The 87324-nt window shown below is 75.6% G+C and carries 65 protein-coding genes, 3 pseudogenes and 1 riboswitch (1 of these 69 running past the window's edge); of the genes and pseudogenes, 32 read left to right on the top strand and 36 right to left on the bottom strand.

Annotation, left to right across the window (positions count from 1 at the left end):
• Positions 1-1586, top strand: a pseudogene (locus ACFVVL_RS13545) (hypothetical protein); the annotation flags it as partial.
• A 244-nt stretch (positions 1587-1830) separates the two neighbouring features.
• Here ACFVVL_RS13545 and ACFVVL_RS13540 read toward each other — a convergent pair.
• Positions 1831-5652, bottom strand: coding sequence for a ricin-type beta-trefoil lectin domain protein (locus ACFVVL_RS13540; protein ID WP_387674394.1), 3822 nt, complete (start codon positions 5650-5652; stop codon positions 1831-1833).
• A 277-nt stretch (positions 5653-5929) separates the two neighbouring features.
• Between ACFVVL_RS13540 and ACFVVL_RS13535 the strand changes: the two genes are divergently transcribed.
• Positions 5930-13327 (top strand): RHS repeat-associated core domain-containing protein, encoded by a 7398-nt coding sequence (locus ACFVVL_RS13535; RefSeq protein ID WP_387674391.1) that lies wholly within the window; start codon positions 5930-5932, stop codon positions 13325-13327.
• A gap of 8 nt (positions 13328-13335) precedes the next feature.
• A complete protein-coding gene (locus ACFVVL_RS13530; protein ID WP_387674388.1) occupies positions 13336-13785 on the top strand; it encodes a hypothetical protein in 450 nt (149 codons plus the stop codon).
• 102 nt (positions 13786-13887) lie between these two features.
• Here the strand turns inward: ACFVVL_RS13530 and ACFVVL_RS13525 are convergent, their stop codons facing one another.
• Together ACFVVL_RS13525 and ACFVVL_RS13520 are read right to left on the bottom strand one after the other, a co-directional pair.
• The gene (locus ACFVVL_RS13525) at positions 13888-15153 is read right to left on the bottom strand and encodes a nucleotidyl transferase AbiEii/AbiGii toxin family protein (protein ID WP_380295935.1); all 1266 of its coding nucleotides are present in this window, start codon (positions 15151-15153) and stop codon (positions 13888-13890) included.
• The gene (locus ACFVVL_RS13520; protein ID WP_387674385.1) at positions 15150-15875 is read right to left on the bottom strand and encodes a hypothetical protein; all 726 of its coding nucleotides are present in this window, start codon (positions 15873-15875) and stop codon (positions 15150-15152) included. Before ACFVVL_RS13520 ends, ACFVVL_RS13525 begins: the two co-directional genes overlap by 4 nt.
• Before the next feature lie 43 nt (positions 15876-15918).
• Between ACFVVL_RS13520 and ACFVVL_RS13515 the strand changes: the two genes are divergently transcribed.
• Positions 15919-16239, top strand: coding sequence for a hypothetical protein (locus ACFVVL_RS13515; RefSeq protein ID WP_380295931.1), 321 nt, complete (start codon positions 15919-15921; stop codon positions 16237-16239).
• 55 nt (positions 16240-16294) lie between these two features.
• Here ACFVVL_RS13515 and ACFVVL_RS13510 read toward each other — a convergent pair whose 3' ends face one another.
• Complete coding sequence (locus tag ACFVVL_RS13510) at positions 16295-16906, bottom strand: TIGR03086 family metal-binding protein (RefSeq protein WP_380295930.1); 612 nt, start codon at positions 16904-16906, stop codon at positions 16295-16297.
• 183 nt (positions 16907-17089) lie between these two features.
• Between ACFVVL_RS13510 and ACFVVL_RS13505 the strand changes: the two genes are divergently transcribed.
• The 8 genes from ACFVVL_RS13505 to ACFVVL_RS13470 all read left to right on the top strand — a co-directional run bounded on the left by ACFVVL_RS13505 (position 17090) and on the right by ACFVVL_RS13470 (position 28867).
• Positions 17090-18370 (top strand): pyroglutamyl peptidase, encoded by a 1281-nt coding sequence (locus ACFVVL_RS13505; RefSeq protein WP_387674381.1) that lies wholly within the window; start codon positions 17090-17092, stop codon positions 18368-18370.
• 221 nt (positions 18371-18591) lie between these two features.
• The gene (locus ACFVVL_RS13500; protein WP_380295928.1) at positions 18592-18804 is read left to right on the top strand and encodes a DUF5988 family protein; all 213 of its coding nucleotides are present in this window, start codon (positions 18592-18594) and stop codon (positions 18802-18804) included.
• Between the two features lie 268 nt (positions 18805-19072).
• On the top strand, positions 19073-20512 hold the full coding sequence (locus ACFVVL_RS13495; RefSeq protein WP_387674378.1) for an amino acid permease: 1440 nt from the start codon (positions 19073-19075) through the stop codon (positions 20510-20512).
• 110 nt (positions 20513-20622) lie between these two features.
• Positions 20623-23379 (top strand): DUF6493 family protein, encoded by a 2757-nt coding sequence (locus ACFVVL_RS13490; protein ID WP_387674376.1) that lies wholly within the window; start codon positions 20623-20625, stop codon positions 23377-23379.
• 632 nt (positions 23380-24011) lie between these two features.
• Positions 24012-24779: an ABC transporter ATP-binding protein gene (locus ACFVVL_RS13485; RefSeq protein ID WP_387674374.1), complete on the top strand. Its 768-nt coding sequence runs from the start codon at positions 24012-24014 to the stop codon at positions 24777-24779.
• Positions 24764-26767 (top strand): hypothetical protein, encoded by a 2004-nt coding sequence (locus ACFVVL_RS13480; protein WP_387674372.1) that lies wholly within the window; start codon positions 24764-24766, stop codon positions 26765-26767. Before ACFVVL_RS13485 ends, ACFVVL_RS13480 begins: the two co-directional genes overlap by 16 nt.
• A gap of 85 nt (positions 26768-26852) precedes the next feature.
• Positions 26853-28247, top strand: a complete 1395-nt coding sequence (locus ACFVVL_RS13475; RefSeq protein ID WP_387674369.1) for a sensor histidine kinase — start codon at positions 26853-26855, stop codon at positions 28245-28247.
• A complete protein-coding gene (locus ACFVVL_RS13470) occupies positions 28211-28867 on the top strand; it encodes a LuxR C-terminal-related transcriptional regulator (RefSeq protein ID WP_380296622.1) in 657 nt (218 codons plus the stop codon). The genes ACFVVL_RS13475 and ACFVVL_RS13470 overlap by 37 nt, the downstream gene beginning before the upstream one ends.
• Here the strand turns inward: ACFVVL_RS13470 and ACFVVL_RS13465 are convergent.
• Positions 28840-29523: a rhomboid-like protein gene (locus ACFVVL_RS13465; protein WP_387674366.1), complete on the bottom strand. Its 684-nt coding sequence runs from the start codon at positions 29521-29523 to the stop codon at positions 28840-28842. The genes ACFVVL_RS13470 and ACFVVL_RS13465 overlap by 28 nt on opposite strands.
• Before the next feature lie 57 nt (positions 29524-29580).
• Between ACFVVL_RS13465 and ACFVVL_RS13460 the strand changes: the two genes are divergently transcribed.
• Positions 29581-29913: a hypothetical protein gene (locus ACFVVL_RS13460; protein WP_387674363.1), complete on the top strand. Its 333-nt coding sequence runs from the start codon at positions 29581-29583 to the stop codon at positions 29911-29913.
• Positions 29914-29937: 24 nt separating this feature from the next.
• On the opposite strand, the gene ACFVVL_RS13455 is transcribed toward ACFVVL_RS13460, so the two are convergent.
• A complete protein-coding gene (locus ACFVVL_RS13455) occupies positions 29938-30609 on the bottom strand; it encodes a DUF4291 domain-containing protein (protein ID WP_387674360.1) in 672 nt (223 codons plus the stop codon).
• Between the two features lie 179 nt (positions 30610-30788).
• On the opposite strand from ACFVVL_RS13455, the gene ACFVVL_RS13450 reads away from it, so the two are divergent.
• Positions 30789-31337 carry a universal stress protein gene (locus ACFVVL_RS13450; RefSeq protein WP_387674357.1) on the top strand — a complete coding sequence of 183 codons (549 nt, stop codon included), beginning with the start codon at positions 30789-30791 and terminating at the stop codon, positions 31335-31337.
• A gap of 36 nt (positions 31338-31373) precedes the next feature.
• Here ACFVVL_RS13450 and ACFVVL_RS13445 read toward each other — a convergent pair whose 3' ends face one another.
• The 5 genes from ACFVVL_RS13445 to wecB all read right to left on the bottom strand — a co-directional run bounded on the left by ACFVVL_RS13445 (position 31374) and on the right by wecB (position 36849).
• The gene (locus ACFVVL_RS13445) at positions 31374-31994 is read right to left on the bottom strand and encodes an L-threonylcarbamoyladenylate synthase (protein ID WP_380296615.1); all 621 of its coding nucleotides are present in this window, start codon (positions 31992-31994) and stop codon (positions 31374-31376) included.
• A 52-nt stretch (positions 31995-32046) separates the two neighbouring features.
• On the bottom strand, positions 32047-33084 hold the full coding sequence (locus ACFVVL_RS13440) for an AI-2E family transporter (protein WP_380296614.1): 1038 nt from the start codon (positions 33082-33084) through the stop codon (positions 32047-32049).
• 211 nt (positions 33085-33295) lie between these two features.
• On the bottom strand, positions 33296-34480 hold the full coding sequence (locus ACFVVL_RS13435) for an alcohol dehydrogenase catalytic domain-containing protein (RefSeq protein WP_387674352.1): 1185 nt from the start codon (positions 34478-34480) through the stop codon (positions 33296-33298).
• A 58-nt stretch (positions 34481-34538) separates the two neighbouring features.
• Positions 34539-35504 carry an SDR family NAD(P)-dependent oxidoreductase gene (locus tag ACFVVL_RS13430; protein WP_380296611.1) on the bottom strand — a complete coding sequence of 322 codons (966 nt, stop codon included), beginning with the start codon at positions 35502-35504 and terminating at the stop codon, positions 34539-34541.
• 220 nt (positions 35505-35724) lie between these two features.
• Complete coding sequence (gene wecB, locus ACFVVL_RS13425) at positions 35725-36849, bottom strand: non-hydrolyzing UDP-N-acetylglucosamine 2-epimerase (protein ID WP_387674349.1); 1125 nt, start codon at positions 36847-36849, stop codon at positions 35725-35727.
• A gap of 422 nt (positions 36850-37271) precedes the next feature.
• On the opposite strand from wecB, the gene ACFVVL_RS13420 reads away from it, so the two are divergent.
• The 4 genes from ACFVVL_RS13420 to ACFVVL_RS13405 all read left to right on the top strand — a co-directional run bounded on the left by ACFVVL_RS13420 (position 37272) and on the right by ACFVVL_RS13405 (position 40357).
• Positions 37272-37448, top strand: coding sequence for a hypothetical protein (locus ACFVVL_RS13420; RefSeq protein WP_380296313.1), 177 nt, complete (start codon positions 37272-37274; stop codon positions 37446-37448).
• 8 nt (positions 37449-37456) lie between these two features.
• Positions 37457-38065 (top strand): exosortase/archaeosortase family protein, encoded by a 609-nt coding sequence (locus tag ACFVVL_RS13415; protein ID WP_387674345.1) that lies wholly within the window; start codon positions 37457-37459, stop codon positions 38063-38065.
• On the top strand, positions 38062-39468 hold the full coding sequence (locus tag ACFVVL_RS13410; RefSeq protein ID WP_387674342.1) for a glycosyltransferase: 1407 nt from the start codon (positions 38062-38064) through the stop codon (positions 39466-39468). The genes ACFVVL_RS13415 and ACFVVL_RS13410 overlap by 4 nt, the downstream gene beginning before the upstream one ends.
• 139 nt (positions 39469-39607) lie before the next feature.
• Complete coding sequence (locus ACFVVL_RS13405; protein WP_387674339.1) at positions 39608-40357, top strand: choice-of-anchor P family protein; 750 nt, start codon at positions 39608-39610, stop codon at positions 40355-40357.
• A 68-nt stretch (positions 40358-40425) separates the two neighbouring features.
• Here the strand turns inward: ACFVVL_RS13405 and ACFVVL_RS13400 are convergent, their stop codons facing one another.
• Both ACFVVL_RS13400 and ACFVVL_RS13395 read right to left on the bottom strand, forming a co-directional pair.
• Positions 40426-40947, bottom strand: a complete 522-nt coding sequence (locus tag ACFVVL_RS13400) for a GNAT family N-acetyltransferase (protein WP_387674336.1) — start codon at positions 40945-40947, stop codon at positions 40426-40428.
• A gap of 73 nt (positions 40948-41020) precedes the next feature.
• Positions 41021-42262 carry a cytochrome P450 gene (locus tag ACFVVL_RS13395; RefSeq protein ID WP_387674333.1) on the bottom strand — a complete coding sequence of 414 codons (1242 nt, stop codon included), beginning with the start codon at positions 42260-42262 and terminating at the stop codon, positions 41021-41023.
• 227 nt (positions 42263-42489) lie between these two features.
• A riboswitch (cobalamin riboswitch) is annotated at positions 42490-42726 on the top strand.
• Between the two features lie 145 nt (positions 42727-42871).
• Between ACFVVL_RS13395 and metE the strand changes: the two genes are divergently transcribed.
• Both metE and ACFVVL_RS13385 read left to right on the top strand, forming a co-directional pair.
• Complete coding sequence (gene metE, locus ACFVVL_RS13390; protein WP_387674330.1) at positions 42872-45187, top strand: 5-methyltetrahydropteroyltriglutamate--homocysteine S-methyltransferase; 2316 nt, start codon at positions 42872-42874, stop codon at positions 45185-45187.
• Positions 45188-45343: 156 nt separating this feature from the next.
• Positions 45344-45916, top strand: coding sequence for a hypothetical protein (locus ACFVVL_RS13385; protein ID WP_387674327.1), 573 nt, complete (start codon positions 45344-45346; stop codon positions 45914-45916).
• Here the strand turns inward: ACFVVL_RS13385 and ACFVVL_RS13380 are convergent.
• From ACFVVL_RS13380 to ACFVVL_RS13295, 18 genes and pseudogenes are all read right to left on the bottom strand, one after another.
• Entirely contained in the window at positions 45879-47555 is a 1677-nt protein-coding gene (locus ACFVVL_RS13380) for an amidohydrolase (protein WP_387674324.1), read from the bottom strand. The genes ACFVVL_RS13385 and ACFVVL_RS13380 overlap by 38 nt on opposite strands.
• A complete protein-coding gene (locus tag ACFVVL_RS13375; RefSeq protein WP_387674321.1) occupies positions 47555-48403 on the bottom strand; it encodes a PaaX family transcriptional regulator C-terminal domain-containing protein in 849 nt (282 codons plus the stop codon). Before ACFVVL_RS13375 ends, ACFVVL_RS13380 begins: the two co-directional genes overlap by 1 nt.
• A gap of 78 nt (positions 48404-48481) precedes the next feature.
• A complete protein-coding gene (locus ACFVVL_RS13370; protein WP_380296301.1) occupies positions 48482-49243 on the bottom strand; it encodes an Asp/Glu racemase in 762 nt (253 codons plus the stop codon).
• A gap of 99 nt (positions 49244-49342) precedes the next feature.
• Positions 49343-50320, bottom strand: a complete 978-nt coding sequence (locus ACFVVL_RS13365; RefSeq protein WP_387674318.1) for a fumarylacetoacetate hydrolase family protein — start codon at positions 50318-50320, stop codon at positions 49343-49345.
• Positions 50321-50336: 16 nt separating this feature from the next.
• The gene (locus ACFVVL_RS13360) at positions 50337-51461 is read right to left on the bottom strand and encodes a cupin domain-containing protein (protein ID WP_387674314.1); all 1125 of its coding nucleotides are present in this window, start codon (positions 51459-51461) and stop codon (positions 50337-50339) included.
• The gene (locus ACFVVL_RS13355) at positions 51458-52462 is read right to left on the bottom strand and encodes a carbon-nitrogen hydrolase family protein (RefSeq protein ID WP_387674312.1); all 1005 of its coding nucleotides are present in this window, start codon (positions 52460-52462) and stop codon (positions 51458-51460) included. Before ACFVVL_RS13355 ends, ACFVVL_RS13360 begins: the two co-directional genes overlap by 4 nt.
• The gene (locus tag ACFVVL_RS13350) at positions 52459-54933 is read right to left on the bottom strand and encodes an FAD-dependent monooxygenase (protein ID WP_387674309.1); all 2475 of its coding nucleotides are present in this window, start codon (positions 54931-54933) and stop codon (positions 52459-52461) included. Before ACFVVL_RS13350 ends, ACFVVL_RS13355 begins: the two co-directional genes overlap by 4 nt.
• Positions 54930-55274 (bottom strand): annotated as a pseudogene (locus tag ACFVVL_RS13345) (acyl-CoA thioesterase); the annotation flags it as partial. The gene ACFVVL_RS13350 and the pseudogene ACFVVL_RS13345, both read right to left, overlap by 4 nt.
• A 69-nt stretch (positions 55275-55343) precedes the next feature.
• A pseudogene (locus ACFVVL_RS13340) lies at positions 55344-56954 on the bottom strand (AMP-binding protein); the annotation flags it as partial.
• Between the two features lie 168 nt (positions 56955-57122).
• The gene (locus tag ACFVVL_RS13335; RefSeq protein ID WP_387674306.1) at positions 57123-58541 is read right to left on the bottom strand and encodes a phytoene desaturase family protein; all 1419 of its coding nucleotides are present in this window, start codon (positions 58539-58541) and stop codon (positions 57123-57125) included.
• A 28-nt stretch (positions 58542-58569) separates the two neighbouring features.
• The gene (locus ACFVVL_RS13330) at positions 58570-59280 is read right to left on the bottom strand and encodes a DsbA family oxidoreductase (protein ID WP_387674304.1); all 711 of its coding nucleotides are present in this window, start codon (positions 59278-59280) and stop codon (positions 58570-58572) included.
• A 119-nt stretch (positions 59281-59399) separates the two neighbouring features.
• The gene (locus tag ACFVVL_RS13325) at positions 59400-59897 is read right to left on the bottom strand and encodes a hypothetical protein (protein ID WP_387674301.1); all 498 of its coding nucleotides are present in this window, start codon (positions 59895-59897) and stop codon (positions 59400-59402) included.
• A gap of 50 nt (positions 59898-59947) precedes the next feature.
• Positions 59948-64486 carry an SAV_2336 N-terminal domain-related protein gene (locus tag ACFVVL_RS13320; RefSeq protein ID WP_387674298.1) on the bottom strand — a complete coding sequence of 1513 codons (4539 nt, stop codon included), beginning with the start codon at positions 64484-64486 and terminating at the stop codon, positions 59948-59950.
• An 8-nt stretch (positions 64487-64494) separates the two neighbouring features.
• Positions 64495-65550 carry an AAA family ATPase gene (locus ACFVVL_RS13315; protein ID WP_387674295.1) on the bottom strand — a complete coding sequence of 352 codons (1056 nt, stop codon included), beginning with the start codon at positions 65548-65550 and terminating at the stop codon, positions 64495-64497.
• Positions 65551-65600: 50 nt separating this feature from the next.
• Positions 65601-67088: a hypothetical protein gene (locus tag ACFVVL_RS13310; RefSeq protein ID WP_387674292.1), complete on the bottom strand. Its 1488-nt coding sequence runs from the start codon at positions 67086-67088 to the stop codon at positions 65601-65603.
• On the bottom strand, positions 67085-67978 hold the full coding sequence (locus ACFVVL_RS13305; protein WP_387674289.1) for a trypsin-like peptidase domain-containing protein: 894 nt from the start codon (positions 67976-67978) through the stop codon (positions 67085-67087). The genes ACFVVL_RS13310 and ACFVVL_RS13305 overlap by 4 nt, the downstream gene beginning before the upstream one ends.
• Before the next feature lie 56 nt (positions 67979-68034).
• The gene (locus ACFVVL_RS13300; protein ID WP_387674287.1) at positions 68035-68481 is read right to left on the bottom strand and encodes a CU044_2847 family protein; all 447 of its coding nucleotides are present in this window, start codon (positions 68479-68481) and stop codon (positions 68035-68037) included.
• A 124-nt stretch (positions 68482-68605) separates the two neighbouring features.
• Positions 68606-69379 carry an alpha/beta hydrolase gene (locus ACFVVL_RS13295; protein ID WP_387674284.1) on the bottom strand — a complete coding sequence of 258 codons (774 nt, stop codon included), beginning with the start codon at positions 69377-69379 and terminating at the stop codon, positions 68606-68608.
• Positions 69380-69582: 203 nt separating this feature from the next.
• On the opposite strand from ACFVVL_RS13295, the gene ACFVVL_RS13290 reads away from it, so the two are divergent.
• Positions 69583-70395 (top strand): hypothetical protein, encoded by an 813-nt coding sequence (locus tag ACFVVL_RS13290; protein WP_380294456.1) that lies wholly within the window; start codon positions 69583-69585, stop codon positions 70393-70395.
• Positions 70396-70420: 25 nt separating this feature from the next.
• Here the strand turns inward: ACFVVL_RS13290 and ACFVVL_RS13285 are convergent, their stop codons facing one another.
• Positions 70421-70795 carry a DUF6401 family natural product biosynthesis protein gene (locus ACFVVL_RS13285; protein ID WP_380294457.1) on the bottom strand — a complete coding sequence of 125 codons (375 nt, stop codon included), beginning with the start codon at positions 70793-70795 and terminating at the stop codon, positions 70421-70423.
• A 178-nt stretch (positions 70796-70973) separates the two neighbouring features.
• Here ACFVVL_RS13285 and ACFVVL_RS13280 point away from each other — a divergent pair, with 178 nt between their 5' ends.
• The 5 genes from ACFVVL_RS13280 (at position 70974) to ACFVVL_RS13260 (ending at position 75652) form a co-directional block, all read left to right on the top strand.
• A complete protein-coding gene (locus ACFVVL_RS13280) occupies positions 70974-71900 on the top strand; it encodes an LLM class F420-dependent oxidoreductase (RefSeq protein ID WP_380294458.1) in 927 nt (308 codons plus the stop codon).
• Positions 71901-72118: 218 nt separating this feature from the next.
• The gene (locus ACFVVL_RS13275) at positions 72119-72811 is read left to right on the top strand and encodes an AAA family ATPase (protein WP_387674279.1); all 693 of its coding nucleotides are present in this window, start codon (positions 72119-72121) and stop codon (positions 72809-72811) included.
• Positions 72812-73117: 306 nt separating this feature from the next.
• Complete coding sequence (locus ACFVVL_RS13270) at positions 73118-74131, top strand: zinc metalloprotease (RefSeq protein WP_387674276.1); 1014 nt, start codon at positions 73118-73120, stop codon at positions 74129-74131.
• A 182-nt stretch (positions 74132-74313) separates the two neighbouring features.
• On the top strand, positions 74314-74778 hold the full coding sequence (locus tag ACFVVL_RS13265; protein WP_387674273.1) for a universal stress protein: 465 nt from the start codon (positions 74314-74316) through the stop codon (positions 74776-74778).
• A 43-nt stretch (positions 74779-74821) separates the two neighbouring features.
• Positions 74822-75652, top strand: coding sequence for a DNA-formamidopyrimidine glycosylase family protein (locus ACFVVL_RS13260; RefSeq protein WP_387674270.1), 831 nt, complete (start codon positions 74822-74824; stop codon positions 75650-75652).
• A 19-nt stretch (positions 75653-75671) separates the two neighbouring features.
• Here ACFVVL_RS13260 and ACFVVL_RS13255 read toward each other — a convergent pair whose 3' ends face one another.
• The 3 genes from ACFVVL_RS13255 to ACFVVL_RS13245 all read right to left on the bottom strand — a co-directional run bounded on the left by ACFVVL_RS13255 (position 75672) and on the right by ACFVVL_RS13245 (position 78182).
• On the bottom strand, positions 75672-76307 hold the full coding sequence (locus ACFVVL_RS13255) for a uridine kinase (protein ID WP_380294463.1): 636 nt from the start codon (positions 76305-76307) through the stop codon (positions 75672-75674).
• A 121-nt stretch (positions 76308-76428) separates the two neighbouring features.
• Complete coding sequence (locus tag ACFVVL_RS13250; RefSeq protein WP_387674267.1) at positions 76429-77730, bottom strand: PQQ-binding-like beta-propeller repeat protein; 1302 nt, start codon at positions 77728-77730, stop codon at positions 76429-76431.
• Positions 77731-77795: 65 nt separating this feature from the next.
• A complete protein-coding gene (locus tag ACFVVL_RS13245; protein WP_380294465.1) occupies positions 77796-78182 on the bottom strand; it encodes a DUF4326 domain-containing protein in 387 nt (128 codons plus the stop codon).
• Positions 78183-78276: 94 nt separating this feature from the next.
• Between ACFVVL_RS13245 and ACFVVL_RS13240 the strand changes: the two genes are divergently transcribed.
• The 6 genes from ACFVVL_RS13240 (at position 78277) to ACFVVL_RS13215 (ending at position 86554) form a co-directional block, all read left to right on the top strand.
• The gene (locus ACFVVL_RS13240) at positions 78277-80811 is read left to right on the top strand and encodes a SpoIIE family protein phosphatase (RefSeq protein ID WP_387674264.1); all 2535 of its coding nucleotides are present in this window, start codon (positions 78277-78279) and stop codon (positions 80809-80811) included.
• Between the two features lie 120 nt (positions 80812-80931).
• A complete protein-coding gene (locus tag ACFVVL_RS13235; RefSeq protein ID WP_387674261.1) occupies positions 80932-82671 on the top strand; it encodes a sensor histidine kinase in 1740 nt (579 codons plus the stop codon).
• A gap of 85 nt (positions 82672-82756) precedes the next feature.
• Complete coding sequence (locus ACFVVL_RS13230; RefSeq protein WP_380294468.1) at positions 82757-83425, top strand: response regulator; 669 nt, start codon at positions 82757-82759, stop codon at positions 83423-83425.
• A gap of 607 nt (positions 83426-84032) precedes the next feature.
• Positions 84033-84779: a transglycosylase family protein gene (locus ACFVVL_RS13225; RefSeq protein ID WP_387674258.1), complete on the top strand. Its 747-nt coding sequence runs from the start codon at positions 84033-84035 to the stop codon at positions 84777-84779.
• A gap of 246 nt (positions 84780-85025) precedes the next feature.
• Positions 85026-85787 (top strand): SDR family NAD(P)-dependent oxidoreductase, encoded by a 762-nt coding sequence (locus ACFVVL_RS13220; RefSeq protein ID WP_387674255.1) that lies wholly within the window; start codon positions 85026-85028, stop codon positions 85785-85787.
• Between the two features lie 167 nt (positions 85788-85954).
• Positions 85955-86554, top strand: coding sequence for a TIGR03086 family metal-binding protein (locus tag ACFVVL_RS13215; RefSeq protein WP_387674252.1), 600 nt, complete (start codon positions 85955-85957; stop codon positions 86552-86554).
• A 6-nt stretch (positions 86555-86560) separates the two neighbouring features.
• Here ACFVVL_RS13215 and ACFVVL_RS13210 read toward each other — a convergent pair whose 3' ends face one another.
• Positions 86561-87324 carry the 3' portion of an alpha/beta hydrolase gene (locus ACFVVL_RS13210; RefSeq protein ID WP_387674250.1) on the bottom strand. Its footprint extends 415 nt past the window's final position, so 764 of the gene's 1179 nt are visible here — the last part of the coding sequence; its start codon lies beyond the right edge, outside the window; its stop codon occupies positions 86561-86563.

Genomic DNA, 87324 nt, shown 5'->3' with positions numbered 1-87324 from the left:
CGAATGTGGCGACGGCCCAGGGTCTCGACCCGGCGGGTCTGCCGGTGGTGAGTCCGCCGGCTCAGGCGACGGTGCCGGTCACCTCTGTCGCCGGCTTGTCCCTGGCGAAGACGGCGGACACGGCCGGTCCGGTGAACGTGGGTGACACGATCACGTACACGTACACGGTGACCAACACCGGTACGGCTGCGGTGCACTCGCTGACCGTGACGGATGACCGGGTCTCGCCGATCACGTGTTCGGCGACTTCGCTGGCGGCCGGAGCGAGCACGACGTGCACCGGTAGCTATGTGGTGACGGCCGCGGATGCGGTGGCGGGTGAGGTGACGAATGTGGCGACGGCCCAGGGTCTCGACCCGGCGGGTCTGCCGGTGGTGAGTCCGCCGGCTCAGGCGACGGTGCCGGTCACCTCTGTCGCCGGCCTGTCGCTGACGAAGAAGGCGAACACCGCCGGTCCGGTGAACGTGGGTGACACCATCACCTACACCTACACCGTGACCAACACCGGTACGGCGACCGTGAACAGCCTGACGGTGACGGATGACCGCGTGTCGCCGGTGACGTGCGTGGCGACTTCGCTGGCCGCCGGAGCGAGCACCACCTGCACGGGTAGTTATGTGGTGACCGCCGCCGACGCGGTGGCTGGGAGCGTGACGAACCACGCGACGGTGAGTGGCCTCGACCCGCAGGGTGTGCCGGTGGTGAGTCCGCCGGCGCAGGAGACCGTCCAGGTCGCTTCGGTGGCGAGCCTGTCGCTCACCAAGCAGGCGAGCACGGCCGGTCCGGTGAACGTGGGTGACACCATCACCTACACCTACACCGTGACCAACACCGGTACGGCGACGGTGAACAACCTGACCGTCACCGACGACCGGGTCGCCCCCGTGACCTGCGTCGCGACCACCCTCACCGCCGGGCAGAGCACCACCTGCACCGGCAGCTACGTGGTCACGAGCGCGGACGCGGCGGCCGGCAGCGTGACGAACCACGCCACGGCCGGCGGTCTCGACCCGCAGGGCCGGCCCGTCCAGAGCCCGCCGGCGCAGGCCACCGTGCAGGTGGCGGGTGCGACGTCGAGCCTGTCGCTGACCAAGCAGGCCGATGTGTCCGGCCCCGTCCACCCCGGTGACACGATCACCTACCTCTACATGGTGACCAACACCGGCACGACCACACTGACCGACGTGACCATCAGCGACGACCGGGTCCCGGACATCACGTGCGAGGCGACGACCCTCGCTCCCGGGCAGAGCACCACCTGCACCGGCAGCTACCTGGTCACCGAGCAGGACGCCAAGGACGGCCACGTCACCAACCGCGCGACGGCCAACGCCCTGGACCCGGGTGGCCGACCCGTCCAGAGCCCGCCCGTCGAGCTCTGCATCACCGTCGAGGAGTGCCCGCCCCCGCCGCACGACGGCTACGAGTCCGAGCACCCCGAGTTCTCCGACCACCCCGAGTTCTCCGACCACCCCGGATTCTCCGACCACCCCGGGTTCTCCGGGCGTCCTGACTACCTCGACTACATCGACCACCTCGACCAGTTCCGCTACTTCGGCTACCTGGTCGGGCCGCGTGAGCGGTGAGCGATCCGGGTCGATAGCCGACCCGGGTCCGGCACCCGGTCCGTCGCCGTCGCCGAGGCGGCGCCGGACGGTGCCTCCCGGGTCCCCCTCCGGCCCGGTCGCACGGCCCCCTCCGTGGCTCCGTCCTGACGGAGCGCACGGAACGGGCGACCGATGACGGCCCGGCTCCTGCTCCGACGCGGCGGCCCCACCGGACGGATGTCCGGTGGGGCCGCCGTGCTGTGTGCGGAGGAGTGTCAGGCGGTCAGGGCCCGGTCTCCACGGTCAGGGTCCACTGCTGGTTGGCCTGGAGCGCGGGGCAGTCCCAGATGCCGAGCCGGATGCCCTGGTTGGCGTCCCAGCCCGGGCGTTCCAGGCAGCGGCCGGTGGGGGCGGAGGCCGTGGCCGTGGCCGGGAGGTAGATCCGGCCGTCGGGGGTCATCGCCCACTTCTGGCTCGGCTTGTTGCCGCAGGTGGAGAGGCCGACCTTGGTCCCGTTGGCGAGCGAGGGATCCTGGGCGGTCAGGCAGTAGCCGGAGGCGCGGATCGTGCCGTCGATGCCGAAGGTGAACCGCTGGGTGACAGAGCTCCAGCAGCCCCAGACGGACATCTCGGCTCCGTCGCGCGGGCCGCCCTCGGCGTCGAGGCACTGCCAGGGGACCTGGTTGGAGTGCAGGGCGACGCTGGTGTTGGCGTAGCCCATGAAGGAGATGCCGGAGAAGCCGTCGACCTTGCCCTTGGCGTTGCCGGTGCCGGTGAAGACGGCGATGGCGCCGGTGTTGTCCATGACCCAGAGGTCGGCGAAGCCGTCACCGTTGAAGTCGGCGGCGCCGATCTTGGGGTGGTTGGCGGCGGTCAGGCCGTCGCCGCGGTCGATCAGCTTGCCGCTGTTGGGCTTGGTCAGCGCGCTGAAGTCGGTCTCGCCCTCGGCGGTGCGGGTGATCGGGTAGGAGAAGACGTCGCCGGTGGCACGGTGCCGCGCCCACAGGGTGGCCTGCCAGGCGTCGGGGTGATCGGGCGTCGTGGTCACCCCGTTCGCGGGGCCGGGGTTGATGAGGTCGTACTCGTCCCAGCTGCCCGATCCGGGGGCGGTCGGGATGAGCAGGGCGGGGGAGTTGACCTCGTTCCACTTCAGCTCGTGGGCGTCGTGCAGCCAGAGCCGACCGCCTTCGACGGTGAGCACGGAGGTCTGGCTGATGATCTTCGTCTGGGCCGGGCCGGTCGGGGTGGCCGGGAACTTCTGGGTCAGTTCGCCGCTGGGGGTGCCGAGGGCGACCAGCTGGCTGACCTGGGACCAGTCGGAGGCGAACGGCCGGTCGGCCGGGCAGGCCAGGCCGGAGGACGGGACGGCCGCGCAGGCGGTGGCCGGCTGCCGGGTCAGCGGAATCCTCGTGTACTGGTCGTACCGCCCGGTGCCGTCGTTGTCGATCAGGTAGAGGTTCTTCTTGAGGTTGGCGTCACGGGTGTTGTGGACGATCAACTGGTCCAGCGCCCCGGCCTCGTTGAGCGTGCCGCGGTGGGTGACCTGGTAGTCGGCCCAGCTGGTGGTGGTGTCGTTGACGTCGTTGCGCGGTGCGCTCGCGGCGGAGGCGGTGATGGCGCGCGACGGGTCGTTGTTGCCGCTCAGGGTCCGCAGGTTGCCGGCCGCGTCCGGGGTGACGATGTCGGGGATCTGGTCGCCGTCGGTGTCGCCGAAGATCGGGGCGGTGCCGGGCTTCCAGGGGGCGTAGAAGTTGTAGTCGGCGCGCTGGCTGTAGTTGCCCGCGACGTCCATCGCCCACGCGTAGACGGAGTTGGTGCCCCAGCGGGTCGGGGCGAAGGAGACCGACGCGCCCGGGCCGTAGGTGCCGGACTGGCCGCACTGCCACCCGACGACCGGGGTCGGGTCGGTGCTGAAGCGCACGCAGGCGATGCCGGAGGCACGCAGGCCGGCGGCGGGCGCCGGGTCCTCGGCGTTGATGACGAACGTGCCCGGGTGCTCGGGGTCGTTGGCGAACCGGGCCGGGTGGTCATTGGGCGTGCCGGACGGCGGGAAGTCGGTGGAGCTGATGCTGAGGCGCGGGTTGGTGCGGTCGACGCGGAAGTAGCACCAGACGCTGGACGGCGAGGTGAGGGCCTCGTCGGTGACCCGGGCGAGCCAGCCGTACTGGTGGCCGTCGGCGAGCGAGCCGACCGGCAGGGTGTAGCCGGGGTCGTTGTAGCTGCCGCCCCAACCGCCGTCGACGATGCTGAAGTTGGGGTCGTTGTCGTCCCAGACGTGGAAGCCGGTGTAGAGGCTCTGCCCGGTGGGGGACCAGCTGTTGGCGGTCAGGTAGATGTTCTGGTTGCTGCCGACCCAGCCCGGGTTGTCCCACGGGTTCGCGCCGCCGCTGGTGCACTCGGCGGTGGTGTGGTTGTTGGCGAAGCCCGGTGCCGGGCTGGTGCGCGGGTACCAGACGGTCGGGGTGATGTCGTAGGTGCTGGCGATGCTGGGGTTGCTGGCGATCTTGTGGCGGTAGAGCTTCTCCCACTCGGTCGCCTGCGGGGCGATCCCGATGGTCCAGACCTGCCACTTCTCCGCGGCGGCCCGCTGCATCCAGCCGGTGACGTCGACGGCCAGCGGTCCGGACCCGGTGATGCGCTGGGTCCCGACGTAGTCGCAGCTGTCCATGATCAGGTTGCCGTTGGTGCCGCACGGCTGGTTGTTCCAGTCGCTGGCCTCGCCGATGGTCCGGCCCTGCGGCGCCGAGTAGACGCCCAGGTCGGTCGGGGTGCCGGGGCTGGAGGCGTCGGTGACCTGGCCGTTGAGGGTGGAGGTGTAGAGGGTGGGCGGGAACTGCGCCCCGTTGGGGATGGTGGAGAGGGCGGGGTTGATCCGGATCTGGAAGTAGGCCCGCTCGCGGCCCTCGACGGCGCAGTTCAGCTGCGGGTCGCTGCTGTGGTAACCGCAGTACCCGGTCGAGAGGTTGGTCTTCTTGTTGTAGTTCCTGGCGGTCTTGTAGTTCTCCTGGACCTGCACCGAGCCCTCGGAGGTGCTGGCGGCCGAGGTGAAGGTCGGGTCGAGGTACCAGGGACCGGTGCCCGAGCCCAGGGCGGCCCGGTCGGGCGTCAGCTCCAGGGCGCCGCCGGTGACGGCCGTGGTGATCGCGGCGACGTTGGCGCCGTCCCCGGGGCCGTCGGCGGTGGAGGCGGGCGGCGGCGGGGGCGCGTCGGGATCGTTGCGCGCGGCCGCCGAGCGGCCCGTCGCGGCCGACTTGGCCGGGGCCGCGGCCGGCGCGGGCCGGGAGGAGTCCCACTGCAGGGCGGGGGAGGAGTGGAAGCGGACGGTGCCCCGGTCGTCCTTGACCTCCACCTCACCGGAGTCGGTGGTGGAGACGTCCAGTCCCTCGGCCGTGATCGGGAAGCGCAGCGTCTTCAGGGCGGGGCCGGCGGCGGCCTCGGCGGTGCGGACGACGATGACGTCGCGCCAGCCGCCGTCCGCGAGGGCGGTGAGCTGGAGGTCGACGCTCGGCAGGACCTCCGGGTAGGTGGCGGTGGCGCCGTTGAGGGTCGGCTTCGGGAGGGCGAACGGGGCGTCGAAGGAGAGCTTCTTGCCGTCCTCGGTGGCGAGCGTCGCCATGGGACCGCTGCCGCCGCCGGAGAAGGTGACCGGGGTGGAGGAGACGGCCGGGGTGAGGGTGCCGTCGGGGTTGGCGCGCAGCGTCGCGTCGAGCTCGGCCCAGCTGCCGGACTTCCTGGTGCGGACGGGCGCGCTGTGGTCGGTGGTGGTGAGGGTGCCGTCCGGGTTGGCGACGGTCCGGGAGGACTCGGTCGTCATCGCCTCGACCACGACCGGCTTGCCGGTCGCCTTCGCCATGGAGATGGCGTCGAGCATGGCCTGCTGCTCGGGCGTGCGCTGCGGAGCGGTCCCGGTCGGGGTGACCGCCGTCCGGCTGTCCCCGGCGGGGCCGGGGGCCGCCGCCGCCGCGGTGGCGCCCGTCCCTCCGAGCAGGCCGAGGCCCAGCGCGAGGCTGGTGCCGAGCGCGGCGAGGGCGCGGTTCGGTGACCTGCGAGGGCTGCTGCGAGGTATCCGGTTCGGCGGTGATTGGGTGCTTCTGATGGACGACATCGGTCCCCTCCGGTGGAGCCCGCCCTCCAGGGCGGCGTGTGCGGGAACGAACGATGTCTGCTGGTCAGGGGGTTGGTCAATCCCATTCGGCGCTTTGTTCGCACATGTCCCATTGGCACCATGCGCCTCGATAACAAAGGTGTAAACCAATTCCGGTTTGTCCGATTCGCGGTGGCGGGGCGCAGTTGATGATCACTAACGTCCGTGCCCGATCTATGCGCGGACAGGCGCGTCGGAGCCTGATGACGCGTCATGCCGTCTTACGAAGGGGACTGACGTGGAGCTTCGGCATGCCCTGGGGCGGGCCGGGAGGACGGGCAGGCGCTGGTCGCCGGGCCTGGCCGCCCTGCTCGCCGTGACATTGACAGGTGCGGTGGTGCCGCCCGGTGTGGCCTGGGCCGCGGAACCCGGGTCGGAGGACCTGATCTGGTCCCCGGCGCAGACACCGCTCGGCGCTGACACGCCGTCGGTCGCGGGCCGCGACCACCGGCCGGACGGGACGGGCGCCGCGTCGGCGGCGCGTCCGGAGACCTGGACGCCGGCCGTGGCCGCGCCCGTGGTACCCGGCAGGGCCACCGTCCGGCTGGGCGCCGACGGGGCGGAGGCCAAGGCGGCCCGGGCCGCGACCGGCGGGGTCTCCCCGGCCTCGGGCGGTGCCGGGCCGAGCCGGGCCGGCACCCTGCCGGTGCTGCTCGCGCCCGTCGGTGACGGTGCGTCGCCGGCCGCGTCGCCGTCGGCCCGCGCGGCCGGCGCACCGCAGGCCACCGCGGTGTCCGTCGAGGTGACGGACACCGCCAGGGGCAAGGCCGCCGGCGCCGGCAGCGCGCTGGTCGCGCTGACCGACGCGGACGCCACGCCCTCCGCCGAGGGCCGGCGCACCCACGTCTCGCTGGACCTGAAGGGCCTTCAGGCCGCGGGCTGGGCGGACCGGGCGCGGCTGGTCGCGCTGCCCGCCTGTGCGCTGACCACCCCGGAGCGGGAGGAGTGCCGGACCAGGACGCCGGTGGAGTCCACCGTCGACGCCAGCGGCAGGCTCTCCGCCGACGTGGTGCTGCCGTCCGCCGGTGCCGCCGTGTCGGCGAAGACCGCCGCGCCGGCCGCGCCGAGCGCCCCGGCGGCGGCCCCGATGGTGCTGTCCGCCGAGCCGACCGGGTCGGGAGCCGGCGGCAGCTACGAGGCGACGGCGCTGGCCCCGTCGATGGAGTGGAGCGCCGGCTCGAACGTCGGCAGCTTCACCTACAACTACACGATCCAGGTCCCGCCGACCCTGGGCGGCCTGGCGCCGTCCGTGGTGCTCGGCTACAACTCCTCGTCCGTCGACGGACTGACCTCGGCGACCAACTCCCAGTCCTCCTGGATCGGTGACGGCTGGTCGTACGAGCCCGGCTTCGTCGAGCGCTCCTACCGCACCTGCGACAAGGGCGGCGACAACGGCATCAAGGGTTCGGGCGACCGCTGCTGGGGCGGGCAGAACGCCACGCTCTCGCTGGCGGGCCGCTCCGGCACCCTGGTCCGCGACGACACCACCGGCGTCTGGCACCTCCAGGGCGACGACGGTTCCAAGGTCGAGCAGCTGACCGGCGCCCCGCGCGCGGCCGGCGAGCGCGCGTACAAGGACACCGAGTACTGGCGGATCACCACCCCGGACGGCACCGAGTACTACTTCGGCAGCAACCACCTGCCCGGTGGCGACGCCACCGACCCGGCCGCCCAGTCCGTGCTGACCAGCCCGGTCTACTCGCCCAACCCGGGGGACCCGTGCTACAGCGCGTCCACCGGCAAGGGCTCCTGGTGCCAGATGGCCTACCGCTGGCAGCTCGACTACGTCGTCGACGCGCACAAGAACCTGATCGGCTACCGCTACGCGCCGGAGACCAACCACTACAGCCGTGGCGGCGGGCAGAACAACGGCAACGGCACCCTCACCCCCTACGAGCGCGCCACCACGCTGACGCAGATCGCCTACAACCAGCGTTACGACGAGCAGAAGGCCGCCAAGGGCACCCTCACCCCGGGCGCGCTGGTGACGTTCGACGCCACCGCCGAGCGCTGCAACCCCAGTGGTGCGATCACCTGTGCCGAGAGCCAGCGCACCACCGCCAACGCGGACTTCTGGCCGGACGTGCCGGTCGACCAGCTCTGCGCCTCCTCGGGCACCTGCACCAACTACGCGCCGACCTTCTTCTCCACCAAGCGGCTCACCTCGATCACCACGCAGGTGACGACCGGCTCCGGCCCCGTCACCGTGGACAGCTGGGCGCTCGGCCAGTCCCTGGTGGACCCGGGCGACGGCACCAAGCGCACGCTCTGGCTGGACTCCATCACCCGGACCGGCACCAACGGCCGGCCGGGCGCGGCGCTGAAGCCCGTCACCTTCGCCCACAAGATGATCCCGAACCGGGTGGACGGCCTGGTGCCGGCCTCGCCGATGTTCATGCGCCCGCGCATCAAGGAGATCACCACCGAGACCGGCGGCCGGGTCAACGTCGTCTACACCGACCCCGAGTGCTCGCGCGTCAACAACCACATGCCGGCCTCGGCCGACAGCAACACCATGGCCTGCATGCCGGTCAACTGGTACCCGCCGGGCCGCACCCCGCAGCCGGGCCAGACCGAGGTGTTCCCGGTCAACGACTGGTTCAACAAGCCGATGGTGCGCACGGTGACCGAGCAGGACCTGGTCACCAGCCCCTCGGTCACCCGGACCACCGAGTACACCTACCACGGCACCGCCGCCTGGCACCGGGACGACGCCGAGTTCACCGACCCCAAGGCCCGTACCTGGGACTACTTCCGCGGGTACGAGGCGGTCACCACCACGACCGGCAGCGCCTTCCCGGGCGAGGCCCCGAAGACCCAGCAGAAGAGCACCTACCTGCGGGGCATGGACGGCGACTACAAGGCCGACGGCACCACCCGCAGCGTCGAGGTCGCCAGCCCGCTCGGCGGCACCGTCAAGGACAGCGACTGGCTGGCCGGCACGGTGCTCGCGGCAGAGGTCTTCGACCAGGCGGGCGGCACGGTGAAGGCCGTCTCCGGCAGCGTGCGCTCCGGCCAGACCGCGACCGCGACCCAGAGCCAGAGCGCCGGCGCACCGAAGATCTACGCCCGGTACCCGGACTCCCAGGTCACCGACATCAGCAAGGACAAGCTGGCGGACGGCAGCTGGCGGACCACCACCAAGGTCACCACCACCGACCCCGCGCACGGCAACCGGGTGCTGCACACCGCCGACAAGGGCGACGGCACCGCCGCCACCCCGGAGCTGTGCACCACGCTGACGTACGCGGTCTCCGACAACCCGCTGCTGATGATCCTGCCCGCCCAGCGGACCACCGTGCAGGGCCCCTGCGGCACCACGGCGACCGCGGCGAACACCGTCGGCGGCAGCCGGACGCTGTACGACGGGCGGCCGTTCAAGCAGGCCGGGACCACCGGTGACGCCTCCGGCGTCCAGGTGCTCGACCACTACGACGCGGCCGGCAACCCGGTCTACACCCACGGCGGCAGCACCACCTACGACGCCTACGGCCGCACCGTCACCACCGCCACCCCGGACGGCTCGGTGTACGACGCCGCCGGCGCGCAGCTGAGCGGCGCCACGCTCACCCCGGCCGTCACCACCACCACCCGCAGCCCCGCCACCGGACTCTTCCCGACCACCGTGACCACCACCGGCCCGCTCGGCGCCGGCTGGACGGCGGTGGTCAACCAGGAGCCCGGCCGCGGCCAGGCGCTCAGCGAGACCGACACCAACCAGCGGACCACCACCCAGCAGTACGACGGCCTCGGCCGCCGCACCGCCGTGTGGGTCCCCGGGCGCGGCCTCGACCAGCTGCCCAACATGCGGTTCGGCTACGCCGTCAACGGCACCGCCGGCCCCTCGGTGATCACCAGCGAGTGGCTGCAGCGCGCCGGCAACACCTATTCGGGCCAGCGCGAGCTGTTCGACGGCCTCGGCCGCATCCGGCAGGTCCAGCGGACCAGCGACGCCCGGGCCACCGGCCGGCTGATCACCGACACCGTGTACGACTCGCACGGCTGGGTGATCAAGACCTCGGAGCCCTACTACGAGGCGACCACCGCGCCCAGCACCGCGCTCTACCTGCCGCAGGACTCGCAGGTGCCGTCGCAGACCTGGACGTCGTACGACGGCCTCGGCCGCCCGGTGCGCGCCGAGTTCCGCTCCAACGCCAACCTGCAGTGGGCGACCACCACCGCCTACCCCGGTGCCGACCGGGTGGACGTGACCCCGCCGGCCGGTGCCTCGCCGACCACGACGATCACCGACGCGAGGGGCCGCACCACGGCGTCCTGGCAGTACCGCACCGCGACGCCGACCGGCAACCCGGCCGACGCCGACATCAGCACCTACACCTACACCGCGCTCGACCAGCCGGCCACCCACACCGACCCCTCCGGGAACACCTGGGCCTACGGCTACGACCTGCTGGGCCGGCAGACCTCGCTCACCGACCCGGACGCCGGTACCTCCCGGACGTACTACGACGCCAACTCCCGGGTCGACCACACCGTCGACGCCAAGGGCAACACGCTCTCGTACACGTACGACCTGATCGGCCGCAAGACCGGCCAGTACAACGGCGGCGTCGCCGACGCGAACCTGCTCGCCTCCTGGACGTTCGACACGCTCGCCAAGGGCCGGCTGACCTCGTCCACCCGCTACGTCGGCGGGAAGGCCGGCGCGAAGTACGTCAACGCCGTCACCGGCTACGACACCGGCTACCGGCCGACCGGCACCGCCGTGACCATCCCCTCCGCCGAGGGGGCCCTGGCCGGCACCTACAGCACGTCGATCACCTACGAGCCCGTCCTCGGGCTGGTGGACACCATGACGCTGCCGGCCGCCGGCGGACTCCCGGCGGAGACCATCGGCTACACCTACAACGACACCGGGCTGCTGGTCTCCAGCAAGAGCCTCAAGAAGTCCGTGGTGGCCGAGGTCATCTACGACGCCGCCGCCCGCCCCGTGCGCACCACCGTCGGTCCGTACGGCACCCAGGTGGTCTCCACCCAGCAGTACGACTGGGCGAGCGGGCGGGTCGTCAACGCCTTCGTCGACCGGCAGAACGGCACGGTCTCGGCCGACCAGACCAGCTACACCTACACCCAGTCCGGCCGGATCACCTCGGTGACCAACCTCCAGGAGGCCCGCGACCGGGACCTCCAGTGCTTCACCTACGACGGCATCGGCCGGCTGACCAACGCCTGGACCGACACCGGCGGCACCCACACCACCGCCGACTGGACGGACTCCTCCGGCGTCAAGCACGGGACCGGCAGCTCCACCGCCGTCCCCGGCACGGGTGGCTGTGACAACGCCGGCGGCCCGGCGGCCGTCAGCCCCGGCGGGCGCACCGTCGGCGGCCCGGCACCGTACTGGAACACCTACAGCTACGACGCCGCGGGCAACCGCACCGGCCTGGTCCAGCACGACATCACCGGCAACAGCCTCAACGACACCACCACGACCTCGGTGTTCGGCGCCGCCGGAACCCGCAACACCCCGACCACCGCCCCCGGCACCGGAGGCGGCACCGGAGGCCCGCACGCACTGCTGAGCTCGGTCACCAACGGCCCGGCCGGGAGCAGGACCACCCGCTACCAGTACGACGCGGTCGGCAACACCACCGCGATCACCGACACCTCCGGCACCACCAGCCTGGCCTGGAACGCCGAGGGCAAGCCGACCACGGTCAGCAGGACCAGCACGGCCGGTGACACCACCTACGTCTACGACGCGGACGGCAACCAGCTGGTCCGGCACAGCCCGGGGAAGACCACGCTCGTGGTCGGCACCGACGAACTCACCCTGAACACGGCCACCCAGGGCACCACCAACACCCGCACCCTCGCGGCGGGCGGCGGGCTGACCCTCACCCGCGTCACGGCACCGGTCGGCGGCGGCACCGTCGTCGTCCAGGCCGCCGACCCGCACGGCACCAACGGCCTGCAGATCGGCACCGACGCGGCCATGACCGTCACCCGACGGCCCACCGACCCCTTCGGCAACCCGCGCGGCAGCCAGCCCGCGGCGTCCTCCTGGGCGGGCACCAAGGGCTTCGTCGGCGGTCTGAAGGACGAGAACACCGGTCTGACCAGCCTCGGGGCGCGGCAGTACGACCCGGCGACGGGCCGCTTCATCAGCACCGACCCGATCCTCGACCCGGCGAACCCGAGTCAGTGGAATGCCTACGCCTACTCCTACAACGACCCGGTCAACGCCAGCGACCCCAGCGGCCTCTACGGCAGCTGGTGCGCGACCCAGGCCTGTGCCGAGGCGACCCAGAAGGAGGAGGACGAGCGGGCCGCGGCCAAGGCCGCCGCCGAGGCCGCCGCCGCGGCGGGCAACGGCGGAAGCGGCGGGACCGCCGCGAGCGGTGGTGGCGGTGGTGGCGGCTCGTCGCAGACCGCGACGGCCACCTCCACCCGCAAGACCTACGTGGCGATCACGATGACCGTCGCCGTGCAGGACGACGGTTCCGGTCTCGCGCAGAAGCTCAAGAAGGCCTACGCGTCCGAGATCGGGAAGATCAACCACCCCGAGTACATGACGGTGAAGGACGAGAACCGTGCCATCGCCGCCGCGTGCAAGGCCATCGGCCCGGCCTGCACGGACGAGGTCGAGGACCTGATCGAGTACATCTCGGTCATCAACGGCTACTCCAGCACCGGGTGGGAGGCTCCTGCGGCCCGCTCCGGTCTGCTGGTCAACTCCTGCGCCTTCCACAGCTCCTGCGGGAGCGAGAACAACGGGATGTTCCTGGCCGGCGAGGAGGGCACGTTCGGCGACAAGAAGAACGGCAACCCCGACCCGGGCTCCTTCGACATCGACTACGGCAACGGCTGGTGGCTGGTCTGCCACAGCTTCGTCGCCGGGACCCCGGTCCTGATGGCGGACGGCACGCTGGTGCCGATCGAGCAGGTCCGGACGGGGGACCAGGTCCTCTCCTCCGACCCGCAGCAGGGGCTGACCAGGCCGGAGACGGTCACCGCCGTCATCGTCACGGACGACGACGAGGAGTTCACCGACCTCTCCGTCGCGGCGTCCGCCGAGGGCGGCCCGGCCACCGCCGAGAGCGCGGCCGTCCTCACGACGACCGCTCACCACCCGTTCTGGAACGCCGACACCCAGCGCTGGGAGGACGCCCGTGACCTGCGGGCCGGTGAACTCCTCCAGCAGGCCGACGGGACCTCCGCGAGGCTGAGCGCGGTCGACCACCGGGTCGGCGCGGAGCGGACCTACGACCTCACGGTGGCGAACCTCCACACGTACTATGTGCTGGCAGGCGCCACGCCGGTGCTGGTCCACAACAACGACGATCCGAAGCCCACCCCCTACAACCCCTGTGGCGGTGGCAGCTCCCCGCAGGGCGGACACACCTCGGGGACGGAGCGGCCGCCGTGGACCGGCGGTACGCCGGACTCGGTGTACACCCGGACGGGCAAGGACGGCACTCCCGTCCAGAACACGATCTACGACAAGAACGGAGCCGCAGTCGGCCACTTCGACTTCAAGGACCACGGGACCGGTGGGCCGCACGGCCATGTGATCGACCCGCCCGGCACGAAGGGCGGCGGCCACGGTGCGGGTGCCCCCCACATCCCGGAGGCCGAACTGCCGAAGGGCTGGAACCTGCGACCGCGGAAGTGAGTGAGAAGGTGACTGGAGTCGAACTCCTGGAGGAGTCCGTTCCCGAGTTCCTGGAGAGGTTCCTGGGCTTCGAGGACGGGGTCGTCTCCCGGATCTCCGTCGTCCTCCCGAGGGGGGACGACGCCGGCCGGACGGTCGAGGTGGAGGTCCAGGCCCTGGACCGGACGAGTCCGGGAGGGGAGGGGCGCAACGCCCGGCTGTTCGGGTGGAAGCTGGTGAGGATCGCCATGCACGGCATCGACGCGTACCGGTTCGCCGAGACCCGTCAGTACCCGTTGCAGGTCCTCTCCGACGGTCTGAAGATCGGCGTCGCCGACGGGTTCTTCGTGCTCGACCTGGACCCGGGGCCGGACGAGTGGTCGGCGTCGGCGATCCACGACGAGGCGAACAGCTACTCCAAGCAGTACGTCGTGTCGCAGCGCTGCTCGTTCGAGGTGCTGGACGGTCCGTTCATCTAGCCCGATCGCGCCCAGCGCATCGACGGAGCGGGAGCCCCGGCCGGAATTCCTTCCGGCCGGGGCTCCCGGCTTTCGTGCGGTGCCCACGGGCGTGGCGCCGGGTCAGCCGGTGGGGCCGGCGGCCAGTTCGGCGGCGTAGCGGTCGGCGACCTCCGCCAGGTTGTCCAGGTGCCGGTTCGGGTGGCCGTGGTCCCCCAGGAGCCTGCGGGCGGCGGCGAGGTCGCCGTCCAGCAGTTCGCCGACGACCACCAGGGCGTTGGACGGGGGCATGTGGTGCCGGGTGATCCAGCGCTGGACGGCGGCCATGCCCTCGCGGGCCAGGACCTCGCGCAGGTCCCCGATCAATGGGGCGAGCCACTGGGCCCGCAGGGCGTACTCGCCGCGGTCGCCGAAGGTGGTGGCGAGCCCGGCGAGCAGCTCGGCCGGGTAGTCGTCGACCGGTTCGGCGAAGCCGGGGTGGTCCTTGGCGAACTCGTCCCAGTCGACCTCGGCGTCGGCGATGTCCCGGGGGAGCACCGGCCACCGGGCGTAGTGCTCCTCGGAGCGGGTGAAGACCTCGCGCAGCAGCGCGTAGGAGACCCCGGTGGTGCGCGAGAGCAGGACCGCGTCGTAGAGGTCCTTGCCCTGCGGGTGGCTGTCCGAGACCAGCCAGAGGATCTTCCAGGCCAGCGAGAGCTCCGCCGTCGCGGCCAGCAACGGGCCGTCGACCCCCGGCAGTTCGCAGGGCTCCGGCGCGGCGGGCAGGTGCTCGGTGAAGACGAAGTCCAGCTGGACGGTGCCGCCCGGCAGGTCCGGAGCCGTCCAGGGCAGCACCAGCCGGCGTCCGGGGACCCGGCCGTACGTCCAGATGTCGTCGTCGACGGCCCGGTCGGCGTGCAGCCGGACCGCGCCGGAGAGCGCCTCGGCGCCCGCGGCGAGTTCGGTGAGCATCCGGCCGGTGCGCTCGTCCTCCAGCGGCCAGTCGGTCGGCTGCACCACGAAGTCCAGGTCACCGGGCTCCCGGGCCTGCTCGCCGTACCAGGCGCGCAGCAGGACGCTGCCGCGCAGGACGAGGTGCTGCGCCCACGGCGAGGCGGCGACGGCGGACAGGACGGTGTTCAGCGCCTCCCGCCGGGCGGCGAGCCAGCGCTCGGCGAGCGCGGGATCGGTGAAGGCGGGTTCGCTCGGCCGCAGGGCGCGGGTGTACCCGGCGAGGGCGGGGTCGAAGACCGGCTGCTGGTGCACCGCCCCGTCGTCGATCGGCAGGACGGAGCGGGGCAGGTCCCGCTCCTCCCGGACGTCCTCCGACGGGGGCTGCCCCGGCAGCGAGAGGCCCTGCCACGGCCCGTAGTCGAGGTCCTCCCACACGAGGGGCCGGTCCTTGCTCATCGGGTCTCTCCTTCTTCGGTGCGGTCGTGCCCGGTCAGCCGTTCCGGGCCGGTGAGCCACCCCGCGTCCAGCGTCTCGTCACTGTCGACGGCGACGAACTCGCGCTCCACGGAGGCGATCCGCCGGCCGTCGGCGGCGAGGGCGGCGAGCAGGGCCTCCAGGCGGTGGCCGGCGGTGGCCAGGCCGACCCGGCGGCACCGCTGGGTGACGAACCACTCGCGCAGGCCGTCCTCGCGCACCCGGCGCGGGTTGTGCGACAGGTGGGCGCCGTGCCGGACGGCGAGGTCGGCGAGCCCGGGCTCCGGCGCGGGCCCGGGAATCAGCAGCTTGACGTGGTGCTCGAAGTAGCGGGCCGGGCCGTGCGCGGCGGCGTCCGCGTCCGAGGCCGGGACGCCGAGCGCCCACGGCGAGGCCTCGATCTTGGTGCGCAGCACGGTGAACCCGGCCCCGGCCAGCCGCCGCGCCGTGCCGGCGGCGGTCCCGGCGACCTCGTCCAGCGGCCCGGTGGCGCGCAGGGTGAGCATCGGCTGCGAGGGCGCCGCGCCCCGGTCCAGCAGGATGTGGGTGAACTTCAGGGCGTGGTCGGCGGCCCAGCCGGCCAGCGCCTCGGCGGCGCCCGGCCGCACGGTGAGGTGCACCTCGAACTCTCCCCGGAGGTCGGGGAGGGCCGGGTCGCGGTCGGGCTGCCGGTCGGGTCGGCGGTCGGAACGGGGGGCGAGCATGACCGCATCGTGCCAGGCGCCTCCGACAACCGATACTGGCCGGATGCGAACGTACGTGCCGGCCGCCGTGGCCGTGAACCTGGCCCTGGGGGTGCCGGCCGTGGTGCCGGTCTGGCTGCTGTGGTACTTCGCCGCCAACTGGCCGCTGGCGGCGCTGGGGTGGACGGAGGGGGAGCCGACGGAGAACGACGGCCCGCTGCCGTGGCTGGTGCTCTGCGGCCCGGTGGTGCTGGCGTCCGCCGCGCTGTGGTGGCTGGCGAACACCGGGCTGCGGCGCCGGTGCGCGAGCGGCTGGGTGTACTGGCCGGTGAGCGCAGGGCTGACCCTGGTGCCCACCGGCGTGCTGATCACCCGGTCGCTGTAGGGGGGGGACGGCGCGGGCGGCGCGGCCCCGGTGCCGTCCCCGTCGGCGGGCAGGCTCAGATCCGGTCGGCGGACCAGGCCGGGTCGCGGCCGGTGAGGGCCAGCAGCAGGTCCTCGGCGTCGGCGCCCGGCGGCGCGTCGCGCGGCGGGTCGAAGCGTCCGGTACCGGCCAGGTCGCGGTAGCCGCGGAACTCGGCGAGCGCGTACCGGGCGGCGCCGGGCGGCATCCGGCCGCGCTCGCCCAGCGCCCGGGAGAGGTCCCAGCCGTGCACGACCGTCTCGGCCGTCAGCTCCCGGGCGTACCCGCCGACGTCCCGCAGGCCGTACGGCAGCCGGACCAGGAAGTCCGGTGCGCCGGGGCGGCCGAGTGCGCGCTGGGCGCTGCGCACGGCCATGTCCCACACGCCGAGCGGGTTGCGGCCGAGCACGTCGCCCTCGAAGCGGTGGCCGATCTGCTCCGGGGTGTAACCGGCGACCGCCTGGCACACCCACAGGTGCTGGGCCGCCAGATGGTTCACCAAGGCGCGCACGTCCCAGTCGCGGCACGGGGTGGGCGCTGTCCAGAGGTCCTCGGACACCGAGCGCAGCAGCCGGGCCGTTTCGGCTCCGGCGGCCGCGTAGTGTGCGCGGACCTCAGCGTGGAATCCGGGTGGGTGAGGACATTCCATCGCCGGGCCTCCGTCTCCTGCCCTGCTCACTCCCAGTAAACCGCTACGGGGCGTGACTCGCCAGGGGGGACGGACCCCCTTGTGCTGCGGATCTTCCAGGGTCGGCGCCGGCCCTGGTCACTGTCAGTGGTGAACGCTCGGCGCTCTGGTGAAGCACCCGGGCGCAACTGTAGTGTCCACGCCATGACGACCGCCCGGCGCCGGGTCGCCCTCACCGCGACCCTCATCGGCGCTCTCGCCGCCACCATCCTCCCCGCCACCGCCGCCGGCGCAGCCGACGCCGGGGCGGGCCGCCCGTCCTGCCGGACCGTCGGCTCCGCGCCGCTCGACCGGGAACAGGCGCGCACCGCCGACCCGCGCACCGCCGCGCTGACCGAACGCGGAGGACTCGGCGGCTTCGTCCGCGGCTTCCCCGCCGCGCTCTGCGCCGCACGGAGCGCCGCCGGGGCCGGCCGGATCGTCGACGCCTGGGGCGAGGCGCTCTGGCGGGCCGGCGTCGACCGCGCCCAGGGCCGCCGCCCCGGCGGCGACCTGCCGGCCGCCGACGACCGCCCGCTGTACTGGACCAGGGTCGCCATGACCGTCCAACTCGCCCGCTGGCAACCGGGCTTCACCGTCGACGCGGCGGCCCTGCGGCAGCGCTTCGAGGACGCCTCGCGCGGGCTGTCCGACAGCGCGTTCGGTGCCCGCCACGGGGTGCGCCGGATCTTCGTCAGCGGCTTCGACCCCTTCGGCCTGGACGCCGAGCTGCGCCGCGCCAACCCCTCGGGCTCGGCGGTCCTGCAGCTCGACGGACGGCGGATCACCCTCGCGGACGGCACCCCCGCCGAGGTCCAGGCGGTGGTGTTCCCGGTCCGCTACGGCGACTTCGACCGCGGCATGGTCGAGCGCGCCTTCGGCCCGCGGCTCGCCCCCGGCCACCGCTCCGCCGACCTCATCACCACCATCAGCCAGGGCTACCCCGGCCTGTTCACGCTGGAGGCCTGGGCCGGCCGCGCCCGCTCCGCCGACCCCTACCCCGACAACGTCGCCGCGCTCTCCGGCGGCACCCGCGAACACCCCGTCACCGCCCCCGGGCTCGGCCCCGGCGCGGAGTTCATCGCCACCAGCCTGCCCGCCGGGCCGATGACGGCCGTTCAGCAGCCGTTCCCGGTCAGGCTGAACACCACCGTCACCGAGATCCCCGCCGGGGCGAGCGCCCCGGTCGACCGGGCGGACGGCCCGACCCCCGGCTCGCGCGCGGTCGCCGGCGGCGGCGGGGGCTACCTCTCCAACGAGGTCGCCTACCGCACCAACCGGCTGCGCCTGGAACTCGCCCCGCACCTGCCCGGCGGCCATCTGCACACCCCCGTGCTCACCGGCCTGCCCGAGCAGACCGACCAGCTCACCGGGCCGGTCTTCGAGCAGAACGAGGCCGCGATCGCCGGTGAGGTCCTGGAGGTGCTGCGGCACACCACGGGCTGACGCCAGCCCCTCCGGTGGAACCCGCCGGCCCCCGTCGCGGTCGTGCGCGGCGGGGGCCGGCGTTCCGTCATGGCCCCCGGGACCGGGCGGTACGCCGACCGTCCGTGCCCTGCGGAGATCAGGAAAGGGGTCAGTAGGGGGTTCACCCGCGGCAGGTTGTCTGCATAGGTTCGGGCCCAGGTCAGGTACCGCTGGCGAAGCCACACCTCGGAGGTATCACGATGACGGAGCCGAACGCGAACATCCTGCTCGAAGGCGGCGCCGCCGGATCGGACTTCGCGCGCGTGCGCGAGGTCGGGCCCGGCGAGAGCGTGGTCAAGGTCCTCACCGGCAACCGGTACGAGCACTTCCGGCGCACCGGCAGGACCGCCGTTCACGAGGGCGTCCCGCTGGACGTCTTCGAGTGGAGCGGCAACACCTTCGTCGCCGAGTGACCGCCGCCGGGGGTGCCGGCGCCGGAGTGGCGGCCGCCGGCACCCCCGGCTCCTCCGGCCGTCCGGGCACTGCCCCCGGACAGCCCGCCGAGGGGTACGGGACGGGGGCGGGACGAGCGCCCGTCCGCCCGCCGCGGGACCGGAGGTTTTCCGGTGGGCGGGCCGGTCCGGAGGACAAATCCCGCCGATTTGGTACAAGGTGGCGCCTGCATGACCATGGGCCTCCGCTCCACCGAGCGCGCAGGACCAGGAAAGGCACCACACCCCCATGCAGACCAGCCCGGCCGCGACCCGGCAGGCATCCCCCGAGCCGTCGCCGCCGTCCCCGCCCCCGGTGCCGCCTTCCCCGGTGCCGCCGTCCCCGGTGCCGCCTTTCCCCTCCGCGGCACCACCGGCCCGCCCGGCCGTCCGCCGCTTCGGCCTGCCGACCGCGACCGCCCTGGTGATGGGCAACATCATCGGCGGCGGCATCTTCATGATCCCCGCCGCGGTCGCCCCGTACGGCACGGTCAGCCTGCTCGCCTTCGCCGTGCTCACCGTCGGCGCCATCGCCCTCGCCCTGGTCTTCGGCCGGCTCGCCCGCCGCGACCCGCGCACCGGCGGCCCCTACGTCTACGCCCGCGAGGCCTTCGGCGACTTCGCCGGCTTCCTGGCCGCTTGGTCCTACTGGATCACCACCTGGGTCAGCAACGCCGCCCTCGCCGTCGCCGCCGTCGGCTACCTCACCGTGCTGTGGCCGGCCGTCGGCCGCTCCACCGCGCTCGCCCTCGGCTGCGCGCTGGCCGTCCAGTGGCTGCCCGCGCTCGCCAACCTGGCCGGCACCCGGTACGTCGGGGCCGTCCAGCTCGTCGCCACCGTGCTCAAGTTCATCCCGCTGGCGGTCGTCGCGGTGGCCGGCCTCGGCTCCTTCGACCCGGCCAACCTCGGCCCCTTCGACGCGACCGGCGACGGCTGGCTCGGCGGGATGACGGCCGCCGCGGCGCTCCTGCTCTTCAGCTACCTCGGCGTGGAGTCCGCCGCGATGAGCGCCGGCCAGGTCCGCGACCCGGAGCGCAACGTCGGCCGGGCCAGCGTGCTCGGCACCGCGGGCGCCGCCGTCGTCTACCTGCTCGGCACGCTCGCCGTCTTCGGCACCGTCGCCCACGAGCGGCTGGTCCACTCGACCGCGCCGTTCTCCGACTCCGTGAACGCCGTCTTCGGCGGCTCCTGGGGCGGCACGGCCGTCGCCGTCGCCGCCCTGGTCTCGATGACCGGCGCGCTCAACGGCTGGACCCTGCTCTCCGCGCAGGCCCCCTACGCCGCCGCCAAGGACGGCCTCTTCCCGGCGGTCTTCGCCACCGAGCGGCGCGGCGTGCCCGTCGTCGGGGTGCTGGCCGGCGTCACGCTCGCCTCGCTGCTCACCGTCCTCGACTTCGCCTCCGGGGCGAAGGCCGCGTTCGACACCCTGGTCCTGGTCACCACCTTCACCGCGACCGTTCCCTACCTCCTCTCCAGCGCCGCCCAGCTCCGCTGGCTGCTGGGCGGCGACCGCGACCGGGTCGCCCCCGCCCGGCTCGCCCGTGACCTCACCCTGGCCCTCGGCGCCTTCGCCTTCTCCGTCTGGCTGGTCGCCGGCGCCGGCTACGCCGCCGTCTACCAGGGCGTGCTCTTCCTCGTCGCCGGTCTCCTCGTCCACACCGTCCTGGCCGCCCGCCGCCGCCGGGCCTGAGCAGGACGGCACGCCCCGGGGCGCTTTCCGGCGGGCGGCCGGCGGCCCGGTTGTCAGAGGGGTCGGCTAGGTTCGCGATCATCGACCGGAGCGGGCGGAGGAGGGGTGTCATGGGCGGTCCCACGGGTGGTCCCACGGGCGGAACGATCGGCTGGGACGAGGTGCGGGCGCTCATCGCCGCGCGGGTTCCGCAGGGGGTGGTCGACCGGCTCTCGCCGGTGCCCGCCGACGAGCTCGGCGCGCTGCGCGCCCCGCTGCGCAAGCTCCGCGCCGAGCTGCTGCGCGAGCTCTCCTCGGGCGACATGCGGCGCTACGCCGCCGCCTACGACCAGCTCGCCGCGCTGCAGTTCGCCGGGCTCTACGCCGCCGCCACCCCGGCGGAGGCCCTGGACTGGCTCACCGCGCGCCGCCTGCTCTCCCTCAGTTGGCCGCTGCCCGGTGGCGGTTCCACCGGCGCCGACGCCCGCGTCCTGCTGACGGCCCTGCTCGTGCCGCACCGCGACGCGGCGTTCCGGCGCGAACTGGCGATCAGGCTCGCCGAGTGGCTGCCGGCCCGCGGCGACCACTTCCGCTGGCAGATCACCCACGGCCTCGCCGTCTGGTCGGACACCGAGGTCCCGGCCACCGACGGCTATGTGATCGGCTGGCTGCGCGAGGGATCGTCGATGCGCCACCACCACCGCGAGATCGGCGAGTGGTTCGCCGACCGGGGCCTGCGGGCGCCGGTGCCGCACCACGACACGCTGCGCTCCTGGCTGCGCGCCCAGCCCCGGCTCGCCGCGTTCGTCCGCCGGCTGTTCGAGGTCCCGGACGCCGGCTCCGCGTTCGCCGACCCGTACGCCGCCCGCTCCGGGCCGGACAACGAGTGGGCCAAGGCGCTCGTCGCCCTGGCGGGGGAGGGCCTGCTCGACCGCGCCGAACTGCTCGACCTCTGCCTCGGCCGGCTGCTGCGCGGCGACCGGCCCGGCAACCTGCGGGGATTCCTCCGGCTGTACGCGGAGCTGGCCCCCGACCCGCAGGAGGTCGCCGCCCGGGCGGGCGACCACGTCCGGCTGGCCGCCGACGGCGCGCCGACCGTCGCGAAGGCCGCCCAGGCGGCGCTGCGGTCGACGGACGCCCTGCTCTCCGGCGCGCTGTTCACCGAGCTCACGTCCGCCGTCCTGGCCCGCCCCGAGAAGGCCCTCGCCGCCGTCCAGCTGGGCTGGGCCGACGCGGTGCTGCAGCGTGATCCGACCCTGGCCGACGACCTGCTGCCCGCGCTCGCGGTGGCGTTCGGGCACCCGGGCCCCGCGGTCCAGGAACGCGCCCTGCGGCTGGTCGCCCGCCATCTGCCCGGCGCCGCCGACCCGGTGACCTCCGAGACGGTGCGCGCCGCCGCCACCGCGCTCGGCCCCGCCCTGCGGGCGGATGCGTCCGAGCTGCTGGCCGCCCCGGGCGTGACCGCCGGGCCCGCGCCGTCCCCGCAGCCCGTGGGGCCGGCCGCCCTCCCGTCCGCGCCGGCCCTCCCGCCCGCGCCCGCCCTCCCGCCCGCGCCCACCGGGCCGTTCGAGCTCGCCGAGCGGCTGGCCGCCGTGCTGGCCGACCGGGTGCCCGAGCCCGGGGAGTTCGAGGTGGTGCTCGCCGCCCTGATCGCCGAGCACCACCGTGACGCGGCCGCCCTGCGTGCCGCACTCGCCCCGCTCGCCGCGCGCCGCGGTGACCGCCAGGTCCTGTTCGACGGCATCGGCACCGTCCCGGGCTCGCTGGGCTGCCTGCTCGACGCCCTGGCCGGCCGTGAGCACCGGTCCGCCGCGTTCACGGCCGAACTGCTCGCCCTGCGGTACCCGCTGCGCACGCCCGCCATGATCCCCGCGCTGCGGGTCTTCGAGGCGGCGTGCGAGGTCGCCGACGCGCCGGTGCCGGTGTTGCTCGCCACCCCCACCGCCGCCGACGGCAGCCTCGACCCGGCCGTGCTCACCGAACGGCTCGCGGCCCACCGGGCGGCCGGTGCCCGCCCCTGGCCCGCCGATCTGGCCCAGGCGCTGCTCCGCATACCGCCGCGGGCACGGCCGGCCGTCCGCGCGGCGGCGGCCGGGCTCGGCGGTGAACTGCCGCCCGACGTGCCGCTGCCCGAGCCCGTGGGGTTCCACGTCCACGTCCCGGACGGGTCGCCCGGCAGCTTCCCGCGCATCGCCCCGCCGGCCCCCGCCGCGGTCGTGTCCGAAGGCGTCACCGGGCTGCTCCACGCGCTGCCCGACCCCACCAGGACCGGCTGGTGTGCGGGCCTGTTCCGGTCGTCGGCCGGCCAGCTCGGCCAGCTGCCCTGGACGGCGCCCTGGAAGCCGGACACCGTCGCCGCGCACGGCCTCCCCGAACTGGCCGTCCAGGCGGGCTCGGCGGGCCACCGCGACCCCAACCCCCTGCTGCCCCGGCTCGCCGACCTCCCGGGCGAGCCCGGGCCGGTGAGCCACCTCCTGCTCGCCTACGGCATGACCGCCGCCCGCGCCGAGCACCGCACCGCCGCCCTGGACGCCCTGCTGACGCTGACCGCACGGGGCCGGCTCCGGCCGGAGACGCTCGGCGAGCGGCTCGCGGCGCTGTGGCTGCTGTCCGTCGCCAAGCCGAACCGGATCCTGCCCGTCCTCGCCGACGCCGCCCGCAGCGGCGCGGGCCGGGCGGTGTTCTCCGTGCTCACCGCGATGCTCCCCGAGCTCGCCCCCGACCCCGCCCGCCGCGGCCTGGCGGACGTGCTCACCCTCGCCGCCGACTGCGCGGCCGCCGAGCAGATCCGCACCCCGCTCCCCGCCCTCGCCCCCCTCACCGCCCCCACGGCCCCCCGCCGCGTCCGTACGGAGGCGACCCGCCTGGCGGCGATCCTCGCCTCCTGAGGCCGCCGCGGCCTTCCGCCCGGCACCTGAGGGGCCGGCGGTTGATCAGCGGCTGTCCTCGGGGGCGTCGGTGGTGAAGGGGCCGGTCCGGTTGTTCCCGGTCGGCCTTGTGGTGTCGGGTGGGCTGCCGGTGCAGCTCGCCCAGGAGGTGACGAGGCCGGATCCTCGTTCCCTGAACCCCGAGGCGTCGGGCTGATGGGGCCGGCGGTTGATCAGCGGCTGTCCTCGGGTGGAGGCGTTGGTGGTGAAGGGGCCGGTCCGGGCGTTTCCGGTCGGCTCTGTGGTGTCGGGTGTACGGCCGCCGGCCGCCCGTCCAGGCGGTGGCGAGGCCGGACCCACGCTCCCGGCGGGCCTGCCCGTGGGCCGCCTGGGGCGGAGGCGGGGTTTCCGGGCCGTGGCGCCGGTTCGGGGGGCGGTGTCCGGTGGGTTGGACCGGCGCCTGCTGGGTGCGCCGCCGTCCCCGCCCGGGCGGGGAGGAGCGCCGGTGGGTGGCGGGGTGCAGGTCGGGGGTGGGGCTGGACCCACCGTGAAGTGTGTAGCGGGCTGGATTCCGGCTCGATCGTGTCCGTCCTAGCGTTTGCTGTGGGCCGCCCGGTGGGGGCGGGCCGGTGAGCCGGGGAGGTGCGGTGCGGGTGGAGGACGAGCGGGTTCCGGCGCTGAGGTTGGCGGGGCTGAGCAAGCGGTTCGGGGGCCGCCGGGCCGTGGACGGGGTGGAGCTGACCGTGCCGAGCGGCTCGTTCTACGGGCTGGTGGGGCCGAACGGCGCGGGCAAGACGACGTCGCTGTCGATGGCGGTCGGGCTGCTGCGGCCGGACGCGGGGCGGGCGGAGGTGTTCGGCATCGACGTCTGGGCGGACCCGCTGCCCGCCAAGGCGCTGGTGGGCGTGCTGCCCGACGGCCTGGCGCTGCCGGAGCGGCTGACCGGTCTGGAGCTGCTGCGGTACCTGGGGCGGCTGCGCGGCCTGGACGGGCGGACGGTGGACTCCCGCGCGGAGGAACTGCTGCACGTGCTGGAGCTGGCGGAGGCGGCCGGGACGGCGGTGATCGACTACTCCACCGGGATGCGCAAGAAGATCGGCCTGGCCCTCGCGATGCTGCACGCCCCCTGGCTGCTGGTGCTGGACGAGCCGTTCGAGGCGGTCGACCCGGTCTCGGCGGCGACCGTGCGGACGATCCTGGGGCGGTTCGTCGCGGCCGGCGGCTCGGTGGTGCTCTCCAGCCATGTGATGCCCCTGGTCGAGAGCCTCTGCGACCACGTCGCGGTGATCGCCGGGGGCCGGGTGGCGGCCGCCGGGACGCTGGCCGAGGTGCGGGGCGGGCGGGCCCTGGAGGACGTGTTCGTCGAGCTGGTCGGCGCCCGGACCGGGGGAGCGGAGGGGCTGGAGTGGCTGGCGTCCTGACGGCCCCGCCGGCGGCGGGCGGCCGGGTCGCGGTCACCGTGCTCACCGGCATGAAGGTGACGGTGCTGCGGCGGTCGATGTCCGGCCCCCGGGCCGCCGGGCTGGTCCTCGGCGCGCTCTGCGGCGGGGCGGGCGCGGTCGGCACCGCGCTGCTCGGTGCGGCGGACTACGCCACCCCCGGGGCCGGGTTCGGTGTCCTGGCGCTGGGGCAGTTGCTGTGGAGCCTGGGGTGGGCGCTCGGCCCGCTGGTCACCGGTGGCGATGCCACCCTGCGGCCGGCCTGGTTCGCCATGGTGCCGGTGCGACCGCGTGCCCTGGCCCTCGGGCTGCTCGGCGCCGGCTTCGTCGGTGTCACCCCGGTGCTCGCGCTGGTCGCCTTCGCCGGGCTGTCCGTCTACGGCGCCCGCCAGGGGCCGGCGGCGGCGCTGGTCGCGGTGCCCGCCGTGCTGCTCCAACTGCTCTTCGTGGTGGTGCTGGCGAGGTTCACCCCGCAGGTGCTGGGCGGTGTGCTGCGCTTCCGCCTCGGCCGGGAGCTGTCCGCGCTGCTGGTCGGTCTCGTGATGGCCGCCCTCAACTCCGGCTGGTTCGCGATCGGCTTCCTGGTCCGGCTCGGCAGCGGCGACTGGGCGGGCGGGGCCGCCGCCGCGGTGCGGCTGCCGCCCTCGGGCTGGGGGGTGGTCGCGGTGGACGCGGCCCGCCGGGCGGACTGGCCGGTGGCCGTCGCCGCGCTGGCCGCGCTGGCGGCCGTCTGCGCGCTGTTGCTGGCGGCCTGGGCGGCGCTGCTCTCCCGGCAGCTCGTGCGCGGCGGCGGACGCCCGGCCCGGGCCGCCGCCCGCTCCCGGACCCGGCGCAGGCTGCTTCCCGACACCCCGGTGGGCGCGGTCCTCGGCAAGGAGCTGGTGCTCTGGCGGCGGGATCCCCGCCGGGCCCGGTTCCTGCGGGCGGCGCTCTGGACGGGGGTGTTCACCGCCCTGTTCCCGCTGCTCGACGGCTTCGACGTGCTGCTGCCGTGGGCGGGCGTGGTGGCCGCGCTGTTCGCCGGCGCGTTCTGCGTCAACCTGTACGGCCTGGACGCGGGCGCGCTCTGGCTGACCCTGGTGGTGCCGGGGGTGGAACGCGCCGATGTCCGGGCCCGGCAGGCCGCCTGGTTGCTGGTCACCGCCCCGGTGGCCCTGGTGCTGACGTGCGCCGCCCTCCCGGTCACCCCGGGCGCCGTCCGCCCGTGGGTGTTCGCCGTGCTGCCGGCCGTCCTCGGCGCGGCGGCCGGGCTGATCCCGCTGCTGTCGGTGACCGCCGCCGCCCCGTCGCCCGACCGCCCCGGTGGCGGCCCGCTGGACGACCTCGCCGACGAGAGCGCCGAACACGTCCACGCCCAGGGCCTGGCGGCGTTCTGGCTGCAACTGCTCGCCGCCCTGCCTGCGGCCGGTGTGGTGCTGGCCGGCACCCTGCTGTCCAGTGCACCGCTGCGCTGGGCCGGGGTGCCCGCGGGCCTGCTCACCGGCGCGCTGTACGCGTGGGCGCTGGGCCGGGCCGCCCGGCGGCGGCTGGAGGCGCGCGGCCCGGAGCTGCTGGACGTGCTGCGCAAGGGACTCGTCCGCACCGCGGGGCCCGCGGAACGCGACGGGGCCGGGGGCGAGGGCCCGTCGGGGCCTGGGACCGCGCCCGCGCGCGGCCGCGCGGCGGCGGTCGGCCTGCTGACCACCGGCGGCATCCTGCTGATCGCCCCCCAGGGCCTGGTGGCGCTCGGCCTGGCGCTGTTCGCTCCCGCCGCCCGCAGCTGGTTCCTGGCGCTCTACCTGCCCCGGGCGGCGGGGATACCGCTGGCGGTGGCGTTCGTCGTGCTCGGCGCGCTCTGCCTGCGGACGGCACGCCGGCTGGACCGCCTGGACAACCCGCCCCGTCCGCCCCTCCCGCCCCATCCGGACCGGCAGGAGGAGCCCCGCGGCGTCCCCGACCACCCGGCCCCGTCGGTGGAGCTGGGATCATGACCGGGCGACGGGCCGTCACCGGGCCCGCCCGTGCCCGCCCGTGCCCGCCCAGGACGACCCACCACCGAAACGGAGGCCCGGCCCGGTGAACAGCGTGCCGCCCGCCGTCCCCGCCGTCCCCGCCGCCCACGCCGCTCAGGCCGTCCCCGCCGTCCCGGCCGCTCAGGCCGACCCCGCGGCCCACGCCGTCCCGGCCGCGCTGCGCAGCCGAGGTGCCGCCCTCGGCCGGCTGCTGGTGCTGACGGCCGTCGTCCCCGCCGAACTGCTGTTGCAGGCGGTCGTCCTGGGCAGCTTCGTGCTCTGGTTCGGCCTCGGGATCTTCGTCCTCTTCCCCGCCACCACCCGGCTCGCCCGCGCCGCCGCGGGTCTCGCCCGGGCCTACGCCGGCCGCTGGTCGGGCGTGCCGGTGCCGCCGCCCTACCTGCCGCGCCCCGGGCTCGAACGCACCCTGCACGGCTGGTTCTGGACCGGCCACGACTACCAGAGGAACCGCTGGTTCGCGAGTGCCTCCCGCACCATCCGCTGGCTCTGGAAGGACCCGGCGACCTGGCGCGACGCCCTCTGGGTGCTGCTGAACCCGGTGGTCGGCGGCGCCCTGGCCGCCACCCCGCCGCTGCTGCTCGGCGCCGGCCTCTACGCCCTCGCGTGCACCGCCCTGCCGCTGCCGCTGCCCGGCGGCGACCGCGGTCTCCCGGTGGCCCCCGCCCTCGCGCTCGGCCTCGCTCTGGCCGCCGCGGGCCCGGCCCTGGCCCGTCCGGCGCTGCGCCTGCACGGCCGCTGGACGCACGCCCTGCTCGGCCCCACCGAGCGCTCCCGCCTCGCCCACCGGGTCGAGCAGCTCACCGAGACCCGCCTGGACGTCACCGAGGCGCAGGCCGCCGAGCTGCGCCGGATCGAACGCGACCTGCACGACGGCGCCCAGGCCCGGCTGGTCGCGGTGAGCCTGCGGCTGGGCGCGGTCGCCGCGCTGATCGACAGCGACCCGGCGCGGGCCAGGACGGTGGTGACGGAGGCACAGGAGAACGTCGGCCAGGCCCTCCAGGAGCTGCGCGACCTGGTCCGCGGCATCCACCCGCCGGTGCTCGCCGAGCGCGGCCTGGCCGAGGGGCTGCGCGCCCTGGCCCTGGACGTGCCGCTGCGCGTCGAGGTGCGGGCCGGGCTGCCCGGCCGGGCCGAGGCCCCGGTCGAGTCGGCGGTCTACTACGCGGTCAGCGAGGCCCTGACCAACGCGGTCAAGCACGCCGGAGCGCGGCACGTCGCCGTGGACCTGCTCCATGCGGACGGTCTGCTGCGCGTCGAGGTCACCGACGACGGCCGGGGCGGCGCGGACCCCGGCCGGGGCACCGGCCTGCGGGGCATCCAGCGCAGGCTGGCCGCGTTCGACGGTACGCTCACGCTGATCAGCCCCCCGGGGGGCCCGACCCGGCTGACCATGGAGCTTCCGTGCGCGTTGTCCTCGCCGAGGACCTCTACCTCCTGAGGGACGGTCTGTCCCTCCTCCTCTCCGCCCACGGGCACGAGATCGTCGCGGCGGTGGGCAGCGGCCCCGAACTCGCCGCCGCGCTCGCCGAGCACCGGCCGGACGTCGCGGTGGTGGACGTCCGGCTGCCGCCCACCTTCACCGACGAGGGCCTCCAGGTCGCCCTGGCGGCCCGCCGTTCCCGGCCCGGCCTGCCCGTCCTGGTGCTCTCCCAGCACGTCGAGCAGCTGTACGCGCGGGAGCTGATCGCCGACGGCGCCGGGGCGGTCGGCTACCTGCTCAAGGACCGGGTCTCCAACGCCGGGCAGTTCATGGACGCCCTGCGCACCGTCGCCTCCGGCGGCACCGTGATGGACCCGCAGGTGATCACCCGCCTGCTCGCCCGCAACGCCGACGACCGTCCGCTCGCGCTGCTCACCCCGCGCGAGCGCGAGGTGCTGGCGATGATGGCCGAGGGGCGCTCCAACGCGGCGATCGCCCAGCGGCTGCACTTCAGCGAGGGCGCGGTCAGCAAGCACACCTCCAGCATCTTCGCGAAGCTGGGCCTCGGCGCCTCCGACGACGACAACCGCCGGGTGCTGGCCGTCCTCGCCTACCTGGACGGGACCCGCTCCGCCTGACGCGAGGCCGCCGGTGCGGTGCGCCGGGCCACCGGCGGCAGCCCCAGCCGGTGCGCGGCCGCGACGGCGAGCCCCGCGAGCAGCGAGACCAGGTGCCCCACGGCGGCGACCTCGCCGTCCGCCACTCCGCCGAGCAGATTGGGCGCCGCCACCGCGAGCATCGCCAGCCACACCGCGCGCGACCACACCGGCCGGGCCCGGCAGGCCGCCACCGCCAGTGCCGCGACCACCACGTAGGACGGGCCGGTGTCCAGCGCGTGCGCGGCCTCGGGCGGCAGCGCGCCGTGCTCGATCCGCCACCACACCAGGCCCTCGGTCAACGCGGTCGCCGCCACGTGCACCAGCGCCAGCACCGCCACCGCCCGCCGGCCGCCGAGCGCCCCGACCACCGCGAAGACGGAGAGGGCGAACACCGGCCAGATCCACACGGTGTCCTGCGGGACGAACGCCGACACCGCCAGCGAGCCGACCGGGTGACCGTCCGGCCAGGGCCGCAGGTTGTCCAGGTCGGTCGACGCCCACGCGCGCAGCGCCCGCACCCGTTCGGGCGGCAGCAGCCGCAGCACCGGCCACATCGCGGCCAGCGCGCCCACGTACCAGAACGCCGGATCGCGCAGCAGCGGGAGCAACCGCCGCGGGTCCGGCCGTGGCAGCACCCCCGGCCCTACCGGCCGCGGCGCCGGCGCGCCCCGCCGGCGAGCACCGTTCCCGCGGTGAGCGCCACCGCACCGGCGGCCAGCAGCCCGCCCCGGGAGCAGCGGGACCGGGACAGCGCCGACCAGCGCGCGTTCGCGGAGAGCACCGAGCCGACGCTCAGCCACGACCCGGCGGACAGCACGGACAGCGCCGACCCGGCCGAGCCGATCGACAGGAAGCTGCCGGCCGACCCGATCGACAGCACCGAGGCCGCCGAGCCGATGGACAGCACCGACCCCACGGAGCCGATGGACAGGACGGAGTTCCGGGAGGAACACGCCGCCCGGGCGGACGAGCAGGCCGACGTGGCGGCCGCTGACGAGCGATCACGAAGCTTGGACACCCCATGATCGTAGGCCGCCGCCGCCCGCCGGTCACCCGCCGAGGCGCGCCGACAGGCCCTCCGGCAGCGGGTAGGGCCGCTCGTCCGGCAGCAGCAGCCGGGCGGCCTCCGGCTCGCCGTCGCGCAGATGGCCGTGGATCCGCCGCACCAGCGGAGTGACGTCGGTGACGGACACCGTCCACTCGTCCGCGTACCGCCGCGCCGCCTCGCCCGCCAGGCCGAGCTGCAGCGAGCGGTACGGCAGCGGACGCAGGTGCAGATCGCGCTCGGGGTCCCACTGCACCCGGGCGGGCGCCCGCTTCAGCTCGCGCTGCCAGCTCGCCCGGTCGGGGTGCAGGCCGCGCTCGTAGTGCGCCGGGCAGGCGTGCTCCAGGGCCCAGGTGAAGCCGGCCCGGTCGATCTCCACGGCGAGCACGGTCTCCTGCCCCTCCTTGGCGGCCCATCCGCAGCGGTACATCATCCACAGGAACGAGGGCTTGATCCACGTCATCCGGTCGCGCTTCCACTGCGCCGGGAAGCGCCCGTCGCGGGCCGCGGCCCGTCCGATCTCCGGCGGGTACGCCTGGTAGACGGTCACGGTGGTGCCGGTGTGGAGGGCGCGGACCCGGCGCCGCGGCTCGGGCGCGTCGTCCGGCGGGGCGCCGGCCGGGGCGGTGCGGTCGGGGGCGGGGCTGTTCGGGGCGGTGCTGTTCGGGACGGTCACGGCGCCCAGGGTGGACCGGGCCCGGCGGGCGTCGCCACCGGTTTCCCGCCCGAAGGCCGGCCGGGATCCTGCGATGCAAGGCCATATACAGTTAAAGCCTTTGATTTGCAGGCTCGAAGACCCTGTGGAACCATAATCCATAAGCATTCAGCAGATCGAACACCGGAAAGTGAAGGACCATGTCGGACGGCGCGCGCGTCATCGTCGGAGTCAGCGGATCGTTGCACAGCCTGACCGCCCTGCACCGGGCGGCGGACGAGGCGCGCGACCGGGGCGCCGTCCTGGTGCCGGTGCTCGCCTGGACGCCGGCCGGCGGGGAGTACAACTACCGGCTGCGCCCCTGCCCGCCGCTGCTGCGCGCCTGGCAGGCGCTGGCCGACGCGCGCCTGGACCAGGCCCTGGAGGAGGCGTTCGGCGGCCTGCCGGCCGGCGTCCGGGTCGAGCCCCTGGTGGTGCGCGGAGAGGTCGGCCCGGTGCTGACCGCGCTGGCCGACCGCCCGGACGACCTGCTGGTGGTCGGCGCGGGACGGCACGGCACCCTGCGCACCACCGTGCGCCGGCTGTTCCAGGGCGGCTCGGTGAGCCGCTACTGCCTGGCCCGCGCCCGCTGCACCGTCCTCGCCGTCCCGCCGTCCGACCTCCAGGCCGATCTGCGCGCCCTGCGCCGCGGCGTCGACCTGCGCGAACTCGACGGCCTCGTCGCCGCCCGGGCCGCCCGGGCCGCCTGAGCCGCCCGGGTCGCGCGCGGCCGGTCGCCCCGCCCCTCACTCGAAGCGGCTGACGTCCCCCGCTCCGCGCCGGACGATCTCCGGTCCGCCCCCGGAGAAGTCCACGACCGTCGTCGGCTCCGTGCCGCAGTCGCCCGAGTCCACCACCGCGTCCAGGACGTGGTCGAGGCGCTCCTTGATCTCCCACCCCTGGGTCATCGGCTCCTCCTCGCCCGGAAGGATCAGGGTGCTGGAGACCAGCGGCTCGCCGAGTTCGGCGAGCAGCGCCCGGGTGACGGCGTGGTCGGGGATCCGGACCCCCACCGTCTTCTTCTTCGGGTGCATCAGCCGGCGGGGGACCTCCTTGGTGGCCGGCAGGATGAACGTGTAGCTGCCCGGGGTGGCCGCCTTGACGGCGCGGAAGACGTTGTTGTCGAGCTGGACGAACTGCCCCAGCTGCGCGAAGTCCTCGCACATCAGGGTGAAGTGGTGCCGCTCGTCGAGCCGCCGGATCGACCGGATCCGCTCCAGGCCCTCGCGGTTGTCCAACTGACAGCCCAGGGCGAAGCAGGAGTCGGTCGGGTACGCGATGAGGGCACCGGCCCTGAGACTGGCGGCCACGGTGCCGATGGTGCGCGGCTGCGGGGATTCTGGATGCACATCGAAGTACTTCGCCATTGGCCGACCCTACGGGATCCCGGCGCCCGGCGCCCGGCGGCCGCACGCCCCCTCAGCCGCCGGGGGCGTCGTCGTGGCGCAGGGCGTTGAGCACGGCCCAGGCGACGGAGACCACGGGAACGGCGACCAGGGCGCCGAGGACGCCGCCGAGGACGGCGCCGCCGGTGACGGAGAGGGCGACGGCGACCGGGTGGATGCGGACGGACCAGCCGAGGACGAGCGGATGCAGGAGGTGGCCCTCGATCTGGCCGATCACCACGATCAGGCCGAGGACCAGCAGGGCCACCACCGGACCGCGGGCGGCCAGCGCGACCAGGGCGGCGACGGCCAGGGCGATCGGGGAGCCGATCAGCGGGATGAGGGCGGCGACGAACTCCAGGACGATCAGGGGCAGGACCAGGGGCACCCGCAGGATCGCGAGGGCGATGCCGACCAGGACGGCGTTGGTCGCCGCGACGATCAGCACCCCGCGGGTGTAGCCGGCGAAGGTGTGCCACGCGGCGAGGCCGGCCCGTTCCCACAGCGGGCGGGCGCGGGCCGGGAACTGGTGCTGCGCCCAGCTCCACATCCGGTCGCCGGAGTGCAGGAAGAAGACCGAGCAGAACACCGCGAGCGCCAGCCCGGTGAGCAGCTCGACGACCCGCCCGGCACCGCTGAGGGCGGTGCTGAGCAGCGCGGAGCGGTGGCCGGCGAGGTAGTCGCCGATCCGGGCCCTGAGATCGGTGGCCGCGCCGGGGTGGAGGTGGAAGGGGGCGCCGGTGAGCCAGCGGTCGATCCGGCCGAGGCCGCCGTGCAACTCGTCGCCCAGGCTGCCCCACTCGGCGGCGACGGTCGTGCCGACCAGGGCGAGGACCCCGCCGACGAGGGCGACGGAGCCGAGGAGGGCGAGCAGCACGGCGAGCGAACGGGGCAGCACCCGGGCCATCAGGTCGACCGGCGGGCGCAGCACGGAGGTGATGACCAGGGCCAGGAACAGCGCGATCACCGGCAGCTGGAGCCGGGTGAGGACGGTGACGGCCAGATAGGCGGCCACGCCCAGCGCGACCAGCCGCCAGGCGTACCCGGCGGCGGTCCGCAGCCCGGGCGGCACCCGCTCGCCGCCGCGCCCGGCCGGGCCGCCGCCTCTGCCGGCCGCCCGCCCGGAGACACGCCCGGAGACACGCCCGGAGCTCCGGGCGGAGCCCCGCCTGGTGCCCCGCCCGGAGGCACGCCCGGAGGCCCGGTCCGGCCCGGCGCGAGGGGCCGGACCGGGCCCGGCGGAGCGCCGGGGGCGCCCGTGTCCCGCGGTCATGGCGCGCCGCTCAAGGCCGGAACAGCACCTTGACCACACCGTCCTGCTTGCGTTGGAACAGGTCGTACGCGGCCGGTGCCTCCGCCAGCGGCAGGTGGTGGGTCGCGAAGCCGTCCACGCCGAGCGGGTCGCCGTCGCCCAGCAGCGGCAGCAGCTCGTCCGTCCAGCGCAGCACGTTGGCCTGGCCCATCCGCAGCCGCAGCTGCTTGTCGAACATGGTCAGCATCGGCAGCGGGTCCGTCATGCCGCCGTACACGCCGGACAGCGAGACGGTGCCGCCGCGGCGCACCATGTCCACCGCCAGGTGCAGGGCGTGCAGCCGGTCCAGGCCCACCCGGGTCATCAGCCGGGCGGCCAGCGCGTCCGGCAGCAGCGAGGTCATCCGCTGCGCCGCGGTGGCGGCGGGGGAGCCGTGCGCCTCCATGCCGACGGCGTCGATCACGGCGTGGGGGCCGCGTCCGTCGGTGAGGTCCCGGGCGGCGTCGGCCACCCGGGAGCCGAGCCGGGCCAGGTCGAGCACCTCGACGCCGCGCTCGCGGGCGCGTTCCAGCCGCTCGGGCACCAGGTCCACCCCGATCACGGTGGACGCGCCGCGGTGCCGGGCGATCCGGGCGCACATGTCGCCGATCGGCCCGAGGCCGAGCACGGCGACGCTGCCGCCGGGCGGCACCTCGGCGTACTCCACCGCCTGCCAGGCGGTCGGCAGCACGTCGGACAGCAGCACGTAGCGGTCGTCGGGAGGCCCGTGCGGGACGACCACGGGCAGGGTGTTGCCGAACGGCACCCGCAGCAGTTCGGCCTGGCCGCCGGGCACCTGCCCGTACAGCTTGGTGTAGCCGAACAGTGCCGCGCCGGTCCCGTAGGCGCGCACCTGGGTGGTCTCGCACTGGGAGTGCAGGCCCTTCACGCACATGAAGCAGGTGCCGCAGGAGATGTTGAACGGCACCACCACGCGGTCGCCGGCCTCGACGGCGTGCACGGCGCTGCCGGTCTCGCGCACCACGCCCATCGCCTCGTGGCCGAGGATGTCGCCCTCGTCGAGGAAGGCGCCGAGGACCTCGTACAGGTGCAGGTCCGATCCGCAGAGCCCGGTGGTGGTGACCTCGACCAGGACGTCGGTGGGCTCCTGCAGGACCGGGTCGGCGACGGAGTCGACGCGGATGTCGCGGCGCCCGTGCCAGGTCACGGCTCTCATGGTGTGCTCCTCCGGTGTGCTCCTCGCTGGGACGGGTCCGACACCGCCGGGGCGGGGCTCAGGACGCCGTCGGTTCGTTGTGGGACCGGGCGGCCCGCCGGCCGAGGGCGGTGAGCCGGTCGACCGGTCCGCCGCGCCGGTGCCGGGCCGCCGCCCGGACGCCGGGCACGCCGTGCTCCGGGGCGGACCCGGTGGACGGCAGCAGCCGCGCGGTGAGGGTGAGCAGCCGGCCGGTGGTGGCCGGCGCGAGGCCGTGGGCGCGTGCCGCGGCCTTGGCGAGCGGGGTGAGCACCAGCTCCCGGCGGCCGGTCGCGACCGCCCGGACGATCCGGCGGGCCGCCCGTCGCGCGTCCATCGACAGCAGCGGCAGCGAGGCCGCGGAAGCGAACCAGGCGAACTCGCGTCCGGCCTGGCCGGTGAACTCGGCGGCGGTCTGCGAACCGGTGCGCATCAGGCCCGGGACGACGGTGGTGACCCTGATCCCGTACGGCGCCAGCTCCGCCGCCAGCCCCTCGGAGAGGCCGGTGAGCGCGAACTTGGCGGTGACGTACGGCAGCAGGTGCGGGGCCGGGACCTTGCCGCCGATCGAGCCGATCATGACGATCGAGCCCGCGCCGCGCGCCCGCATCGTCGGCAGCACCGCCTGGACCAGCCGCAGCGGCGCCATCACCATCAGCTCGTGGGCCCGCCGGAAGTCCTGCTCCTGCATGGCGGCGAGCGGGCCGACCTGGATCAGGCCGGCGTTGTTGACCAGCAGGTCCACCTCGGCGCCGAAGCGCTCGCGCACCGCGCCGAGCAGCCGGGCCGGGGTGTCGGCGGCGGTCAGGTCGCACGCGGTGGCGGCCACCTCGCCGGGGCGGCCGCGCAGCGTCCGCAGGGCGCGTTCGAGCGCGAGTTCGTCGCGGCCGCAGAGCATCACCCGGCAGCCCCGGTCGGCGAGCTCGCCCGCGATCAGCAGGCCGAGTCCGCGCGAGGAGCCGGTCACCAGCGCCGTCCGTCCGGCCAGGTCGTTTCCGCCGTGCATCGGCCGTTCCCTCCTCCGCTCGGGGACACCCTCGTCGCCCGGCGTCTGTCCGGCGACGCCGTCGCCAAACACCGCCGCCGGACACCGCCGCCGAACAGCGCGGGCAGCGAGCCGGCGAGCGGGTGGGCGGTCGGTCGGGCGGACGGGTCCGGCCACGACCGGCGCCCCGGCCCCGCCGGAGCGCATCCGGCGGGGCCGGGGCGCCGGCCCCCGGGCGGGTTCAGCCGGCGCAGAGCAGGCGGGCGCGGTCCTCGGCGAGGTAGCGGGAGCGGACGGCGGCGACGATCTCGGCGCTCGCGGTACCGCTGCCGTACGGCGAGGGGCGCCCGGCCAGGGAGCCGACGGCGTCCGGGTCGGCGAGCAGTTCCCGCAGGGCGACGTCCAGTTGGGCGCCGGGCCGGACCAGCCGGGCGAAGCCGGCCCGGACCGCCTCGGGCCGTTCGGTGGAGTTGCGGACCACGATGAGCGGCCGCTTGAGCACCGTGCACTCCTCCTGGACCCCGCCGGAGTCCGAGACCAGCAGCCGGCAGCCGGCCGCCAGGGCGAGGAAGGTGCGGTGGTCGACCGGGGGCACCGGGCGCAGCCCGGCGAGCGCGCCGGAGAGCCCGAACCGCTCGATCGCCGCCCGGGTGCGCGGGTGCAGTGGCAGCACCACCGGCAGGTCCAGTGCCGCGAGTTGGCCGAGGATCCGGCCGAGCCGGGCGGGGTCGTCGGTGTTCTCGGGGCGGTGCAGGGTGGCCAGCAGGTAGCGGTCGGGGCGCAGCCCGTAGCCGGCCAGCACCGCGCGGGCCTCGACCGCTCCGGGCAGCGACTCCAGGGTGGCCTCGACGACGGTGTTGCCGGTGACCACCACCTGGTCCGCCCCGATCCCCTCGCGCAGCAGGTGGGCGGCGGCGGTGGCGGTCGGCGCGCAGTGCAGGTCGGCGAGCGGGGCGATGAGGCGGCGGTTGGCCTCCTCGGGCATGTCCGGGTCGAAGGAGCGCAGTCCGGCCTCGACATGGACGACGGGCGCGCCCGCGCAGTGGGCGGCCAGTGCTCCGGCGGCGGCGGAGTTGGTGTCGCCCTGGACGACGACGGCGGCGGGCGGGTGGGCGGCGAAGTGGTCGCTGAGCGCGCTGACCATCCGGCCGATCTGCCGGCCGCGGGCCTCGCCGGCGACCCCGCTGAGCGTGATGTGCGGGTCGGGGAGCGCGTACTGCCGGAAGAAGGCGGTGGTGAGGCCGGGATCCCAGTGCTGGCCGGTCCAGACGATCCGGGCGGAGTTCTCCAGGAGTCGCACCACTCCCGCGAGTTTGACGATTTCCGGTCGGGTTCCGAGGACCACGGCGATGTCGGCGGAGGGCATTCGGGCTCCCTTTGACGGTGCATCCGATCGATCGATCGGGGTGTTCGAACTACGCGTCACAACATGGCCGCCGGGGGTGAGCTGCGGCAACCGGTGGTGATCAATGTCCCCCGAATGGCGGTACGGCCGGGCGCTGCGCCACGCCGTCGACGCGCCGACGCCACGCCGATAGGGCCAGGTGGGGACGGCATCGTATGAACACGGACAATCAAACATCCGATTTTCAGTCCATGATGTGCCAGCAGCACGGGAGTTCGATCCGTGGCGGGGTCGCGTAACGTTCGTCCCCGCCCCGGGCCGTTCCGATGTGCCCGGCACCGCCCCCCCTTTCCCCGGGGCCTCGCCGAAGCCGCCCTCACTTTCGTGCTGCGCGGCAACCCCCCCTCGTGATCCCCCCGTTCTCCGACGAGAGGAATTCCCCCATGTACGGACCTGTGGCCGGCGGACTGCCGCCGGCAGCCGGTGGCGGCGCCCTGGCCGCCACCGGATCGGTGGGCATAGGCGTCACGGCGACGGCCGCGGTGGCCCTGGTCCTGCTCGGCCTCGGCCTGCTGCGGCGCAGCAGGCTGCGCCGTGGCGACGGACCGGGCGAGGACTGAGCCACGCCATGACGGAATCCCTGTCGCACCCGTTCGCGCCCCGCCCGCGCGCCGCGGGCCGGGCCGGGCGCTCCCCGCTCGGGATGCTGTGCGGCGCCGTGCTGCTCGGTGTGTGCGGCTCGCTGGTGGCCGGCGAACGCGCCTACCGTTCCCAGGAGAGCCGCGGCACGGCGTGGCTGGTCGAGCACCTCCTGGGGATGCGCACCCTGCTGCTCGAAGGGCCGACCGCCCCCGTCCTGTACGCCGGTGACCACACCGGCCTGGACCGGGGCGTCGCCCTGACCACGGGGTGCAGCAGCGCGCTGCTGATCGCCCCGCTCGCCCTGGTGACGGCCCTGCTGCTGCTCTTCGGCAACCGCCGGGCCGGCCGGGTCCTGCTGGCCTTCGTCGTCGCCGCCGGGCTGGTGCTGGCCACCAACCTCGGCCGGCTCACCCTGGTCCTGGTGATGCAACACCGGTACGGATCCGAGGGGTTCGGCTGGGCGCACGTCCTGCTGGGCTCCGTGCTGATGATGGCCGCCGCGCTCGTCGCGGCCCTCCTCTTCCTGTGGCTGCTGCCCCGCGGCGCCTCCGCCGCGACCGCGTCCGGTCGCCCGGCCGGGGAGGGGACGCCGTGACGCTGCTGGACACCTCCGTCTCGCTCTCCTTCGTCCTGGGCGTCGGCTTCCTCGCCTACGTCGTGGTGATCGTGCGCGGCTACCTGCGGGACCGGCCCGGGCCGGCCGGCGACCCGGACGCCTACCGCTGGCACTTCCTGATTCCCTGCCGGGACGAGGAGGCGGTGATCGCCACCACCCTGGACTACCTCGCCGAGCACTTCACCGGCGCCACCGTCTGGGTCGTCGACGACGACTCCGCGGACCGCACGGCCGAGCTCGTCCGCGCCTGGCCCGCCACCTCCGACCGGCTCACCGTCCACCTGGTCTCCCGCCGGCTGCCCACGGCGCGGACCGGCAAGGGCGACGCGCTGAACGCGGGTTACCGGGCGCTGGAGGCCGCGCTGCCCGAGGGCACCGACCCCGCGCGGGTCGTGGTCTGCGTGCTCGACGCCGACGGCCGCCCCTCGCCCGGCGCGCTCGCGGTCTGCGCCGGACCGGCGCTCTTCGGCGACCCCGGGATCGGGGCCGTCCAGGTCGAGGTGCGGATGTCCAACCGCGACGTGCCCCGGCCGCTGCCCGGCCGGGGCGCGTTCGCCAACCGGCGGGCCCGGCTGCTCGCCCGCCTCCAGGACATCGAGTTCCGCGGACCGATATCCGCCATGCAGATCACCCGGCGCCGCACCGGCACCGTCAACGTCGGCGGCAACGGCCAGTTCACCCGGCTCTCCGCCCTGCGCGCGGTGGACGGCGGCGGCGGGCGGCCGTGGGGCAGGGCGCTGCTGGAGGACTACGAGCTGGGCCTGCGGCTGATGCTGGCCGGCTGGCGCAACGGCTACACCACCGACGCCTGGGTCGACCAGGAGGCACTGTGGAGCGTGCGGCACCTGCTCACCCAGCGGGTGCGCTGGGCACAGGGCTCGATGCAGTGCACCCGCTACCTCCGGGAGATCTGGGGCTCGCGGGCGTTCGGCACGGCCGGCTTCCTGGAGGTGCTGTACTTCATGAGCCAGCCGTGGCTGCAACTCGTCGGCCTGGTGGTCTACACCGTGCCGATCGCGGCCTTCGGCTACAACCTGGTGCTCTACCCGGAGTTCGTGCTCACCTTCCTGCAGCAGGGCGGCGCGCTGCTGCTGGCCCTCTACCTGCTGCTGGGCATCGGCGAGTTCGCCGTCTGGGGGCCGCTGTACCGGCGGCGCTGCGAGCCGGGCGTCGGACGGCGCGCCGCGCTCGGGTACGGGCTCGCGCTGGCCCTGTACGCCGCCACCACCTATCTGGTCGCCGTCCGCGCGGCCTGGCGGGTGCTGTGCCGGCGCAACTCCTGGCACAAGACCGCCCGGGTCGCCACCGCGCCCACCCCGGCCGTCACCCCGGCCCCGGCCGCTGCCCCCGCCCCGGCCGTCGTCGGCGAGCCGGCGGCATGAGCGTCCGGCGCCCGGCCCGCGCTCCGCCCCCGGCCCCCGCCCCGCCCCACCCGACGACCGCACCCGGTCCTGCCTGCCGGACCGTTCCCGAGCGTCCTCGGCCGTCCCCCTCTCCCGTCCCCCGAAAGGCACCACCACCATGACCTCTCGTCGCACCCGGACCCGCACCCGCCTGCTCGCGGGCGCCGCCGCCACCGCCGCGCTGGTCTGCACCGCCGGCCCGGCCTGGGCCGCCCTCCCCGCCCCCGAGGCCAAGGCCTTCGTCGTCTCCGCCGACGCCGTCGCCGGGATGGTGGCCGTCGCCCCGACGCCCGCCTCCGCCTACCCCTCGGGCGGCACCAGCACCCTGGCCGGCATCAGCGTCGGCCCCTTCGCCAGCAACGCGCTGCTCACCTCCACCACCTCGGGCGACCCGCAGGCCGGCACCTCGGGCGCCTCCGCCACGATCGACTCGCTCGGCGTCGACCTGGGCGTCGCCACCGTCTCGCTCACCGGCGTCAACGCGACCTGCACCGCGACCCCGGCCGGCGCCACCGGCTCCGGCGTCATCGCGGGGGGCAGCGTCAAGCTCCCGCTCCTGCCCGCGATCAACCTGCAGGCCGGCGCCGGGCCCAACACCGGGATCGACATCCCCGGGGTCGGCACCATCCTCCTCAACGAGCAGCGCACCGACGCCAACGGCATACTCAGCGCCAACGCCGTGCGGATCAGCCTGCTGCCGATCCTCAACGCCGCCGACCTGGTCATCGGCCACGCCGAGTGCGGCGGCGCCGCGCCCGCCGAGGCCGTGCCGATGATCAACCCCCAGGTCGCCGCCGTCGGCGGAGCCGCGGCCCTGGCCACCGCCGCCGGGGTCTTCCTGCTGCGCCGCCGCACCACCACCGGCTGATCCCCGCCGGGGTGCCCCGGACCGGGGCACCCCGGCCTCCTTCCCCGCCTGCCTCCCGGCCTCCTCCGTCAGGCCGGACGGAGGTCGAAGCGCCAGTCGTTGCCGCGCATCGGCCGGCCCGGCGGGTACTCGAACTCCCGCACGCCCAGCAGCTCGAAGCCCGTGCCCCGGCAGACCGCGTTGGACGCGGCGTTGTCCACCGAGGGGAAGGCGTGCAGGTACCGGTGGAGCCCGGCGGCCCGGGCCTCGGCCACCACCGCACGGGTGGCGGCCTTCGCCACGCCCCGGCCCTGGAAGGCCGGCAGCACCGTCCAACCGGTCTCGTACACCGGCCCGCCCTCCCCCGTGCGCTCCCAGAACCCGATGCTGCCCGCCGCCGCGCCGTCCGGCAGCACGATCCGGAACATCCGCCCCGCGGCGGCGGGCCGGGCACTGAGGTCGACGTAGCGACGGTGACGGCGGGCCACCTGCTCCCCGCTCTCCGGGCCGCCGAGGTGGGCCATCAACTCCGGCGCGTTGAGGGCGGACAGCAGCGCCGCGTCCGCCTCGGACCAGGGCTCCAGGCGTACGGCGGTGACGTGATCGTCCATGGGCGTACGGTAGACGGCCCCACCGACAACCGCCCCACCGACAACCGCCTGCGGGGACGGGACGGGGCGGGGCCTAGCCGGCGGCCGGGCCGAGCCGGACCGGCAGGGACCGCAGGGCGTTCACGATGAACGACTCCTGCGGGAGCAGCCCCTCCGGCGGCAGCGCGAGTTCGACGTCGGGGAAGGCGCCGAACAGGGCGCTCAGCGCCTCCTCGGCCTCCATCGTGCCGAGCACCGCGCCCAGGCAGTAGTGCCGGCCGTGGCCGAAGGCCAGATGGGTCTTGTCGGACCGGGTGAGGTCGAACTCCTCCGGCCGGTCGGGGTGCAGGGCCGGATCCCGCCCGGCCGCGCCGAAGGCGAACAGGACCGGCTCGCCGGCCCGGATCAGCACGCCCTCGCCGAGGTCGATGTCCGCGGCGGCGAAGTACATCGGCAGGTGCATCACCGGCGCCTCCAGGCGCAGCGACTCCTCGATGGCGTCGCGCCAGGTCGCCGCGCCGGAGCGGATCAGCGCCAGCTGCCCGGGGTGCGAGAGCAGCAGCGCCACCGTGTGGTCGATGAGGTTGACGGTGGTCTCCGACCCGGCGCCGATCATCAGGATCAGGGTGGAGACCAGCTCCGACTCGCTGAGCCGGGACCCCTGGGCGTCACGGGTGGCGATCAGCTCGCTGGTCATGTCGTCGCCCGGCGCCGCCCGCTTGGTGGCGGCGAGGCGGGCCATGGCGGCGAACAGGTCGTCGAGGACGCCCTTGGCGTGCTCGGGGGTGGCGTCGGTCGCCAGGACGCCGTCCACCACCCGGCGCACCTCCGCCCGCTGCTCCTCGGGGACGCCGAACAGGTCGCAGATCAGCGTGGTCGGCAACGGGTAGGAGAGGCCGGTGTGCAGGTCGACGGTCGCGCCGGGCGCGGCGCCGCGCAGCGCGTCGACCAGGGCGGCGGCGATCGCCCGCACCCGGGGCCGCAGCGCCTCCACCCGGCGCGGGCCGAACGAGGGCGCGGTGAGGGTGCGCAGCCGGAGGTGGTCCGCGCCGTCGCTGGTGAACATCGACTCCACCGCGACCCAGCTGGCCAGCGGCCAGTCGGGGCCGACCCGGCCGTCGATCCAGTCGGGCCAGTGGTGGCGGGCGTTCTTGGCGAGCCGGGGGTCGGTGAGCAGCTTCCGGGCGACGTCGGCCCGGGTCACCGACCAGGCCAGGACGCGGCCGGGGAGCTCGACCCGGACGGCCGGGCCGTGGGAGCGCAGATGGGCGGCCTCGGTGTGCAGGGCGGTGCCGCGGGTGTCGAGGACGTGGGTGTAGGGGCAGCGGGGTTCCATGGGCCCTCCTGGAAGGGGAGCGGCGGTCGGAAACGGTCGGCCGATGGTGACCGTACGACCGACCGGGCGGCGGCGGAAGGGCGCTTGTCACCGTGCCGCGCGCCCGGGGGCGCCGCCCCCGAGGGCCGGGCACCACGCGTTCGCCCGTCCCGGCCGGCTCCGGACGCCCCGGACGCGGTACCGGGGGGGCGTCACGGAATTCCGTGACGGGGCCGCCGTCCTGCGTCTACGCTGACCGTGCAGCTGGTTCGCCCTGCCCGCCAGGCAGGCGCGTCGTAAGAGGGAACCCGGTGACGCCTTTCGACTGGCCAGTCCGGGACTGCCCCGCAGCGGTGAGCGGGAACGACCGCCGTCATACGCACTGGGCCCGAGCGGCCCGGGAAGCGACGGCCAGTAGGTGTCCGCCCTTTCGGGGGCGGGCGTGCCCGCGAGTCCGAAGACCTGCCCGCTGTCCGCGCGCGACCGATCGCGCGCGGCCATCCCGGTGACCTCGTGGGCGGGTCGGCGTGCACACGGAGCCGCGAACGCGCCTCCGTCCGGTACGTCATCCCTTCGCGCCCTCGTCCCGTCACCGGGCACCGAGGATCAAGACTCGCGAAGGAGAGTCCCTTGACAGCGAAGTCCGCAGCCGCGGCCACCCTGGCCACCGTCCACGGCTACCCCCGGCAGGGCCGGAACCGGGAGCTCAAGAAGGCGGTCGAGGGCTACTGGAAGGGCACCGTCACCGCCGACGCCCTGCACGCCACCGCCGCCCGACTGCGCCGGGAGAACTGGACGCAGCTCGCCGGGGCGGGCGTGCGCGAACTCCCCACCGGCGACTTCTCGCTCTACGACCACGTGCTCGACACCACCGTCGCCGTCGGCGCCGTCCCCGCCCGCCACCGGGCCGCCGTCGACGCCGACCCGCTCGACGGCTACTTCGCCATGGCGCGCGGCACCCAGGACGCCGCGCCGCTGGAGATGACCAAGTGGTTCGACACCAACTACCACTACCTCGTCCCCGAACTGGGGCCGGACACCGCCTTCACCGCCAACTCCGGCAAGGCGGTCGGCGAACTCGCCGAGGCGCTCGCCGCCGGCCACGAGGCCCGCCCGGTGCTGGTGGGCCCGGTCACCTACCTGCTGCTGGCCGAGCCCGCCCCCGGCGTCGCGGAGGACTTCCGGCCGCTCACCCTGCTGGACCGGCTGCTGCCCGTCTACGCCGAACTCCTCGCCGACCTGCACGCGGCCGGCGCGGACTGGGTGCAGCTGGACGAGCCCGCGCTCGTCCAGGACCGCACCCCGGCCGAACTGAACGCCGTCGCCCGCGCCTACCGCGAGCTCGGCGCCCGCACCGACCGGCCGAAGCTGCTGGTCGCGAGCTACTTCGACCGCCTCGGCGAGGCGCTTCCGGTGCTGGCCGCGGCGCCCGTGGAGGGGCTGGCACTGGACTTCACCGGGCCGGCCGCCGCCAATCTGGACGACCTCGCCGCCGTCGGCGGACTGCCCGGCAAGCGCCTGGTGGCGGGCGTCGTCGACGGCCGCAACATCTGGATCAACGACCTGGAGGCCTCGCTCGCCACCCTGGCCACCCTGCTCGGCCTGGCCGGCCACGTGGACGTGGCGCCGTCCTGCTCCCTGCTGCACGTGCCGGTCGACGCCACCGCCGAGCGGGACCTCGACCCGCAGCTCGCCCGCTGGCTCGCCTTCGCCCGGCAGAAGGCCGAGGAGACCGCGCTGCTCGCGCGCGGTCTGCGCGAGGGCACCGGCGCGATCGCCGCCGAACTCGCCGCCAACCGCGCCCACCTGGCCTCCCGGGCCGCCTCCCCGATCACCCGCGACCCCGCCGTGCGCGCCCGCACCGCCGCCGTCACCGCCGAGGACGCCCGCCGGACCCCGGCCCACCCCGGGCGCGCCGGGGCCCAGCGCGCCCGGCTCGGGCTGCCGCTGCTGCCCACCACCACGATCGGCTCCTTCCCACAGACCGCCGAACTGCGGGCCGCCCGCGCCGACCTCACCGCCGGGCGGACCGACGCCGCCGCCTACCGCGAGCGGATCCGGGCCGAGGTCCGCGAGGTGATCGCCTTCCAGGAGAAGGCCGGGCTGGACGTCCTGGTGCACGGCGAGCCCGAACGCAACGACATGGTCCAGTACTTCGCCGAACAGCTCACCGGCTTCCTCGCCACCCGGCACGGCTGGGTGCAGTCCTACGGCACCCGCTACGTCCGCCCGCCGGTCCTCGCCGGCGACGTCTCCCGCCCGGGCCCGATGACGGTCGACTGGTTCCGCTACGCCCAGGGCCTCACCGACCGCCCGGTCAAGGGCATGCTCACCGGCCCGGTCACCAGGCTCGCGTGGTCCTTCGTCCGCGACGACCAGCCGCTCGCCGACACCGCCCGCCAGGTCGCCCTGGCCCTGCGCGACGAGGTCGCCGACCTGGAGGCCGCCGGCGCCGCCGTCGTCCAGGTCGACGAACCCGCCCTGCGCGAGACCCTGCCGCTGCGCGCCGACGGCCGCCCCGGCTACCTGGCCTGGGCGACGGAGGCGTTCCGCCTCGCCACCTCCGGGGTCCGCGCCGACACCCAGATCCACACCCACATGTGCTACGCCGAGTTCGGCGCGATCATGACGGCCATCGACGACCTCGACGCGGACGTCATCTCCCTGGAGGCCACCCGCTCCCACATGCGGGTCGCCGGCGAACTCGCCGCCGCCGGGTACCCGCGCGAGGTCGGCCCCGGCGTGTGGGACATCCACTCCCCGCGCGTGCCGAGCGCCGACGAGGCCGAGCGGCTGCTGCGCACCGGCCTGGCCGCGATCCCCGCCGAGCGGCTCTGGGTCAACCCCGACTGCGGCCTGAAGACCCGCGGCTGGCCGGAGACCCGCGCCTCCCTGGAGAACCTGGTCACCGCCGCCCGCCGCCTGCGCGGGGAACTCACGGGCTGACGCGGCCGCGGGCGCGCACACCCCGCGGTGCGCGCCCGCCCTTCCGGGGGTCGGCACGGGCCCGGGGCTCTCGTGGCGGCGCCACGACAGGCGCTTCCGGCCGCGCCGCCGGTGGCGTGCGGGCCGCGCGGCGCCGCGGGCGGGTAGCCTGCCGGGGTGGCGGTCCACGGGTTCGGGGTGACGGAGTTCCAGCTGGTGCTGCTGCGCCGGATGGCGGACTTCCGGCCGGAGCCGGTCGAGGAGGCGCTGCGCCGGCTGGGGGCGACGCGCGCGGGCATGCGCGAGGCGAACAAGCGGTGGCAGGCGATGGTGCGCGCGCCGGGGTTCCCGTCCGGCGGGCGGCGTTGGACGGCCGTGCTCGGCGCGCCGGAGGCGGTGCTGCCGCGGCGCGTCGGGGACCTCGTCTGCACCGCACGGCAGTGGGCGCTGCCGCTCTGGCCCGACCTGCGCTTCGAGGTGCTCCTCGCGCCGGGCGGGGCGGAACTGAACGCCTGGCTGGTGCGGGCGCCGGGCAGCCGGCCGACGGTGCTGCGCACGCTCGCCGATCTGACGCCGTGGAGCTGTGTGGTGGCCGACCTGGGCGCCGCGTTCCCGCCCGCCGTTCCGCGCGAGGGCAGCGCGCCCACCAGGTTCCGGCTGGACTTCACCGCGCCGGACACCGACGGCCGGCCGTGTGCCTGCACCGCGGACTTCACCTGGGGACTGCTCCAGGAGGTGCGTCCGGCCTGAGCCGCCGGGCCGGCCCGGCGGCTCGGCGCCGGTGCACCGTCCGCCCGCCGATCACGGTGCGCTCGGGCAGCAGGTCGCGCAGCTCCTCGACCGGGCAGCTCAGCGGATCGGCGGGCCACAGCGTCAGATCGGCGAGCGCGCCCGGGCGCAGGGTGCCGCGGGTGTCGCTCTCGCCGGTCAGCCGGGCGGCGTTGACGGTGTGCAGGGCGATCGCCTCGGCGCGCCCGATGGCGTGCTCGGCGCCGATCACCCCGGCCACGGTGGCCCGGGTGGTCATGCCCCACACCGAGAGCATCGCGCCGTACGGGCCGACCGGGAAGTCCGAACCGGCGGAGAGCTGCGCGCCCTCGTCGAGCCACTCGCGCAGCGGGAACAGCGCACCGGTGCGTTCGGCGCCCCAGGCCCGCTGCTGGGTGCGCGCGCCGTCGTGCAGCAGGGGGTGCTGGACGGTCACCGGGACGCCGAGGGCAACGGCCCGGGCGCGCTGGTCGGGCCGGGCGAGGCCGGCGTGCTCGACGACCAGAGTGCCGGCGGGCAGGCCGGGGCGGCGCGCGAGCACCTCCTCGTAGACGTCGAGCAGGACGCGCAGCCCGCGGTCGCCCCAGGCGTGCACCCCGACCCGCAGGCCGCGCCCGGCCACCCGGTCGACGGCCTCCGTCAGCTCCCCGGGCTCCCAGAGCAGCCGCCCGTGGTAGCACGGCCGCCCCTGGTACGGCTCCTCCAGCGCGCCCGCCTCGAAGCCGCCGTCGATGCCGAACTTCACCCCCCAGACGGAGAGCCGGTCGTCCTCGTGGCCGGCGGCGCGCCAGGCCACGACCCGGTCCAGCAGCCCGTCCACCTCCGCCGGGGTGCGGACGGCGAAGCCGGAGACCAGGGCCCGGACCCGGACGGCGAGCGCGCCGCGGTCGCGGGCGGCACGCAGCACGTCGAGGTCCTCGACCGGGACCAGGCAGTCGCGGACGGTGCCGATCCCGGTGGCGGCGTAGTCGGCGGACGCGGCGCGCAGGCCGTCGATCCGCTCGTCGAGCCCGGGCCGGGGCAGGACGCGTTCGGCGAGCTGGGTCGCCTTGTCGATCAGCCGCCCGGTGAGCCGGCCGGCCGCGTCGCGCTCGATCACGCCGCCGGGCGGGTCGGGGGTGGCGGCGGTGATGCCGGCCAGCCGCAGCGCCGCCGAGTTGAGCACCATGTTGTAGGCGCCGCGGCGCACCAGCACCGGGTGGTCGGCGGTGGCGCCGTCCAGTTCCCCGGTGGTGGGCAGCCGCTGCTCGGCGAGGTTCACCTCCTGCCAGTTCACGGTGGTGAGGATCCATCCGCCGGCCGGGGTGCGGGCGGCGCGCTCGCGGATCAGGGCGAGGAATCCGGCGAGGTCGGCGGCCCGGTGGACGGGGACGCCGGACACGCTGTGGCCGGCCAGGACCAGATGGGTGTGGGTGTCGTCGAAGGCGGGCAGCACGGTGCCGTGCGGCGCGTCGACGAACTCGGTGGCCGGACCGGCGAGCGCGTCCAGACCGTGCGGGTCGGGGGAGAGCGCGGTGATCCGGCCGCCGGTGACGGCGACCGCGCGCCGCGGGGCCTCGCCGGGGACGAGGGTATGCACGGCGCCGGCGCGCACCAACAGGTCGGCGGGCGGACGGATCATCACGGCTCCCCGGGGTGGGCGGCGGTCCTGCCGGTGACCTTCTCCACGTACTCCAGAGCGGGCCCGGAGAGCAGGCCGTGCAGTTCGGTGAAGACGGCCCGGGCCGCGACGGCGTTCCAGTCGGCGGGCAGCAGCGGCTCGGGCAGGCCCGGGTCGAGGTAGGGCAGCCGGCGCCACTGGTCGAGCATCGGGACGTACGCGCGGAACGCCCCGGCCGGGTCGGGGCCGGCCCGGCGCGTGCGCAGGGCGGAGGCGGCCGGCTGCCAGGCGTCGGTGAAGGCCGCGTACTGGGCCTCGATGGCGGGGAAGTCCCACCAGGCGGCGACGGCCGTGCGCAGGTCGGTGAAGCCTGCGTACTCGGCGGACAGGAACAGGTGCACGTAGCCGTCCAGGCCGAGCCTGGCCAGCAGCCGCCGGGCGTCCGGCAGCAGCCGGGCGGGGGCCAGCCAGACGCCGGGGGCGGCGTTGCCGAAGCCGAGCCAGCTGAGCCGGGAGCGCAGGGTGTGGCGGTGGGCGCGCTCGGACTCCGGGACCGAGAAGACCGCCACCACCCAGCCGTCGGCGAGCGCGGCGGGCTCCAGGCTGTGGAAGATCCGCCGGTCGCCCTCCTCGAACACCGGGTCCATCGCGGGGGAGAGCCGGTAGCCGGTGCCGTCGCGACGCTCCTGGAGGAGGGTGCCGGCCTTCTTCAGACGGGAGATGGCGGAGCGGACGGCGGGGGCCTCGACGTCCAGCTCGGCCATCAGGGCGATCAGGTCGGCGATCGATATCCAGCCGCCGAGGCGGCGGACGAACTCGCCGTAGACGGTGTGGATCAGCGAGCTCGGCCGGGGCGTGCTCTCCGTCATGACGGGCCTCCTCCCCGGCAGCTGGTGGTGATCATAGCGGCGCCGCGCGCTCCCCGGGCCCCGGCCGGGCCGGTCCGGTCAGGCCTGTGCGAAGGCCCCGGAGAGCAGGTGGCCCGCGCCGGGGGCGTGGGCCGGCAGGCCGAGGGCGCGCAGCAGTTGGTGGGTGGTGCAGACCGCCGCGGAGACGACCGGCTTGCCGAGCCGCTGCTCGGCCTCCTCGATCACCGACAGGGAGGGCAGCTGCACGCACGCCGACAGCACCACCGCGTCGGCCCGGGCGTGGTCGAGCCCGGCGGCGATCGCCGGGAGCTTCGCCGGGTCGTGGGCGGCGACGTCCAGGTTGTCGGCGATCTCCAGGGCCGTGTGGTCGACCACCTCGATGCCCTCGTGGCCCAGGTAGTCGACGACGGTGCGGGCCAGCGGCCGCAGGTAGGGGGTGACCAGGGCGACCCGGCGCGCGCCGAGCGCGTGCAGCCCGGCGACCAGGGCCCCGGCGCTGGTGACGACCGGCGCGGGCGCGCCGTTCTCCACGGTGCGCCGGTGCAGCCGCCGTTCGGCCTCCCGGTGGTAGCCGGTGCCGGCGCTCATCACGGCGACCAGGCAGGCGTAGCCGAGCACGTCGACCCGGGCGTCGGCGAGTTCGGCGGCGCACCGGTCGGACTCGGCGTCCATGCCGCGCAGTTGCTCGGGCGTCACCCTGGTCATCCGCATCCGGCTGGAGTGGAAGGTGAACCGTTCGGGCGCGACCCGTTCGCGGGCCCGCAGCAGGGCGGGCACTTCGGTTTCCATGGTGACGTTGGAGCTGGGGACGATCTGGCCGATCCGGTAGGTGGTGGCCATGGCGGGGACGGTCCTTCCGTGGTGGGGTGGCTCCCGACGGGGCCTGCGCGGGGCCTGCGCGGGGCTTTCGCGGGGCCCGGGTTCGCGCTCGGCGGGCGCTCAGCGGGCGTCGATCACCGGGTTGGCGAGGGTGCCGATGCCCTCGATGGTCGCCTCGACGACGTCACCGGGCCGCAGGAAGCGCGGCGGCACCATCGCGGCCCCGACGCCGGACGGCGAGCCGGTGGCGATGACGTCCCCGGGCTCCAGGGTGACGCCGGAGGAGATGTCGGCGATCAGGCGGGCGACGCCGAAGAGCATGTGGCGGGTGTTGGAGGACTGCCGCAGTTCGCCGTTGACGCGCAGCGACAGGTCGAGGCGCTGCGGGTCGGGGATCTCGTCGGCGGTCACCACGACCGGGCCGAACGGCGCGTAGCTGTCCTGGCCCTTGGAGAAGAACCACTGACCGGACCGGCGCTGGTCGCGGGCGCTGATGTCGTTGACGATGCTGTAGCCGAAGACGTGCCGCCAGGCGTCGGCCTCGGCCACCCGGAAGGCGGGGGCGCCGATGACGACGGCGAGTTCGCACTCCCAGTCGAGCTGCTCGGTGAGGTCGGCGTTGTGCCGGATCGGTCCGCCGGGGCCGGTGACGGCGGTCGAGGGTTTGCTGAACAGCACCGGACGGTCGGGCAGTTCGCGGCCGGTGTCCAGGGTGCGGTGCGACTCGGCGACGTGCTCGACGTAGTTGAGGCCGACGCCGACGATCTTGCCGGGGCGCAGCGGCGCGTCCAGGGCGACGTCGGCGAGCACGGGCAGGGACGCCGGGTCCGCGGCCGCGCGGTCGGCCAGGGCCCGGGCGGTGGCCAGGGCCGGTTCCCCGGCGCGGATCAGGGCCGGGAGGTCGGGGGGCAGGTCCGCGCCGGCGGCCGCGGCGAGCGCCGTCAGGTCGGCGACCCGGTCGCCGGCGAGCAGGGCGCCGAGGCGCGGGCCGCCGGCGCCGTCGGTGCCGCGGGTGCCGTGGATGCCGTGGGTGCCGTGGCTGCCGTCGGGGTCGGACGTGCCGGGGGTTGCGCGGGGGCGGAAGGTCAACAGGCGCATGGGTACGGGCTCCTGGTCACGGGGTGGCGGTGGGCTGGTGCCCGTCGTGCTCCGGGTGGGCCTCCTCGCGGTACAGGCCGAGCGAGTGCATCACCGGGAAGTCGTTGAAGGAGAACAGGCAGGCGTCCTCGCCGGGGTCGGTGTTCGCGTGCTCGTGCCAGGCCCAGGACGGCACGACGAAGATGTCGCCCTGCTGCCAGGCGAAGCGCTGCCCGGCGATCACCGAGACGCCGCGGCCCTTGGCGGCCGTGTACACCACGGAGCCGGTGTGCCGGTGGGCGCGGGTGGCCTGGCCGGGGCGCAGCAGCTGGAGGTGGGCGCCCATGGTGGGCATCACCGGGCCACCGGTGACCGGGTTGGTGTACTCCATGATCACCCCGTCGTAGGGCGATCCCGCGGTGGCGCGGGCGAGCCGGGTGAGCGCGTGGTAGCTGGGCTCCCAGGGCCAGCCGAGCAGCGGCGAGTGCGGGCGGGTCCACTTCTCGACGCCGTACGGCAGCAGGTTGCCGCCGTACGTCAGCAGCGAGGAGTTCACCACCTCGCCGGGCCGCTGGTACAGCTCCGGGTGGACCTCGTAGAAGTTGGCGTCGAGCATGTTGACCAGCGGGATGTCCAGGCCGTCCTGCCAGATCACCGGGGCCTCGTCGGACTCGTTGCCGTGCTCGTGCCAGGTGCCGTTGGGCGTGATGGCGAAGTCGCGCGGGCCGACCCTGAGCTTCTGGCCGTCGACGATCGTCCAGGCACCGGTGCCCTCGTGGACGAAGCGCAGCGCGGAGGCCTGGTGGCGGTGCGCGGTCATCGCCTCGCCGGGGCCCATGATCTGCAGGCCGGTGTACAGCAGACCGACGGCGGCGCTGAGTTCGCGGCGGCCGGGGTTGACCAGCATGACCACCCGGCGGCCGGCGTCGTCCGCCCTGACCAGCGGCAGCGCCTTGTGCACCAGCGGGCGCAGATCGGCGTAGCGCCAGAGCACCGGCACCGACTTCGGCTGCGGGTACCAGGGCTCGATCTCGTTGGCCACGGTCCACAGCGCGCCCGCGTCGGCCTTCGCCAGTTCCTCGTAGTAGGCCGTGAGTTCCGGGTTCCCGGTGACCCGGGCCCGGCCGATCCGGTCGTCGTCGTGGTCCGGCGTGCCGTTCATGCCTGCTCCTTCGGGGATGCCTGGTCGAGCGTGAGCGGCCGCAGCGGGCGGTGGTCCACGTGCAGCCGGAAGACGTCGAAGCGGTTGTAGTGGCCGACGATGTCGTGCATCTGCTTGGGCTGCACGCAGCGGCCGAGGTCGATCTCGGCGTAGACGATGCCCTCCTCGTCCACCAGCGGTTCGGTCACCGCGCGTCCGTCGGGGCCGAAGATGCCCGACAACGCGCTGCGCGGGCGGGCGAGTTGCTCGCGCAGCCGGTGGTCCTCGCCGGCGATCGCCTCGACGATCCCCGGCGAGAGGGTGGAGCAGGAGACCACGGTGAAGACCTTGCCCTCGAAGCAGTGCGCGGCGGCGCGCAGCGCGATCGCCTCCGCCATGTCGTAGTCCTCGGGGGCGACCGGCAGGGCGATGTAGGCGGCGGCGTGGACGAGTTCGCCCTGGGCGAGGAGGGTGAAGCGGGCGAGCGGGTTGGTGTTCTCGCCGCAGGCGAGCGCGCCGAGCGGGCCGACGGCCGTGCGGTGGACGCGCAGGGTGCTGCCGTCGCCGGGCGTCCAGGTCAGCTTCTCGGCCCAGGTCGGCACCAACTTGCGGTGCACGCTGAGCAGTTCGCCGTCGGCGTCGATGACCAGCAGGGTGTTGTGGAGCACCCCGAGGCTGTGCGGGCCGCGTTCGTTGACACCGATCACCAGCACCACGCCGGCCCGCCGGGCGGCGGCGCGCAGGGTGTCGACGTGCGGGCCGGGCACGTCCACCGACGCGCGGTAGAGGCGCTCGTACCAGGGCGAGCCCTGCACCGGGTTCATCGTCCAGTTCCAGTACGGGTAGCCGGGGACGAACACCTCGGGGAAGACCACCAGGGAGGCGCCGTGGCCGGCCGCCTCGTGGATCAGCGCGACCGCCTTGTCGACGGTGGCGGCGGTGTCCAGGTAGACGGGCGAGGCCTGGACGGCGGCGGCGGTGAAACGGGGCAGTCGCAGCGCGGCGGCCACGGGCTCGGTCATCGCTCCTCCTCGGGGCGCTCGGTCGGGTCGGGGTGCGCGGGGTGCGCGGGGGGCGAGGGGTGCGAGGGCGGCTCGGGGTGCCAGCGGAGGTGCACCGGCGCGGCCGGCTCGCGCACGAGCCGCAGCCGGGGCGCCACCCGGTCCGCCCCCGGCCCCGGCGGCCGGCGGCTGCCCGCCGCCCACGGGCCGGGCCAGCACGCCCCGGGGCCCGCGTAGCCCTGCTCGGCGGCGGCGTGCAGCGTCCACAGCGGGTCGTGGAGCTGGGCCCGGCCGACCGCGACCAGGTCCGCCCGCCCGGCCAGCAGCACCGAGTCGGCGTCGTCGTGGTGGGAGATCGCGCCGACCGCGACGGTCGGCACGCCGGTGGCGGAGCGCACCAGTTCGGCGAACGGCGTCTGGTAGCCGCGCCCGTACGGCGGCCGCTGGTGCGCCACCACCTCGCCGGTGGAGACGTCCAGCGCGTCCGCCCCGCCGTCCGCGAGCGCGCGGCCGATCGCGACGGCCTCCGCCGCACTGGTGCCGCCCGGCGCCCAGTCGCTCGCCGAGATCCGCACCAGCAGCGGCCGCCCGGCCGGCCACACCGCGCGGACCGCCGCCAGCACCTCCAGCGGCAGCCGCAGCCGCTGCGCGAGCGGGCCGCCGTAGCCGTCGGTGCGCCGGTTGGTGAGCGGGGACAGGAAGCCGGAGAGCAGGTGGCCGTGGCCGAACTGGAGCTCCAGCGCGTCGAACCCGGCCCGCGCCGCGCGCTCCGCCGCGGCGGCGAAGTCCGCCGTCACCGCGGCGAGTTGGACGGCGTTGGCCTCGTGCGGAAGCGGCGAGTCGGCGTCCCACGGCAGCGGTGAGGCGGCCAGCACCGGCCAGCCGCCCCCGGTGAGCGGCGGCCCGGTGCCGTCCGGGCCCGGCACCGCCCGGGAGGCCCGGCGCCCGGCGTGGGTCAGCTGGATCCCCACGGGCGTGCCGCTCACCTCCCGGATACCGGTGAGCAGTTCGCGCCAGGCCTGCTCCTGCCGGTCGTTCCACAGGCCCGGGCAGCGGTCGGTGGCCCGGCCCTCCGGGGTGACGGCGGTCATCCCGGCGATCACCAGCCCGGCGCCGCCGAGCGCGTGCGCGGTCAGCTGTGCCCGGTCGAAGGCGCTCGGCAGGGCGTCGACGGCGGTGAAGGTGGCCAGCGGCGGCACCACCACCCGGTTGCGCAGTTCCAGGGCGCCCAGCTTCAGCGGGCGGAACATCGGCGGGGCGTCGCGGGCGTCGCGGGCGTCGCGGGTGTCCCGGGTGTCGCGGGTGTCGCCGACGTCCGGCGCTCCCCGGACGGCCCGGTCCACCGCCGCGACGAACCCGGGATCCCGTGCCCGCAGGCTCCCGTAGGTGACCCGGCGGCTGCGGGTGAGCAGGTTGAACGCGAACTGGTCCGCCCCCTGCCCGGTGCGCCGCCCGATCGTCTCGAACCACTCCAGGCTCGCCTGCGCGGCCCGCTGGGCGGACTCCACCACCGGCCGCCGCTCCGCCTCGTACGCGGCCAGCGCGTCCGCCGGCGTGGGCTGTTCGCGCAGGCTCGCGGCGAGTGCCAGGGCGTCCTCCAGGGCGAGTTTGGTGCCCGAGCCGATCGAGAAGTGGGCCGTGTGCGCCGCGTCGCCGAGCAGCACCACGTTCCGGTGCCGCCAGGCGGCGTTGCGCACGGTGGTGAACCGGATCCAGCGGGAGGCGTTGGGGATCAGCCGGTGTCCGTCCAGGTGCCCGGCGAGCAGCTCCGTGCACCGCCGGACGCTCGCGGTGTCGCTCTCCCCGCGTGCGAACTCCCGGGCCGCCAGGGCCTCGAAGCCCGCCCGCCGCCAGGGCTCCTCGGCCAGCTCGACGATGAACGTGGACCGCTCGGCGCTGTACGGGTAGGCGTGGACCTGCAGCACGCCGAAGTCGAAGCGCTCGACGATGAAGGTGAAGGCCTCGAAGACCTTGTCGGTGGCGAGCCACATGTAGCGGCTGCGCCGTTCGTCCAGCTCCGGGCGGAAGGCCTGCGGATACGCCGCCCTGGTCGAGGAGTTGATCCCGTCCGCCGCGACCACCAGGTCGTACTCCGCGGCGAGCCGCCCGATCGGCGGGGCGGGCGTGCGGTAGCGCACGTCCACCGCCAGTTCCGCGCAGCGGCGTTGCAGGATCGCGCGCAGCCGGTTGCGGTCCAGCGCCGCGAAGCCGTGCCCGCCGCAGGTGCGCACCTGGCCGGCGCGGCGGACGTCGATGTCGCTCCAGCGGGCGAACTCCGCGCTCATCGCGGCGAACACCTCCGGGTCGGCCCGGGCGATGCCGTCCAGCGTCTCGTCGGAGAAGACCACGCCGAAGCCGAACGCGTCGTCACGGCCGTCCCGTTCGAAGACGGTGATCTCCCGCCCGGGCGCCGTCCTCCGGGCCAGGGCGGCGAAGTAGAGCCCGCCCGGGCCGGCGCCGATCACCGCGATGCGGCCGGCGCCGGCGGTCACCGGATCACCTCCGGCTCCTGGCGCCCGGCTGCGGCCAGCGCGTGGCGCACCTGGTCCGGCCACGGCTCGCTGCCCTCGGCGTGCGGCGCGGCGTGCACCACCGACATCCGCCCGCTGGCGGCCAGCCCGTGCGGCCCGTGCACCTCGAACGCGTAGTGCAGCGAGGAGCCGCCGACGCGTTCGACCCGCAGCTCGGTGCGGACCACGTCACCGAACCAGAGCCGCTCGCGGTAGTCCGCCTCGAAGTGCACCCGGGGGATCCGCCCGAACAACCCGTCCAGCCCCAGCCGGCGCAGCAGGGTCGCCTCGGCGGCCTCGGCCCAGCGCTGGACGGCCGAGAAGTGGTAGTGCCCGGCCGCGTCGGTGTCCGACCACTCGACCCGGCGCTCGGTGGTCACGCTCGCCGGTGCCCCGGCGGCCCCGGCGGCCGCCCGCCGGCGCAGTTCGGCGCGGGCCAGCTTCCCGGTCGCGGTGCGCGGCAGCGCGTCGGTGAACTCCACCACGCGCGGGTACTTGTACGGCGCGACGGTCCGCTTCACGTGCTCCTGGAGCGCCCGGACCGTCGCCGGTCCTCCCGTCACCCCGGCGCGCAGCACCACGTACGCCTTGACGACGGTGCCGCGCCGCTCGTCCGGTGCCCCGACCACCGCGCAGTCGGCGACGTCCGGGTGCTCGGCGAGCACCTGCTCGACCTCGGGACCGGCGATGTTGTAGCCGGCCGAGACGATCATGTCGTCAGTGCGCGCCTGGTACCAGAAGTAGCCGTCGGCGTCGCGCACGCAGGTGTCCCCGGTGAGGTTCCAGCCGTCCCGGACGTAGTCGCGCTGGCGCGGGTCGTCGAGGTAGCGGCAGCCGGTCGGGCCCTTGACGGCGAGCCGCCCGGGCTGCCCGTCGGGCACCGGCCGGCCCCGGTCGTCCAGGATCGCCGCCCGGTAGCCGGGCACCGGCAGGCCGGTCGCGCCGGGGCGGATGTCGGCGTCGGCGGCGGATATGAACACGTGCAGCAGTTCGGTCGCCCCGATGCCGTCGATCAGCCGCACCCCGGTGGCCGCCCGGAACGCCTCCCAGACGCTCGCCGGCAGGTGCTCGCCCGCCGAGACGCAGCGCCGCACCCCCGCCAGCCGGTCGGCCAGCCCGGCGGCGAGGATCGCCCGGTAGGCCGTCGGCGCGGTGAACAGCACGCTCACCCCGTGCCGGCGGACCTGCTCGGCCAGCTGCTCGGGCGCGGCCTGTTCCAGCAGCAGCGCGGCGGCGCCGGCCCGCAGCGGGAAGACCACCAGCCCGCCGAGCCCGAAGGTGAAGGCGAGCGGCGGGGTGCCGCCGAAGAGGTCCCCGGGGGTGGGCCGCAGCAGGTGGCGGGAGAAGGTGTCGGCGTTGGCGAGCACGTCCCGGTGGAAGTGCATGGTGGCCTTGGGGCGGCCGGTGGTGCCGGAGGTGAAGGCGATCAGCGCCACGTCATCGGCGGCCGTCGGCACGGCGGTGAACCCCGCGCCGCCGGTCAGGCCCTGCGGCCCGGCCCGATCGTAGGGCACCACCGTCAGCCCGGGCGTCTCGGCCCGCTCCAGCTCCGCCAGGAACCGTCCGTCGCACAGCGCCAGCACCGGCCGGGCGATCGCGCAGAGCGTGGTCAGCTCGCCCGCCCGCAGCAGCGGCATGGTGGTCACGGCCACCCCGCCCGCCTTCAGCACCCCGAGCCAACAGGCCACCAGCCACGGTGCGTTGGGGCCCCGCAGGAGCACCCGGTTCCCGGGCACCAGGCCGAGGCGCCCGGCCAGCAGCCGGGCCACCGCGTCCGCCCGCTCACGCAGCTCGCCGTACGTCCACTGGGCGTCCGGCGTGACCAGGCACCGCCGGTCGGGCCCGTACCGGGCGATCGTCGCGTCGAGCAGCTCGTGTGCGCAGTTCAGCCGGTCCGGATACGCCAACTCCGGTAATTCGAAGAGGAGTTCGGGCCACTCGTCGAGCGGCGGGAGGTTGTCGCGACAGAACGTGTCCACGTGCGCAGAGGGAGAGAGCTCCATGGGCGGGCCACCTCGTAGGGCGAGCGGGAGTGAGCCAAGTATCGCGCTTCGGTGACGCCAGTCAAGAGACCGATACACGCATTCGGCCCAGCCCGCCGTCGGCCCAGCCCGCCGTCGACTCAGCCCACCGTCGGCCCGGCCCGCGTCGGCCCGGCCCGGCCCCGGCGGTCAGCGCCGCAGCCACCGCAGGGCCGCCTCGGCGGCGTGGGCGCCGCACATGCCGTGGACGCCCGGGCCGGGCGGGGTGGCGGCGGAGCAGAGGTAGTGGCCGGGCAGGCCGGTCGCGTAGGGGTGCAGGGTGGGGCGCGGGCCGAGGAGGAGCTGGGCGGCGTCCTTGGCTCCGGTCATGATGTCGCCGCCGACGAAGTTGGGGTTGCCGGCGGCGAAGTCGGCGGGACGGCGCACGGCCAGGCCGATGATCCGCTCGCGGAAGCCGGGGGCGAAGCGTTCGATCTGCGCGATGACCGCCCCGGTGGCGTCCCCGGCGTAGCCGTGCGGCACATGGGCGTAGCTCCACACCGGGTGGACGTCGCCGACGGAGCGCTGCGGGTCCGCCAGGTACTGCTGGCCGACCAGGACGAACGGCCGCCGCGGCATCCGCCCGGCGGCGACGGCGCGCTCGGCGGCCGCGAGCTCGGCGAAGCCCCCGCCGAGGTGGACGGTGCCGGCGCGGCGGGCGGCTTCGGCCGTCCAGGGCACGCCGCCCTCGACGGCGAAGTCGACCTTGAACGCCCCGGGTCCGTGGCGGAAGCGGCGGTAGGCGCGGGCGGTCCGGGCCGGCAGCCGGTCGCCGAGGAGATCGGCGACCGCGCCGGGGGCGAGGTCGTACAGGACGAGGTCGGCGGGCGGGATCCGGTCGGCCGAGCGGACCCGCACCCCGGTCTCGACCGTGCCGCCCAGCTCGGTGAGCAGCGCGACCAGCGCCCGGGTGATCGCCCCCGAGCCCCCGGCGGCCACCGCCCAGCCGTACCGGTGCCCGGAGGTCAGCAGCCCGAGCCCGATCGCGGCGCTCAGCGGCCGGTGCAGCGGCTGGAACGCGTGCGCCGCCGCCCCGCCGAACAGCGCCCGCGCCCGCTCGCCGGAGAACACCCGGGCCAGGGCCGAGGCCGGGAGCAGCGCGGGCAGCCCGAACCGGGAGAGCAGCACCGGGTGACGGGGGAGGCGCAGCAGCGGGCCCATGAGGGCGGGGGCGAGCCGGTCGTACTCCGCGACCGGCCGCCCGAACAGCTGCCGCCACCGCCGGCCGTCGACGCCGCCCAGCGCGTCGGCGGTGTCGGCGACCGACCGGTACAGGGCCCCGGCCGTGCCGTCGTCCAGCGGGTGCGCGCAGTCGACCTCCGGCAGCCGGAACTCCAGTCCGAACCGCTCCAGCCCCAGACCGCGCAGGAACGGCGAGCCGACGGTCATCGGGTGGACGGCCGAGCAGTGGTCGTGCAGCAGCCCGGGCACGATCGCCTCGCCGCTGCGCGCCCCGCCGCCCGCCTCCCCGGCGGCCTCCAGCACGGTCACCCGCAGCCCGGCCCGGGCCAGCCGGACGGCGGCGGCGAGCCCGTTGGGCCCACCGCCCACGACCACGGCGGTACTCATGGGCCCAGCATCCCGCACCCGCCCGTGCTCAGCGCTGCGGCAGCTCGCACCCGTCCGGCCCGCAGGCCCCGGCGGCGTTCTCCGCGTCGACCGGCGTCAGCACCGTGCGGCTCTCCCAGGCCTGCTCCAGCGCCGCCGTGAAGGTGTCGGCCGGCTGCGCGCCCGAGACCCCGAGCCGGCGGTCGAACACGAAGAACGGCACGCCGGTGGCGCCCATCGCGCTCGCCGTCGCCTCGTCCTCGCGCACCGCGTCCGCGTACGCCTGCCGGTCGGCCAGCACCCGCGCCGCCTGCGCGCCGTCCAGCCCCGCCTCGACGGCCAGCTCCACCAGCCGCCCCGGCGCGAACGCGGACGCCTCCTCGGCGAAGTTGGCCCGGTAGAGCAGGTCCAGCAGCGCCGCCTGCCGCCCGTGCTCGGCGGCGAAGTGCAGCATCCGGTGCATGTCGAAGGAGTTCGCGGCGTCCCGCCCCGCACGGACGTACGCCAGCCCCTCGGCCTGCGCGTTGTCGGCGATCCCCTGCTCGGCCGCCTCCGCCTGCTCCAGGCCCATCCCGTACTTGGCGGCGAGCAGCGGCACCACCGGCCGCGCCTGGTGCGGCGCCCGGGGGTCGAGCTCGAACGACCGGTGCACGACCTCGACGTCCCCGCGGTGCGGGAAGCGCTCCAGAGCCCGTTCGAAGCGCGCCTTGCCGATGTAGCACCACGGGCAGTTGATGTCGCTCCAGATCTCGACGCGCACGGCGCTGCTCCCGTCCTTCCGGCCCGTGCGGGTCCTTCCCGCACACCTCCAGGGCGCAACACCGTCGGCCGGGTAAATATTTCTGCCGGTGAACCATTCACCCTCCGCCGGGCTGCGGGCTACGGGCAGAGCCAGCAGTAGAGGTCCTCGCCCGCCGCCCGGGCACGGCGCGCCAGCCCGGACAGCTCCTGGACCAGCGGGCGCAGGCCCTCGCCGTCCGCGCCGGGCAGTTCCTCGGCGGCCGCCGCCCACCGGGCGGCGACCTCGGCGAGACCGGCCTCCGGGAGCTCCGCCAGGGTGTCCCGCACCGGCCGGCCGAGCCGCATCACCCACGGCCCGGTCGCCCAGGGGTCGTCCTCGTCCGCGGGCCCCTCCCGGCCGGGCGGCGGCGTGGTCGGCCACACCGGCGTTCCGCCGACCAGGTCGACCGCCCACTCCACCCGCCGCACGACGGCGATCAGCTGCCCCAGGACGACATCCGGGTCCACCCCCTTGGCCTCGACCCCGTCGAACACCGCCCCCGGGCCCCCGACCGGCGGCCCGCCCTCGGCATCGTGGAGCGCGGCGAGGACGGCGGCGTCGTCGGCCGCGCGGAAGTAGTCGGTCAGTACGCCCATGCCCGTGGTTCCTGTCTGATCGTCGGCGGTTCCGGTGCACCGGTAGTGGATCAGCCGCCACTGACATCGGCGAGCTGTCCGCCGAGTGCGTAGGCGTCGCCGTTGTACAGATGGGCGCCCTCGACCTGCGTGAAGCGCAGGGCCTCACCGGTGCCCAGCCGGTCGCTCACCAGATCCAGGACGGCCCCGGAGACGGTGAGCGCCGCAATGGGGCTGTACGGGGTCCTCGGTGCCGTCGCGAGCCTCCGCATCAAGGCCTGGCGACCCGGTGCCCGGGAATCGTGCGGGCCGGTGAAGACCGCCAGGCCGAGCGGAGGCCCGGCCCCGGCGGGGAGCGCGGACACGGCCTGCCACACCCGCACGATCGCGCGCCCGACGGCCGCCAACGGATCCCGCTCGCCGGTGAGGGTCACCTGGAGTGCGGTGTCGAGGTCGAGCACCGTGCCGTCGACCTCGGGGTCGGCCACGAGGTCGACCAGGATCTCCGTCACGACGGACTTCGCGGTGCGGACGTCCGCGCCGCTCAGCTGGAAGAGCAGGTGGACCGCCTTTCGGTCCGACGAGTCGCCGGTGAGCCGGGACAGTTGCTCGAAAGCCGTGCGTTGATCCTCCGGAACCTCCTCACCGGGCGGCCGGCCGTCGAGTTCCAGCCGGAGGCGCTCAAGGAATCCCGCCTCGTCCTCGCGGTTGTCGTCCCGGCGGAGGGCGGCGAGCACGGTGTCCACCACCGTGGCCAGGTCGTCGAAGCCGCGTACGCGGACCAGCAGCGCCGTGAGCGGTGTCGCGAGGGTGAAGGCGGCGTAGCGGACCAGCGGGAGCAGGACGGGCCGCTCGAAGTCCACCCAGGTGCGGACCTCCGCGGGTGAGCGGAAGCGGTCGGTGAACCCGTGGTCGAGGTGCTGGACGGCGCTCTCCACCGCGGAGCGGTAGTGCGTCAGGAGCCGTTCGAGGGCCTGGTCGCGGTTGTCGGCGTGATCCTCGCGGAGGCCCACGGCGTACAGGGTGAGCAGTGAGTGGACCGACCAGCGGCCCCAGGCCGAGCCGTAGCCGACGAGGTGGGTGTCGGCCAGGGCCGACAGGAGGATCCCGGTCTCCCTGGCGTCGAGGTCGGCGAGGCGGGCCGCGGCCTCCGTGGTCAGATCAGGGTGGGGGAAGACCGAGAGCAGCCGGAAGAGTCGCGCCTGGTCGCCCGGGAGCTGTCGGTACGAGATGTCGAACGCCGTTCGCACGCTCTGTTCGTCGCGGCGGATCAGGTCGAGCCGCCGCCGGGGATCGGTCAGCTGCTCGACCAGCGATGCCACCGGGCGGGAGGGGGTCTGGGCCAGCTGTCCGGCGCAGAGGGTCAGCGCCAGCGGCAGCCTGCCGCACAGCTCCGCCAGCGCCCGGGCCTGGTCGGGGGCGTCGGCGATCCGGGTGTCGTGGCCCAGACGCTTCCGGAGGCGGTTCTCCAGGAGCCGGACCGAGGCCTCGGCGGTCAGCACCCCCACCTCGAACAGCCGGGCATCGAGCGACAGGACGCTCCGCGAGCTGACGAGGACGCTGACGGCGCCGTCGGTCGGGAGCAGCGGTGCCACCTGGGCGGCGCTCGCCGCGTTGTCGAGGACCATGAGGACGGGCCCGAACTCCCGGGTGTACCGGGCAAGGGCGGCCCGGTGGACGAGGAGCCGGTACTGGTGGTCGGCCGGGATGGCGTCCTGGTTGGTGTCGAGGGAGCGGAGGAGGATCTCCACGGCCTTCTCGGTGGTGAGCGCCTCACCGCTCCGGTTGCCCGCCAGGTCGAGGTACAGGACTCCGCCGGGATACCACCCGAACGCCAGGACCCGTTCGGCGGCCTGGAGGACGAGCTCCGTCTTTCCGACGCCCGGAAGGCCGGAGACCACGGCCGCACGGGTGGCGTCGGTGCCGGGCTCGGCGGGCGTCAGGAAGCTGATCAGTTCGCCGATTTCCTCCGCACGACCGGTGAACGCGCGGGACGCGGCCGGGAGGGTCTGCAGGGGGATGCGTCGCGACGGCGGGATCCTGATGATTCCGGTCTGGACGAGGGCTTCCTCCTCGGCGATGCCGTTCCGCAGCCAGGGCGCGGCGAGGGCCTCCGCCACGTCCGCGGCGAGGTTGCGGGCGGCCAGCTGGACCGGCACACGCGGCAGCCGCCGGGCCAGTCGCCGCAGGGCCCGTTCCACCGCGGGGTCCGCCGCGTCGTGCTCCGGGCCCAGCCACCTCCGCAGCTCGTCCACCACCTCGTCGGTGTCGAGCGCTCCGAGCCGGACGACCCGGGCCCCCGTCGGGGGCCGCCAGGAGCCGATGGATTCGGTCGTGACGACGACGCATCCCCGGCCGTGCCGGGGGAGGAAGAACGGTAGCTCGCTGTCGCTGGCCCAGGCGCCCCGGGGGACGTCGTCGAGGACGACGAGCCAGTCCTGATGCCGTGCCAGCTGCCGCCACAGCGGAGCGAGGGAGGATTCGTCGAACAGGGCGCCGGCCGGGCCGACGGCCTGCCAGAGCCGCGACAGTCCCGTCCGCAGCGTGCCGGGCCGGCGGGCGTCGATCCAGTGGACGAACGGATGCGATCCGCCGAAGGCGCCGACGTACTCCTGGACGAGCCGCCGGCGTCCCGTCCCGAGGGCGCCGGTGAGGATCACCAGGTCGGGGAGGCCCGGCCGGGTTACCGTCCGGGTGGGGGAGAAGGCCTCCGCCAGCTCCGCCAGTGCGCCGCGCCGGCCGATCATGACCGGGGGATCGGGCGGGCTCTGGACGGGCGGCACCGGGACCAGCCGGTCGGGTCTGAGGGCGGGGCTGGTCGGAGCGGCCGGTGCGGCCGGTGCGGCCGCCGGGACCGTGGGCGCCGTACGGGCCGCCGCGCCGTCCCGCGCCGACCGCTCCAGCGCCGAGGTCAGTCGCGCGGCGTCCTCCGCGTGCCGGCCACCGGCGCCCGCCAGGACCTCCACCGCGACCTCCGCGAAGACCCGGCTCCGCTCCGACAGCGCCGACGGCGGCGCACCGTCCCCGCCGACCGTGGCCAGGGCGCGGAAGTCGAGCGTCCCGCCGAAGGTCGCGGCGACCCGGCCGGACACCTTGGCGAGGAGCGCCAGCACGTCCACCGACTCGGTACGGCTCAGCTCGGTGAGCAGCTCCGCCCGCACGCCGCTCCGGAAGGCGTAGATCTGCTCGTCCGGGTCCCCGGCGGCCGCGCCGGGCGGTTCGAGCAGGCCGGAGACGAACAGTTCCGCGAGGTCCGTCTGCCCGGACTCGGGGACGGCGGCCTGCTGGACCAGCCGCATCACCGGCAGGCTCAGCGGCGCCGCCGCCAGGTGGCAGGCGAGCCGGTAGGCCGTCGGGGAGCTGCCGGCCCGGAAGCGGGCGACGCGCTCGGCGGGCGTGGCCGGGCCCTCGGCGGGGCCGGCCGGCCGCTGCGGGCGCGGCACGCCGCCGAGCGGGGCGGCCAGCATCGGCGTCCAGCCGCAGGCACGGCCGGCGGTGAGCCGGGCCCACGGGGCGAGCCAGTCGGCGTCGACCTCCAGGACCGGCAGCCAGCGCACCCGGGCCCGTTCGGCGGCGCCCCGGGCGCCGCGCGGGATGCCGGGCAGCGCGGCCTCCGAGCGGAACACCGGGACCGGCCGGCCCGTGTCGGAGGCGCGCGCCTCCACCGGGGCGGTGCGCAGCGCGGTGCGGTGCCACAGCCGCCGGGGCAGCACCTGCAGCGCCGCGGCCGGACGGGTGGCCGCGGTGGCGGCCAGGAAGCCGGGCAGCTCCTCCCCGTACCAGGCCGGGCCGACGCCGTCGGTGAGGACGAGCAGGATCCGGCGGCCGGTCGGGTCCAGGAGCGGGCGGAACCAGCCGGAGCGGGGGACGGGGGGAACGGCCGGGCGGTGGCGGCGGAGCGGGGCGAGCGCGGGGGCGTCCAGGTCCGTCCGCAGCGACCAGCGGCGGACGTCGGCGAAGGCGCCGTGCCGCTCCAGCAGGGTGCCCAGCTCATCGGCGAGCCGGTGCCAGACGGCCATCGTGGCGCCGGTGTCGACCAGCAGGTCGACCGAGAAGTACGGCTCCCGGGCGGGCCGCCAGGCCGGGAGCAGGATGCCGGTCTCGGCGGTGGCCTCGGCGGTCGCCTCCTCGTCGAGGGCGGCCCGCCCGGGGGCGTCGGCCGGCCGCCTCAGCGGGCGCAGCGCCCGGGCGAGGTCCAGCGAGCCGTCGAGCGCGCGGGGGCGGGTGACCCGGACGGTCCGCCCGCCGGGCGCGGCGGCGCCGCCCGGGCCGGGGGAGCCGGCGCGGGAGTGCAGCACGGCCCGGGGGCCGGCGGCCTCCCGCCGGCGGGCCGGCCACGGCGGGAGGCCGGCCGGGGGCGGGTCCGTCGGCGCCTCGCCGGTGGCCGCGGGCCCGGGCCGGCCGTCGCCGTCGGACCCCGGTGCCGCGGGCGGGGCCGGCGGCGGGCCCAGTCCGGAGAGCCGGGCGATCCACAGGACGTCCGCGAGGTCGCCGGCCGTCACCGGCCCGCCGTCGCCCGGGGTGAGCAGGGCGCCGAGCGCCTCCCTCAGCGGATCCGCCGACGCGTCCTGCTCCGCCTGGCCCGGCGGCACCTCCGAGGACCGGTCCACTCGCCCGCTCAGCTCTCGTTGAGCGGGCGCAGCAGGACGTCGTGCAGGACGTCGTGGCCGCGCTCGCCGTCCCCGAGGCCGCGTCCGGCCATCAGCAGGGCGTTGAGCAGCTGGTCGTTGGCCAGCTCCGCCCCCTCCTCCCGCTGGCGGCGGAGGAACTCGGCGATCAGCGCCCTGGTCGACCCGGCGGCCGCCGTCTCTTCGCCCAGGTGGGCGGCGACCATCGCGGCGAGCCGCTCCGCGCCCGGCGGCTGGATCTCCAGCCGCACGCAGCGCCGCAGCAGGGCGCTCGGGAACTCGCGTTCGCCGTTGCTGGTGAGCACGACCAGCGGGAACTGCGCGCAGCGCACGATCCCGCCGCGGACGACCGTCGTCCCGCCGTGGTCGGCGGTGCCGACGGTGTGCTCGCCGGGGCCGAGCCGCACCAGCTCCGGGATCTCGAACTCGCCCTCCTCGAAGACGTTCAGCAGGTCGTTGGGCAGGTCGAGGTCGCTCTTGTCGATCTCGTCGATCAGCAGCACCCGGGGCCTGCGCCAGGGCAGCAGCGCCGTGCCGAGCGGGCCGAGCCGCAGGAAGCCGCCGATGCCGGGCTCCCCGGATTCCCGGTCCACCCGGAGGTGCTGGGCGGGTCGCCGGTCCGCCGCCTCCCGCCGCAGCCCGGCCTCGTGCAGCCGGCCGATCGCGTCGTAGCTGTACAGCCCGTCGCGCAGGGCGGAGCGGCTGGTGACCGGCCAGCGCAGCACCGGGCCGAGGCCCAGCTCATGGGCGACGGCGTACGCGAGTGTCGACTTGCCGACACCGGGTTTGCCGGTGATCAGCAGCGGACGGCGCAGGTGCAGGGCGAGGTTGACCAGCTGCACCTCCCGTTCGTCGGCCCGGTGGGCGGCGGCCTGCCGGGCCCGGCCGAGCCGGCGGGCCGTCACGGCCCCGGACTCCTCCGGGGGCAGCTCCTGCACCGCCTCGCCCGGCTCGCCGAAGGCGCGCCAGGCCGGGGCCTCGGGGAGCCGGGCGATCTCGTCGTGGGGGACGCCGGTGCCCCGGTAGATCCACCAGTCCTCGGCCATGTCCGCTCCTGTCTCGCTGCGTGTGGTCCCCGGCCCGCGGGGTGTGCCGCTCATCCGGCCATCCCCGGGAACGGGCTGTCCTGGTCCGGGTCCACGCAGTCCGGGTCCTCCCAGAGCAGCGTGACGTCGTGCCGGGGGTCCCGGGTGCGGGCGCGGAGCTTCCGGCGGTACCGGTGGACGGTGTCGGGCAGGTCGGCCAGACGGGCCGGCCGGTGCTCGCGCAGCGCCTCGACGAGGACGTCCGCGTCACCGGCCACCCGCCGCCAGAGCAGCCCGGGCAGGCCGTCGAGGTACATGGCGTCGTCCACGGCGTACCGCACGTCGGCGTGGAGCTGGTCGTACGGCACGTCGAGGCCCAGGCAGGCGAGCGCGGGGCGCGCGGCGAGCCAGTCCGGCAGGTCGGCGACGCGCGCCGGGTCGAGCGGGGGCCAGCCGATCCGGTCGAGCGGGTCGGCCCGGCCGTCCCCGGCCACCAGTCCGCCGAGCTGATCCCACCGGGCGTGCCAGGCCTCGAAGTTGACGAACTTGTCGGTGTAGCGCTCCAGCGAGCGGACCACCACCGGATGGTGCTGGCCGATCGGGCGCCCGGTGGAGCCGGAGGACCACAGCTCGGCCGCGTGGCTCAGCATCGACCGGGGGAGCAGGAACTCGATCCGCACGGCCTTGCCGCGGATCTCCCGCTCCAGCGCCGGCCAGTGGACCAGCGCGGCGGCGCCGGCGGCGGCCAGTTCGCTCCGGGTGAGCGAGGCGATGACCGGGAGGCGGTCGGCGCGCTCGAACGGGCCTCCGGCGAGCGGCTGGCGGTAGTAGGACAGCCGCAGACGGTACCGGGTGTCGCCCGTGTGCTCCGGGGTCTCCTCGTCCAGCCGGATCTGGATGATCAGCCGCACCTGGGGCGCGGCCGCGGGTGCCGGGCCGCCGAAGGCGTCCACGAAGCGCCGCAGCGCGGGCAGTTCGGCGTGCCGGGTGACACGCGGGTCGGCGCCGAGTGCGCGCAGGAAGCCGGTGAGCGGGCCGAGGACGTCGGGGTCGCGCCGGTCGACGAGACGGCCCAGGAGTTCGGGCAGGCTCTCCTCGCCGGTGAGGTTCCGCAGTCCGGAGGTGTTCCCGGGGACATGGCGGTGGAGCCCGGGGAGCGCCGGGAGGCGGAACAACTCGGCCACCACTGACGGCAGTTCGCCGGTGTGCGGTTCGGGGTCGCGGGTCAGCAGCAGCGCGGTGAGGTCCAGCCAGGGCAGGGCGGCGTCGTCCGGGGCCAGGGCGCGCAGCGCGTCGCACAGGGACTCCAGCGCGGTCCGGGGATCGGCGCGGGCCGCGACGGCCTCGACCAGGTTGCGGACGTGGGTGCTCGGCCGGCCGTGCTCGGTGATGTCGGCGTCGATGCCGGGGGTCGCGGCGGATCGCCCCATGGCGGCGACGAGTTGTTGCCGGAAGTCGTGCCGGAGCATCCTGGGGCAGCCGAGGAGGACGTCGGTCAGCAGGAGGTCCGCCGCCCCGCTCCACGGTCTCGGGGGCGGCGTCGGCGCCGCTCCGCTCATCCGGTCTCCCGCTCGCCGACCGCCCGTCCGACCAGCCGGCGCAGGTCGTCGAGCGCCCCGTCCTCCGGGGCCAGCCCGGCCAGCGCGGTGACCAGGGCCCGCAGGGCGACCCGGCCGTCGCGGAAGCTCCGGCAGCCCGCCACGACGGCGTGCAGGTGCAGGCGGCGGTCGGGCAGTTCGTCCGCCTCGAAGCCGTAGGGCAGGCCGAGTTCCCGGCCCATCGCGTCCAGCAGCAGGAACCGGCCGTCGGAGCGCCGCAGCAGCCGGAAGGCCATCAGGGCGGCGACCAGTTCGTCGTCGCCCGGCGGCGGCGCGGGCGGGCCGGGCGCCGCGGGCCGCGCCGTCCCGAGCAGGGCGTCCAGGGCGGCGGCCGGGGTGAACCAGCCGCCGTGGTCCAGTTCGTAGGAGCGGCTGCCCTTGAGCACCCCGTGGACCAGCCCGTCCGCGCCGACGAGCATGCTGCCGCTGTGGCCGTCCCGCACGCCGTCGCCGCTCACCCGGACGAAGTCGCCCGCGGGGCCGACGACCCGCAGGGCGAGGGTGTCCGGCCGGGCGGTGCCCAGGTCCGGGGTGTGGGTGGAGAAGCCGAGCGCCGTCAGCCGGGTGCCCGTCGCGAGCTCCCCGGCCCCCAGCGGGGCCACCGGGTGGCCGCTCCAGCCGGGAACGGCCAGCAGCGCGAGGTCGGGGAACGGGTGGAACGGGCCGCCGGTGCCGGTCTCCGGGAACAGCCGGAGGGCCTGGGCGGCGACGGGGTGCACGTCCGGACCGTGCCGCAGGGTCACCGGGGCGGCCTCCCGCCGGGCTCCCACGAGGACGTGCGCGGCGGTGACGGCCAGGCCGGGCGCCACCAGGAACCCGCAGCCGGCGAAGTCACCGGCGACCTCGACCATGACCGCACAGGACCGCAGGGGATCGGGGCCCGCACGGCCGGGCGCCGCCGTGGTGGTCACTCGGCGTCGGCCGCGCCCGGGAGCGGGGACGGCTGCTGCGCGGTCCGCCGGCGGCGTTCGGCGAGGTCCCAGGAGAGCCGGACGGTGAGCCCGGCCTCGCCGCCGGCCTCGGCGATGACCCCGAGCAACTGGCCGGACTTGACCGCCAGTTTGAGGCCGAACTCGACCTCGAAGGCGTCCGGTGAGCCCGCCGCGTCCTGGGCGATGCTCTCGGCCGCCCAGCGGCCCACCCCCTGGACGGTCGACCGCACCTGGTCCAGCGTCAGGGCGACGGCCTCGCCCAGCTGTTCGGTCGCCCGGCGGGCCCCGCCGCCGAGCCGGGCGTCGCCGAAGGGCTCCCGCTTGGGTGAACTTCCGTCCTGCTGCTGGAAGTTCACCTCACCGATCACCTCGGCGCGGACGGTCGTGCCGTCCCCGAGGTCGATCGTCACGGTTTCGGTCACGGGCCCCGCCCCTTTGGAAGATCTGGTTCCGACGGTCCCTCAGAATACCCGCCCCGGCAGGCCGGGGAGCCCGCTTCGGCCCCGGCGGGAAACTCCCCCGGCCCGGCCCCGGCCGCAGGCGGCCTCAGGCGTCGGTGGGCAGCGGGCGGGACGGGGAGCGGGGCGGGGCGCTGCGGGGGTGGGCGGGCAGCGGCAGGCCGAGGGAGGCGTCGGAGCCGGGCGGGAGGGCGAGTGCGGCGGCGGCCTCCGGCGGCAGGTCGCGCAGCCCGAGCAGGCCGGAGGAGAGCCGGGCGGTGGCCCGGTGCCAGTCGCCGATCCGCCGCATCAGGGTGTGGCCGGTCCCGGCGACGGTGTAGCCGCAGACCCGCGCGCCGGCCGCGCGGCCCCGGGCGGCGAAGGCGCGGGTGTCGGCGGGGGAGGTGATCCGGTCGAGGTCGCCGTGCAGCATCAGGACGTCGCGCCCGGCCAGCTGCTCGCACGGGTCCTCGGCCGGGCACCACGGGGCGAGCGCGACGACGCCGGTGACCGTGGGGTGGCCGGCCGCCCGCAGCGCCGCCCGGCCGCCCATCGAGTGGCCGACCAGGACGGTCGGCACCGGGCCCAGCTCCTCGGCGAGGTCGTCGAGCGCGGCGACGGCGTCCCGGGCGGCGTCGGCCCGCTCGCCGTTCCAGCCCCGGTGCCGGTAGCGGACGCTGCCGACCGCGATGTCCGCGCCCGCGGTCTCCCGGCGCAGCGCGCGCACGAAGCCGGTCATCCGCAGACCGGCCAGGTTGAGCGGCCCGGGCCGGGAGAGGTTGTGCTCCTGTCCGCCGTGCAGGACCAGGACCGCGGCGCCCGGCCGCTGCGGCCGCCCGTGCCAGACCAGCGCCCGGTGACCGCCCCCGCCGTTGTCGCCCAAGGTCCGCCCCGTTCCCGCCCGTCGTCCGTGTTCCCGGACCGCCACTGTACGCGGCGGGGGCGCCCCGGCGGCAGCGGCGGGTTCACCCGCGGAGGCCAGTGCGGGCCGCCGGGGCGTGCGGGCGTCCGGGGACCCTGCTATCCACGAAGGGTGGGGGGTCCCCGCGCCGCTCCCGGCGCGGTGTCGCCGAGTGGAGGACTCCCGTGGCTCAGCAGCTCGCACTGTCCGTCGACTTCGGCTCCGGCTTCACCGAGGCCTGGTCGAAGGTCGCCAAGTTCATTCCGCAGTTCATCGCCTTCCTGGCGATCCTGGTCATCGGCTGGTTCGTGGCCAAGGCCATCGCCCGGATCCTCGACCGCGTGCTGCGCCGGGTCGGCTCCGAGAGGGTGGCCGAGCGGTCCGGGATCGCCCGGCACCTGGAGGGCTCGAAGTACGACCTGACCGGGATCGTCGCCAAGATCGTCTACTACGCGATCCTGCTGATGGCCCTCCAGCTGGCGTTCGGCGTCTTCGGCCCGAACCCGATCAGCGTGATGATCAACGGCATCGTCGCCTGGCTGCCGAAGGGCATCGTGGCGGTCGTCATCGTGGTCGTGGCGATGGCCATCGCGAACGCCGTGCGCGACATCGTGCGCAGCGCGCTGTCCGGCGCGGCGTACGGGCGGACGGTGGCCACCATCGCCTGGGCGTTCATCGTCCTGCTGGGCGTGGTGGCGGCGCTGGGGCAGGCCGGGATCGCCACCGCGATCACCGGACCGGTGCTGGTCGCGGTGCTGGCCTCGATCGCGGGCGTCCTGATCGTCGGCGTCGGCGGCGGTCTGATCATCCCGATGCGTCAGCGCTGGGAGCGCTGGCTGGCCAGTGCCGAGCAGGAGACCGCCAAGCTGCGCGGCAGTGCCTACCAGGCGGGACGCTCGGACGCGCTGACCAACCAGCCGGCCCGGCCGACCACCCCGGCCACCCCGCCGCCGGCCCCGGGCATCGACCCCGGCCGGCCCGGCGAGCAGCCGGGCTGAGCGGGCGGCCGGCCGCCCGCCGGGCTCAGGCCGCGAGCAGGCCGTCCTGCCGGACCAGCCAGCAGATCGCGGTCAGCCGGTGCACCGCGTAGTCGTACCCGACCGGTTCGCGCCAGCCGATCTCGGTGAGCGCGTCGAGGAAGCCCAGGGCGTAGTCCGACAGCTCCTCGCGGTCCAGGGGCCGGGGCAGCAGCTCCGGCCCCTGCGCGTACAGCAGCTCGCGCAGTTCGGCGGCGTGCTGGTCGACCGCCGCGGTGAAGCCGGGCTCGAAGGCGAACTCGGCGAGCCGGGGCGTGAAGGCGGCGACGATCCCGGGCAGCGGACAGCCGGCCGGGCGGTTGCGCGGGTCTGGGGAGTCGTCGGGGGAGCCCCGGTGCGACTCGTCGGGCGTGACGGGCATCCGTCCACGGTAGGCGAGCGCGGGAGCGGCTCCGGCCGCCCGGGGCGGTTCCGGGCTGAGACCTTGGCCACGCCGCCGTCACCTCCGCCCGGCCGGCCGGCGGACCGGAGCGGAACCTTCGGTGCGGGTTCGGGGGATCCGCGGTGGGAGCGGGGCGGTCCGTACCAGAATGGCCGGTATGGATCTGCGTATCTTCACCGAACCCCAGCAGGGTGCGAGCTACGACACCCTCCTGCGGGTGGCCCGGACCACCGAGGAGCTCGGGGTCTTCAGCGCCTTCTTCCGCTCCGACCACTACCTCAGGATGGGCGACGTCAGCGGCCTGCCCGGCCCGACCGACGCCTGGATCACCCTGGCCGGCCTGGCCCGCGAGACCAGCACCATCCGCCTCGGCACCCTGATGAGCGCCGCCACCTTCCGGCTGCCCGGCGTGCTCGCCATCCAGGTCGCCCAGGTCGACGCGATGAGCGGCGGCCGGGTCGAGTTCGGCCTCGGCGCGGGCTGGTACGAGCAGGAGCACGCCGCCTACGGCATCCCCTTCCCGAAGGAGAAGTTCGGGCGGCTGGAGGAGCAGCTGGAGATCATCACCGGTCTCTGGAGCACCGCCGTGGGCGAGACCTTCGACTTCGAGGGCGAGTACTACCGGCTGAGCGAGTCGCCGGCGCTGCCCAAGCCGGCGCAGGCGAAGATCCCGGTGCTGGTCGGCGGCAAGGGCCCGACCCGCACCCCGGCGCTGGCCGCCCGCTTCGCCGACGAGTTCAACCTGCCGTTCGTCTCCGTCGACGAGACCGCCGCCCAGTTCGGCCGGGTCCGCGAGGCCGCCGAGAAGGCCGGCCGCCGGGCCGACGACCTGGTCTACTCCAACGCCCTGGTGGTCTGCGTCGGCCGGGACGACGCCGAGGTGGCCCGCCGGGCCGCGGTGATCGGCCGCGAGGTCGACGAGCTGAAGGCCAACGGCCTGGCCGGCACCCCGGACGAGGTGGTGGAGCGGATCGGCCGGTTCGCCGCCGTCGGCTCCCAGCGGATCTACCTCCAGGTCCTGGACCTGGAGGACCTCGACCACCTGGAGCTGATCGCCTCCCGGGTCGCCCCGCAGCTCGGCTGAGCGGTCCGGCCCCCGCTCCGCCGCGACGGCCGGCCCCGACGGCCGGCCGTCGCGGTCCGCTGTAACGCTCCCGGGGCGGTTCTGTGACGCACCCGGGGCGTGGAGGGCTCGGCCCGGACCCGGTCTGACCACTAGTCTTTACTCTCTCTTGAAGGGGGAAGGCTCTTCGGGAGGCGGGTCCGGGAGAGCCCGGGGCTGCGGGGAGGCAGGGGGTTTCGATGGCGGACGTGCAGGTCTCCAGGACGGTCCTCGACCGGACGGTGCCGGCGCCCCGGGCCGGCTGCCCGGACGTCGCGGCGGCGCCGGCCGGCGCCGCGCTGCGCCCGCGCGGGCTGCAGGACCTTCGCCGGGCCGGGCGGGGCCGGGCCCGGCCGGCCGCGCTGCACTACCCGGCGGACGACCTGCTGGTGGTCTCCGGACTGCCGGGCAGCGGGAAGAGCACCCTGATGCGCCGCTGCGTGAGCGCCCGGCTGGTCGACTCGCAGCTGGTCCGCGAGGAGTACGCGGCCCGGCTGCCGGCCTGGCTGCCCTACGCGGTGTACCGCCCACTGGTGCGGATCGCGCACTACCGGCGGCTGCGGCGCGCCGTGCTGGCCGGCGGCCCGCTCGCCGTGCACGACTGCGGGGCGGTGCCGTACGTGCGCCAGTGGCTGGTGCGGATGGCCGAGCGGCAGGGGCGCCGGGTGCACCTGGTCCTGCTGGACGCCAGCGCCGAGGAGGCCCGCGACGGCCAGCGCGCCCGCGGCCAGGCCGTCTCCGCGTACGCCTTCGCCCGGCACCGTGAGGCGGCCCGGCGGCTGCGCCGGCGGCTGGCGGGGACGGGGAGCCCGCCCGCCGGATGTGCGTCGGCCGTGGTACTCGACCGGGCCGGTGCGCGTGCCCTGCGGGAGATCGTCTTCCTGGCGTCGTAGTCTCGGCGAGGCGGTTCGGGCGCCCGGTTCATCCCGTTCGTCCTGTTCCGCCGGCCGCCGCACCGCTGCGCGGGGCAGACGGGGTGTCACGTTTCGGACAGGCCGGGGCCGGTCCTGTGCGCAGGTGCGCGACGGGACATGCTCCATGTGCGGCGAGGTCGGACCACTCGGACTTCCGGGTTATGTCCGATTTGTCGTCAGGAGTTCCAGGCCGGAACACGTCTGACGCGTACACGCGACCCTGCGTAGCCTGTGGCACGGCGGCCCCCCTCAACCGCCGTCCCCCACCACACTCCAGGAGCGCAGATGCGTCGTTCCGCCCGTGTCCCCTCGCGTGCCGCCCACAAGTTCCTCGGCGCCGCGGCCGTCGTCGCCGCCCTCGGCCTCACCCAGTTCGCGGCTCCCGCCGCGACGACCGCCGCCGGTGCGCCCGCCCAGGCCCCGTCCGCCGCCGCCTGCACCGGCGACACCTCCCAGGACGCCACGGCCCGCAAGCCCGCCGGCAGCCCCGGCGCCCAGGAGCCCAACGCCGTCACCCAGACCCAGGCCCAGGCCATGGACGCGGACCTGCAGTCCCGGCTCAGCCAGCTGGCGCACTCCCCGCAGGGCGGCAACACCCTGGTGGCCCCCGGCACGCTGGCCGCCACGACGACCATCCCGGTGTACGTGCACGTCGTGCACTCCGGCACCACCGGCAAGCTGTCGGCCACGACCATCGCCCGTCAGATCGACGTCCTCAACGCCGCCTACGGCGGCCAGGGCACGGGCAACACCGCGAGCCAGTTCCGCTTCCAGCTGGTCGCCACCGACTACACCGACAACGCCACCTGGTACAACGGCGTGACCCCGGGCTCCAGCGCCGAGAAGGCGATGAAGACCGCGCTGCGCAAGGGCGGCGCCAGTGCCCTCAACCTCTACAGCGCCAAGCTCGGGCAGTCGCTGCTCGGCTGGGCGACCTTCCCGAGCTCCTACCGGTCCAACCCGACCGACGACGGCGTGGTGATCCTCGACTCCTCGTTCCCCGGCGGCTCGGCCACCAACTACAACGAGGGCGACACCGCCACCCACGAGGTCGGCCACTGGCTCGGGCTCTACCACACCTTCCAGGGCGGCTGCAGCGGCCAGGGCGACTACGTCGCCGACACCCCGGCCGAGGCGAGCGCCGCCTACCAGTGCCCGGCGGGCCGGGACACCTGCACGTCCCCCGGTGTCGACCCGATCCACAACTTCATGGACTACACCTACGACTCCTGCATGACCCAGTTCACCCCCGGCCAGGTCGCCCGGATGTCCAACTCCTGGGCCGCCTACCGCGCCTGACGGACCACCGGGCGGCGATCCGGAATCCGGCGGAACCCGGCGGGTGCGCGGCGAGGACGCCGTGCACCCGCCGCACCCGTTTCGGAGGTGTGCGAACCGATCGGCGCGGCAATTGGCGGACAAATGTCCCTGTTGATCTATGTTTGGAGGGCAAGGGAGCACGTCGAGCAAGGAGCAGCGGCATGGCCAACAGCGCGAACCCCAGGATCGTCGTCGGTGTGGACGGCTCGCCCGCCTCGGAACGGGCGCTGCGCTGGGCGGTCGACTACGCCCGGGTGACCGGCGGCACCGTCCACACCGTCGCGGCCTGGGAGTACCCGGCGTTCTACGGATGGGCCGGGGCGAGCGTGCCCGCCCCCGAGTTCAACCCCGAGGAACTGGCCGGCAAGACCCTCTCCGACACCGTCGCCAAGACCGTCGGCGCCCGGTCCGACGTGCGGATCACCGAGTCGGTGGTCCCCGGCAACGCCGCCCAGGCGCTGCTGGAGGCGGCCCGGGGCGCCGCACTGGTCGTGGTCGGCAGCCGCGGCCTCGGCGGATTCACCGGCGCCCTGCTCGGCTCGGTCAGCCGCCACCTCACCGAGCACGCCCCCTGCCCGGTGGTCGTGGTCCGCCACGGCGCGGGCGGCGAGGAGGCCGCCGAGTAACGCGCACCTGCGACGGGCCGCCGCGCGGGGGGAGGATGGAGGCATGCCAGAAGGTGACTCCGTCTACCGCGCGGCGGCCCGCCTGCACGCCGCGCTCGCCGGGCAGGTGCTGACCACCGGCGAGCTGCGGGTGCCCGCCCACGCCACCGCCGACCTCGCCGGGCGGCGGGTGCTGGAGGTCGTCCCGCGCGGCAAGCACCTGCTCGCCCGCCTGGAGGGCGGCCTCACCCTGCACACCCATCTGCGGATGGACGGCCGCTGGGTCGTCTTCCGCCCCGGCGAGCGGTGGACCGGCGCGCCGCTGCACCAGATCCGCGCCGTCCTCGGCACCGAGCGGGGCACCGCCGTCGGCTACCGGCTGCCCGTGGTCGAACTGCTGCGCACCACCGACGAGCAGCGCGCCGTCGGCCACCTCGGGCCGGACCTGCTCGGGCCCGACTGGGACCCGGCCGAGGCGGTCCGCCGGCTGCTCGCCCACCCCGGGAGGCCGGTCGTCGAGGCCCTCCTCGACCAGCGCAACCTGGCCGGCATCGGCAACGTGTACGCCAACGAGCTCTGCTACCTGGCCGGTGTCACCCCGTGGACGCCGGTCGGCGAACTGACGAGCGCCGACCGGCTGGTGGCCCGCGCCCACCAGGTGCTGGACGCCAACCGGCTGCGTTCCGGCCACGTCACCACCGGTGACACCCGGCGCGGCCACCAGCAGTGGGTCTACGGCCGGGCCGGCCGGCCCTGTGCGCGCTGCGGCGCCACGGTGCTGACCGCGGACCACGGCACGGCGCCGCGGGAGCGGCCCGCCTACTGGTGCCCGTCCTGCCAGCGCGGCCCCGCCCCGGCGGTCCGGCCCGGTCCGCCCGGACGGCGCGGGCGCTGAGGGCCGGCCGGTGCCCCGGTCAGGAGGGTTCGACCAGGGCCGGACGGCGCGGGTCGTCCAGCCGGACGGTGAGGTCGGCCACCTCGGCCGGCCCGGTCTCGGCGTCGTAGCGGGCGAAGGCGGGCAGCGTCCACTGCTCCTGCGGCGCGGTCCGCCGGGCCAGCGCCGCGGGGGAGAGCGCCAGGTGGACCGTCAGCTCCAGCGGCAGCCACCGGCCCAGCAGCAGCGCGCCGTCCAGCAGCAGCACCCCGCCGGGCGCCAGCTCGGTGTACGCCGCGCGGGTGGCGCGGTCGGCCACCGGGTCCCACAGCGACGGCAGCACCCGGCCGGAGCCGCCCGGCTCCAGCGGGTCCAGCACCTCGCGCAGCAGCGCGCCGTCGTCCAGCCAGAGGTCGTGGAAGGCGTCCGCGTCGTGCCGGCCGTACTCCAGCCGGACCGAGGCCGGGCGCAGGAAACCCGCCGCCGAGACCCGCAGTGCCGGCAGTCCGCGCAGCCGCAACGGCTCGACCAGGGCGTCCGCGAGCACCTCCGGCCGGGCGGCCGCGGCGCCGTCCACGGCCACCCGCAGCCACCGGTCCCCGGCTCCGGGCAGCGCGGTGATCCGCTCGGCGAGCAGTTCGACGAGGCGGTCGGGCGAGATCGGGCGGATCGACACGGCATCATCCTGCGGTCGGGGGCGGCGGCGGGGGCGGCGGAGGGGTCCGGGGCGGCGCGGGGTCCGGGGGCGGAGGCGCGGACCGGGGCGGCCGGCGCTCGTCGTCGAACGCCCCCGGGATTCACGGCACGGGCAGCGCGCCCAGACAGTAGAGCGTGCTGTCGTGGCCCGCGAACAGCCGGGTGCCGTCGCTGGCGACCGACCAGACGTCGACCCCGGGACCGGAGTCGGTGAAGGTGGTGAACGCCCGCCCGGACTCCGTCGCGACGAAGTGCACGCCCGCGTCGGCCGGGCCCGGCACCACCAGGGTCGTGCTGGTCAGCAGCGGGCGGCAGCGACGGTCCAGCCGGAACGGCAGCCGCAGCCGCCAGACCTCCTCGCCGCTGTCCGCCGCGTGGGCGGTGACCAGCCCGTTGTCGCGCAGCACGTACAGCCGGAAGTCGTCGCTCACCGGCGGCAGGGCCCGCCACTCCTCGCCGGCCGGGGGGAGCACCGACCAGCGCGGCGTGCCGTCCTCCAGCCGCAGCGCCCGCACGCCCCCCGAGCCGGCCGGGAGGTAGACGTGCCGCTGGTCGACACCGGACCAGGCGGTCCCGGTGTTCTCCGCGGACCAGAGCGGGCGGCCGGTGGCGCCGTCCAGCAGCGACACACCGGCCGAGGGGTCGGCGCCCACGGCGAGCAGCCGGCCGGCGCCGGTGTCGAGCATGGCGACCGAGGTCTCGCCGCGGTCGGCGGCCGGGCGGGACCAGGCCAGGGTGCTGCCGGCGGCGTCCACCGCGAACAGGCTGCGGCGCAGGGTGCCCCTGGGGGCGACCGAGCCGTACACCAGCCGGCCGTCGCAGCCGAACAGGGTGATCAGGTCGCCCAGCTCCGGGGGCAGCGGCAGGCTCCAGCCGGCGGTGGGGCCCACCAGCGTCCGGGCGTCGACGTGGCCCGGCGAGGCGGTGAACAGCCGGCCCGCGCCGACGATCAGCGGGGAGTCGTCCGGGAACCCCTTCGGCGGGCCCTCCTCGACGGTCGCGGTGACGGCCCCGGTCGCCGGGTCGAGCAGCCGCACCCCGCTGCGGGAGACGTAGACGGGGGCGAACAGCCGGCCGTTCAGCCGGCCCGGCGTCATCGGCTCGGGACCGCGGTAGACCCACGCCGGCTCCGGCCCGCTGACCCGGGTGGGCAGCGGCTGCGGCTTCGGCGGCGCGGGCTGCGACCCGCCGAGGGAGCGCGACACCCCCCAGACGGCGGCAGCCGCCGCCAGCACCCCGGCCCCGGTCAGCAGCCGCCGCCGGGTGGGCCACGGCCCGCCGCCGTCGCCGTCCGCACCCCCGGTCAGCACGTCACCGGGCGCGCCGGCGGCCCGGTCCCCGTCGTCCCCGTCCCACTGCCAGGACGCCTCACCCGCCGGACCCTCGGACGGTGTGGTCCCCATACGTCGTCACTCGTCTCCCCCGGGGCAGCCGTTCTGCGCTGCGCTGTCCAGGGAGAATACCCAAGTCAGCGCCCCGTTCCCGCGCCGTCGCCCGGTGCCCCCGGCCGGCCGGGGGCACCGGGGAGGCCGTGGTCGGCGAGGTCGGCGAGGACGTCGGCGTGGCAGGGCAGGGGCGCGCACCAGCACCCCAGCCGGTGGCCGCGCAGGGCGGGGACGAGGGCGAGCAGCTCGGGGTGGCCGAGCAGGTGGTCGCGGTACCTGACCAGCATCTCCTCGCGCGGGAGGTCCGGGCCGGGGCGGTAGGGGCAGTGCAGCGGGGAGGCGTCGAGGTGCCAGCCGCCGCGGTGCATCGTCCGGCCGACGTAGACCACGTCGGCGAACGCGGGGTCGTCGCGGTGGCCCTTGAGGTTGACCACGGTGGTCGGGCCGGGGCCGGAGGAGCGGGGCGTCATGGGGTCGATGGTCGCGCGGCGGGAGCCGACGGGCACCCCGGGGCGGGCCGGGGCTCGTCTTGACAGCCCCCGGGGCCCGGCGTAGCAAGGGAGGATGCGCGAGGGTGTGCCCGCGGACCCGCCCGGTCCGCGACCGAGCGGCGGCGGTGCCCGGGCGGTGCGACCCGGCCCGCACCGCCCGCACGAGCACGCCGCGCCGTCCCCGGAGGAGCAGCTGGTCCGTGACCGGGACACCCTGGTGACCTCCGCCGTGCGCACGGTGCTCGGCGGCACGGACGCCCACGGCGCCACCCTCCACCTGCGCTCCCGCGACCGCCGCTCACTGGTGCTGTGCGCCGTCGCGGGCGTGCCGCTGTCGGTCCTCGGCCCGTTCCGGCGGATCGCCGCCGCCGGGCCGCTGCCGGTCGCGGTCGGCTACCGCACCGGCCGCACGGTGCTGCTCGCCGACACCGAGGACACCATGCGGCGCTTCCCGCAGTTCGCCCTCGGCCTGCCGTACGACTTCGCCTCCGCCTGGGTCCCGGTCCGGGCGGGCGAGGAGACCTACGGGGTGCTGGGCGTGCTGTGGCCGGCCTCCGGCGACGGCGTGCCCGAGGGCGCGCGCCGCCACCTGCGCGCGGTGGCCGACCGGCTGGCCGCCGGCCTGGCCGGGCTGGCGGCGGACGGCCACCCGGTGGAGCCCAACGGCGACACCACGGTCGTGGAGCTCACCCCGCCGTCCGCGCCGACCACCCGGGTGGGCCTGTTCGACTGGGACGTGCTGGCCGGCGTGGTCACCGCCGACGACCAGTTCTGCGAGATCTTCGGTCTCGCCCCCGGCGACTTCGACGGCCGCGCCGACACCCTCTCCGCCCGGATCGCCCCCGGCGACCTGCCCGAGTTCCGGGCCGCGGTGCGCACCGCCCTCGACGGCGACCGGGTGCTCGCCGCCCGGCTGCGGGTACTGGACCGCGACGGCCACCCCTATCCCGTGGAACTCTGGGCCCGGGTGCCGCACGACCGCCCGGACACCTGGGGCCGGCTGGTCGGCGCCGTCCTCGACACCCGGACCGGCACCGCCGCGGCCGCCGCCGTGGAACGGCTGCGCGACGGCGTCTTCTCGCTCGACCCGGACGGCCGGATCACCTACGCCAACCACAGCGTCGAGCTGCTGCTCCGGGCCCGCCGCGAGGACCTGCTCGGCCACCACCCCTGGCAGGTGCTGCCCTGGCTCTCCGACCCGGTGTACGAGAACCGCTACCGGGCCGCGCTGCTCTCCCAGCAGCCCACCGCCTTCCTCGCCCTGCGCCCGCCGGACAGCTGGCTGGCGTTCTCCCTCTACCCCGACGCGCACGGCGTCACCGGCCGGGTGGTCGCCGCCGAAGCGCCGCCGGACGCCGCCGCCCCGCCCGCCGAACCCGCCCCGCCCGGCGCCTGGACCGGCCTCGGCGCGATGTACCACCTGCTCCAGCTGGCCAGCGCGCTGAGCGAGGCGGTCACCGCCCGCGAGGTGTTCCGGGCGGTGGCCGACGAGATCCTCCCGGCGCTCGGCGGGCAGGAGCTCGCCATCTACGCGGTGCGGGACCAGCGGCTGCACCTGGTCTCGGAGAGCGGCTACCCCGACGGCTTCCTGGACCGCTTCGAGGGCATCCCGGCCGGTGCCCGGGTGCCCGGGGCGGAGACGATCAGCAGCGGCACCCCGATCTTCTTCGAATCCGTCGACGAACTGGCCGCCGCCTATCCCGGACTCACCCTGGACGACATGGGGGCGTGGGCGTTCCTGCCGCTGATCGCCTCCGGCCACCCGGTCGGCAGCTGCATCCTGGGCTTCGACCGGCCCCGGGTCTTCACCCTGGAGGAACGCGCCCTGCTCACCGCGCTGGCCGGCTTCATCGCCCAGGCGCTGGAGCGGGCCCGGCTGTACGACGCCGAGTTCACCCTGGCCCGCGGCCTCCAGCAGGCGCTGCTCCCGCACCGCCTGCCGCGGGTGGAGCAGGTCCGGATCGCGGCCCGCTACCTGCCGGGCACCCAGGGCATGGAGATCGGCGGCGACTGGTACGACGCCATCGTCACCGGCAGCGACCTCTGCCTGGTCATCGGCGACGTCGAGGGCCACAGCGTCGGCGCGGCCGCCACCATGGGCCAGCTGCGCAGCGCGGTGCGCGCCTTCGCCACCGGCGGCCACCCGCCGGACGAGGTGCTGGCCCGCACCAACCAGCTGCTGCTCGACCTCGACCCCGGGCTGCTGGCCAGCTGCTGCCTGGTGCGGCTCACCCCCGGGGCGGGCACCGCCCTGGTCGTCCGGGCCGGCCACGTGCCGCCGGTGCTGCGCCACCCGGACGGGCGGGCGGAGGCGCTGGAGGTGCCCGGCGGGCCGCTGCTCGGCGTGGACGCGGCGGCCTCGTACCCGGTCAGCCCGCTGACGCTGGAGCCCGGCTCGGTGCTCGCGCTGTACACGGACGGGCTGGTCGAGGACCCGTCGGCGGCGATCGACGAGGGGGTGGAGCGGCTGTGCGCCGCGCTGGCGGGCCCGGCCGCCGGCTGGCCGGCGGCGGACGGGCCGGACGGGCTGGCCGAGCGGGTGCTGCACGAGCTGGGCTCGACGCACCGGGTGGACGACATCGCGTTGATGCTCACCGCCTACCGGTGAGCGCCCGCCGGTGACTGCGGCCGCGGGACCCTCGCGGGCCGCCGCGCAGCGACTTTCGTCGGACCCGGTCGCGACGAACGGCGGCGGTGGCCGGCGCGGCCGCTTCGTTAGCCTCGACGCGTGGACGTCATAGCAAGAGCCTGGTCGAAGGCGGTACGGACGGCGCTGCCCGGGCCCTGGCGGTCCGGGACCGTGGTCCGCGAGGCGGCGGGCGCGCTGCTGCTCGGCGGGCTCGCCGCGCTGATCGAGGTGGCCAGCCGCTCCGGCCTGGCGCCGGAGATGGGCGCGGCGGTCGCCGTCCTCTTCCTGCTGCGCCGCGGGCTGCCCGCGTCGGTGCTGGTGCTGACCGCGGCGGCCAGCGGGTTCGGCGGCGGGCCGCTGCCGCTGATGGTCTGTGCCGGCTGGTCGGCCGGGGCCCGGGTGCGCCGGGTGGGGGTGCTGGTCGGTTCCTTCGCCGTCGGCTGGCTGCTGATGACGGTGCTGGGCGTGACCAAGGACGCCGGTGAGCTGCCGGTCAAGGCCATCGTCGGGTTCTCGCTGGGCGGCTACCTGCTGTTCGCGGTGCTGCCCGCGCTCTGGGGCCGCTACCGCGCGCAGCGCCGGGAGCTGCTGGACGCGCTGCGCGAGCGCAACGCGCAGCTGCTGCGCGAGCGCACGATGGTCGCGCACCAGGCGCGGCTGCGCGAGCGGCACCGGATCGCCCAGGACATGCACGACAGCCTGGGCCACCAGCTGGCCCTGATCTCGGTGCACACCGGGGCGCTGGAGGTGGACCGGACCCTCACCGACCGGCAGCGGGAGGCGGTCGGGGTGCTGCGGCTGGCGGCGGTCGCGGCGATGCGCGAGCTGCGCGAGGTGGTGGGGGTGCTGCACGACGAGTCGACGGCGGCGCCGTCCGCGCCGGGCGCCGTGCCGGCGGGGGCCGGTTCGCCGGCGGCCGCGGCCGGCGCCGGGGGTGCCGGGACGGGCGGGGTGGACGGGATCGAGGGGCTGGTCGCCTCCTCCCGGGCGGCGGGCACGGTGGTCGAGCTGGTCCGGGACGGCGAGCGCCGTGCGCTGACCGCGTCCGCCGGTCACGCGGCGTACCGGGTCGTCCAGGAGGCGCTCACCAACGCGCACAAGCACGCCCCCGGCGCGCCGATCACGGTCGCCCTGCGCTACGAGCCGGACGCGCTGGTGGTGGAGGTGGTGAACCCGGCGGCGCCCGAGCCGGTGGGGGTGCGCCCCGGCGGCGCGGGGCCGGCGGTCAGCGGCGGCCAGGGGCTGACCGGTCTGCGCGAGCGGGCCCGGCTGGTCGGCGGCATGGTGCACGCCGGTGCGACGGCGGGGGCCGGGTTCCGGCTGGCGGCCGTGCTGCCCTACGAGGGCGCGGAGGGTCCGGCCGGCCCCGGGAGCGCGGAGGCGGACACCGGCGCGGACGGCGCGTGGAGCGCGGAGGGGGCGCCCGCCTGGGCGCTGGACGGCGTGCCGCCGGCCGGGGCCGCTCCGGCGAAGCGGCGCAGCCCGGCGATCGGCTGCGCGGTGGGCGGCGTCGCGGTGCTGCTGGTCGTCCTGGGACTGATCGTCTGGGGCGTCGTCGGGTTCGTCCGCTCCGCCCAGGACTCCACGGTGGAGCGGTCGGTCTACGAGCAGATCGAGGTCGGCACCCCGGAGGAGGAGGTGAAGCGGCGGCTGCCGCCCGGCAGCTCCTTCTTCACCGACAACCTGCGGGGCACCGGCCCGACCCCGCCGGAGGGGTCGGTCTGCCACTACTTCCTCTCCGACGGCACGGGGGACAGCTGGGACGAGGAGAGCGCCGTCCGGTTCTGCTTCAAGGACGGCGTGCTGGCCGACAAGCAGCACTACCGGGTGAAGCAGTGACCGGGGCGGGTGTGAGGATGGTCCCCGGCGTCGCCGGCCGCTCCGGTGGCGCGCCGTCAGGACCAGTGCAAGGGGATGACCAGCCGTGATCCGAGTCCTCGTCGCCGACGACGAGCCGCTCATCCGGGCCGGGATCAGGATGATCCTGTCCTCCGCCGACGACATCGACGTGGTGGCGGAGGCCGCCGACGGCCGGCAGGCGCTGGACCTGGCCAGGGCGCACCGGGCGGACGTCGTCCTGCTGGACATCCAGATGCCGGTGATGGACGGACTGACGGCGCTCGCCGAGCTGCCGAGGGCCGCCCCCGGCGCGCGGGCGCTGATCCTCACCACCTTCGGAGAGCGCGAGAACGTGTTGCGCGCCGTGAGCGACGGGGGCGCGGGCTTCCTGTTGAAGGACACCGCGCCGGCCGAGCTGATCCAGGCCGTCCGGGCGGCGGCCACCGGGCACGCCTTCCTGTCGCCGGCCGCGACCCGGCACATCGTGGACTCGCTGGCGGGCGGGCAGGCCGGGCCGGCCGCGGCCCGCGGGGCGCGGGCCCGGCAGCGGCTGGAGGTGCTGACCGAACGGGAGCTGGAGGTCCTGGCGCTGCTCGGGGAGGGTCTGTCCAACGCGGACGCCGGGGCCCGGATCCACATGAGCGAGGCGACGGTGAAGACCTACGTCAGCCGGATCCTGGCCAAGCTGGAGTGCGACAACCGGGTGCAGGCGGCGCTGCTGGCCCGGGACGCGGGGCTGGACGGCGCCGGCTGAGGCGGTCCGGGGGCCCCGTTCGGTCCGTACCCGGACGGGTCGTGTGCCATGCGCTGAGCGATTTACTGCTCACGCTGCGTAGTGGAGGTGGTGAACACCACATCGACGGCGGGTGGAATCGGGAACTCCGATCGGCGCGGTGACGGCGCGTCAGGTGACCGTAGCGATTTGTCGACGACGGGGCCGGCATGACGGCCGGTCGGGTGTGAGTGACGGCACGGAAATCGACCGTTTGGGCCGGGAAATACGGTCAAAGCCGGTCGTTTCCCGGTCGATTACATGATCAATACCGCCGGTAACAGTCAACTGACCTGCGGCGTCCAAGAATTGCTTGATGCGGCCCGGCGGCCGCCCTTAGCTTCATTGGCGGTGCAACGAGCACCACCCGGGTTCACCCCCGACGCACCGCCCGCCGACTGACCACCGGCGCGAGGGCGGTGCCCGTCGACGCGACCGGCTCGAACAGGCCGTCGGCGAGCGGAGGGTGGCCGGGGCGGCGCGGCACGTCGGACACGTGCCCGGCCGCCCATCGAGTGAGGGAGCGACAACCGGCCCCGGCAGGGGCCTGGTTCCGCACGCCTGCCCGGGGCTTGTCGAGAGGACTTCCATGAATTCCCGTCACGAGACCGCCGCTTCCACCACCGTCGACAGCTCCACCTCCGGCACCAACGGCACCGCCAGGCGCAACCGGGTCCGGCTGGCTGTCGCGGCGGGCGCCGCCGTGGCGGCGCTGCCGGTGGCCGGCCTCGTCACGGCCACCTCGGCCTCGGCCGCCCCCACCTCCTCCTGGGACGCCGTCGCCCGGTGCGAGAGCGGCGGCAACTGGAGCATCAGCACCGGCAACGGCTTCTACGGCGGACTCCAGTTCACCCCGTCCACCTGGCGGGCGTACGGCGGCACCGCGTACGCCCCGCAGGCCCACCAGGCGAGCCGCGAGCAGCAGATCTCGGTCGCCGAGAAGGTCCTGGCCAAGCAGGGGCCGGGCGCCTGGCCGGTCTGCTCGGCCAAGGCCGGCCTCAACCGGGGCGGCGCGCCCGCCGTCGCCGACGCCCCCGCCCCGGCGCCCCAGGCGCAGCAGCCGGCCAAGGCCGCCCCGGCCCAGAAGCCGACGGCCCGCAAGGCGCCGGCCCAGGCGCCGTCCCAGGGCTCCTCGCAGGGTGCCGCCAAGCCCGCCGCGCCCGCCGCGCCGTCCGCGCCCGCCACGGGCGGGAGCTACACCGTCCGCAGCGGTGACACGCTGAGCAGCATCGCGGCCAAGTTCGGCCTCGGCCCGGCCGGGCTGCACGCCAAGAACCTCAAGGTGATCGGTACCAACCCGAACCTGATCTTCCCGGGCCAGACCCTGTCCTTCTGACGCCGTCCGGAGCGCCCCTCCGGCCGGCCCGCACTCCCCGGCACCCCCTGCCCGGGGTCCCGCACGGCCGCCCCCGCCCCCCGGGGCGGCCGTGCGGCGTGTCGCGGGAGGGCCGGAGCCGCCGGAGCCGTGCCGGACCGGCGGTAGTTGAACATTGAACGCGACGTCCGAATACCGCCGGAAGCGCAGGTCCCGCGGGTCGAGGATCGACTCATGTCCGCGAACGACCTGAGGAGTTCTGACGATATGACCACGACCACGACCACGCTCGCGAAGCTCGACGGCAAGGTGGCCCTGGTGACCGGCGGCAGCCGGGGCATCGGAGAGGCCGTGGCGCTGCGGCTCGCCGAGGAGGGCGCCGATGTGGCGGTGACCTACCTGGGCAGCGCCGAACGGGCCGAGGCGGTGGCGGCCAGGATCACCGCGACGGGCCGGCGCGGCTGGGCGGTCCGGGCCGACAGCGCGGACCCGCAGGAGGTGCGCGCGGCCGTCGAGGCCGTCGCCGAGCGGTTCGGGCGGCTCGACATCCTGGTCAACAACGCCGGGGCGGGCTTCATCGGGCCGATCGAGGAGACCGGTCCGGCGGACGTCGACCGGGTGCTGGAGGTCAACGTCCGGGCGCCGTACCTGTACGCCCAGGCCGCCGTGCCCCGGCTGACCGAAGGCGGCCGGATCGTGACCATCGGCAGCTGCATGGCCCAGCGGGCCGCGTTCCCCGGCGGCAGCCTCTACGCCACCAGCAAGGCCGCGATGACCGGCCTCACCAAGGCGCTGGCCCGCGAGCTGGGCCCGCGCGGGATCACCGTCAACCTGATCCACCCCGGCCCGATCGACACCGACATGAACCCGGCGGACGGCCCGTCGGCCGCGTTCCAGGCCGGCTTCACCGCGCTCGGCGGCTACGGACGTCCGGCCGACATCGCCGCGACCGTCGCCCACCTGGCGGGCGAGGAGGGCCGGTACATCACCGGCGCCGAGATCGCCGTGGACGGCGGCTTCGCCGTCTGACCCGCCGCACCGGCGGCCGGCCCGGGGTGTTGCTCCGGGCCGGCTGTCGGTGCCTCCGTCTACGATCGGCCGGTCAGACCCTGTGGGCGGGCGCGTGCCGACGGCGCGCCCCGGCGCACGGGTCCCGAGCGCGGGCCGGTGCGGCCCCGACGACGGAGAGGTGGGTCATGACCGGACCGCAGGACCCGATCGAACTGCTCGCCCGTGCCCTCGCCCAGACGGCCGGTCTGGTCGACGGCGTCGGCGCCGAACTGGCCGGCCACCCGACGGCCTGCCGGTCCTGGGACGTCGGCCGGCTGATCAGCCATCTGCTGCACGACCTGCGGCAGTTCACCGTCCGGGCGGAGGGCGGCACGCCCGACTGGGCGGAGCCCTTCGAGCGGGTCGAGGACGACTGGCTGCACCGCTTCGAGGCCGGCGCCGAACGGCTGGTGGCCGCCTGGCGCGAGGCCGGGGACCTCGACGGCGTCATCGAGCTCCCCGACGGCCGCGCGTTGCCGGCCCGCTTCCCGGTGGACCAGCAGACCGCCGAGTTCGCCGTGCACGCCTGGGACCTCGCCCGGGCCACCGGCCAGTCGACGGCCGGGCTGGACCACGAGGTGGCCGAGGCCTCGCTCGCCTGGGGCCGCGGCGCGCTGCGGCCCGAGTACCGGGGGAGCGAGGAGGACGGGCACGCCTTCGGCCCGGAGGTCGCGGCCGCCGGGGACGCGCCGGTGTACGACCGGCTCGCCGCCTTCTTCGGCCGCGACCCGGGGGCCGCCGGGTAGGGCGGCTCAGCCGCGGCTCCAGACGAAGGAGATCTCCGGGTAGCGCGGGGAGGGCGCGTTCAGCAGCGGCGACGGGCGCCCGCGCAGGAAGCGGTCGAAGTGCGCGCGCACATAGGCGCGGGCGAGCGCGGTGGAACGGGCCGGGGTGATGGTGCCGAACAGCGCGGCGTAGAGCTCCGGCGACATGCGGTCGGCGGCGTGGCCCGGCCCGGCCGAGTACGGCCGGTCGGTGAAGCTGAGGTGACCGGAGTCGCGCTGGCGCAACTGCCGCCCCCAGCCCTGCTGGTGGGAGCGCCAGCGCTTCCAGGTGTAGTGGTCGGCCAGCGAGGTGATCAGCAGGAACGGCCGGTCCAGCCCCTCGTCCGCCACCGGCGAGCCGAAGAAACCGCCGTCCATGTCGAGCCCGGCCGCGAACCGGCGGTCCTGCCGCACGGCCTCGGCGGCGGCCGCACCGCCCATCGAGTGCCCGAACACGCCGATCCGCCGCGGGTCGGCGGACGGCAGTCCCGGCTGCCGGAGCGCCGGGCGTCCGGTGGTCAGCTCCGAGGCGACGAAGCGGAGGTCGGCGACCCGGGCGGCGACCTCCTTCTGCTCGGCGGCGTCCCAGTCGGCCGGCTCGTCCTCCAGCACGCTGCGCACCACCCGGCCGTCGGGGAACTCGACGGCGGACGCGTCGTAGGTGTGGTCGAGCGAGGCGACCAGGTAGCCGTGCGCCGCCAGGTCCTCCGCCAGCGCCGTGCAGTTGCTGCGCCCGCCCTTGCGACCGTGGC

It is taken from the genome of Kitasatospora sp. NPDC058115, from assembly GCF_042884635.1.
Classification (GTDB): Bacteria; Actinomycetota; Actinomycetes; order Streptomycetales; family Streptomycetaceae; genus Kitasatospora.
Note: the sequence above shows the minus strand (reverse complement) of the source record. Positions and strands in the feature narration are given on the sequence as shown.

What these genes read in the sequence shown, in the direction of transcription:
- ACFVVL_RS13540 (WP_387674394.1), bottom strand. Translation starts at nt 5,652, where the DNA reads ATGTCGTCCATCAGAAGCACCCAATCACCGCCGAACCGGATACCTCGC.
- ACFVVL_RS13525 (WP_380295935.1), bottom strand. Translation starts at nt 15,153, where the DNA reads ATGAGCAAGGACCGGCCCCTCGTGTGGGAGGACCTCGACTACGGGCCG.
- ACFVVL_RS13520 (WP_387674385.1), bottom strand. Translation starts at nt 15,875, where the DNA reads ATGCTCGCCCCCCGTTCCGACCGCCGACCCGACCGGCAGCCCGACCGC.
- ACFVVL_RS13515 (WP_380295931.1), top strand. Translation starts at nt 15,919, where the DNA reads ATGCGAACGTACGTGCCGGCCGCCGTGGCCGTGAACCTGGCCCTGGGG.
- ACFVVL_RS13510 (WP_380295930.1), bottom strand. Translation starts at nt 16,906, where the DNA reads ATGGAATGTCCTCACCCACCCGGATTCCACGCTGAGGTCCGCGCACAC.
- ACFVVL_RS13505 (WP_387674381.1), top strand. Translation starts at nt 17,090, where the DNA reads ATGACGACCGCCCGGCGCCGGGTCGCCCTCACCGCGACCCTCATCGGC.
- ACFVVL_RS13500 (WP_380295928.1), top strand. Translation starts at nt 18,592, where the DNA reads ATGACGGAGCCGAACGCGAACATCCTGCTCGAAGGCGGCGCCGCCGGA.
- ACFVVL_RS13495 (WP_387674378.1), top strand. Translation starts at nt 19,073, where the DNA reads ATGCAGACCAGCCCGGCCGCGACCCGGCAGGCATCCCCCGAGCCGTCG.
- ACFVVL_RS13490 (WP_387674376.1), top strand. Translation starts at nt 20,623, where the DNA reads ATGGGCGGTCCCACGGGTGGTCCCACGGGCGGAACGATCGGCTGGGAC.
- ACFVVL_RS13450 (WP_387674357.1), top strand. Translation starts at nt 30,789, where the DNA reads ATGTCGGACGGCGCGCGCGTCATCGTCGGAGTCAGCGGATCGTTGCAC.
- ACFVVL_RS13445 (WP_380296615.1), bottom strand. Translation starts at nt 31,994, where the DNA reads ATGGCGAAGTACTTCGATGTGCATCCAGAATCCCCGCAGCCGCGCACC.
- ACFVVL_RS13435 (WP_387674352.1), bottom strand. Translation starts at nt 34,480, where the DNA reads ATGAGAGCCGTGACCTGGCACGGGCGCCGCGACATCCGCGTCGACTCC.
- ACFVVL_RS13430 (WP_380296611.1), bottom strand. Translation starts at nt 35,504, where the DNA reads ATGCACGGCGGAAACGACCTGGCCGGACGGACGGCGCTGGTGACCGGC.
- wecB (WP_387674349.1), bottom strand. Translation starts at nt 36,849, where the DNA reads ATGCCCTCCGCCGACATCGCCGTGGTCCTCGGAACCCGACCGGAAATC.
- ACFVVL_RS13420 (WP_380296313.1), top strand. Translation starts at nt 37,272, where the DNA reads ATGTACGGACCTGTGGCCGGCGGACTGCCGCCGGCAGCCGGTGGCGGC.
- ACFVVL_RS13415 (WP_387674345.1), top strand. Translation starts at nt 37,457, where the DNA reads ATGACGGAATCCCTGTCGCACCCGTTCGCGCCCCGCCCGCGCGCCGCG.
- ACFVVL_RS13405 (WP_387674339.1), top strand. Translation starts at nt 39,608, where the DNA reads ATGACCTCTCGTCGCACCCGGACCCGCACCCGCCTGCTCGCGGGCGCC.
- ACFVVL_RS13400 (WP_387674336.1), bottom strand. Translation starts at nt 40,947, where the DNA reads ATGGACGATCACGTCACCGCCGTACGCCTGGAGCCCTGGTCCGAGGCG.
- ACFVVL_RS13395 (WP_387674333.1), bottom strand. Translation starts at nt 42,262, where the DNA reads ATGGAACCCCGCTGCCCCTACACCCACGTCCTCGACACCCGCGGCACC.
- ACFVVL_RS13380 (WP_387674324.1), bottom strand. Translation starts at nt 47,555, where the DNA reads ATGATCCGTCCGCCCGCCGACCTGTTGGTGCGCGCCGGCGCCGTGCAT.
- ACFVVL_RS13375 (WP_387674321.1), bottom strand. Translation starts at nt 48,403, where the DNA reads ATGACGGAGAGCACGCCCCGGCCGAGCTCGCTGATCCACACCGTCTAC.
- ACFVVL_RS13370 (WP_380296301.1), bottom strand. Translation starts at nt 49,243, where the DNA reads ATGGCCACCACCTACCGGATCGGCCAGATCGTCCCCAGCTCCAACGTC.
- ACFVVL_RS13365 (WP_387674318.1), bottom strand. Translation starts at nt 50,320, where the DNA reads ATGCGCCTGTTGACCTTCCGCCCCCGCGCAACCCCCGGCACGTCCGAC.
- ACFVVL_RS13360 (WP_387674314.1), bottom strand. Translation starts at nt 51,461, where the DNA reads ATGAACGGCACGCCGGACCACGACGACGACCGGATCGGCCGGGCCCGG.
- ACFVVL_RS13355 (WP_387674312.1), bottom strand. Translation starts at nt 52,462, where the DNA reads ATGACCGAGCCCGTGGCCGCCGCGCTGCGACTGCCCCGTTTCACCGCC.
- ACFVVL_RS13335 (WP_387674306.1), bottom strand. Translation starts at nt 58,541, where the DNA reads ATGAGTACCGCCGTGGTCGTGGGCGGTGGGCCCAACGGGCTCGCCGCC.
- ACFVVL_RS13325 (WP_387674301.1), bottom strand. Translation starts at nt 59,897, where the DNA reads ATGGGCGTACTGACCGACTACTTCCGCGCGGCCGACGACGCCGCCGTC.
- ACFVVL_RS13315 (WP_387674295.1), bottom strand. Translation starts at nt 65,550, where the DNA reads ATGGCCGAGGACTGGTGGATCTACCGGGGCACCGGCGTCCCCCACGAC.
- ACFVVL_RS13310 (WP_387674292.1), bottom strand. Translation starts at nt 67,088, where the DNA reads ATGAGCGGAGCGGCGCCGACGCCGCCCCCGAGACCGTGGAGCGGGGCG.
- ACFVVL_RS13305 (WP_387674289.1), bottom strand. Translation starts at nt 67,978, where the DNA reads ATGGTCGAGGTCGCCGGTGACTTCGCCGGCTGCGGGTTCCTGGTGGCG.
- ACFVVL_RS13285 (WP_380294457.1), bottom strand. Translation starts at nt 70,795, where the DNA reads ATGCCCGTCACGCCCGACGAGTCGCACCGGGGCTCCCCCGACGACTCC.
- ACFVVL_RS13280 (WP_380294458.1), top strand. Translation starts at nt 70,974, where the DNA reads ATGGATCTGCGTATCTTCACCGAACCCCAGCAGGGTGCGAGCTACGAC.
- ACFVVL_RS13275 (WP_387674279.1), top strand. Translation starts at nt 72,119, where the DNA reads ATGGCGGACGTGCAGGTCTCCAGGACGGTCCTCGACCGGACGGTGCCG.
- ACFVVL_RS13270 (WP_387674276.1), top strand. Translation starts at nt 73,118, where the DNA reads ATGCGTCGTTCCGCCCGTGTCCCCTCGCGTGCCGCCCACAAGTTCCTC.
- ACFVVL_RS13265 (WP_387674273.1), top strand. Translation starts at nt 74,314, where the DNA reads ATGGCCAACAGCGCGAACCCCAGGATCGTCGTCGGTGTGGACGGCTCG.
- ACFVVL_RS13260 (WP_387674270.1), top strand. Translation starts at nt 74,822, where the DNA reads ATGCCAGAAGGTGACTCCGTCTACCGCGCGGCGGCCCGCCTGCACGCC.
- ACFVVL_RS13250 (WP_387674267.1), bottom strand. Translation starts at nt 77,730, where the DNA reads ATGGGGACCACACCGTCCGAGGGTCCGGCGGGTGAGGCGTCCTGGCAG.
- ACFVVL_RS13245 (WP_380294465.1), bottom strand. Translation starts at nt 78,182, where the DNA reads ATGACGCCCCGCTCCTCCGGCCCCGGCCCGACCACCGTGGTCAACCTC.
- ACFVVL_RS13240 (WP_387674264.1), top strand. Translation starts at nt 78,277, where the DNA reads ATGCGCGAGGGTGTGCCCGCGGACCCGCCCGGTCCGCGACCGAGCGGC.
- ACFVVL_RS13225 (WP_387674258.1), top strand. Translation starts at nt 84,033, where the DNA reads ATGAATTCCCGTCACGAGACCGCCGCTTCCACCACCGTCGACAGCTCC.
- ACFVVL_RS13220 (WP_387674255.1), top strand. Translation starts at nt 85,026, where the DNA reads ATGACCACGACCACGACCACGCTCGCGAAGCTCGACGGCAAGGTGGCC.
- ACFVVL_RS13215 (WP_387674252.1), top strand. Translation starts at nt 85,955, where the DNA reads ATGACCGGACCGCAGGACCCGATCGAACTGCTCGCCCGTGCCCTCGCC.